The sequence below is a fragment of the Halomonas sp. NPDC076908 genome, assembly GCF_050269715.1.
Classification (GTDB): Bacteria; Pseudomonadota; Gammaproteobacteria; order Pseudomonadales; family Halomonadaceae; genus Vreelandella.
On sequence record NZ_JBNNIW010000016.1, the window covers coordinates 1 to 83651 of the forward strand.

General features: G+C 54.4%; 71 protein-coding genes and 1 pseudogene. 20 read left to right on the plus strand and 52 right to left on the minus strand.

Annotated features, from left to right (window positions below; genetic code table 11):
• Positions 1-437: 437 nt before the first annotated feature.
• Positions 438-1385, plus strand: coding sequence for a PLP-dependent aminotransferase family protein (locus ACQKE4_RS11030; RefSeq protein WP_427388464.1), 948 nt, complete (start codon positions 438-440; stop codon positions 1383-1385).
• 30 nt (positions 1386-1415) lie between these two features.
• Here the strand turns inward: ACQKE4_RS11030 and ACQKE4_RS11035 are convergent, their stop codons facing one another.
• Complete coding sequence (locus ACQKE4_RS11035) at positions 1416-2753, minus strand: aspartate aminotransferase family protein (RefSeq protein ID WP_427388387.1); 1338 nt, start codon at positions 2751-2753, stop codon at positions 1416-1418.
• 219 nt (positions 2754-2972) lie between these two features.
• Between ACQKE4_RS11035 and ACQKE4_RS11040 the strand changes: the two genes are divergently transcribed.
• Positions 2973-3734 (plus strand): SDR family NAD(P)-dependent oxidoreductase, encoded by a 762-nt coding sequence (locus tag ACQKE4_RS11040; protein WP_427388388.1) that lies wholly within the window; start codon positions 2973-2975, stop codon positions 3732-3734.
• Positions 3735-3759: 25 nt separating this feature from the next.
• Here the strand turns inward: ACQKE4_RS11040 and ACQKE4_RS11045 are convergent, their stop codons facing one another.
• A complete protein-coding gene (locus tag ACQKE4_RS11045) occupies positions 3760-4650 on the minus strand; it encodes a LysR family transcriptional regulator ArgP (protein WP_427388389.1) in 891 nt (296 codons plus the stop codon).
• Between the two features lie 120 nt (positions 4651-4770).
• Here ACQKE4_RS11045 and ACQKE4_RS11050 point away from each other — a divergent pair, with 120 nt between their 5' ends.
• Entirely contained in the window at positions 4771-5373 is a 603-nt protein-coding gene (locus ACQKE4_RS11050; protein ID WP_427388390.1) for a LysE/ArgO family amino acid transporter, read from the plus strand.
• Positions 5374-5420: 47 nt separating this feature from the next.
• Here ACQKE4_RS11050 and ACQKE4_RS11055 read toward each other — a convergent pair whose 3' ends face one another.
• The 10 genes from ACQKE4_RS11055 to ltnD all read right to left on the minus strand — a co-directional run bounded on the left by ACQKE4_RS11055 (position 5421) and on the right by ltnD (position 15618).
• A complete protein-coding gene (locus tag ACQKE4_RS11055) occupies positions 5421-6299 on the minus strand; it encodes an NAD(P)-dependent oxidoreductase (protein ID WP_427388392.1) in 879 nt (292 codons plus the stop codon).
• A gap of 28 nt (positions 6300-6327) precedes the next feature.
• Positions 6328-7785: an aldehyde dehydrogenase family protein gene (locus ACQKE4_RS11060; RefSeq protein WP_427388393.1), complete on the minus strand. Its 1458-nt coding sequence runs from the start codon at positions 7783-7785 to the stop codon at positions 6328-6330.
• A gap of 49 nt (positions 7786-7834) precedes the next feature.
• Positions 7835-9112 carry a TRAP transporter large permease gene (locus ACQKE4_RS11065; RefSeq protein ID WP_427388395.1) on the minus strand — a complete coding sequence of 426 codons (1278 nt, stop codon included), beginning with the start codon at positions 9110-9112 and terminating at the stop codon, positions 7835-7837.
• Complete coding sequence (locus ACQKE4_RS11070) at positions 9109-9687, minus strand: TRAP transporter small permease (RefSeq protein ID WP_427388396.1); 579 nt, start codon at positions 9685-9687, stop codon at positions 9109-9111. Before ACQKE4_RS11070 ends, ACQKE4_RS11065 begins: the two co-directional genes overlap by 4 nt.
• A gap of 72 nt (positions 9688-9759) precedes the next feature.
• A complete protein-coding gene (locus tag ACQKE4_RS11075; RefSeq protein ID WP_427388397.1) occupies positions 9760-10773 on the minus strand; it encodes a TRAP transporter substrate-binding protein in 1014 nt (337 codons plus the stop codon).
• A 106-nt stretch (positions 10774-10879) separates the two neighbouring features.
• Positions 10880-11842 (minus strand): D-erythronate dehydrogenase, encoded by a 963-nt coding sequence (gene denD, locus ACQKE4_RS11080; RefSeq protein ID WP_427388398.1) that lies wholly within the window; start codon positions 11840-11842, stop codon positions 10880-10882.
• 46 nt (positions 11843-11888) lie between these two features.
• A complete protein-coding gene (otnI, locus tag ACQKE4_RS11085) occupies positions 11889-12689 on the minus strand; it encodes a 2-oxo-tetronate isomerase (RefSeq protein ID WP_427388399.1) in 801 nt (266 codons plus the stop codon).
• 39 nt (positions 12690-12728) lie between these two features.
• On the minus strand, positions 12729-13388 hold the full coding sequence (otnC, locus tag ACQKE4_RS11090; RefSeq protein ID WP_427388400.1) for a 3-oxo-tetronate 4-phosphate decarboxylase: 660 nt from the start codon (positions 13386-13388) through the stop codon (positions 12729-12731).
• Positions 13385-14683 carry a 3-oxo-tetronate kinase gene (gene otnK / locus ACQKE4_RS11095; RefSeq protein WP_427388401.1) on the minus strand — a complete coding sequence of 433 codons (1299 nt, stop codon included), beginning with the start codon at positions 14681-14683 and terminating at the stop codon, positions 13385-13387. Before otnK ends, otnC begins: the two co-directional genes overlap by 4 nt.
• Positions 14683-15618, minus strand: a complete 936-nt coding sequence (gene ltnD, locus ACQKE4_RS11100; RefSeq protein WP_427388402.1) for an L-threonate dehydrogenase — start codon at positions 15616-15618, stop codon at positions 14683-14685. Before ltnD ends, otnK begins: the two co-directional genes overlap by 1 nt.
• A 152-nt stretch (positions 15619-15770) precedes the next feature.
• Between ltnD and ACQKE4_RS11105 the strand changes: the two genes are divergently transcribed.
• Positions 15771-16820 carry a LacI family DNA-binding transcriptional regulator gene (locus tag ACQKE4_RS11105; RefSeq protein WP_427388403.1) on the plus strand — a complete coding sequence of 350 codons (1050 nt, stop codon included), beginning with the start codon at positions 15771-15773 and terminating at the stop codon, positions 16818-16820.
• An 11-nt stretch (positions 16821-16831) separates the two neighbouring features.
• Here ACQKE4_RS11105 and ACQKE4_RS11110 read toward each other — a convergent pair whose 3' ends face one another.
• The 6 genes from ACQKE4_RS11110 to ACQKE4_RS11135 all read right to left on the minus strand — a co-directional run bounded on the left by ACQKE4_RS11110 (position 16832) and on the right by ACQKE4_RS11135 (position 22705).
• On the minus strand, positions 16832-18232 hold the full coding sequence (locus ACQKE4_RS11110; protein WP_427388404.1) for an amidase: 1401 nt from the start codon (positions 18230-18232) through the stop codon (positions 16832-16834).
• Between the two features lie 23 nt (positions 18233-18255).
• Positions 18256-18723 carry a RidA family protein gene (locus ACQKE4_RS11115; RefSeq protein ID WP_427388405.1) on the minus strand — a complete coding sequence of 156 codons (468 nt, stop codon included), beginning with the start codon at positions 18721-18723 and terminating at the stop codon, positions 18256-18258.
• A 40-nt stretch (positions 18724-18763) separates the two neighbouring features.
• Complete coding sequence (locus ACQKE4_RS11120) at positions 18764-20038, minus strand: TRAP transporter large permease (protein WP_427388406.1); 1275 nt, start codon at positions 20036-20038, stop codon at positions 18764-18766.
• 16 nt (positions 20039-20054) lie between these two features.
• A complete protein-coding gene (locus ACQKE4_RS11125; protein WP_427388407.1) occupies positions 20055-20576 on the minus strand; it encodes a TRAP transporter small permease in 522 nt (173 codons plus the stop codon).
• 58 nt (positions 20577-20634) lie between these two features.
• Positions 20635-21636: a TRAP transporter substrate-binding protein gene (locus ACQKE4_RS11130; protein ID WP_427388408.1), complete on the minus strand. Its 1002-nt coding sequence runs from the start codon at positions 21634-21636 to the stop codon at positions 20635-20637.
• Between the two features lie 73 nt (positions 21637-21709).
• Entirely contained in the window at positions 21710-22705 is a 996-nt protein-coding gene (locus tag ACQKE4_RS11135) for an asparaginase (protein ID WP_427388409.1), read from the minus strand.
• 218 nt (positions 22706-22923) lie between these two features.
• Here ACQKE4_RS11135 and ACQKE4_RS11140 point away from each other — a divergent pair, with 218 nt between their 5' ends.
• Complete coding sequence (locus tag ACQKE4_RS11140; protein ID WP_427388410.1) at positions 22924-23682, plus strand: FadR/GntR family transcriptional regulator; 759 nt, start codon at positions 22924-22926, stop codon at positions 23680-23682.
• 52 nt (positions 23683-23734) lie between these two features.
• Here the strand turns inward: ACQKE4_RS11140 and ACQKE4_RS11145 are convergent, their stop codons facing one another.
• Positions 23735-24628 (minus strand): LysR substrate-binding domain-containing protein, encoded by an 894-nt coding sequence (locus tag ACQKE4_RS11145; protein WP_427388411.1) that lies wholly within the window; start codon positions 24626-24628, stop codon positions 23735-23737.
• A 184-nt stretch (positions 24629-24812) separates the two neighbouring features.
• Between ACQKE4_RS11145 and ACQKE4_RS11150 the strand changes: the two genes are divergently transcribed.
• Positions 24813-25148 (plus strand): hypothetical protein, encoded by a 336-nt coding sequence (locus tag ACQKE4_RS11150; RefSeq protein ID WP_427388412.1) that lies wholly within the window; start codon positions 24813-24815, stop codon positions 25146-25148.
• A gap of 83 nt (positions 25149-25231) precedes the next feature.
• Here ACQKE4_RS11150 and ACQKE4_RS11155 read toward each other — a convergent pair whose 3' ends face one another.
• Entirely contained in the window at positions 25232-27367 is a 2136-nt protein-coding gene (locus ACQKE4_RS11155; RefSeq protein WP_427388413.1) for a PhoX family protein, read from the minus strand.
• Between the two features lie 183 nt (positions 27368-27550).
• Complete coding sequence (locus ACQKE4_RS11160) at positions 27551-28057, minus strand: Lrp/AsnC family transcriptional regulator (protein WP_427388415.1); 507 nt, start codon at positions 28055-28057, stop codon at positions 27551-27553.
• A gap of 250 nt (positions 28058-28307) precedes the next feature.
• Here ACQKE4_RS11160 and ACQKE4_RS11165 point away from each other — a divergent pair, with 250 nt between their 5' ends.
• The 3 genes from ACQKE4_RS11165 (at position 28308) to ACQKE4_RS11175 (ending at position 31798) form a co-directional block, all read left to right on the plus strand.
• Positions 28308-29324, plus strand: a complete 1017-nt coding sequence (locus ACQKE4_RS11165) for a 1-aminocyclopropane-1-carboxylate deaminase (protein WP_427388417.1) — start codon at positions 28308-28310, stop codon at positions 29322-29324.
• 226 nt (positions 29325-29550) lie between these two features.
• A complete protein-coding gene (gene mgtE / locus ACQKE4_RS11170; protein WP_427388418.1) occupies positions 29551-30906 on the plus strand; it encodes a magnesium transporter in 1356 nt (451 codons plus the stop codon).
• A gap of 148 nt (positions 30907-31054) precedes the next feature.
• Complete coding sequence (locus tag ACQKE4_RS11175; protein WP_427388419.1) at positions 31055-31798, plus strand: sulfite exporter TauE/SafE family protein; 744 nt, start codon at positions 31055-31057, stop codon at positions 31796-31798.
• 11 nt (positions 31799-31809) lie between these two features.
• Here ACQKE4_RS11175 and ACQKE4_RS11180 read toward each other — a convergent pair whose 3' ends face one another.
• The 9 genes from ACQKE4_RS11180 to ACQKE4_RS11220 form a co-directional block, all read right to left on the minus strand.
• On the minus strand, positions 31810-32703 hold the full coding sequence (locus tag ACQKE4_RS11180; protein ID WP_427388465.1) for an EamA family transporter: 894 nt from the start codon (positions 32701-32703) through the stop codon (positions 31810-31812).
• A gap of 132 nt (positions 32704-32835) precedes the next feature.
• Positions 32836-33537: an HAD family hydrolase gene (locus ACQKE4_RS11185; protein WP_427388420.1), complete on the minus strand. Its 702-nt coding sequence runs from the start codon at positions 33535-33537 to the stop codon at positions 32836-32838.
• A gap of 81 nt (positions 33538-33618) precedes the next feature.
• Entirely contained in the window at positions 33619-35058 is a 1440-nt protein-coding gene (gene hydA, locus ACQKE4_RS11190; RefSeq protein WP_427388421.1) for a dihydropyrimidinase, read from the minus strand.
• 1 nt (position 35059) lies between these two features.
• The gene (locus ACQKE4_RS11195) at positions 35060-35791 is read right to left on the minus strand and encodes a maleate cis-trans isomerase family protein (RefSeq protein ID WP_427388422.1); all 732 of its coding nucleotides are present in this window, start codon (positions 35789-35791) and stop codon (positions 35060-35062) included.
• Positions 35792-35825: 34 nt separating this feature from the next.
• The gene (locus ACQKE4_RS11200) at positions 35826-36578 is read right to left on the minus strand and encodes an aspartate/glutamate racemase family protein (protein ID WP_427388423.1); all 753 of its coding nucleotides are present in this window, start codon (positions 36576-36578) and stop codon (positions 35826-35828) included.
• Entirely contained in the window at positions 36578-37963 is a 1386-nt protein-coding gene (locus ACQKE4_RS11205) for an amidohydrolase family protein (RefSeq protein WP_427388424.1), read from the minus strand. Before ACQKE4_RS11205 ends, ACQKE4_RS11200 begins: the two co-directional genes overlap by 1 nt.
• A gap of 18 nt (positions 37964-37981) precedes the next feature.
• Positions 37982-39262, minus strand: coding sequence for a TRAP transporter large permease (locus tag ACQKE4_RS11210; RefSeq protein ID WP_427388425.1), 1281 nt, complete (start codon positions 39260-39262; stop codon positions 37982-37984).
• A complete protein-coding gene (locus ACQKE4_RS11215) occupies positions 39259-39816 on the minus strand; it encodes a TRAP transporter small permease (protein WP_427388426.1) in 558 nt (185 codons plus the stop codon). Before ACQKE4_RS11215 ends, ACQKE4_RS11210 begins: the two co-directional genes overlap by 4 nt.
• Before the next feature lie 8 nt (positions 39817-39824).
• Complete coding sequence (locus ACQKE4_RS11220; protein WP_427388427.1) at positions 39825-40826, minus strand: TRAP transporter substrate-binding protein; 1002 nt, start codon at positions 40824-40826, stop codon at positions 39825-39827.
• A gap of 358 nt (positions 40827-41184) precedes the next feature.
• Between ACQKE4_RS11220 and ACQKE4_RS11225 the strand changes: the two genes are divergently transcribed.
• Positions 41185-41868, plus strand: a complete 684-nt coding sequence (locus ACQKE4_RS11225; protein ID WP_427388428.1) for a GntR family transcriptional regulator — start codon at positions 41185-41187, stop codon at positions 41866-41868.
• Positions 41869-41880: 12 nt separating this feature from the next.
• On the opposite strand, the gene puuE is transcribed toward ACQKE4_RS11225, so the two are convergent.
• The 11 genes from puuE to ACQKE4_RS11280 all read right to left on the minus strand — a co-directional run bounded on the left by puuE (position 41881) and on the right by ACQKE4_RS11280 (position 55373).
• On the minus strand, positions 41881-42816 hold the full coding sequence (puuE, locus tag ACQKE4_RS11230; protein ID WP_427388429.1) for an allantoinase PuuE: 936 nt from the start codon (positions 42814-42816) through the stop codon (positions 41881-41883).
• Between the two features lie 11 nt (positions 42817-42827).
• Positions 42828-44276 carry an amidase gene (locus tag ACQKE4_RS11235; protein WP_427388430.1) on the minus strand — a complete coding sequence of 483 codons (1449 nt, stop codon included), beginning with the start codon at positions 44274-44276 and terminating at the stop codon, positions 42828-42830.
• Positions 44277-44286: 10 nt separating this feature from the next.
• Entirely contained in the window at positions 44287-45588 is a 1302-nt protein-coding gene (locus ACQKE4_RS11240; protein WP_427388432.1) for a TRAP transporter large permease, read from the minus strand.
• On the minus strand, positions 45585-46202 hold the full coding sequence (locus ACQKE4_RS11245; protein WP_427388433.1) for a TRAP transporter small permease subunit: 618 nt from the start codon (positions 46200-46202) through the stop codon (positions 45585-45587). Before ACQKE4_RS11245 ends, ACQKE4_RS11240 begins: the two co-directional genes overlap by 4 nt.
• Before the next feature lie 57 nt (positions 46203-46259).
• Positions 46260-47309 carry a TRAP transporter substrate-binding protein gene (locus ACQKE4_RS11250; protein WP_427388434.1) on the minus strand — a complete coding sequence of 350 codons (1050 nt, stop codon included), beginning with the start codon at positions 47307-47309 and terminating at the stop codon, positions 46260-46262.
• Positions 47310-47393: 84 nt separating this feature from the next.
• Positions 47394-48089: a cyclase family protein gene (locus tag ACQKE4_RS11255; RefSeq protein WP_427388435.1), complete on the minus strand. Its 696-nt coding sequence runs from the start codon at positions 48087-48089 to the stop codon at positions 47394-47396.
• A 425-nt stretch (positions 48090-48514) separates the two neighbouring features.
• The gene (locus ACQKE4_RS11260; protein WP_427388436.1) at positions 48515-51193 is read right to left on the minus strand and encodes an EAL domain-containing protein; all 2679 of its coding nucleotides are present in this window, start codon (positions 51191-51193) and stop codon (positions 48515-48517) included.
• Positions 51194-51321: 128 nt separating this feature from the next.
• Complete coding sequence (locus ACQKE4_RS11265; protein WP_427388437.1) at positions 51322-52626, minus strand: TRAP transporter large permease; 1305 nt, start codon at positions 52624-52626, stop codon at positions 51322-51324.
• A gap of 75 nt (positions 52627-52701) precedes the next feature.
• A complete protein-coding gene (locus ACQKE4_RS11270) occupies positions 52702-53265 on the minus strand; it encodes a TRAP transporter small permease (RefSeq protein ID WP_427388439.1) in 564 nt (187 codons plus the stop codon).
• A 95-nt stretch (positions 53266-53360) separates the two neighbouring features.
• Positions 53361-54344: a TRAP transporter substrate-binding protein gene (locus tag ACQKE4_RS11275; RefSeq protein ID WP_427388441.1), complete on the minus strand. Its 984-nt coding sequence runs from the start codon at positions 54342-54344 to the stop codon at positions 53361-53363.
• Positions 54345-54383: 39 nt separating this feature from the next.
• The gene (locus ACQKE4_RS11280; RefSeq protein WP_427388442.1) at positions 54384-55373 is read right to left on the minus strand and encodes a LysR family transcriptional regulator; all 990 of its coding nucleotides are present in this window, start codon (positions 55371-55373) and stop codon (positions 54384-54386) included.
• 343 nt (positions 55374-55716) lie between these two features.
• Here ACQKE4_RS11280 and ACQKE4_RS11285 point away from each other — a divergent pair, with 343 nt between their 5' ends.
• Genes ACQKE4_RS11285 through ACQKE4_RS11295 form a run of 3 tightly spaced genes read left to right on the plus strand, consistent with a single transcriptional unit; the run spans position 55717 to position 58141 of the window.
• Complete coding sequence (locus tag ACQKE4_RS11285; protein WP_427388443.1) at positions 55717-56469, plus strand: 5-oxoprolinase subunit PxpA; 753 nt, start codon at positions 55717-55719, stop codon at positions 56467-56469.
• Positions 56466-57194 carry a 5-oxoprolinase subunit PxpB gene (pxpB, locus tag ACQKE4_RS11290; protein WP_427388444.1) on the plus strand — a complete coding sequence of 243 codons (729 nt, stop codon included), beginning with the start codon at positions 56466-56468 and terminating at the stop codon, positions 57192-57194. Before ACQKE4_RS11285 ends, pxpB begins: the two co-directional genes overlap by 4 nt.
• Positions 57191-58141, plus strand: coding sequence for a biotin-dependent carboxyltransferase family protein (locus ACQKE4_RS11295; RefSeq protein ID WP_427388445.1), 951 nt, complete (start codon positions 57191-57193; stop codon positions 58139-58141). Before pxpB ends, ACQKE4_RS11295 begins: the two co-directional genes overlap by 4 nt.
• A gap of 49 nt (positions 58142-58190) precedes the next feature.
• On the opposite strand, the gene ACQKE4_RS11300 is transcribed toward ACQKE4_RS11295, so the two are convergent.
• From ACQKE4_RS11300 to ACQKE4_RS11320, 5 genes are all read right to left on the minus strand, one after another.
• Positions 58191-59222, minus strand: a complete 1032-nt coding sequence (locus tag ACQKE4_RS11300; RefSeq protein WP_427388446.1) for a leucyl aminopeptidase — start codon at positions 59220-59222, stop codon at positions 58191-58193.
• Positions 59223-59354: 132 nt separating this feature from the next.
• Positions 59355-60863 (minus strand): sodium:solute symporter family protein, encoded by a 1509-nt coding sequence (locus ACQKE4_RS11305; protein ID WP_427388447.1) that lies wholly within the window; start codon positions 60861-60863, stop codon positions 59355-59357.
• Positions 60856-61044, minus strand: a complete 189-nt coding sequence (locus ACQKE4_RS11310) for a hypothetical protein (RefSeq protein ID WP_096651739.1) — start codon at positions 61042-61044, stop codon at positions 60856-60858. The genes ACQKE4_RS11305 and ACQKE4_RS11310 overlap by 8 nt, the downstream gene beginning before the upstream one ends.
• A 21-nt stretch (positions 61045-61065) precedes the next feature.
• Entirely contained in the window at positions 61066-64107 is a 3042-nt protein-coding gene (locus ACQKE4_RS11315) for a c-type cytochrome (RefSeq protein WP_427388448.1), read from the minus strand.
• A complete protein-coding gene (locus tag ACQKE4_RS11320) occupies positions 64100-64588 on the minus strand; it encodes a (2Fe-2S)-binding protein (protein WP_427388449.1) in 489 nt (162 codons plus the stop codon). The genes ACQKE4_RS11315 and ACQKE4_RS11320 overlap by 8 nt, the downstream gene beginning before the upstream one ends.
• Before the next feature lie 408 nt (positions 64589-64996).
• Between ACQKE4_RS11320 and ACQKE4_RS11325 the strand changes: the two genes are divergently transcribed.
• Genes ACQKE4_RS11325 through ACQKE4_RS11340 form a run of 4 tightly spaced genes read left to right on the plus strand, consistent with a single transcriptional unit; the run spans position 64997 to position 68461 of the window.
• Positions 64997-66157, plus strand: coding sequence for an FAD-dependent monooxygenase (locus tag ACQKE4_RS11325; RefSeq protein ID WP_427388450.1), 1161 nt, complete (start codon positions 64997-64999; stop codon positions 66155-66157).
• The gene (locus ACQKE4_RS11330; protein WP_427388451.1) at positions 66154-66972 is read left to right on the plus strand and encodes an alpha/beta fold hydrolase; all 819 of its coding nucleotides are present in this window, start codon (positions 66154-66156) and stop codon (positions 66970-66972) included. The genes ACQKE4_RS11325 and ACQKE4_RS11330 overlap by 4 nt, the downstream gene beginning before the upstream one ends.
• A gap of 15 nt (positions 66973-66987) precedes the next feature.
• Complete coding sequence (locus ACQKE4_RS11335; RefSeq protein WP_427388452.1) at positions 66988-67755, plus strand: maleate cis-trans isomerase family protein; 768 nt, start codon at positions 66988-66990, stop codon at positions 67753-67755.
• 22 nt (positions 67756-67777) lie between these two features.
• The gene (locus ACQKE4_RS11340; RefSeq protein ID WP_427388454.1) at positions 67778-68461 is read left to right on the plus strand and encodes an N-carbamoylsarcosine amidohydrolase; all 684 of its coding nucleotides are present in this window, start codon (positions 67778-67780) and stop codon (positions 68459-68461) included.
• Positions 68462-68501: 40 nt separating this feature from the next.
• Here ACQKE4_RS11340 and ACQKE4_RS11345 read toward each other — a convergent pair whose 3' ends face one another.
• Positions 68502-68984 (minus strand): MarR family winged helix-turn-helix transcriptional regulator, encoded by a 483-nt coding sequence (locus tag ACQKE4_RS11345; protein ID WP_427388455.1) that lies wholly within the window; start codon positions 68982-68984, stop codon positions 68502-68504.
• 208 nt (positions 68985-69192) lie between these two features.
• Between ACQKE4_RS11345 and ACQKE4_RS11350 the strand changes: the two genes are divergently transcribed.
• From ACQKE4_RS11350 to ACQKE4_RS11360, 3 genes are all read left to right on the plus strand, one after another.
• A complete protein-coding gene (locus tag ACQKE4_RS11350; protein WP_427388457.1) occupies positions 69193-71454 on the plus strand; it encodes a molybdopterin cofactor-binding domain-containing protein in 2262 nt (753 codons plus the stop codon).
• Complete coding sequence (locus ACQKE4_RS11355; protein ID WP_427388458.1) at positions 71454-72422, plus strand: XdhC family protein; 969 nt, start codon at positions 71454-71456, stop codon at positions 72420-72422. Before ACQKE4_RS11350 ends, ACQKE4_RS11355 begins: the two co-directional genes overlap by 1 nt.
• 405 nt (positions 72423-72827) lie before the next feature.
• Positions 72828-74819 (plus strand): methyl-accepting chemotaxis protein, encoded by a 1992-nt coding sequence (locus tag ACQKE4_RS11360; protein WP_427388459.1) that lies wholly within the window; start codon positions 72828-72830, stop codon positions 74817-74819.
• A 119-nt stretch (positions 74820-74938) separates the two neighbouring features.
• Here the strand turns inward: ACQKE4_RS11360 and katG are convergent, their stop codons facing one another.
• The 5 genes and pseudogenes from katG to ACQKE4_RS11385 form a co-directional block, all read right to left on the minus strand.
• The gene (katG, locus tag ACQKE4_RS11365) at positions 74939-77092 is read right to left on the minus strand and encodes a catalase/peroxidase HPI (protein ID WP_427388460.1); all 2154 of its coding nucleotides are present in this window, start codon (positions 77090-77092) and stop codon (positions 74939-74941) included.
• A gap of 227 nt (positions 77093-77319) precedes the next feature.
• Positions 77320-78324 carry an aldo/keto reductase gene (locus ACQKE4_RS11370; protein WP_427388461.1) on the minus strand — a complete coding sequence of 335 codons (1005 nt, stop codon included), beginning with the start codon at positions 78322-78324 and terminating at the stop codon, positions 77320-77322.
• Between the two features lie 30 nt (positions 78325-78354).
• Positions 78355-80122 (minus strand): annotated as a pseudogene (locus tag ACQKE4_RS11375) (ABC transporter transmembrane domain-containing protein).
• 116 nt (positions 80123-80238) lie between these two features.
• On the minus strand, positions 80239-81681 hold the full coding sequence (locus tag ACQKE4_RS11380) for an NAD(P)(+) transhydrogenase (Re/Si-specific) subunit beta (RefSeq protein WP_427388462.1): 1443 nt from the start codon (positions 81679-81681) through the stop codon (positions 80239-80241).
• 16 nt (positions 81682-81697) lie between these two features.
• Entirely contained in the window at positions 81698-83269 is a 1572-nt protein-coding gene (locus tag ACQKE4_RS11385; RefSeq protein ID WP_427388463.1) for a Re/Si-specific NAD(P)(+) transhydrogenase subunit alpha, read from the minus strand.
• Positions 83270-83651 lie beyond the last annotated feature (382 nt).

The following is an 83651-nucleotide window of genomic DNA, read 5'->3' on the forward strand; positions in this document are numbered from 1 at the left end:
AACGACGGCACAGTGCTATAGGGATGATCAGCCCAGAGGCGTTTGAAGTCCGAATGATCGCTTAAACGAGTGTCCACTGTTGCTGGGTAAGATCAGGCTACTTAATTAGTCGTCCACGTAGCGGCTATTATTTACACCCTGACTACAACGATCCGCAATTAGCGCTTAATTCATCTTTAAATGCATTAACTGAAAGAAGTGACGACACATTAACTGCACCAAATTGGCACAAACGTATTGTTCAACGCCCCACTAACTATCAAGGCATTCTTAAACCGGGTAATTGGACCGAGTACGCGTATCCATTTATTTACGGGCAGTTAGACACTCGACTTTTTCCGCTCGCCCAGTGGCGTGACGTATCCCGACGTTTATTAAGTTCACAGCGCGATAAGCCATGGCTGCGAGATCGTATTGATCAGGATGACCCATTACTCATTGAGCAACTGCGCAAACGTATTTTGCCGCGTCGGGGTATTTTCGCTCGACCAGAGGAGATCCTCATCACCATGGGCACGCAAAATGCGCTCTACTTGATTGCGCAACTGCTGTGCCATCGAGGGACGCGCGTTGCTTTAGAGTCGCCCGGTTATCGCGAAGCAATGAATGTGTTTTCCCACCGCGGTGCCCACCTGCAATTCCAGGCGGTGGACGCTGAAGGTATGCGTCTGGAGAACACCCAGCAGTGTGACTATCTCTATGTGATGCCCAGTCATCAGGTGCCGACGGGCGTCACCATGAGCCGGGCCAGGCGTGAAGCCCTGCTGGCACAACTACCCCATCGCGACCAAATTGTGATTGAGGACGACTACGACGCCGAAATTCACGGCGATCAATTCGCGCTACCGGCACTTAAAGCCAGTGCGCAAAGTGCACGTATTATTTATATGGGCAGCTTATCCAAAGCGCTCTCACCTGGGCTGCGCATGGGCTACGTGGTGGCGGATCCTGAGTTGATTGATGAGCTACGCGCACTACGCCGCATGATGTACCGCCACCCGCCCGCCGCGTTGCAGCACCAGCTAGCGCAATTTATTTCCCAGGGCTATTACGAGCGCTATTTAAAGCTACATGTGGAAGAGATTGATCGTCGGCGGGATGCGATGCGGCTTGCGATTGATCAGGCATTACCTGGCTGTCGGAGCCATAGCAGTAGTCGCTCCAGCGCCTTCTGGATGGAAGCAGATGCTAGCATCGATACCCAGCGCCTTGCCTGGCACGCGGCTCAACGAGGCGTGCTCATCGAACCTGGCTTTCAGCACTTCTTCGATGCCGCCCCACCGCGACGCTTTTTCCGCTTAGGATTTGGCGCCATCGCGATGGAGCGAATCGACCCAGGCATACAGCGCCTGGGTCTTGCCTACGATAACGTTTTAAGCACTTAGGCTTGTTATCAGGTAGATGAAGCGTAGCTTTCAAAAATAGTTTTCAAACACGCGATCCAAGATTGCCAAGCCCTCTTCTACTTCGTCCGCTGTCACAATACACGGCGGCACAACGTGAATGCGATTTTCGACAGTGAAGACCAGCAGGCCGTTCTCCATCAGCTGCTGTTTTAGTTTTAGCACTTCAGGCCCGGGCAGGGGCGTTTTACGCACGGGATCACTGACCAGTTCTAGGGCGTGAAATACACCCAGGCCGCGCCAATCGCCAATGACTGCGTGGCGCTCAGCCAATTGCTTAAGGCCTTCCGCTAGCGGGCCGTTACCTATTTTGTCAGCATTCTTTACGATGCCCTCTTCTTCCATAGCGTCCAGCGTGGCGACAATCGCCGCCATCGCTAGCGGATGGCCAGAATAGGTTAGCCCGCCAACAAAAAAGTGGTCATCAAAGTAACGGGAGATAGGCTCTGAAATAATCACCCCACCGGCGGGCACGTATCCGGAGTTAACCCCTTTGGCAAAGACAATTAAGTCGGGTGCCATGTCGTAGTGTTCAAAGGCAAACCAGCGGCCCGTGCGGCCAAAACCAGCCATCACTTCATCGAGAATCAGCACGATGCCAAACTCATCGGCGAGCTGCCTGACACCCTGTAAATACGCTTTGGGAGGTAATAAGACGCCAGCGGTACCGGGAATAGTTTCCAGCAAGATAGCGGCGACCGCCTTGGCACTTTCGCACTCAATCACCCGGCGCAAATGGGTCAATGCCCGCTCACACTCTTCATCCTCATCTCGCGCCCAAAACTCGCTGCGATAAAGGTAGGGGTTAAAGAAGTGAACATGCCCGCTGGCATACTCATTAGGCACCCGCCGCCAATCGCCGGTAGCGGCAATCGCTGATCCGGTATTGCCGTGGTAGGAGCGGTAAGCAGAAAGGATTTTTGTTCGCCCAGTAAAAAGCCGCGCCATGCGGATGGCGTTTTCATTGGCATCGGCACCCGCATTGGTAAAAAACACCTTACTGAAACCAGCAGGCGCTTTGGCGATAATCCGTTTGGCCGCCTCGCCACGGGCTAAGTTGGCATGGGCGGGGGCAATGGTGCACAGACTAGCCGCCTGATCCTGAATCGCGCTCACCACTTTAGGATGCTGATGGCCGATATTGGTATTGACGAGCTGGCTACTAAAATCTAAATAGGTTCGCCCGGCATAGTCCCACACTCGACACCCTTGCGCGCCTGCGATCACCATAGGATCTAAACTGCCTTGCTGTGCCCAGGAGTGGAACACATACTGTCGATCCAGGCCGTGTACATAAGTATTATCCACATCACTTAGCGGTGGATGTGAGGCCGCAATATTGGTATTCATAGCAAGCACCTTATAAATCCGGTAAGAAATAGTGTGCTTGCCAGCCTAGTGAGTTCGCCCCCTTGGGCCATAGGGCCAGTATTGATACATCCCCAGGACAGCGTATGTCACATTTGCTAACGCCATCTGGCCCTAAACGCATCCGCTGAGGTTGCTTACAGTAGTGCAACCTTGGGCGCCATCGTCTTATAAAACGTTAATTAATACGGAGATATCGCAATGCCTAGTGTACTTATCACAGGAGCTACGTCAGGGTTCGGGAAAGCGGCGGCCCAGCGGTTTGCCAAAGCAGGCTGGTCGTTGATTCTCACCGGCCGCCGTCAGGAGCGTTTAGATGCACTGGAAAAAGAGCTAAGCCAACAAGTGCCCGTGCTGACCATAGCATTGGATGTACGCGACAGTGACGCGGTGACAACTGCTATTAGTGGCCTGCCAGAAGCCTTTCTACCGCTGACGTGCCTAATTAACAATGCTGGGTTGGCGCTCGCACCGGAACCGGCGCAAAAGGTGGCGCTGCAGGATTGGCATACGATGATCGATACCAACATTACCGGGTTGGTCAACGTCACTCACGCGGCCTTGCCACTACTGCTCAAAAACAGTGAAGGCGCGAGCATTCTCAATCTTGGTTCTGTTGCGGGGCAATGGCCCTACCCAGGCGGCCATGTGTATGGAGCATCGAAAGCGTTTGTTCAGCAGTTTAGCTACAACCTGCGCTGCGACCTGCTCGGCACGGGCGTCCGTGTGACCGATCTGGCCCCTGGCATGGCGGAAACCGAGTTCACCCTGGTCAGAACCAAAGGCAATCAGGCTGCTTCCGATGCGCTTTATCGCGGCACGTCACCCCTCCAGGCGGAAGATATTGCCGAGCAGCTTTTCTATCTGGCTACGCTGCCATCGCATATCAATATTAATCGCCTTGAAATCATGCCAGTGCGTCAGGCATGGTCAGCGTTTGCGATTGACCGCGATCCGGCTTAAGCCAGCGTTTCCTAAAGCGAATCGTTTATTGAAGCGGCACCAGCACCTTTAGCGCCTCAAGCCGAAGGTGCTCAGTCAGCCCTGAGAGGAGCGTTCCACCATTGCGCCAGTAGTGCCAATAGAGTGGAACCTCGATGAATCGTTCGGGGAATAAATCGACTAACTCACCGCGCTTTAGCGCCTCTTCAACCTGTAGTTCGGGGGCTAATCCCCAGCCCAGGCCACCTTGCATAAGCCGTACAAAGCCTTCAGAAGAGGGACACAGGTGGTAGAAGAAGTCATCTGTTGCACCAAGCGCGGCCAGATAGCGGTGCTGTAGCTGATCATCGGCGCCGAAGACAATGGCCGGAGCACGCAGCAGCGCATCAACATTAAACCCCTTTGCAAAATAGTGCGCCATAAAGGCAGGGCTTGCTAATGCTCGATAGCGCATTGCCCCTAACAGTAAGCTCCGCGTGCCAGCCACCGGCTGCTCTGCAGCACACACACAGCCAGCTACTTCACCAGCCCGCATCCGTTTTAGTCCAACTTCCTGGTCTTCAACGACTAGCTCGAGCAATACATGATGCCGGGTACAAAATTCTCCTACTGCCGCTCCCCACCATGTCGCCAAACTATCGGCATTGATTGCAATGCGTAAACGTTCCGGGGCTCCTTCATCCAAGCCAGGCACCTGAGCCTGCAAGTCACGCTCCAGCAGACGCACCTGCTGCACATGGTTGAGAAGCCGTTGGCCAATGTGCGTCGGCAGAGGCGGCGTGGCGCGAATCAGCACAGGCTGTCCAACCCGGGCTTCCAGCAGTTTGATCCGCTGTGACACTGCTGACTGAGATAACCCCAATAGTATGGCGGCACGTTCAAAACCGCCCTGCTCTACCACGGCGGCCAACGCAGCTAACAGCTTATAGTCGAGCAATTAGTTCTCCTAATGATGCATCAGCATTATTCGTTTTTCTTATACATTGGATTTGAGCAAACTGCCACTTCATCAAACGTTATTACGCAGCTCAACGGTATAGATTAAAAGGAATAAAACATGTGGCAGAGTTATAGCAACGGTTTGCTGTTGTCTATTGGCTTGATTATGGCGATCGGTGCTCAGAATGCGTTCGTGCTATCGCAAAGCCTGCGCCGCGAACACCATATAGCGGTGGCATTGCTGTGCATTGTTTGCGATAGCCTGCTAATAACCGCGGGCGTCTTCGGCTTAGCCAGCTTATTAGCGCAGAACCCACTACTGCTTGCTATCACGCGTTGGGGTGGGATCGCGTTTTTACTTTGGTATGGCACTCAAGCGCTACGGCGCGCCTATCGTCCACAGGCGCTTCAAGCCAACCAAGGGGAATCACGTACGCTTTTCGCGGTGCTGATGGCGGCCTTAGCCGTCACGCTGCTAAACCCACATGTATACCTGGATACTGTGCTGCTTATTGGGTCACTGGGTGCCCAGCAGCCCATACCTGGCGCTTACGCCTTGGGGGCGGCCAGTGCGTCCTTCATCTGGTTTAGCACACTGGCCTTGGGCGCTGCTTGGCTCGCGCCATGGCTTTCGCGCCCATTCACTTGGCGACTGATCGATATTGGCGTCGCCGTAATGATGTTTGCCGTCGCCGCGCAGCTATTAACGGGGGCGCTTTAGCGCATCTCAGCTTCACCCTACTGAGTGCGAGAAATGCGGGTCTTCGTTCACAATCTCCGACTCTCCAACACGCCAATCACTTCTGGCACGGCTAGGGTGGTGTCATCGATAGAGGAATAGAGCGCATGCACCGCGCCAGCAACCCCGCGCTCTACCCCGAGTTCATTGGTCATCGTGTGATAGTAACCAAGATCTTTGCTGGCATTGGCAACGCTAAACTTAAAGCCCGAAGGGTCGTTGTCAGCGATATAGGGGCGCAGTCGCTCAAGCACAACGCCACCGCCACCACCAGCGCCAAGCACTTCTAACAACGCCGTATCGCTGATGCCTGCTTTGCGAGAGGCAGCCGTAGCTTCGGCCAATACTGCCGAGAAACCTAAAGAGACGAAGTTATGCAGCAGCTTAAGGGTATGCCCCGCCCCTACATCTCCCGCATGGGCAATATTTTCAGCAAAGCCCTGTAGTAGCGGCAGCGTTTCATCAAACAGCGCTTGAGGGGCGCCAACAATCAAGTTAAGCCGCCCTTCCGCCGCTTCTTTGGGCGTGCGCGTCATCGCCGCATCCATAAAGCGCCCGCCAGCGTCAGTCACTTTGGCGGCGACTTTTTCCGTTGAACTAGGCAAAGCGGTAGAGCAATCTACCACCACACAACCGGGCTTTAATCCTTCCAACACACCGCTGGGTTCAAACAGCACCGCTTCTACCTGGGGCGAGCCAGTGACGCACAGAATCACCACGTCACTCTTCTGCGCCACATCCCGGCCTGAACTAAGTGCGGTGGCACCAGCGGCCACCAGGTCTTGCACTGGTTGGTTACCCGGGTGTTCAAGAAAACATACTTGATGGCCGGCACGCAGCAAGCTGCTGGCAATCCCATGGCCCATCAAACCGACACCGACGATGCCTACTTGTCGTACTGTTGTCATTGTTGTCTCCGTAAAGGTGAAGCGTCCGTTAATGTTTAATCGCGATGGTTTTAATCCGCGTGTAGCTACGCAGGCCTTCAAAGCCCTTCTCTCGACCATGGCCGGAGCGGCCAACGCCACCAAAAGGTAGCTCAACACCACCTGCAGCGCCGTAGTTGTTGATAAATACCTGGCCACTGCGAATGCCTTTGGCTAAGCGTAACTGACGCCCACCATCTTGGGTCCAGATGCCTGCGCACAGGCCAAAGTCGGTGGCATTAGCGAGTGCAAGGGCATCGGCTTCATCCTCAAACACCTGCACCACCAGTACCGGCCCAAACAGTTCTTCGCGCAGCACTTCATGCCCGTCAGGAATATCAGTCAACAGTTGAGGCAGCACAAAGTGGCCGCCAGGCGGTGCGCTCTGTGCACGCTCGCCTATCGCTGCGACGCGAATACCGTCGGCTTTGGCCGCCGACAAACGCTCTCCCAATTTGGCTTTTTGACGCGCATTGATCAGTGGCCCGCAATCGGCATCGGCTTCGCCTGCATCACAGCGCAACGCAGCAAAGCGCTCACAAAGATTGGCCACCACGCTATCAGCGATTTCACGCTGCACCAACAGGCGACTACCCGCCGAGCAGGTCTGTCCGGCGTTCTGAATAATGCCACGCACGACTGCGGGAAGCGCTGCATCAAGATCCGCATCGGCAAACACGAGTTGAGGCGATTTTCCACCTAGCTCCAACGTTACCGGCACATGGTGCTGGGCGGCAGCCTGAGCGACATGGGTGCCGGTCTCAGGTGAGCCGGTGAAGGAAAGATGATCAATCTGGGGGTGAGCGGCAAGCGCTGCGCCCGCTTCATAACCAAGTCCTGGCACAACATTGAGCGCACCAGCAGGGAGGCCATGGCTCACCGCCAGTTCTGCCAAGCGCAGCACGCTCAAACAGGCATCTTCGGCGGGTTTAAGTACCACGCAGTTACCTGCCGCCAGCGCGGCAGCCACGCAGCGCCCAAAAATTTGCGATGGATAGTTCCAGGGAATAATTTGCGCACACACGCCGTAAGGTTCGCGCAGCGTCATTACCGCAAAGTCATTTTCAAAGGGAATCGTTTCACCGTGGAGTTTATCCGCTGCTCCGCCGTAAAAGCGGAAGTAGCGAGCACAGGCGGAAATATCGCTCTTGGCCTGAGTCATGGGTTTGCCGGTATCAGCACACTCAAGCTGCGCTAGCTGCTCGTGGTGTGCTTCGATCACCTCCGCAAAGCGCAGCAGCCATTCGCTACGTTGCCGAGCAGCCCAACTGGCCCACTCGCCTAACTCACCGGAAAATGCTTGCCGTGCTGCCTGTACCGCTGCATCGACGTCTTCCGCTTGGCTGCGTGCAATACGCGCCAAGGGCTCACCAGTGGCAGGTGCCTCTACCTGTAGCGTTGCGGTTGTCGCTAGCCACTCTCCCGCAATAAGCGCCTGCTGTGGTGGCAGGGTCAACGCGTGTGACATTTCGCACTCCTTTGTTGTGTTTATTTTGATAACTTAAAAGTCCATTCATCTAACCATAGAAGATATTCACCAGCCCCATCGATATCCACGGCATATAAGTAATCGCCATTAGGCAGGCCAGCACTACCAGTACAAAGCGCACCAGCCATGGCAGCATTTGATCAATCGATATTTTAGCGACCGCACAGGCTGCAAATAGATTTACGCCCAGCGGTGGTGTGATCATGCCAAGCGCCAGGTTAACGACCATTACCAAGCCAAAGTGGACGGGGTGAATACCGAACTGAATAGCTATCGGCGTTAGGATCGGCGCCAGCACTAGAATGGCGGCAGACGTCTCGATAAACATGCCGACAATTAACAGCAGCGCATTGACCACTAGCAGGAACATCATCGGATCATCAATGGTGTTGGTCACCAACGCGGCAATGTGCGCAGGTAGCCCCGTGCGGCTGAGCAGAAAGCTGAACAGTGAGGCGGCGGCAATAATCAGCATCACCGCTGCGGTGGAAATTACGCTTTGGCGAAAGATTGGCCACATATCGGCCATTTTCAGCTCACGGTAGTAAAAGCCACCGACGATTAAGGCAAAGAACACCGCCACGGCCGATGCTTCGGTGGGGGTAAAAATACCGCCATAAATACCACCAATGACCACCACTGGCATCAGCATCGCCACCCAGGCACGCTTCACCGAAATCATAAAACCGGTGCTGTCTTTATAGTCATCCTTACCGTAGCCACGAATCTTGCAAAACAGGTAGAGGAAGATGATCAGCGCACAGCCAATCAATATGCCGGGGCCAATGCCCGCCAGAAACAGCTGCCCTATAGAGGTGTCGGTACTAACGCCATACAGAATCAACGGAATCGAAGGAGGAATCAGCACGCCCAACTCAGCAGATGACGCCTGAATGGAGGCTGCTAACGGCTTGGGGTAGCCATGCTTGACCATCGCGGGAATCAGGATGGCGCCGATGGCAAAGGTGGTTGCCACACTGGAACCGGACACTGCCGCAAACATCATGCAGGTGAGGACACAGGACATCGCCAACCCGCCCTGCACTCGCCCAACGATGGATTTGGCCAAGTCGACCAGTCGCTGCGATATCCCGCCTGCTGCCATCAGGTTACCGGCAAGAATAAAAAACGGGATTGCCATCAGCGGAAATTTATCGATGCCGATAAACATCTGCTGCGGCACTAACAGCAGCGGCAGGCGGGTAAAGAATTCGATGCCAATAATCGACGCCAAGATAATGGATATGGCAATCGGCACACCGAAGGTAAATAGAATGATCAGCGACAGGCCTATCACCATATTCATGGCCGCGGCCCTCCTTTTGTCAGTTGACTGTCGCCTAGGAGTTCTGTATCCAAAAGCTCTGCCTCAGGGCTTATCTCGCTGTTTTCTGGCCCCACCTTTTCACGCCCGCTGAGCTGCGCTAGTAGCCGCGCAATCACGGCGACAATCGCAAAACTGGCCCCAGTCGGGATGGCCGCATAGGCCCATGCCATCGAGATATTCATCCCCGACATGGTTTGATTGCTTACCCGCATGGTCATTTGAATGCCGTAATGGATCAGTACGCCAAGAACCAGCAGGCAGCACGCCACAATGGCGACTTCTAATAGCGTTATAAAACGCGCTGGCACCACTTTATAAACCACCTCCACCGCCATCATATAACCGCCCCGAAAGGTGGCGGCGGCAGCCATAAACACACACCAGATCATCGCCGCGCGGGAGGCGACTTCTGTCCAGGTAGAAGGAGCGTTAAACACAAAACGGGTAAGCACCTGATAAAAGCTGAGCGTGACCGATATCGCCAGCATGGCGACGGCAATCAGCATCGCAAGCCGAGTTAACTGATGCTCCAAACGAAGAAATACCGCTAGCATAATATGTCACCGTACCAAAGCGGTCTCCGGCGTTGCCGGAGACCAAGGTGGGGAAGCACTCGACAGTGTTACTTAACAACCGCTGGCTGTTTCTTGAATGCGTTCAAGCATTTCCGTGCCGTACTGCGAGGTGAATATCTCGTAGGCGGGCTCCACCGCTTCTTGGAAGGGTGCAATATCGATATCCGTTTTTACTGTCATGCCGTTCTCTTCCAGTAGCGCCACCCCTTCACGCTCCAAGCGTGATACCTCTTCACGGGTCGCCTCGGCAGACGCCGCTGCGGCTTCCATAAACCAGCCACGCTCCTCATCACTCAAGCCGTCCAGCAGAATGGGCGACCCCAGCACGATAGCCGGTGAGTAGACGTGCCCGGTGAGCGAGAGGTAATCCTGCACTTCCCAGAAGTTGGTGGCGACGATGACGGTAATCGGATTTTCCTGGCCATCGACGGTACCCTGCTGAAGCGCGGTGAACAGTTCAGGGAAGGCCATTGGAGTGGGTCTCGCGCCCATTTGGCGGAACGCCTCCTGGTGCACCGCGTTCTCCATAGTGCGCACCCGCAACCCCTCGGCATCTGCGGGGGTGGCAACCTCCCGCTGACTGTTAGTTAGATGACGAAAACCATTTTCAGACCACGCCAAACCCACTAAGTCATGCGCTCCCATTTTTTCCAACAGCTCATCGCCCAGCTCACTATCCAACACACAGCGAGCCTGATCGTAACTCTCAAATAGGAAAGGCAGGTCAAGCACATAGCTCTCAGGCACGAAGTTACCCAGTGGGCCAGTGGAGGTAATGACCACATCGACCGTACCAATCTGCAGGCCTTCAATCATCTCCCGCTCACCGCCCAGCGACCCAGAGGTGTGCTCGGTGACGGTGAACTCCCCATTAGATAGACGTTCGAGTGTTTCTTTAAACGCATCTGCGCCTACCGAGTAGTGCGATGTAGAAGATAAGGTATGGCCTAAACTGACTTCTGTTGCGGCGTGCGCCTGAAGTGCAACACCGACAGTCGCGATACCGCTGATCGCAGCTACTAACGCATGGCGTGTGAGTGTCGGAGTAACGTGTTGCTTGCTCATTTTAGTGCCCTCTTTATGTTGTTGTGAGGGTGGTCATTGGGGGCGACTTATCCAATTGGAGGGGGTCGCCCAGGCAATTTCCTACCGTTTCGGGTAGGAGAGGAAGTCACGACTGTTCAGAAACGAACGCATCAATGATCTGCTTGAAGTTGTCATCGCCTACAAAGCCAAGCTGCTTGGCTTTCGCGGTTTCGAACCGTGCGGGCCAACTCGCCACAATGGCTTCAATGCGTGGGTCGGTTTCATGGCGCACCAGCGAAAGCGCTTTCTCTCCCGCGGCTTCACGCAGTGCTTCCAGCATTGCTGCCACCGTGACGGTGATGCCTGGCAGCATAAAGGCTCGGAAAGGCGCTAGCGCATCACTTGGCACCTCAGCGCCATGAATTAGTGCGTCTACCACTTTGCCTGGTGACATCACAAACATCGCTAGCTCAACAGGTACAGGGCAAATCGCTTCTTCGCCATTCAGCGGTTCGCGCAGAATACTGGAGGCAAAGCTGGAGGCGGCGGCGTTGGGTCGGCCAGGGCGAATAACAATAGTTGGTAGGCGCAGCACTAGGCCATCGATAAGGCCACGGCGGCTGTAATCATTGATGAGCAGCTCACACATGGCTTTTTGGGCGCCGTAGGAGTTTTGCGGATGCAGTGCTGTCATATCATCCAGCACGCCAGGTAGCTCTCCGCCATAGGCTGCCACCGAGCTGGCCATGATGAAGCGTGTATGAGTTAGCGCCTGCGTCCGGCAGCCTTCAAGCAGTGCCCGCGTGGCATCAAAGTTAACCCGCATGCCGAGTTCCAAATCCGCTTCTGCCGCTGAGCTCACCACCGCTGCCAGGTGATAAATAACATCGGGGCGCTGCTCCAATACACTATCCAATGCGTTGGGCTCAGTAATATCCAACGCCATTGATGTCACGGTGACGTTTCCCGCTGCAGGCAGCGGCGCTTCTATCTGATCAATCAGCGTTAGCCGGGTAATCGGCTGCTGACGAAGCTCACCTCGACTCAGCAGTTGTTGCACTAATCGCTGGCCCAGAAAGCCCGCCGCGCCGGTAATGGCGATATGCATTGTTGTACTCCTATACGCTGTTGTTTTTGTTTATTTGCCCTAAGGTTTATCCCTCGATAGTCAGGCCCCAGGGTTCGCCCCATGCCAAACCTGCACGGGTCTCCGCCCTTGGGCGATACTCGCAACCGATCCAACCGGTATAATCAAGCGCGCTTAACCGTTCAAAAATAGCGGGGTAATGCACTTCACCCACATCTGGCTCGTGGCGCTCAGGTACACCCGCGACTTGGATATGGCCAATGGATTTAAACTGGCGTTCAAGATGGCGAATCAAATCGCCATCCATAATTTGGCAGTGGTAGAGATCAAACTGTAGCTTTAGATTTTCCGCGCCGACCTCTTCGAGCACTGCCATGGCCTGCGCTTGGCGGGAGAGAAAAAAGCCTGGCATATCGCGAGTATTGATCGGTTCGATCAGTATCTCTCGGCCAACCTTGGCCGCTTCACTCGCCGCAAAGCGCAGGTTGTGGATATAGGTCGCATGATGGTCAGCTTGAATCGCTGCATCAGCAACTTCGGGTAGCAGTCCCGCCATGGCATGCACACGGGGGCAGTTAAGTGCTTCGGCATAACGCAACGCCTCTACTACCGAATCACGAAACTCGCCCTCTCGGCCTGGCAAGCTCGCCAAGCCTCGCTCACCGGCGTCCCAATCCCCCGGCGGCAGATTAAACAGCACCTGTTCCAGCTGCGTTTCCTGTAACGCATGGCGTAATTCTTCCGGGGAAAACGCATAGGGAAATAGATACTCAACCCCTTTAAACCCCGCCTCTGCAGCGGCAGCAAAGCGGTCAATAAAGGCGTGTTCGTTAAACAGCATGCTGAGGTTGGCGGCTAATCGAATCATGGGGTGCTCTTGTTGTTAAATACGCTGTTAAATTTGTTATTAATCCCGTGGAAAGCGCGCTTCCAGCTCAGCGACTTGCTCCGGCGTTAACCCACGGGGATTTTCCCCGCGCAGCAATAGATAGAGCTTAGCGGTCTCTTCCAACTCTTCCGTAGCATACACCGCCGCTTCGAGGTTTTTCCCCGCCACCACCGGGCCATGATTGGCCAGCAGCACCGCGCTGTGCTTACCTGCTAAGCCTCGTACGGCTTCGCCCAGTTGGGGGTCGCCGGGGATGTGATACGGCACCAGCGGTAACTTGCCTACACGCATGACGTAGTAGGCGGTCAGTGGCGGAATACAGTCGCAGGGATCGACGCCAGGCAGGCATGAGACCGCCACCGAGTGGGTGGAGTGAAGATGCACGATGGCGCCGGACTGCGGGCGCTCGTCGTACATGGCCATGTGCAGGAACTGCTCTTTGGTGGGTTTGTCACCGCTGAGCAGTTGGCCGTTGTTATCCAGATGCGAGATCCGCGCCGGGTCTAGCCGCCCCAGGCAGGCGTTGGTGGGCGTCATCAGCCAGCCGCCATCGTCTAACCGCACGCTGATATTGCCGCTAGAGCCCATGGTCAGGCCACGATCAAACAGCGATTTGCCTAGCGTGCTGATCTCCTCGCGCAGGGTGTTCTGGGGATGGCGATGCAAATGAATACTCATGCCAGCACCTCAAACGCGCGAGTAAAGAAATCCACCCCACCGAAGTTGCCGGACTTTAGCGCCAGCGATAGCGGCGCCTCACGGCCCGCTAGCGGGGCTTGCGTCCAGGGCACACCTGGGTCGATCTGCTCGCCGATGCGCAGGGTGGAAATGCCGAGTGCTGAGACGACGGCACCGGACGTTTCACCGCCGGCGACCAACAGGCGGCCCACGCCTTCGTTGACCAGTGTGACCGCTAGTTGGCTTAATGCTTCTTCAACCAGATGCCCTGCACGGGCCACGCCCAGGTCGGCTTGCGCCGCTTTTACCTTCTCGGGGTCGGCGGAGGCATAGATCAGCACCGGGGCGTTGCTGGATAAGCGTTCCAGGGCAAAGGCCAGTGCCTTCTTCCACTGTTTGTCGCCTTCACTCAGGGCTAACGGATCCAGGGCAAAGCCACCGTCTGGGTGCTTGGCGAGAAAGTCCGCCACCTGGGCCAGTGTCGCCCGTGAGCAACTGCCGGAGAGCACCAGCGCAGCGCCTGACGCAGGCGATAAACGCCCCGGCTCAGTGATCGTCTCCAGCCAGCCCTGGGCACGGTACTGGGCGGGTAGCGCTTGCCCCAGGCCCGAGCCGCCGGTGACTAACGGCATCAAGACGGTGGCGTTGGCTAAGACGTCCAAATCCTGCTCATCCAGGGAGTCGCAGATCACATGGCGAACGCCTTGTTCGGCCAGCGCTGATAAATGCGCGCGGGTGGCCTCAGCGCCCTTTACCAGTACCTGACGGCTCGCCAGACCTACAGCGTGGGATGTTTGACGAGAGAGCACGCGAACCAAATCCGCGTCTTGCATGGGGTTTAGTGGGTGGTGCTGCATGCCGCTGTCGTTCAGTAAGCGATCACCGACAAAAAGATGGCCCTGGTAGACCGTGCGGCCATTGATCGGAAACGCGGGCACCATCACGGTTTGGCGATCCCCCAGGGCTTCGAGAAGCGCATCGGCCACCGGGCCGATATTACCCTGATCGGTGGAATCAAAGGTGGAGCAGTACTTAAAAAACAGCTGTCGGGCGCCCTGTTGGCGGAGCCAATGCAGTGCAGCAAGAGAGTCCGTCACGGCCTCATCCACTGGGCAGGAGCGGGACTTGAGCGCCACCACCACCGCATCAATCTCTCGCAGATCGACCTCTTCTGACGGCACGCCAATCACCTGCAGGCAGCGCATGCCGCCACGCACCAGGTTATTGGCGAGGTCGGTGGCCCCGGTAAAGTCGTCGGCGATGGCGCCAAGCACAATCCCCTTGTGTTGGCTCATTACTCCGCCCCCTCTGCATCGTTGGCCGCTTCTGGCAACGCAATACCCGAGAGGCGCTGATAAACCTTAATCACCGCCGCATCATCTTCGCGGCCAAAGCCTGCGCCGCTGGCGGCAGTAAATTGCTGTAAGGCGCTAGCGGCGATGGGCGTCGAAAGCGCTAACTCGCGACCGGTTTGATGCACGATATTGAGGTCTTTAACAAAGATATCTACTGCCGAAAGCGGCGTGTAGTCACCGCTTAAGATATGCGGCACGCGGTTCTCGAACATCCAGGAGTTACCCGCCGAGTGGGTAATCACCTCATAAATCACCTCGGGGTCGAGCCCCATACGAATGCCCAGCGCCATCGCTTCGGCGGCGGTGGCGATATGTACCCCTGCCAATAGCTGATTGACCAGCTTCATGCTGGAACCAACGCCGGGGGCATCACCGAGGTGATAGACCTTGGCGGCCATGGCATCTAGTACCTGCTGAGCTTTTTTAAACACCTCAGGCTGTCCTGATGCCATCACCGATAGATCACCGCTTTTGGCTTTCGCAGCACCGCCACTAATAGGGGCGTCCAGCATCAACATACCCGCAGCGGATAAACGATCGCCTAGCTGTTTGGCTTGGCTGGGCGCGACCGTGGCACATTGCAAAATTACGCTCTCTGCCGCCAAGTGCGCGACCACACCTTGCTTTCCAAAAAGCACCTCTTCGACTTGCTGACCATTAACTACAATCACCAGCACAACATCGCAGTGCGCGAGTTCTGCTGGCGTCGCGACACTCTTTCCGCCAGCAGCCACAAAGGCTTCTCTCGCACCGGCAGAAATATCGCAACCTGTCACGTCAAACCCGTTATTAAGCAGTACGGTGGCGGTGCCCATACCCATAGCGCCTAGTCCAATTACGCCTATTTGTTGGGATTGCTGTTGATCTTGAATCACCTGCCGCCACCTCACTGTGGTTGAGTTTATTGTTGTGTTAGTCACTATTGTCACAGTACGCATTCATCTTGTTTATCCAGAATGGTAGCGCTGTCATGATAGCGCTACCATTCGTTTTAGATTATTCTCTGCCTAACAACAAGCTGAACATTATGGCCCTGCGACCAATGTCTAAAGACCCCATTAATACCGCTAAACAGCGCCGCCGCTCTGATCAGGTAACGCTAAGCCAAGTCGCGCAGAGGGCGGGGGTGTCGCCGATTACGGCATCGCGAGCACTTAATTACCCTGATAAAGTCAGCGACAGCGCACGGCATAGTGTTTTACAGGCCGTCGAGAGTCTGGGTTACGTACCTAACTTGGTCGCAGGTAGCCTGGCATCCTCCCGTTCACGACTGATTGCCGTGATTGTGCCGTCGTTGATCAATAGCGTGTTTGTAGAAGTCATCAAAGGTCTGCAGGAAACGCTGGAAGCCGAGGGCTATCAGATACTGCTGGGTAATACCGACTATGATCTAGACCGCGAGTATCAGTTGGTGCGCACGTTTCTAGGCTGGTCGTGCTCGGCGCTGGTGACCGCCGGGCTGCGCCATAACGCGGCGTGCCATACGTTGCTGACCAACTGGGATCACCCCATCATGGAAGTGATGGAGCTGGGACAAGGCATGGATCTGAATGTTGGGTTGGACCATGTGGCTGCTGGCCGCTGCATGGCCAATCACCTGCTCGACCAAGGCTATCGCCATATTGTGTATGTGGGTGCGCGACTTGCCCATGATTACCGCGCAGGCATGCGATATGAAGGGCATAAAGAGGTGCTACAAGCCAAGGGAATCGAAGCGCCATTGGTGGAACTGGATACACTGGGTAGCCTGCAAGCTGGGGCGGACAGCCTCGCCCAGGTATTAGCGCAATACCCCAATACCCAAGCCATCCACTTTGCTAATGACGACTTAGCAGCAGGCGCCCTGCTTGCCGCTCAGCGCCAGGGGCTTAACGTGCCCGGCGATATCGCTATTGCCGGGTTTAACGGCCTGCCGCTTGGCCAGCACGTGACGCCTCAGCTCACCACTATTCTCTCCCCTAGAGAAGAGATGGGCCGCCTAGCCGCCAAAGAACTTATCCGGCGACTAAGCGGTAAAAACGTCTACCGCCGCCAACACGATGTGGGTTTTACGCTTCAAATCGGCGGCAGTACTTAAGCATCCCGCTTTTACACCGCTGGCGGTTGGCCAAGAATCTCCAAGCCAGTCCCCAACTCATTTTCAATCGCCTGACCAATGGCCAAAAGTTTCGCGTCCTGCCACGGCCCGGCAAGCACTTGCAGGCCAACTGGCATACCTGCAGCGTCTTTTCCCACCGGCAGCGTTAAGGCACACAGACCGAGGAAGTTAGCGATCACTGTATTGCGCAATGCATGCATATTGGCTTTGGGATAGGCGCCTTCGGGTTGAAGACTTCCAATAGTGGGCGGGGTAATCGCCACCGTGGGAGTGAGCACCGCATCTACATCCGCCATGCGAGCGGCGGCCGATTGATAGAGCGAATCCAGAATCGTGCGACGACGCACATACTCCCAAGCGGGCATATCATCGGCCGCTTTAACTCGGGCGGCAACGTTAGGGTCTAGGGATTCAATCATCTCGGGTAGTTCGGTTTTAAGAAACGCGGCCAGCTCTGCTGCGGCCACACCGCCCAGCTTGAACAACTCGTAAGCTTCATCGATGCCAGGCAGTTCCAAGGTAACTATTCGCGCCCCGGCGGCTTCGAGCTGTTTGATCGCCGCGCGAACCGTTTCTGCGATACCCGGGCTGCAGTCATCCCAAAAAAACGTTTCCGGGACGCCGAAGGTAAGCCCCGCAAGTGATGGTGTCGCCGGTACACGATTGTCTTTACCGCTAAGAGCAGGGTCCAGTGCATCAAATGCAAAGGCGATATCGTCCACCCGCCGCGCCAGCAGCCCAGGGGTATCCAGCGTGCTTGAAAGCGGTACGATCTGCTCGGTGGACCAGCGCCCGGCGGTGGTTTTCAATCCCACTACGCCGGTCATGGAAGCCGGGATGCGCACTGAACCGGCGGTGTCGGTGCCTAATGCCAAGCTTACCGTGCCACCCACTAACGAAACACCCGCGCCGGAGCTGGAACCGCCAGGCGTACGGTGCTGGTTGTTATCCCACGGGTTGCGCGGCGCTCCCCAGTGGGCATTAGTGCCCAGTCCACCAAAGGCAAACTCAACGGAGTGGGTTTTGCCCATCACGGAAGGCAACTGCTTTAACAGAGCACTTACCACAGGGCCAGGGCGCTCCCATCGTTTGGGCAGTTGCTGAGAAGACCCGGCGTAGGTGGGCAGCCCGGTCACAGCGTAGATATCCTTAATGGATACCGCCATGCCCATTAGCGCACCCGCATCGCCACCCTGCGCCAGCACCGCATCGGCTGCTTTTGCCATCGCCAGGGCCTGCTCACCGTTCCAGGTGAGATAGGCATGGTCGTGTTTGCCACGCTGTTGATACGCCGCTATCGAAGCCTCGGCAAGTTCGGTCGCGGTAAGGGTGCCTGCCCGCAGGCGTGCACGCTGCTCCCTTAGGGGTAGAAAAATAACTGAATCCTGCATGCTTTACATACCTCTGTGGGTGCTTAACGCACTTCAAAAATTGCTTCAACTTCCACCGCTGCATTGCCGGGTAGTGTCGCCACCCCAATGGCAGTTCTGGCATGGCGACCTGCATCGCCAAACAGCGCGACAAATAGCTCTGATGCCCCGTTGATCACCAGCGGCACATCGTGAAAGCCCGGGGCCACATTGACGAAGCCATTCATGCGCACGCAGCGCACCACCCGAGAGAAGTCGCCATCAACCGCATCGCTCAATTCCGCCAAGAGGTTTAAAGCGCACGCCTGAGCCGCCAGTTTTCCGGTTTCAAGATCGAACTCACCGCCCACCTTGCCAGGATAGAGAACATCACCGTCACGTTCACAAATCTGGCCCGCTAAAAACAACTGGTTGCCTAACCGGGACCAGGGCAGAAACAGGCCTCGCGGTGTTGGAATGGCCGGTAACGTCAGGCCCTGCTCTGCTACCGCTTGTTCAATCGTTTTAGTCATGGTTCGTTGTCCTTATTGATTAACGTATTCACGCTATTAATTAATAGATTAGCGAGGGTAGCCAGGTACTTAGCCACGGAACATAAGTGATGATAATCAGTGCTAGCAGCATCAGACCAATCAGCGGCAAGCAGGCCCTAAACACTTCCTGCAGCGACATTTTGGATATCGCCATCGCGACGAACAGGTTCAGCCCGACGGGCGGCGTAATCATGCCCACCGAGAAGTTAATCAACGTAATAATGCCGAAGTGAACCGGGTCAACCCCCACCTGAGCGGCAATAGGCTGTAGCAGTGGCGAGAGCACGATGATGGCCGAGGCGCTATCGAGGAAGAAGCCCGCAATAATCATCACGACGTTAAACAGCGCCATGACCTGAAAGGGATCGTCCGTCCACGACAACACCTGCCCCGCCAATTGACTCGGCGTACCGGTAATCGCCAGCAACCAAGAGAAGGCCGAGGCACCCGCAGTAATCAGCAGCAGCGTGGCGGAAATCAGCCCTGAGCTTCTCAGCGTCCCCACCAGTTCCGTTAAGTTAATGGTGCGATACACCACCATGCCAACAAATAGCCCATATATGCAGGCCACTGCTGCCGACTCCGTCGGGGTAAACACACCACTATAGATGCCTCCCAACAGAATCACCGGTAAACCAAGGCCCCAGGCCGCGGATTTAAAGGCTGCTAAGATTTCCTTCAGCGTTGGAAAGGGCGAGCGCTCATAGCCTTTTATGCTGCTATAGACAATGCAGTAGGCGATCAGAATCGAGGCAATAACGATGGCAGGCAATAAGCCTGCGGCAAATAGACGACCTACCGAGGTTCCCGTGACAGAGCCGTAGATAATCAGCGCAATACTCGGCGGCACGATGGGCCCTAATGTACCAGCGGTGGCAATCAAACCAATCGCAAAGCGTTTATCGTAGCCAGCCGCTACCAGCGCTGGGAACATAATCGAGCCAATCGCCACCACCGTAGCAGGGCTTGAACCGGAAATGGCACCGAAGAATAGGCACGACAGCACGGTGGCCGCTGCTAAACCGCCGGGCACCCAGCCGACTAACGCCTTGGCAAGATTGATCAGACGGTCTGAAAGCCCGCCAATGCGCATTAACTCCGCTGCCAGAATAAAAAACGGTATCGCCATCAGTGAGAAGTTATTCATGCCGGTAAACATGCGCATTGGCACAATCACCGGGTTGGTGGTACCAAAAAACTCAATGGCGAGAAACACCGCTAATGCGAGGGAGGCAAAAATTGGCAGCCCGAGTAGCAGAACAGCAAAAAAGATCGGTAATAACGCAGTAATCATGGTCGCTCTCCAGGAGTTAAACGAGCTTATCCGACTCAGCCACAAGCTCTTCGGAGAGACTTACCGCAGGCTTATTCCATACTTCACTGATCACCCATAAATAGCGCAAGATCAGCAGCACACCGGATATCGCGATAGGCAGATAGAACCATGCCATCGGCAGACGCAGCGCGGCAGTCAACTGCCCGCGACCAAGCGTATTAAAATAGAGAACAAAGCCGTAGTAGGTCATAAAGCCCGCGAATACGATGCCTATTAGCGCTGCGATTAAATGTAGCCAGCGATTAATAGCGGGCGTGGCAATCGCATTCAGCACATCTACCGAAATATGGGTGCCATGACGCACGCCCATACTGGCCCCCACAAAGCTCATACAAATAATGGAATAAATAACGACTTCTTCAGCCCAAAACAGCGAACCGCTAAAGCCGTAGCGATAGACGACTTGGATGGTGGTGAGGACGGTCGCAATCGACATAAAAACGACCATCGCCACACTTTCCAAGCGATCAAGACATTTATTGAGCGCTTCGAACATGAGATATCTACACCCTTAATGGGTCAGAAGAGAACGGCTTCGTTGATGAAACCTAGCCTTAATACTCAATACCTACCGCGTCATAAACCTTATGCAGCAGTTCGGTAGTGACGATATCTTCATACTCTTCATGTACCGGCATACTGGCTTCAATAAAGGCTTGGCGCTGCTCGGCGGTGAGTTCGTTGATGGCAATCTCGTCTTTAATCGCTTCCAGAATGGTTTCTTCGTCCTGCAGCGTTAATTCACGCGATGTGTCGCGACCGTTATCGAACGCTTCCAGCATGACCGCTTGAAGATCTTCTGGCAGCGAGTCCCAGGAATCCTGATTTATTACCGCCGCGTAGGCGTGATAAGCGTGATTGGTGAGCGAGAGATAATCCTGTACTTCGTGGAAGCGCATGGTATAGATATTGGCCAGCGGGTTCTCCTGACCAGATACCACGCCCTGCTGCAGGCCGTTATACACCTCGGTAAACGCCATTGCCGTCGCGTTAGCGCCCAGGTTTTGATAGGTGGAAATGATGATCGGTGCCTGCATGGTACGCATGCGGATATTGGCCATATCTTCAGGCGTTTCAATCGGGCGGTCATTATTAGAAATATGCCGGAAGCCCGCCCCCCAGAAGTTAACGCCATACATATTATGGCCATCCAAGGTATCAAGGATTTCGCGGCCTACTTCGCCGTCCAGAGTTTCCACCATGGTGTCGTAATCGGCAATCAAGAACGGCAAATCGAGAATCTGCATGCGCGGCTCAAAGTTGCCTAGCGTCGCGGTAGGCGGAATACCGATATCGACCAAGCCCATTTGCACCTGCTCAATAATTTCAACATCGCCACCCACTTGCGCTGCGGGCAGTACGTTGATTTGAATCCGACCGTCAGACTTCTCTTCTACCTCTTCTTTAAAACGCAGCGCCGCTTGGCCGTTGGGCGTGTCTTCAATTAACACGTGGGCGAAGCTAAACGTATAATCAGCTGCATGAAGTTGAGCAGCGCTAAACGAAGCAACGGCGATAGCAGCAGAGAGAGTGGCTTTTGTCAGAGTAAGTTTCATGTCCAGCACCTTATTTAGTTATGGTGAATTGCTTTTTTTATTTCCTGTTACCTGAGCAGAATGAGATGAATGCTCAGATCATAATGCGCTCCATCGCATCCCCCAGCGCTTCGCGCGGGGTACTACTCAGCAACAGGGCAAGGGCCAGCCTTGCCTTACGTGCACTGATATCGTTAAGCGTTAACACTCCAGCCGACGCTAAATCGGCGAGGCTGCCGCTAAATTCATAACTGCTATTAATCGGCCCTTGAGCACAACTACTCACCACCGCTATGGGCACGCCCGCGCTAATCAGCTCTTTTATCGGGGCCATCCAACTAGGTGGCACATGGCCACGCCCCAGCCCGTCAATGACGATGGCTTTTGCCCCGCTTTCAACGCAGGCTTTTAGTAACGCGGGAGAGGCATCCAAGTAGGCGGGCAGCAGGTCAACTCGGGGTAACGGAAAGTCCCAGCCCGTCATTGAGGGAGTCACCGATGCAGCCGCGTAATAAAGCTTTACCCGCTGCCCATCGATATAGCCCACCGGCCCTGCGCCTGGGGCTTCAAAGCCGTTTAGCTGAAAACTGTTCACCTTGCGGGCGTATCGCGCTGCAAAGATCGACTCGTTAAATACCACCACACAGCCAAGCTTACGCAGTTGAGAGCTGGTAGCCGCCACGATGGCATCACAGATATTTTTAAAGGCGTCAGTGCCTAAATGATGAGGCGCCCGCTGGGAACCGGTGATTACGCATGGCTTATTAGCAGGCAGCGTGAGTGACAGAAAGTAAGCAGTCTCTTCTAAGGTGTCGGTGCCGTGAGTGATCACCAAGCCATCGACATCTTCCCGGTCTAACGCCTCTCGCCCGTGACGATAGAATTCAGCAATATCCGTCAGGGTGACGGCGTTACTGGGTTTTTGCAGAATAGATATCACCTCTAAAGTGACATCAACGCCCTGGGGTAATGCCACCTGATCAAGTAGTTGCTCACCGCTCAATGCACCTGATTCGCTACGACCTGAATCACTAGGCTTGCTGGCAATAGTGCCACCGGTGGTCAGTACCACAATGCGCTTTTTCGTCATGCAAATTTTCGCCTCAAAGTGTCTGGCTGATTCAAACACCAGACATCAGATGTCTGATATCATGCTAGACCTAATACAGAGCCTTAAGCAAGGCGGCCGTATAAATCAAAATAAAATAAATATATTTCTTTTAAATATATGCGATTAAGTATCTTAAGCCGCTAGGCTTAGGGCATTGATAGAATGCAATAAACACCGATGAGCCACGAGAGGCCCACATGAGTTTGAAACGCCAGCCCGAGACCAACCCGACGAATACAACGTCTTTTGGGGATTCGATGGAGCGTAGTTCCGTTGCGTTGCAACTGCTTGAGCGCATTAAAAGCGCCTTGATAAGGGGCGATCTAAAACCAGGGGATTACCTTCCCTCTGAAACCGAGCTCACTCACAGTTTGGGAATTGGCAAATCGAGCGTGCGCGAAGCCATCAAAATGCTACAAGCCATTGGTATTGTGGAAGTAAAGCGGGGCCAAGGCACCATGATTCGCCGGGAGCCCGGCGCGCCATTGGTGGATCCTATGGCGTTTGGGATGATCTTGGCGCGGGGCATGACGCGGGATGTGCTGGAGTTCCGACTGATGTTTGAACCGGCTTATACCCTGCAAGCCATGGGCAGTGCCACAGCAGAGGATCATCGACGCATTCAGCAGAGTATCGACGCCATGGAAGAAGCGATCAGTTCAGGCGCGCAAACCTCTCAACACGATATCGCCTTCCATCGCGCCATTTTGCACAGCACCCATAACCCCATGACTATTCGTGTTGGCGAAACGTTGCTGCAACTGATTGAAGCGGCACTTGAAACCTCCATGCGCTCACTGCCTGAAACCGCCTTAAAAGACCATAAAGCTATCTATGCTGCCTTCAAAGCAGGCGATAGTACCGGTATACATGCGGCCATTACCGTAAGTAGTGAAAGCTGGGAAACCAACCTTACCTATGACGGTGAGAGCGACATAAGCGCAGCGCCACGTTAGTGCTCTCATAAACAGCTTTTGTTAAGCCACTCTTTTCTATTGGGTGATAAGCTCACCCCTCCCGAAACGCTTCTACTACACGCTCAGCCAGCACTTCGCTGGCATTGCCACTGCCCGCTTGCTTGACGAGAGATACTTGATAATCGCCTAGTGGCGGCAGCAAATCGTTGTTTAATCGTTTGAGTGGCGGGCGAATCAAACTTTTCGGAAAAGCCGTGACGGCGAGGTCTGCCAACATAGCCGCTTCCTGACCGGCACAATGGTCGCAGGAGTAAGCAATTCGGTAATTCACCCCGGCGCTATCCAGCGCGTTTAGTGCGATTCTACGCCACGCGCATCCCTGCTGCGCCAAGGTCACCGGCAGCGGCGTTCGCTGTACGGCAACCCCATCCTCACGACCGGCCCATACCAACGGTTCGCTATGTACGACCTCACCACGCGTGGCTTGCCCTGGCTCACCGGTCATCACTAGCGCTAAATCGAGCTCTCCTTCATCCAGCCTCGCGAGCAAATCAATGCTACGGCCAACGACAACATCCACCTGCACCGCTGGGTGCGAGCGGGCAAACTGGGTAAGCACCGTGGGTAAAATGCGCCCTACCACGTCATCTGTTATTCCCAGCCCTACACGCCCCTCTAAGGCGGGGGCTAAAAACTGCGTGACCGCTTCAGCATTAAGTTTAAGCAGCCGCCTACCATAGCCTAAAAGCATTTCGCCTTCAGTGGTCAACCTAACGTAGCGCGCTTCGCGTACAAACAGCGCTTGGCCTAATGTCTCTTCCAAACGCTTGATCTGCATGCTCAGTGCGGAAGGAGTGCGAAACAGCTGCTGGGCGGCGCGGGTAAAACTGCCGCTCTCGGCAATCGTTACAAAGGTGCGCAACACCTCACTATCCAATAGCGGCAAGGCGGCCCGGCTGGCAGTTAGGGTAGATAATTGATTCATCGCGACCACCTTTCAGAATAACTTAACACTCAGTGTAGTTCTTTTCGTTTGATTGATCCAAGTTGAAGCGTCAAGCTGATAACCAGAGGTCGCGACCCTCCACTTATTAACCACAAAACACACCTGCCGATAGAGTGCTCAGGCGCCGTTTAGCCAACCGCAGGCGTGGAAATGGAGGTGCGCGATGAAGTGCGAAAACCCTACCCAACATGCCCATAATGCCTGGGAAAAAGCCAGCCAACTGGCGCCGCCACCCAAGCCACCGCAGTTGCAGTTTTACATGCCTGCCATGCCGTCAATGCGGCTGATTCGAGCGGTCGATATGCGCTTGTGGCGCTACCGGCGGCGGCGGCTATTTCGACGCCATATCTTGCCGCTACTGGCTTACGACGACCAGGTGTTGCAAGATATTGGCCATCGACGTGAAGATATTCTCTGGGCTAGCCAGCTGCCATTGAACGTTGATGCCATTCAGGCAATAGAAGCTCGGCAGAAAAAGCGGCAGGTTCAGCAAGCCTAGAATCAAAAAAGCTTCGAACCTGAGAGAGGTTCGAAGCTTTTAATAGTGCGCTTCTTATAACTTCAGCGCTTAGCGCCTGATTTTCAAACCCCGATCGGACCGCCGTCGCGCTTTTGAATAACTACGGTCGATGCACGTGCGCGTACTTGACCACTGACAGCAACGGTGGCGTCTTGAGTCAGCGCGCCACCATCGGCTGGCCAGTTACCTGGGTGCTGAATATTAATAAACAGCGCGGTTTTATCCGGCGTGGCAAAAATGCCAGTCACTTCAGAGCCGTTAGGCCCAACGGCAAAGCGCTTAAGCTGCTGCTGGTTACTATTGTTAATGACGGGCCCAGTACCTTGAATATCGTCCAGCCCATTGGGTACTACCGCGAGCAGCTGGTCATTGGTGTGCTGCGTGATGCCATCATAACCATTGTCGGTTTGAATCCACAGAATGCCCTGGCCGTCACCGCGCTCGTCATACCAAAGCCCATCAGGGCTAGCAAACTGGTTCATTTCGGTCAGGCCCGACAGGTTATCCGTGTCATCGGCAGCCGCACCGAAGACAAACACCTCCCAGCTAAAAGCATTCGGCAGGCGGCTTTCGCGCCAGCGGATAACATGCCCTGCCTGGTTATTGGCGCGCGGATTGGAAGCATTGGTAGGGGCGGTGTCATAGCCAACGCCTAGCTGCTCAATGCCGTCACCGGCATTCGTAAAGGTAGGTGATGCGTCGTCTTCGGTACGTTTAGTGTTATTGGTGAGCGTCAAATAAACATCACCCGAGGCAGGGTCTACCGCGGCCCACTCTGGTCGATCCATCGGTGTAGCACCCATAAAATCCGCCGCATCGCAGGTATTAATAATGATGCCCGCCACATCGTTCTCTGCCAAGCCGAGCGCTGCGGCCAATGTCCGGCCGTCTTGTGTTTGAGCATTTGGCGTCAACGGTAGCCATTCACCGCTGCCATCGGCATGGAAGCGAGCGACATAGAGGGTGCCGTTATCCAAATATTTGTTGCCAATAGTAAGACGGTCATAGTTTTCGCCGGGGCGATTGGCATCGGCGGGATCCCAGGCAACGTCAGAAACGTATTTATAGACATACTCATTACGGGCATCGTGGCCTGAGTAATAGACCACTGGCTGTCCTGCCTCCAGCTTGCCTAACCAGCAACCTTCATGGCGGAAGCGCCCAAGTGCGGTACGCTTAATCGCTCGTGCGCCGCTGTAGGGGTCAACTTCCACCTGATAGCCAAACGTACGCGCTTCGTTGCGGTAATCATCCTCGGCGCGCTCGCCACGGGGAGTAATATCAAAACGGGCAAACTCATCGTTCTGCTCAGAGGCATCGCCCGCTGACGTATCCCAACCATAGCGGCTTTTGTCGGTAGGAATGCCTATCCGTGCATCATCCTGAAAACGCTCGCCACGATTCACAAAAATATCGGGCCAGTTCTCTTCGCAGGCAATGTAAGTACCCCAGGGCGTTATTCCATGCCCACAGTTGTTATTAGTGCCGCGGGTTTGCTGGCCAGTGGGTGAAAAACGCGTTTTGGCGTAGTCGCTGCCCGCCACAGGCCCAGCAAGATCCATTACAGTTGCGCTGGTCAAACGACGGTTGTAGGCAGAGCCCGGCACATGCGCCCAGTGACCATTAGCATCTTTTGCGACTTCAACAATGGTAACCCCATGGGCGTTAATTTCAGTGCGGGACTCATCGGCTGGCCGCTGACCACCGTCTGCATTGGTGGGGCCGCCTTGAGGAGCCCAAAGCGCATCTTGTTCGATATATTCATTATTGAGTGCCAGCACAAAGCGCTGAGAGGCGTTGTCTTCATCTAGCGGGAAGGCATCCAACCCATCGTGGTTCATACCCACGCTCATCGCTTGTCGCTCTGGAGTCATGGGCTGATCCGACTGCCATGTGTCACCGGCACTCAGTGGGGTTCCCCACGGCACCAGCACTTGGGCGATGTAGCCCTCAGGTACGACGACCGCATCGGTCAGCGACCCTTTGACTGCTTCAAACGCCAGGTTTAACGGCGTTTTTGGCGCGCCGCTTGAAGCAAGCGCCTGGGCGGCACCGCCGAAGCCGAGCATAGAGGTCGCGGCCAATCCCAAACCACCGCGCATTACATCACGTCGAGATACATGTTTCGCCAATACCTCAGCGAAAGGCTGATTGCTACTGTGGTTAAACAGACGATGATCTTCGATTTCTTTGCTCATTGTGGTCTCCCCCTGCTCGTTTGTAAGCCAACGATTAAGCTTTAGGAGACACTAAATAAGCTAAGTGACAGCATGGTGACGACCAGCCTACATTTAGATGAAGAGTACTAGAAGCAAGAGCGACAATCCCCGTGGGCTAACCCCGGAGCAAGTCGCCGAGCTGGAAGCGCGCTTTCCCAGAGACTAAATCGGCACCTTATGGGTCGATACCACCTGACGCAGCCCCATAAACGATCTTATTTGGCGCACGCCGGGCAGGTAGAGCAACTGCTCGGCGTGTAGCTTGTTGAAGCTTTGGCTGTCCCGGGTACGCACCAGCATAAAGTAGTCAAACTCCCCTGTGACCACATGACACTCCATACAGCCGGAAACTTTTTGTGCCGCCTCTTCAAAGGCGGCGAAGGATTCCGGCGTCGAGCGATCCAGCACCACACCAATCAACACCACCATGCCCGCCTGTAGCTGCTCCGGGTCTAAATGAGCTACCACCCGGCTGATCACGCCATCCCGCTTGAGCTTTTCTACCCGGCGTAAACAGGCGGCAGGGCTGAGGTTAACTCGCTCGGCCAAGGCCACATTGGAAAGCGTGGCATCCTCCTGAAGCAGTTTAAGAATACGCCGGTCGGTACGGTCCAGCTCCGCCGCAGGATCATCAGGCTCAGCACGTGAACGCGAAGTTTTTGAACGCACTATTATTTACCTTATTGATCTTTTCACACTATCTAAAAACACAAACCACATATTTATACAATTTTTATTGCTTATAAACAGCCAACTTTGCAACACAAAAATTATAGCTACCCCGTACTATAAATAGCAGAGAGTACGCCAACGGTTCACACAGATCTTTCATAAAAAACTTTTACACAGAACTTTCATAAAAACCCTCGCCCAGCGACCTTTCGACATCGCACTCAATACCTGAAAGCAGGAGCTTGTTATGAACCTTGAACGCTTCCCACGTTACCCGCTGACCTTTGGCCCCTCTCCGATTACTCCGTTAAAGCGGCTAAGTGAGCACTTGGGCGGTGAAGTTGAGTTGTATGCCAAGCGTGAAGACTGCAATAGCGGTTTGGCCTTTGGCGGCAATAAAACCCGCAAGCTAGAATATCTGATCCCCGAAGCGCTAGAACAGGGCTGCGATACGCTGGTATCGATTGGCGGCATTCAATCCAACCAGACCCGCCAAGTCGCCGCCGTTGCTGCCCACCTAGGTATGCAGTGCGTGTTGGTGCAGGAGAACTGGGTGAACTACTCCGACGCAGTGTATGACCGGGTGGGCAATATCGAGATGTCGCGCATTATGGGTGCCGATGTGCGCCTGGACGATGCAGGATTTGATATCGGCATTCGGCCCAGCTGGGAGCAGGCCATGGAGGATGTGCGTCAGCGCGGCGGCAAGCCCTTCCCGATCCCCGCTGGCTGCTCCGAGCACCCTTACGGTGGCTTAGGCTTTGTGGGCTTTGCTGAAGAGGTGCGTCAGCAAGAGAAAGAGCTGGGCTTTACATTCGACTATATCGTGGTGTGCTCGGTCACCGGCAGTACTCAGGCGGGTATGGTGGTGGGGTTTGCCGCCGATGGCCGCGCTCAGCGAGTGATCGGTATCGACGCCTCTGCCAAACCCGAACAAACCCGCGAACAGATTCTGCGTATTGCCCGCAACACCGCAGAACTGGTAGAGCTGGAAGGCGGCATTACCGATGACGATGTGATACTAGACACTCGCTACGGCGGCCCGGAATATGGCCTACCCAATGAAGGCACACTGGAGGCTATTCGCCTATGTGCCCGCCTGGAAGGCGTACTCACCGACCCGGTTTACGAAGGCAAATCCATGCACGGCATGATTGATATGGTGCGCAACGGCGAATTCCCCGCTGGCTCCAAAGTGCTGTATGCCCACTTGGGTGGCGTACCTGCGCTCAATGCCTACAGCTTCCTGTTTCGTAATGGCTAAACCCGCGGCTTAGCTTATCAATACCGCCTGAGCGATCATATCGGTCAGGCGTCAACATTCCCTCCCGCGCTTGTAATGCTAAAACCTTCCTACTTTCCCATTAATACAATACTTTCACAGCCCCTCTACATGGCTTTCAACCCAGCCTGTCGATAAAATCTTCAATGAGCCATCAAAAGCTTTCATGTGATTGGATTGAAAATTAATTTTCCAGAGGATGGACTCCATGCGCGATGATGAAAAATATGCCAATACCGAGGAGCAACTGCTGTATCTTCAAAAGCTGTTAGATGAAGAGGATACCACTGCTCTAAAAGCGCTATTCAATGAGCTCGATATTTTAGCAATTGCGCGCACACTTGAGTCTTTTCCTGCTAAAACCCGTGACATGCTTTGGACGTACATTCCTGAGGACATAATCGGTGAAGTACTGGCAGAGGTCGATGAAGATATACGTGCTGACTACATCGAGGATCTGTCTGCAAGCGATGTAGAACAAATCGTTAAAGGGCTGGATGCCCAAGAAATTGCTGAAGTATTAGATGTAACTGACGAAGTCATAAAGACCAGCGTTTACGCAAGCTTAGATGAAGACATCCGCGCTCACGTTGAAATTCTTCATGCCTATGAAGATGATGTGGTTGGGCGCTATATGGACCCAGAGACGGTTAATGTAAAGCAAGGCGTTTCATTAGAGGCGGTGCAACGCTATATCCGCATTCACCACCTGCTCGACGACGAATCGCAGCAGATCATGATTACCGACAAGGAAAAACGTTTACTTGGCACTTTGACCTTAATTGACTTAATAAAACAACCACAAGACGCGGTGGTTGACGATTATATGGATGATTTTTTCACTCTAAATGATCAAATGAAAGTCAGTGATGCCGCTGCATTCTTGCGCTCTAAAGAACTCCACTTTGTGCCCGTATGCGATAGTGATGGCTTATTGGTTGGGCAGTTAAACGCTGCCGACGTACTAGAAATCACCCAGGACGATGCTGACCTAACGCTGAAGCATATGTCGGGCGTTAGCGACGAAGAGGAAGTATTTACACCCATTTTGCGCAGCGCAAAAAGTCGTGGCATTTGGCTGGGTATTAACCTATTAACCGCTTTTTTAGCCGCCTTCGTGATTGGGCAGTTTGAGGCGGTATTAGACCAGATTGTGGCCCTGGCGATTTTAATGCCCGTGGTAGCAAGCATGGGGGGAATTGCCGGAAGCCAGACCCTTACCGTCGTCATACGTGGCCTAGCGTTAGGCCAGCTCGCGGGTAACAACAAACAGTGGCTCTACAATAAAGAGCTATGGGTGGGCATGAGCAACGGTTTGGTGTGGGCGTTAGTGGTCGGCTTAATTGCCTTCATGTGGTTTGGCGACCCGCTGATTACGCTGGTTATCACACTGGCGATCTTTATTAATATGAGCCTAGCCAACTTATCAGGTGTGCTGATTCCGCTGTTGTTGAAAAGGCTACAGATTGATCCGGCGTTGTCGGGGGCGGTCATTTTAACCACCGTGACGGATGTAGTCGGTTTTTTATCCTTCTTGGGGCTGGCGACAGTGATTATCCTATGACCCATATTGTAGCGGCAGGTAGCGAAGTGTCTGCTAAGTTGAGCAGTGCACGCTTCGCCCGCTAACGTTTATCTAATGCTATGCTTTGCAGCCCCGCGCCTACGGGGCTGTTTGATGTATGGCTTTTATTAACAACAATGAGATTTCAATGCTCCCCGACTACTCCGTGATCGCTTGGCTGTTAATCATCTTTTCTGTATACCTGACCGGCGTTTCAAAAGGTGGTTTTGCAGGTGGTTTCGGCACGCTTTCGGTGCCGCTAATGGCGCTGGCGATTAGCCCCACCCAGGCAGCAGGCCTGCTGTTACCGCTGTTGCTAGTGATGGATGTATTTGCGGTAAAGGCCTGGTGGGGCAAACAGTCGAATGCAGAAGTGTGGCGCTTTGTGCCTGGGCTGTTTATAGGCGTGACGGTGGGCACGCTGCTATTTGGAAGTCTTAGTGAGTCAGGCGTCCGCCTGGCATTAGGAATTCTCTCAGTAGTGTTTGCCGCCTATATGCTGCTAAAGCCTGTCGCTAAGAAACCTATTTCCAGCCGTTGGGCACTGCCCGCCGCCAGCGTTTGCGGGTTTACCAGCTTTATTGCCCATGCGGGTGCGCCGCCAATGAATATGTATTTAATGCCGCGCAAGCTTACTAAAGAAACATTTATTGCTACCTGCACAATCACTTACGCTGTAGTCAACACCATCAAATTAGGCCCTTATGTATGGCTTGGCGAGGTCAACATGACCAGCGCCTGGGCATCGCTACTGCTGGTACCAATCGCCTGGATCGGGGTACGTAATGGGCTATGGCTGCAAAGCCGCGTTAATGAAGCGTTGTTCTACCGCTTGGTGATCATCGCCATGTTCCTGGTAGGGATTAATCTCGTCTGGCAGGGGTTGAGCTAGTTATTCATAAGCTACAACGCCACCAGCACCAACCCCGCTAACATCACCACCGTGCCAACAGCCTTTGCTCGTGAGGCAGGCTCTTTAAGCCATAGCACGCCCATCAATACACCCACGGGGATAGAGAGCTGGCGCAGTGCCACGATGTAACTGACCTCTTCGGTGAGCGCCATGGCCATTAACACCAAACCGTAAGTGCAGGTCATCATTAGGCCTGTGACGATCAGCATGGTGACTCCCCGCTGGCGAAGCGCTGGCAGGCGGCGGCGCTCCGCCGGTAGCAGCGCAAGTAAGGGTATCGCCCAGGTTAGCGTCATCAGCGCTTGCAGCACCATAAAAACCGCCCCTGCGGTGAGACTACTATGTCCTACCCCCTGCATGAGTCCTAGCGCCTGCTTATCAATCAGCGAGTAGCCAACGGTACCCACCGCTGCCAGTAACGCAAACCCCATGGCAGGCGTTAAGTATGTGGATAGCCTACGCGCCTCTGGATGGCTAAGCGGCAGGCAGAGTGCACCCACCACCACTAGCACCATGCCAATGCCATCCCACCTGTTCAGCATGCGATTACCCAACAGCGCAATGGAGACCAACGGTACCAGCACTACCGGCAACGCCCGAGCGATGGGATAAAGCACACTGACTTCTCCCCGCGCATAGGCCCAGGCCAAGCCGCCCATATAGAGCATTTGGCACAGCCCAGAAAGCGCCAGCCAGCCCCAGAAGGCAGGTGACAGCGCACTCAGTGATGGCCCCAGCCATAGCAGGGGAATAAGCACTGCCCCACCTGCGCCGTAGGCCAGGACAAACGTCCCTAGCGAAGGAGCATTGCGTTTCCCCAGTACGTTCCAGCCGGCATGCATACAGACCGACACCAGCACCAGAGCGAGTGCGGTGGAGCTCAACATTCAGCCTTAACGGTGTTATCGCCGAATATCAGGCAGCGAAACATTGGGAATTTTTCCAAAGAGCGGTCATTTGATATAAAGGTTTTCTACTGGCGGTATCAGACATGCACCAATTTTCCTGGCAGGCCGTTAGGCCGTCAAACGCTTGGGAGGCGCGGCTGTTCGCCAGTCTAAGCGTCGCCACCCTTCAACGCTAGCCACCTCTGCCAGTACCGGGTCGGGATTGACCGCCACCGGACAATCCACGTATTGCAATAACGGCAGGTCGTTGCGGGAATCTGAGTAAAACGTGGTGTGGCTGGGAGTGATCTGCCGTTCGCCTAGCCACTGCTGTAGGCGTAACACCTTCCCGCCACGATAAGAGAATATGCCCTCGCTTTGGCCGGTGTAGCGAGCCTCTTCATTAACGCCACGCTCTACCGTCAGTTCCACCGCCAATACGTGCTCTATCCCTAAAACAGTCGCCACCGGCTCGACAAGGTGACGCGATGAAGCCGATATTAGTACCAGGGTATCCCCTGCCTTGCGATGCTCTTCAAGGCAGGCCCAGGCTTGTTCAAAAATACGCGGCTGTAGATGCGTGGCGACAAACCGCTCGACCTCTTTTTGAACATCCGCCACCCGACGACCGCGCAGTGGCGCTAACGTCATGGCTAAATACTCTTCAAGCTTTAGCTTGCCTGCGTGGTAGGCCTGATGCATTTTCTCCGCACGTGCCATAAAGGCTTCGGCATCGCTGATCCAACCTTGCTCTATCATCCATAAATTCCAGCGGTCGCTGCAGTCTCCATCCAGGAGGGTGTCATCAAGATCAAACAGGGCCAGGCGCATGGGAGCACTCCTTTCATCGCGGGTTGGCGGCGCGTAGGTTATGCCACAGATCATGACAAGACGATGACGCTGGCGGCAGCGCTACGTAATACCTACCTCGCCGCGCGGCTTGGGCCGCGCGGGAGCAGGCAGGTCGCAGCGCAGAAAGGCACCGCGCCCAGGCGTCCCTAAATAGTCACCATCCCGCCAGACCACTTCGCCTCTCGATAGCGTCAGGGCGGGCCAAGCGGTGACGGGAATGCCTTCGTAGGGGGTGTAATCAACCCCGTGATGCAAGTCGACATTACGGATGGTGCGACTTAGGCCGGTATCCCAAATCACTAAATCAGCGTCGCCACCAATGGCAATCGATCCCTTGCGCGGATAAATCCCATACATGCGCGCAACATTGGTGGCCGTGAGTGCCACAAACTGCTGAATAGTAATCCTGCCGGTCTCTACCCCATGGCTAAACAGCAGTGCTAAGCGGGTTTCAAGCCCTGGAATGCCGTTGGGTATACGCGCAAAGCTGGCATCTTCCCCTGCCGCAAACTTGCCCTGCGGCCCGTCAAAGGTGAACGGTGCATGATCGGAGGAGAACACCTGGAAAACGCCATTTTCTAACCCATCCCAGACGAATTGCTGATTCGCCTTATCGCGAGGAGGCGGGCTACAAATACACTTGGCTCCCTGAGGGTCATCATCTAAGCCCAGGTCATCGGCGGTTAGGAATAAGTACTGGGGGCAGGTTTCAGCATAGACACGTAAACCATGTTGATGTGCCCAACGCAGTTGTTCCATCGCTTCACGCCCAGACACATGCACGATCAAGATGGGCACATCAACCAGCTCGGCATAGGCAATAGCGCGATGGGTGGCTTCACGCTCAACCAGCATCGGCCTGGCAGCCGCGTGGTAGCGGGGTGCCGTATGGCCATTGGCAAGCAGGCGCTCGGTTAGCCAGGCAATGCAGTCGGCGTTTTCGGCGTGTACCATCACCATGGCACCGTGTTCACGGGCAACCGCCAATACATCGATGATTTCACGATCGGCCAGTTTGAGATCGTCATAGGTCATATAGATCTTAAACGAGGTGTACCCTTCGCGGATTAGCTCAGGCAACTCTACGGCAAGCACTTCAGGCGTGGGGTCGGTGACGATTAGATGGAAAGCGTAGTCGATGCACGCTTTACCCTCCGCACGGTGGTGATAATCCTCCACCGCAGCCCGCAGGCTCTGACCCTTAATTTGGCAAGCAAAAGGGAATATTGTCGTTGTCCCGCCGCAAGCCGCAGAGCGAGTCCCCGTTAAAAAATCGTCAGCCATTTTAGAGCCGTCGGAGGTCGGCTGATCCAGATGGCAGTGACCATCAATACCGCCCGGCAGTACCCAGCGCCCTGCTGCATCAATTTCTTCTTTTCCCGCCGCTAGTCCATTGCCTAGAGCAACAATTACCCCATCGCGAATGCCAATATCGGCGTCGAAAACATCGGCGGCAGTGGCACAGCGCGCCCGACGAACTACCAAATCGAACTCAGCCATATTACAGCGTCCCTTCCATCAAGCGTCCCCAGCCTTTGACCGGCGTCTTTTCATGCCCCGTCATTCGCAGCATTTTCCACACCACCGTGGCAGTGGTATCCAGCACCGGCACGCCTAGCTCAGCTTCCCACTGGTCCACCAGTTGAGCAGAGTTGAGGTTGGTACAGGCGACGACTATCAAGGGAGCACCCTGCTCAGCCACCCGCCGAACCTGGGCGGTAAGGGTCTCTGCGCTCACCTCAGCAAAGGCAAAATTTTCACTGATACTAAGATGATCTTCCGCAACAATAGTGAAGCCTTCAGCGTGGTAATTCGCCAAGATGCGCTGCTGTACATCGTCGGTATAAGGCGTTACCAAACCAAATTCACGCACACCGTGCTCGGTCATGATCTCGTTGAGCGCCAGCATTGATGTGGTGGCTTGAATGCCCGTTTCAGCCTTAATGCGTTGGCACAGAGTGACATCGTGGTCAAAGCCTAGCCAACCGGCTGAAGTGCCGCTCCAGCCAATCACATCAACCCTGGCATCGGCGAGAAGCTTAGCGGCAGCCAACACATGGGTATCGTCAAACTGGCCCAACGCCCGCTGGCTTAGGGCTATTTCAGTGACACCAAAGCGAGAAAAATGCGCTGTGACACCAGGCACCTGAGCCACCATAGCGGAGGTCAATGGCTCGAGGGCAGTGTTTGAAGAGGGTGTCAAAACACCAAAACGGTTACGGGGCGTGGTCATGGTCATGCTCCAAAATGTATATTCCGTATTTGCCTTACGAGATGCGTTGCCGCCCGATTAATTGACCTAGGGCAGGCGATAATCCCGTCCAGCTTTTTTCAGGTGGTACGGCGTAGCTTCCCGCGGTGGCTTTATTAGGACTTAGCCGTGCCAGCAGTTCTGCCTGATGAACGGCACAACTCACCCCGTCCACAACGGGCACTGGTATCTGCGCTGCGACACTGCGGGCCAACCCTGCCAGCGGTGCGCCAGCAATAATCAACACATCGGCTCCGTCTTCGCGTACGGCGGCTTCGCATAGCGCCACTAGCTGTTCACCCTTGTCCTGCTGGACACTGCCAATATTGGGCAGTGGCTCGTCTAGGCAGCGAATACCGGCCAGACGCGAGGTCATCCCGTAGCGGTCAACGGTTTCGCTGTACCAGGCGCGGATACGCCGCGAAATAGCTACTATTCCGATGCGACCGCCCAACATGGCGGCACTCATCAGAGCACTTTCGGTCATACCTACTACTGGAATGGGCAGCATTTCACGGGCAGCTTCTAAGCCCGGGTCACCAAAGGCGGCAACAATAGCGGCGTCATGTCCGGCATAGTGTTCAGCAAGCTCGTTCAGGGTGGCATACGCTCCGACCGCTGCTTCAGCCCGGGTTTCGATATAAGCCACGCCAAAGGCGGCCGTGCGCAAGGTAAGCTGCGTAGTAGCACTGACGGAACGCTCGGCTTCTGTGGCAATCAGGTCGGTCACACTTTGGGAAATATTGGGATTAACGATGAGTAGTTTCATCAAAGACTCTCTTTTCTCTCTACCTGGGCTCGCGCACGCGTCCACAGTGCTTCAGCGGCGCGCTGGGCATCGGCTAGCAATGTGGGCGTATCGGCCAAGCACAGCTCACCGTCTTCAACCACCACCTGGCCGTTACACACCACCATTTCTACATCGCGGCCTTGGGCGGTATGCACCAAGTTGCCAAGGGCATTAATCAGCGGCACTAAGTGCGGGCGACGGAAGTCGAACACCACTAAATCAGCTCGCTTGCCGGGAGTGAGAGAACCCAGCTCAGCATCCAGCCCTAACGCTTTGGCGCCTCCCAAGGTGGCCATTTCCAGCACGTGATGCGGCTGCCAGGTGTCGTTAATTTCGCTCTCTTGCACCCGGCCCATAATCAATGCCCAGCGCATCACTTCCACCATATCGCCGTGCATGTTGTCGGTGCCTAGGGCAAGGTTTGCGCCTGCGGCGCGTAACCGCGTGGTGGGGGCAATTCGACCGCCGGTGGCATTACCCCGGGGGATATGGGCAATGTTGGTGCCGGTACGGCCTATGCGCTCGATATCGCTGTCTGTCACGTACATACAGTGCGCAGCGGTAAAGCGCGGGCCCAGCAGCCCAACATCTTCCAGCAACTCACTGGGCGTCATGCCGTCACGCTCTATCACCCGACGGTTCTCTTTAACGCTTTGGGAAAGGTGGCCATTAACGTGAATACCCAGCGCATCGCGGGCATTGGCGACTTTGGCTAATAAGGCACGGGAGCAGGTATCAGGCGCATGGGCTGCAAGCTCGACACCTAAGCGGCCATCCAACTTGCCCTGCCAGCGCTCGTGAAGCGCAATGGCTTCATTCAACGTTCGCTCGCCAATTGCATCGCGATGCTTCCAGACCCCCTCGTGGACACGGCTGAAATCCACATCGTGGATGCGCCCACAGGTAATCACCCGCATACCTAGCTCACCCATGGCAGGAAGCGTTAAGTCGGCATGCACATAGCTGTCGTTAATCAGCGTTGAACCAAACAGCAGCGCTTCGGCGGCCCCTAACCTTGCCAAGGCAACGGCTTCCTCTTCGCTCACTTCATGGCCGTGGGGCACCCCAGGCGTATACGCCGGAGCGAAGCCCATATCTTCAGCAACGCCGCGCACCATGCTCAGAATGGTGTGGGTATGCACATTGACGAAGCCTGGGGTAATCACTCGGCCGGTTAAGTTGATCGTGCGGCGTGCCGGTGGCATTGGCTGAGACGGATCATCGGGCCCTACTTCAACTAGGCGACCTTGGTGAATCACTAACCGAGCATTCGGAATCTCACCCAATTGAGGATCAACCGTCAGCACGCGAGCGCCATGAATAACCAAATCAGCGGGATGCTGGGCATCGAAGGGTTGCGTCATTATCTGCTCCGGTGACATTTAGTAGCCAAACGCGCGGGGCAGCGCGGTGACGAGCTGGGGGACAAAGATGCAGAGGGCAAGCACCGCGAACTGGAAGGCCACAAAGGGCAGCGACTCTTTCACAAGCTGCATCATGGGTACCTTGGTGATGCCGCTCATGACGAAATAGAGCACACCTACCGGCGGCGTCATCATGCCGACCACCAGGTTGTACATAAACAGAAAGCCGAAGTAGAGCGGGTCGATACCATAGGTCAGCGCAACAGGCGCAAACAGCGGCACCAGCATGATGTAGGCCGCGTTAGATTCTATCAGCATGCCCACCACGACCAGCAGCGCCATGGTGAGCAAGATGAAGGTCATCGGGTCGCTGGTCAGCTCCTGAATAAAATCAGACAGCATCATCGGCACCATCTCGATGGTGAAGATGAATGTCAGCACGGAAGCAAACGCAATCAACGCGCCGACCATGGCCGACGTGACTGCAGCACGGTAGAGACAGTCAGGCAGGTCAGAAATTTTCAGCCGCCGTGTGACGACAAAACCGATCAGCGCGGAGTAGACCACGGCGATAGCCGCGCCCTCGGTAGCGGTAAAAATGCCGCCGACAATCCCGCCTACGACAATCACCGGCATCATAATGATGACCATCGCGCGTCGCCCTTGGTGCAACACATTGGCCAGATTGAAACGCTCGCCAGTCAGCGGATAACCCCGCTTCCACGATATCCAGCTGGCAATCACCATAAAGCCAACGGCTAGCAAAATGCCGGGCAGAATACCGGCGATAAAGAGCCCGCCCACGGAGACCGAAGAGCCCGCCATCAGCGCATACACGATCATGGCATTACTGGGGGGAATCACCGGCCCCAAATTAGCTGCAGAGGCAATAACTGCCCCTGAGTAAGCATCGGGATAGTACTTGCGTAGCGAGGGAACCAAGGTGCTGCCCATAGCGCTGGCACTTGCAACCGCGGCACCACTGACAGAGGCAAAAATAGTCCCAGAGGTGATCGTCACATGGGCCAAACCACCATGCATGCGCCCTACCAAGCTGTTTGCGAAGGCAATCAGGCGATCCATAATGCCCGCGCGCACCATCAGCTCACCAGCGAGCATAAATAGCGGAATGGCCATTAAGGGAAAGCTATTGACTGCATGCATCATGCGCTGCGGCATAACCACCAGTTCGAAGTCGAGCATCCACAGGCCTGCTAATGAGCCAAAACCAAGCGCAAAGGCCAATGGCATGCCGAAAAAAGCAAGAGCCAGAAATAAACCAATTGCCATCCATGTCATGACACCCCCTCCCATGTGCGCGATCCACCCCATGCGAGCAAGGCCAAGTGCAAAAAGGCGTGGGCGCCGCAAATCAGTACAGCGATGTAGTAGATGGCAGAGGTCATAGGTAGTGTCGGCATTAGCTCTGGCCAACGATCGACTGTCGCGACCCACGCACCAACCATCACCATCAGCATTAGCAACGTGGAAACACCGGCCATCAGGCGAAAGAGAACCTCCTTCAACCACGCGGGCATCATCATCACAAACAGGTCAATACCCACATGCACCCCGTGTTTCACGCCATGGGGAATGGCCAGGAAGATCGCCCATACAAAGCACAAGCGTGAAAGCTCATCCGCAGCATCAATGGAAGAGCCAAGCACATAGCGCCAGAACACCTGAAGCGACACGATGGTCACCATTAGCGCCATGACCGCGACAATGCCCCAGTAAGTAATGGTATCCAGACGCTCAACGACCCATTTCGCACGTTGGAAAGCAGTGCTTAAATGCGGGGGAGCAGGCCCCCGCTTGGTGTCATCTTGAGGTGATACAGAAGTGGGTGTCATGGTGGGTCTCACAGCGCTGCTTGAGCTTCCTGGGTGGCTAACTCAATGAACGCGGGATCAATGCGCTCTTTGAGGCTTTCAGTCACGACCGACGTGGCTTCACGCAACTCAGCCCGTAGCTCAGGAGAAATGGGGGTAAATTCCATGCCATCCGCAATTAACTGTTCGCGCCACTGCTCTTCCTCATCCGCAGCAGCTTGACGCTGCCACGCCATTGCCTCCGTCATGGCGGCATCTATTATGGCGCGGTGCTCTTCTGAGAGGCGCTCGTAGCTGCGCTGATTGGCAACGGCATTGATAAAGTCATAGAAGTGGCCGCTGTCAGATAAGTACTCTTGCACTTCGTTAAAGCGACGGCTGGCGATGATGTTGTAAGGGTTCTCCTGACCGTCAAGCACACCCTGCTGCAGTGCTGAATAGAGCTCTGATACATCCATTGATACAGGATTTGCACCCAGTGCACGGAAGGTCTGCAGGTGAACCTCATTCGGCTGCAGGCGAATGCGCATGCCCGCAAAATCTTCAACCGAGGTAATCGGACGTAAGCTATTCGTCACATGCCGGAAGCCAAGCTCTCCATAACCAAGATTAACGAACCCTAGCTTTTCCATCTTTTCGTCCAGTTGCTCGCCGACGGGACCGTCCATAACAGCGAACGCCTGTTCACGGTTATCAAACAAGAAGGGTAGGCTCACGGCTTCATACTCAGGTATGGAGCGCGTGAAGTAAGCGATCGACGTGAACACCGCGAAGATAGTGCCAGAGCGTACTTGGTCAACGTTTTCAGTAGCGCCCCCTAGTTGCATAGCGGGAAACAAATCAATTTGCAGCTCGCCATCAGACTCGCGCTCCACCTGCTCTTTAAACACTTCCATCGCCCGTGAAACAGAGTGATCGGCAGGAAAGTTACCTGCTACGCGCAGCCTTTCAGCCGCCTGAAGTGATGAAGAGAATAGGGTCGCGGCCGTCAGCAATGAGGCCAGCTTTACAACGTTAGCTTTAGAGATCATGGGGAGGCTCCAGCAGTTTCATAAAGTAGTCATCGCATGCTCACGCGGACGATCACCTACAAAGAAACAGCAATCCTCATGCCATAGCCCAAAAAAGTATAAAAAAATGACTTCAAAAACTGCACAAGCCAATGATTTAAAATAGAATTAAAAAAGTATGGAAAAAATCAAAGAGATATTGTTTTATAAATTGCATACAATTAATAAAACATATTTGCGCTCGAAAATGATGCCGAGAACCTTAATTTCGCACCTAAATAGTGCGTTCTGGCAAATTTATAACGTTTTGAACGTAGCACTACAGACGACCTTGCCCTTACGGCATACTGAACGCAGTTTTCGATAGGATAAGATGACCATGGATGCCGCTCCGACGACCAAACCCGCCATTGAGCAAATAGCCGAGCGGATTACTGATGCCATAATGGAACATCGGCTTCCGCCTGGGGTAAAGCTAGGGGAGGATCGTCTCGCCCAAACGTTTAATGTCAGCCGCACGAAGGTCAGACAAGCGCTAACCTCGCTCTCCAAAGAGGGGCTGGTAACCCTGCACCCCAATCGCGGGGCGTATGTGACGCGCCCTACCCGCCAGGAAGCGCTGGACCTCATGGAAACCAGACGTTTGATTGAGCCAGAAATTATCCGTCAGGTAATTGCACGCGCAACGCCCAAAGACCTAGAAAAACTCAAGGCTCATCTAGAGGAAGAGGATCGCGCCAGGGAAGAGGGCAATCGCCGCCTTATTATCAGTCTCACTGGCAAGTTTCATATGCTGTTGGCAGAGCTCGGCGGCAATATTTTTATTCAGAAGTTGATGTCCGAACTATGCCCACTCACCTGTTTGATCATTGCCCTTTACGATGCCCCGCAAATGCCCGCCTGCCCCGAGGATGAGCATGCCCGCATTGTCGAAGCCATCATCAATAAAGATGTTGAAGGAGCCATTCATCTCATGCTCCATCACCTGAATCACATCCAGGATGCCCTTCACCTAGTAGATCCTGAGGCGCGAGACATTCATTGGGAAGCACTGTTTGGCTAACCCACTACGGTACTATCGCGGCCGGGAGGGAGAGTGGTGCTGATGCCAGTGCCTAGCAATGTCACTACGCCGTGCGACCCAAACGCGCTCATGGCTGGCCACATGGTCAAGAAAACGCTCCAACGCCTGTGCCCTACCCGGCCGACCTGCCAAGCGGCAGTGTAGGCCTAGAGACATCATGCGCGGCTGGTACTGGCCCTCCCGATAGAGCGCATCAAAGGTATCCACCATATAGTCGAGCCACTGTCGCGACGTATTGAACCCTGGGGCCTCGGCGTAGCGCATGTCGTTGGTATCAAATGCGTAAGGCAAGACGAGATGCTCACCCTCGGGGTGTTTCACCCAGTAAGGCAAGTCATCGTTATAGGCATCCGAATCATAAAGGAAACCGCCTTCGGCAATGATCAGCCGTCGCGTCATTTCGCTTATACGCCCGGTGTACCATCCCAACGGGCGCTGCCCACTCAGCCGGGTCAGCGTGGCCACAGTGCGGCGGATATCCTCAGCCTCCTGCTCTGGAGAAACTCCTTTATAATCAATCCAGCGCCAGCCATGTGCGGCGATTTCATGACCATCGCGTACCATCCGCTGCGCTACTTCTGGCAGCCGCTCAAGTGCCTGAGCGACAGCGAAGATAGTAAGTGGCAATTGTCGTCGTTGAAAGATGTCCAACAGCCGCCAGATCCCCACACGACTGCCATACTCGTAATGGGATTCCATGTTGAGGTTGCGCCGATTAGGCCAGGGTTGGCAACGCATATCGCTGTTCAGGCTTTCCGAACCGCTGTCGCCATCAAGCAGATGTGCCTCGGCGCCCTCTTCTACATTCAAAACAATGGATAGCGCTAGTCGTGTATTACCCGGCCAGTTAGGCTGAGGAGGACACTCTCCATAGCCCCGCAAATCCAGCAGGCGCTCCGCCATATCAAGGTTAATCGCCGATGGCATGAGATGCCCCTTCAGTTGGTCGTGTGAACACAATCTGGCCACTGCTGGCGAAAGCCTGCCGCTTCCAGCTGCATAGCCACCTGCAGAAGCAGATGCTCGTTACCCGGTTTAGCTACCAGTTGTATGCCCACAGGTAGTTGCCCAGGCTGGCGAGGTACAGGTAGGCACAGCGTAGGAAAACCTACTAACGAGACCAGAAACGTACATGCTAAATAATCGATGATCGACTCACAGGCGTGACCATCAATCTCCCATACATCATCTTGTGCATTATCAAACGGCATCACGCTGGTAGCCGGCAGAACAAGCACGTCAAACTGCGCAAAAAACGCCTGAAAGCGGCGATACAAGGTGGTACGAGTATTCTCGGCATGTAGATACTCTGACGCGCTAACTCCCTCACCTTGGCGTACATTCCAGGCAAACGAGGCAGAAAGATGCTGCTCCTGTGCATTAACCAGCTCACCAAACGTTGCCCATGACTCAGCCGCTCGGAGCGTCTTGAAAGCGGCCACGCCCCCGTCAACATTAGGATGCCGCCACTCCACGCGCCCCAGCAGCGCCTCAATGTGCGCTACGGCCTGTTCAAAAACCCTACGGATCTGATGGGATACGTGATAGGCCCCGCCAAAGGTTACGGATGCCGCTACCCGCACAGCGCCTGACGTGCTGAAGTCCCCGTTGTTAGCCACTGCTTGTGTGTACGCGGTCGTGCTAGGCCGGAATGAGCTGGGATCGTCAGTATGGGCGCCCTGCATCACACTCATCATCAGTGCTGTGTCCCGCACGTTGCGCGCCAGTGCCCCCTGAGTGGAAAGCATGCTCCATCCACGCGGGCGGTATGGCTCGGCGATAGTACCTGGCGTTGGCCGCAGCCCAACACAACCACAGAAAGCAGCGGGCGTTCGAACCGAACCACCAAAGTCAGTGCCTTGCGCCAACGGCACCATTCCGGTAGCTACTGCGACAGCCGAACCACCGCTTGACCCGCCGGAGCTTAGCTTCAGATCCCACGGGTTGGCAGTGGGGCCACAAAGGCTGTTAGTACACACCGCGCCGAAGGCAAACTCTGGTGTATTGGTTTTACCCAGCACAATAGCGCCGGCCGCCTTTAGTCGTGCCACCGAAAGCTCATCCCGCTCGGGACGATTGTGTGCAAACAGTCGTGCCCCTTTGGTTGTGGGTAGCCCTACGGTATCCGTGACATCTTTCACAGCCACCGGCAAACCATGTAGCGCGCCTAACGGCTGGCCAGAGCGCCGCTTCCGATCACAATCCTCTGCCGCAGCACGAGCACCGTCTGCATCCACGCTAATAAATGCCTGCAACGAGCCATTAAGAGCAGCAATGCGAGACAGCGACGCCTCCACAAGCGCCAAGGATGTGAGGCGACCCTCGGTTAATTGGATAAGCAGTTCAGTGGCTGGCTGGTGCAGCGTAACGTTCATTGCGTCTTGCACGTTCGGCCCCTTATAGCAATAAATAGGGCAACCAAGTCACAATACTCGGAAACGCTATGATGAGAGCTACGGCCAGTAGTAAGACCACGACGAACGGCGTAATACCCCAGTAGACATCGATAATTGAGCCAGACCGGCGCACCCCCTGCACAACGAACAAGTTCATGCCTATTGGCGGAGTAATCAATGCCAGCTCCATCATCAGAACCAAGAAGATGCCAAACCAAACCGGATCGATCCCCATGAACACGACAATGGGGAAAACAATGGGTATGGTACCCACCATCATGGAGAGCGTTTCAATAAAGCAGCCCAGAATGAGATAAAAAACCACAAGCACCAGCAAAAAGCCCAACACACTCAGCTCCATGGAGGCCACGAAACTCGTTAGCGCCTGGGGAACCCCCAGCACGCCCACCACAAACTTCAGGAAAAAGGCCGCTACGATAATCAATAGGATCATTGCCGTGGTGCGTACCGTGGAGAGAAACGCTTCATGGAGCATCGTTATGCTCAAAGCACGATTCCAAACCGCTAGCCCGAGGGCCATTAACACCCCTAACGCAGCCGCTTCAGTCGGCGTAGCCCAGCCCAGATAGATGCTCCCCATCACTACACCAAATACCAGCAGCGGCGGAATGAGATGTTTAAGGCTGGTCAATTTAATCTTTAACGAGCTTTTCGCCTGAATGGTTCCGGCAAGGCTGGGAAACAGCGTGCAGATAATGGCAATCGCCAGCATGAACAGCGTAACGAGTAGTAGGCCTGGCACTAATCCAGCGGCAAACAGGCGACCTACTGAAGTCCCCGTCAATGCACCATAGATAATCAGATTCACACTGGGGGGAATCAAAATCCCTAACGTTGCGCCAGCCGCAATCGACCCCAATACCAGACGCTCATTGAACCTACGCTCCCTGAACTCTGGAAGCGCGACGGTGGCGATGGTCGCCGCTGTCGCGACCGATGACCCAGAAACTGCTGCAAACAGGCCGCTCGCACCGATATTGGTATGCAGTAGCCCGCCGGGCAAACGGCCTAGTAGCACCGATAACCCGGTATACATCCGCTGGGTGACGCCGCAGCGTAGCAGCAGTTCGCCAAGCAGGATAAAGAGCGGTATGGCCGTTAATAGAAAGTCGTTCATGACCGCCCATAGCTGGGTACCAAAGGTGCTCAACATGGCTGGGGAGATATACACCATGGTGCCAAGTGCACTGGCCAAAAATATAGCCACTGCCACATGAACACCAAGCATCATCAGCCCTAGCATAATGGCAAAGCCAATCAGGGCACCGCTAATGTCGATCATAAAGGCTCCCTTTTACTTTCCGGCCTGTTTTCCAACTGGCTCTCAGCCTCTGCCAGGCTTTTGTCCACTTCCTCTTGTAATGAAGGGGGGCCGTAGCATTCGTTAAGCATCTGATAGTTGGTTCTGAGCAGTAACCAGCAACTATGTATCAGCATGCTGGTGGCAACGAATGCAAACAGTGCCACACCGAACAACCACAACCCTTGAGGAATCCATAAAGGGGTTTGCAGTGGTGTACTGGCACGGCTTCCATAGGCAATGCTCGTTTGCCATGTACCCCATACCTGCAACAACATAAATACGGTAAATCCCGCCAATAACAGTATCGCCACGCCGTTCAGACAAGCCTGTATAGCAACGGGAAAACGGCTGAGCCCAAGCTCTATACGTGTATGCATCCGGTGCATCAGCGCGGCGGAAAAACCTACAGCAGACGTGATCGCCAAAATATAACCACCGAGCTCATCTACCCCCTGAACCGAGTGGCCCAATAAGCGACGAGCTACGATCTCGTAACCAATTAATAAACAGAGCCCAAGGCATGCATAGCCGCACATAATGGCGGCTATGTTGACCAGCCGCTCAAGACCTGGAAAGAACCTGATTGATCGCATCAGCGATGTCTCCTTATAGACACCGGGCGGGCACAAAACACCCGCCCGGCGGACTTATCACTCGATGGATAAACCGCGGGCTTCACCGATGGTGCTATTCCAGAGAGAAGCGCATTCTGCATAATTGGCATTACAGGTTTTAGACCAGGTAGGCAGGATAACGTCGGACACCGCCTCATTGAGTAGCGCTACATCCTCTTCACTTGGCTCAACAAGGGTCATATCGAAACGGTTGTAACCTTCGCAACTATCATCACCGGTCGAGCAGTTCACCGCATCCTGGGTGAGCGTTCTGGCCATATCCCAGTACTGGCTTTCCAGATCCGCATAAGCCTCTTCGATGGCCTCCTGTGCTTCGGCTGACATGGCATTCCATGTATCCTGATTCATCATGTGCGCCTGCACCGACCAGCTCACACCTAACATCAACAAGGAATCGGTAACTTCTGGCCAGTTACCGGTATTACCGGATGTTGGAGAAGTCACTCCACACTCCGCGACGCCACGCTGTAAAGCGGGATAGACTTCCGCGAACTGCAGCGTGATTGGTGTCGCCCCCAAATACTCCAATAAAGCAGACATGCTCGGAGTAAAGGAACGGACACGTTTACCGCGCAAGTCAGCCAGACTTGCGACATCACCAGAGCAGAAAAACACCTGGGGACCAAATGGCCATAGACCCATTACACGGGCATTAAAACGCTCCGCCACACGGTCACTGAACACACCACGATAGGCGTCGATAGTGATTTGGAGTGTATCGATATCCGGCGAGACGCCTATCAGGTCAAGGCCTTCCAGAAAAGGATCGTCACGCGAGGCAGAACCAATCGTTGTTTCAACAACATCGAAACTACCGCTACTGACCATGCGCATGGTGTCTTGCATATTGACGCCCACGACGTCCAGCGGATTGAAGTTGACCTGGATATCTAGGCCTGTCCGCTCGCCAAGGGTGGCGTAAAAATCACGTTCCAGCGCCGTATGGTGCTGATGGGTAGAAACGATACCAGTTGCATTCAAACTAAGCTGCTCAGCATAAAGAGCGCTTGATGACAGCGTTGCGATAGACACACCAATAGCCAGAGTCAGATGACGTTTTCTCATGACGATCCCCTTCAAGTTTTAAAGTAAGACTGCATGCGCTGGCGGGAAGGGACTCCCCTGTCCACCGCGGTGGAGACAAGGAAGTTATTCAAGGAATGCCAAAGCTCTGACAGGTGACGCCGAGCCTCCTTTGATGCGCAAAGGAATACCCTGAAAGGTAAATTCACCTTTGCCAATGAGCGCCTCTAAATTCCAAAGCCACTCGTAGTGCACCATGCCCAAGTCGCGACAAACCCGGTGGTTCTCGAAGATATTTTCATCCACACGATCGGTGGAGGGCCCCTCTACGCCATGCACCATGGAGCCCCGCTCGTATAGCCAGTGGGTCGCCTCTGCAGTGACCTGAGCATTGTTTGTACAGATGGTATCGTTAGGCCAGTGTCGTGTATTTAAGCCAGTACATATCAACACGATGTGTCCATCCACCTTTACCCCTGCTTCCTGCTCGGCTGCTTCCAGTGCCTCTCGGGTAATATCGCCTCGATCCCCTACGTGGCGTAGATCAAGGCATACCGCTTTGCCCATAAACATTTCCACGGGCATTTCATCAATGGTGGCACCTTCGGAATTATTGTGTGACAGCGCATCAACATGGGTGCCAGTGTGATCCAACATTCCCAGATAAAAGGTCGTGAAAGTTAATAGGTCTTCCGGCGTCCCCTGCTGGAATTTTTTGGATGCTTCATGGGTGGTGTGCGGAATAACAACAGGGCGCGCTAAGCGGCCCAAGGCGGGTAAGCCATCCTGAAGTGGCAGAGTAAGGTCGATAATGGTGGGCATTGTAATACCTTGGCTATTTTTTAAAGAATTGCTTAGCCAAGTCTCAGCACTTTTCATGCCAAGCTATCAACGGACAGCCTAATAAAAATAAAAATATTATTTTTCAATAAGTTAAAACCCCAAATAAAAAAAGAACATTATTGAAAATTAAATTGCATACAATATTGTTTAAAAAATAATGCACAATTATTGTGCTTGATGAGTCAATGGCGCATCTTCTTCGTGCATCAACGCATGCAATAATCAGATGTTCGCAAATTCTCAACATGAACTTTGTAGGAAGCAGTGCAGAGAGAGGTATCTCCATTAAATGGTGGGCGCCATCAAACTGATGCTGCATCATTTGGAGCACAGTGAATGCGAATTACAGCTAGATACCGAACCTGAGCACGATATTCACTGGGAGACACCTTACGGCTAGCTTTTTAAGCTGACGATAACCACACCGCCGCAAATTCATCCGCTGGTAACGGGCGGCCAAACCAGTAGCCTTGTGCTTGGTTGCAACCCATATCAGCTAATAAACGGGCTTGCTCGCGGGTTTCAACACCCTCTGCCACAGTCTTCATCTCTAACGCTTTCGCCATGGCAATAATGGTTTGCACAATGGTGCGGTCATGGTGGTTATCGAGCATTTCGCGGACAAAGGAGATATCAATCTTCAGCGCATCGGCAGCGAACCGACGAAGGTAGGAAAGAGAGGAGTAGCCGGTTCCAAAATCGTCGATAGAGAGTGAGTAACCCGCTTCCCGCATGGTGTGGGTTATCTCAATCGCTTGATCAGGGTCGCGCATAAAATCACTTTCGGTGAGCTCTAGTGCAATAGCGCTGGTAGGAACGCCCGCCGTTAGCTGGGCAATGTGAGCCGTTAATTGCGGGTCAGCAAACTGTTGGGCGGAAATATTGATCGATAGTCTGCCCGGTAGCGCCGTTTGGCGATGGGTTCGCCATGCGACTAATTGCCGGGCCGACTCCTCCAGTACCCAGTCTCCCAAGGGGCGTATCAAGCCGCGTTCTTCTGCCAGCGGTATAAACTCACCAGGGCTAACCCAGCCCCATTCGGCATCATGCCACCGGCATAGTGCTTCAGCGCCGGTAATCCGCCCACTGATAAGATCCACCTGGGGCTGATAATAGAGCTCCAGTCGATGCTCAGTAATCGCCGCACTAAGTCGCTCGCTCATCAGTTGGCGTCGTTGTAGTGCATGACGCATGGTTTGGGTATAGGGGCAGGTGTTGTTTTCTCGCCGCTTAGCGTGATGAAGCGCAATACTGGCAGCGTTGAACAGCTCGCCAGCCTCATTGACATCTTTCGGGTAGCAGCCAAAACCGATGCTGATATCAAGATGAAAGAGACGCCGATCCAACTGTATAGGACGGTTAACCGCTGAACGTAATTGTTGGACGATCATGCTTAAGGCACTTTTCTCGGTACCCACCACCAACATGGCAAACTCATCGCCCGATAAGCGCGCCAGCAAACCACCCTCAGGCGTCGCCTGCTGTAAGCGATCCGCTACGGTTACTAGCAGCTGATCTCCCACGTGATGGCCATATAGATCATTAACTTCTTTAAATCGCCGAATATCCAATAACAGTAAACAGAGTGGATGCGCCGCTTGCTGCGCTTCATTCCACATACGCCCCAACAACTCCATAAAACGAATGCGATTAGGCAGCCCCGTGGTGCTATCCGTGTAAGCCAATTGGTGCATATGGCGATGGTCTCGTCGCCGCTCAAGCTCAGCAGATGCGCCGGTGGACAAGATTTGTAATACCGAGGTGGCAAACGCATTGGTGGTCAGCGGCTGGCGGTAGTATACAATCATGACGCCGATCGCCTCTCCATTGGCATTATCCAAGCGTCGACCAATCCATGCCCGAGCCTGCATTGATGTGCCTTGCACGGGTAATGGCGGACCATCATGAACGACAGCTTCACGTTCCAGCACTACCTGCTCGCACGTCGATCCTTTCAGCGCAAAAGATTGAGGGTCAAGCTGGCGTCCTTCTACCACCATACTGACAGTCGTTGCTTGGCCCATCACATGTTCAACACCCTGTGGAGAGGTGTGCAGCAGCGCAATCAGGCCTGCATCGGCTTCCAGTACTTCCACTAACGTGGCGATCAGTTGCTGAAAATAATCATCGCCAACGCGCGTAGTAACAGTGGAGGCAACCTGCACCACGGCATTTTGGACGCGTTGAGACTCTTGCTGATCAGTGACGTCAGAAATAAACCCTTCCAGACAGAGCACCTCGCCAGCCTCATCCAAAATCGCCTGACCCTGCTCCCACATCCATCGGTAGCTCGCATCACGGTGACGCAGGCGATAAACCGCGCGATAAGGACGCCTGCTGACAATAGCCAGTTGAACTTCTTTAAGAAGTTGCTGCTGATCATCAGGGTGAATAAGGTCAGCAAAGCTCGTTAGCCGATTATTCTGTAACTCATCCGACCGATACCCTGTCAGAGCCTCAGCACCCTGGCTAACCAGTTGCATTGTCCAATTAGCATCATTCAAACAACGATACGCCATGCCAGGCAGATGATTTAACAACGTATTTAAACGACGCTCGCTCTCCCGCGCTACCTCTTCGCTCTCTTTTAAAGCTTCTTCCGCTTGGTGACGGCCTAGCTCTGCTCCTGCCTGTGCGGCGGCAATGCGCAATATCTCACTCGATAAATCATCAATCTGCATCGGTGCATTTTTAAGCACCGCTAACAGCCCAATAGGCGAGCCATCTACCGCATAAAGGGGTAGCCCCATATAGCTATCGGCCCCTAATGTTTGCAGTAGACTATCTTCAGGAAAGCGTAACTGGACATCGCAATCATAGAGGCAAAATTCACGCCCCATGACGGTTTCACAGGGGGTTCCCGATAAGGAATAAGTGAAGTTGTCTTGAAGCGCACCATTCGACCAAACGGCCAATGTATTGGCCGTGCCTTGCTCAGCGACAGCGGCCACTAATACATGCTCAACACTCAATATTGCGGCTAAGCGCTCAACCAAGGCTGCATAAAAATGTGGCGTTCCACTTTGCCCCATTCCTTCTGCCAACTGGCGAAAAATATCTGTCGCTTCCAACCTCGTTCGCATTAGTCCACTCACTTATCCCCGCTTTTTCTTCAGCTTAGCTTGAAGATTGCTTTCAAAGAAGCACCACCGCAGCATCTAAGTACTAATAAATAGTAGTTAGATGCTTATCAGGGATAAATAGCAACTATTTAACGCGTCATTGCTTCAGGTAAGTAGAGAACAATACCTGGGAAAAGGTGCATTAAGGCGATTGCCAATAGCATCAGCAGGAAGAAAGGTAGCGTGGCTTTGGTAATGGTCAGTATATCTTTACCCGTTAAGCCTTGAATCACGAATAGGTTGAAACCAACGGGCGGTGTAATCTGCGACATTTCGACAACGACCACTAGGTAAATACCAAACCAGATCAAGTCAAAACCAGCCGCACTCACCAACGGCATCACAATGGCTGTTACTAATAAAATCAGTGATATACCATCAAGAAAACAGCCCATCACTAACAGCAAAAGTGTTAGTGCAATCAGTAGCATAGTGGGCGAAAGCCCCATTTCGCCAATCGCTCTTGCCAGTTGCATCGGCACTTGAGTAAAGCCCATTGCAGAGGTCAGAAACGATGCACCAGCAATAATGAATGCGATCATGCAGGCCGTACGCACCGCCGCAAACAAAGAGCTAGTGAAGATTTCACGATTAAAATGCCCATTAAAGCGCGCAATAATAATCGACAATACGACACCTACCGCTGCCGCTTCCGTAGGGGAAGCCAGTCCACCATAAATAGAGAAGATGATACCGCCAATTAAGAGCAAAATTGGCATCAGCGCCCAGGTATTACGCAGCTTCTCAGCAAAGCTCATGTCGGACTCATCGGCCCCTGTCAGCCCTTCACGGTTGCCTTTAAGCAGTGCCCAAAGAATGAGATAACTCATAAACATCGCTAGTATCATCAGGCCAGGGCCGATACCGGCCATAAACAGCCTGGAGATCGACTGCTCAGTGACCACGCCGTAAACGATCAACACAATAGAGGGTGGAATCAAAAGCCCCAACGTGGAGGCGCTGGCCAGGGTGCCAATCGCCATATTGCTGTCATAGCCACGCCGTTCAAGCTCCGGCAGCGTCATTTTGCCTACCGTGGCACAGGTCGCCGCAGAAGAGCCGCACACTGCGGCAAACATGCCGCTACCAATAATATTGGTATGCAGTAGTCGACCCGGCAGGCGGTTCAACCAGGGCGACAGGCCACGAAACATGTTGTCGGCCAGCCCCGAGCGAAACAGAATCTCGCCCATCCAGATGAACATGGGCAGCGCCGTCAAATCCCAGCCATAGCTGGCGCTCCAGAAATCTGACGCCAAGATAGATCCTGGCGAGAACGAGCTAAAGAATTCGAGCGCTATCCAGGCTGTGCCAATCAGCGCGAAGGCAATCCACACCCCACTGCCAAGCAGCAGGGCTAAGGTAAAAACGGTAGCCAGACTTAGTAGTAGCACGGAGGTCTCTCCAGAATAAAAGGCTTATGCTGAGTGTCCACGAGTCGCGTTAATGTGAGCTGGGTTTTCATAAACTCAGTGCATCTCACTGTCATCAGTCGCGGTAGCCTCACGAAAACTGGAGGGGTCACGAGCCGCTATGCGCAGCGCCATAAACAAGGCTTCTGCAAGCGCCAAACACAGCAGTCCTACGCTCGTTGCCAGAACCGTCTGGGGAATCCACAGTGGAATAGATAAAAAGCCGGACGAAACATCGTTGTACTGCAGGCTCTCTCTTGCTAGCTCAATCAAGCCGTAACTCAGCAATAAGCTAATCGCTAGCGCTATAATCAGGCCAAATACTTCGAACCACACGCGAATGGCCGACGGCAATCGCGAGATAAGCAGTGTTACACGGATATGGGCATGATGAACAAAGGTATACGCCAAGCCCAAAAAAGTTGCCCCCACTAGCAGATAGGCTGCCAGTTCAGAGACGCCGGTAATACTTAGCCCTAACCGACCAAAGCCGGCCAGCTTTAGCAGTGCGTCTATCAAACGAAAGGTGACCTGTAACGCTATCAACCCACAGATCGTTACCATACAGGCCGCTGCTCCCCAGGCCCCTAGGCGATAGAGTTTGTCGAATTTAAACGTCATGTTCGTAGCCTCACAAAGCACGTAGGAAAAGGCATGCGGGGAAAAGCAGGGACGGGGCCTATGCCACCGCCCCTGCAAGAGATATCAAGACAGACTTAGCTGCCGCGCTGCTCGCGGTAAGTTTCTAGCGCCTGCTTGGCTTCCTCGTCGGCACGAGACTGCCAATCTTCAAACAACACATCGCCAGCGGCTTGTAACGCAGCGGCAATCGCCTCATTGGGGTCAGAAACGGCGATCCCGTTCTCTTCTAGCTTGGCCAAACTTGCATCGTTATCTTCACGACTCATTTCCCAGCCACGCTTTTCAGCCTCAGCGGCGGCTTCCATCAGCGCTTCCTGAGTCGCTTCATCTAAGCGATCAAAGCTACGCTGGCTGATGAACACGATATTTTTCGGTAGCCACAGGTTGGCGTTGGTGTAATCACTTACATAATCCCACGCTGCCATGGAGTTACCGGTGGAGCTTGAGGTAATCATGGCGTCCACACGGCCGGTGCTAAACGCGGTGGGGATATCGGACTCTTCCGTTTCAGTCGGGCTGCCGCCCAGGTTATTCACGAAGCGCTGGGTGTTGATGTTAGGTGCACGAACGCGCAAACCTTCAAACTGTTCAGGATCGGTTAGCGGCTCGGCGGTGTAAATTCCCTGGGCGGGCCAAGCTACGGCGTATAAAGGAATCAATCCTTCATAGGCAAACAGCTCGGTGATCATTGGCTTAGTGGCTTCCCAAAGTGCATAGGCATCATCATAGCCACCCGCTACACCCGGCAAAGTATCGACTTCAAAGATAGGATCATCGTTGGAGAGCACGGAGAGGAACACTTCACCCGCATCAATGGTGCCACGGCGAACCGACGGTTTAATCTCACCGTGCGCCACCAATGAACCGCCGCTATGTACGGTAATGGTCAGCTCACCGCCGGTAGCTTCCGCCACATCTTCGGCAAACTGCTTGGTGTTTTGGGTATGAAAACTGGCATCGCCGTAGGGCGTGGCCATGGTCCATTCCGCGGCGTGAGCCGACACGGTTAAGCCGCAGGCGGTCGCCAGTAGCAGAGAAGTCGTTATGGTCTTGCGCATCGTGAGAACCCTCTTATTTCTATTAATAGTGTGGTGTTTTTAATGGTGTGTTGCTGTTGCTTCGGTGGTGCCAGAGGAGACGCTTGGGGAAATCCAGCGCCCGGAGAAAAGTGTTGTTGTCATATCATCACGACGCGCCTGGGCATAGCTGCAGGCGCATTGTTGTGCCAACCGGGAGACACCGCGACAAAAACGCGGATGATTAGCGCTACGCCATATCACATCGTAGTGCATGGCCGGTAATGGCACCGGTAGCGCGAGGCGATAAAGCTCCCCCCGCTGCCACTCATCCAGGACGGTGGAGACAGGCAGCGCGCCGATCCCCAACCCTTCGGTAGTCATGCGTACAATTGTCATCAAAGTGCTAACACAATGAATACGCGGGCTGGCTACCCCCTGCTCTGCCAAGTAGTGCACTAGCTCTGAATACGGTCGCGCCTGTTTACCGAAGGAAATAAACGGCAGTTGTGTGCTCCATGCGTCGGCACTTTCGCTCAGCGTCTTGGCGTGCCGAGGGGAGACAAACATGCCCATCTCATAAGGGCTCAACGACTCATACTCAATCTGTTTTTGCGGCAAATAACCGTTCATTGCCAAGATGATATCCAGTTCATTAGCCAATAATTTCTCGTTCAGAACCGGTGAGTAATCAACCGTCAATTCGATGGTCAGCCCTGGATAGCGCTCGGTTAACCGTCGCATAAAGTCGGGAAACCAACTGTGGGCAATGGTTTCAATTGTGCCGAGCCGTAACGGTGCAGAAAAGGCCTCTTCGCTATCGAATAACTTCATTGCCTCATCACGCTGGTGCAGCATACGTTCAGCATGCATAAAGAACTCGCGGCCACGCATCGTGGGTTGAATGGGCCTTGCGGAGCGCTCTAGCAGCAATTCACCCACCGTTGTTTCCAAGCGTGAGATTCGCTCAGAAATGGAGGGCTGAGTGAGATGCAAGCGAGTAGCCGCTTTGCGGAAGGAGCCTAACCTTACCGCCCAGACGAAGGCCTCAAGTTCTTTAAAATCCATCATACTGACTCGCCTAAGCTAGGCTTTATGAATATGAATGACTCGTTCGCCGCTGCTAAAACCGTTCGAGAGTGCAGCATAAGACAAACGTCAGGCCTCTATCATGCAACTTTGAGACCATCTCCAGCAGTGGCAATCAACCAACGTTATTATCACGCCATGCTTATAGAGTGATAAGCGTATAGCAACCAACCGTCAACCATTTTTCCACCTAATAACAATATGATAGGAAGGCCCGATAATGAGTATCGTCAAAAACGATTGGCACTTAGCCAGCTGGGTTCATATATTGGTGTTGGTTTAACATTCAGCATGCGCCTGATAAGAGCATAAAAGAGGAGTCGTTATGGCCATCCCACTGCTTAATTGCGATATGGGCGAAAGTTTCGGCAACTGGACCATTGGGTTGGACGCCGACGCCATGCCCTATGTCGACTGCGCGAATATCGCCTGCGGCTTTCACGCCTCCGACCCGCATGTGATGCGCCGCACTGTCAAGTTGGCCGTACAGCATGACGTGCGTATTGGCGCGCACCCCGGCTTCCCAGATTTAATGGGGTTTGGTCGCCGCTCAATGGCCTGCTCGCCGGAAGAAGCGGAAGACATGGTGCTCTATCAGGTAGGCGCATTAGCGGGTATTTGCCAAGCGGAAGGTGCTCAACTGAGCTACATCAAACCGCATGGCGCGCTTTATAACGACATGGCGGCCAACCCGGCGCTGCTCGAAGGCGTGATGCGCGCGGTGCGTGCTTATGACCCCAGTCTTCCGTTAATGATTATGTCGACTGCCGACCCCGAGCCACACCGCGAGCTGGCTGCCAAGATGGGTATTACTCTGTGGTTCGAAACGTTTGCTGACCGCGCTTATGATGCGAACGGCCACTTGGCCTCACGGCGGTTGCCTAACGCAGTGCACCACGACCAAAACACCATCGTCAATCAGGCCATTAAGCTGGCCAAAGGCGAGCCACTTACCGCTCTTGATGGAACACCGCTTCACTTAGCCTGCGATACGCTGTGCGTTCATGGTGATAACCCCGAGTCAGTAGCCGCTGTACGCGCTATTCGCGAGGCCTTTCAGGCGCTGGAGCAGGCGTGAAAGCCACTATCGAAAGAGTCAATAACGTAAGTGTTGAAACCGCCGCCATGGATGCCTTGATGGTGCGTCTCTTCGATACCATCGATGAAACCAATATGGCGTGGGTCATTGCCGCCGACCAAACGCTGCGTAAGGCTTTCGGCGCAGCATTAATTGATTTGGTGCCCTCTTACACCACACTGCTAGTTCATTACGACTGCCAGCAGGTAACCCATAGCGAAGCCCTTCAACTTATTAACAGGGCGCTTTCAGGCCTTACCCCTGTGGATACTCAAGCGGGTGAGCTACACGACATCCCTGTGTGGTATGACGAAAGCGTGGGGCCTGAGCTGCCCTTGGTCGCCAAGCGTGCGGGCATAAGCGTGGACGAGCTAATCAAGCAGCACTGTAACCACGATTACTGCGTGTTTGCGCTGGGGTTCGCGCCCGGCTATGGATTTATGGGTTTAGTAGATGAAGCATTGGCCACGCCGCGCCTAAAAACACCACGCCGGAAAGTGGCGGCTGGCAGCGTTGGCATTGCGGATCGGCAAACCGCTATTTATCCACTGCTTTCGCCAGGTGGCTGGAACATTCTGGGACGTACCAATGTGCCGTTATTCGAGTATGCCAAGCGTGGCGATCCGCTTTTCCGCCCAGGCGACAAGGTGCGCTTTAGAGCGATCTCCCGCGCAGAGTTTGAAGCGGACGGTGGCGATACTACGCCGATGGAGGAGCGCCCATGAGCCATTCCTTGATGGATAACGCGCGCAAAGGGATGCTCGTTAAACAGGTTGGCCCACTGGCGCTCATCCAGGATGCCGGGCGATTTGGCGTCGGCCATTTAGGGGTTACCCAAGGTGGCGCCGCGGACTGGATCTCTTTCCGCTGGGCCAACTGGTTACTGGGTAATGCGCCAAACAGTGCCGCATTGGAAATCGTTATGGGTGGCGGCCTAAGCTTTGAAACTGAAAGCGAGGTGCGCTTGGCACTGGCAGGCGCTGATTTAGACGCTCAATTGGATGGCAAGCCACTCGCCCCCAATTCAAGCTTCAAGCTCCTGCCCGGCCAGCGCCTGGTCTTCCGCCAGCCGCGCCTGGGCCTGCGTGCGTACCTCGCCTTTCCCGGCGGGCTAAATGCGCCGGAAGTACTGGGCAGTCGCGCCTGCACCGCTCGCGAGCAAATTGGCGGTTTACATGAAGATGGCAAGCCACTGAAAGTGGGTGACCGTCTAACCTGGAAAGGCACCGCTCCAGCAGTGCGGCGCATTCCTGAAGGGCAAGGTCCACGCATGCCAGTGTCGGGCTGCCACTTACCCATCGTGCTGGGTTCGCAAATCGCCTCGTTTAGCGGGCGCTCCCTTTTTCAGGCGTTTAACCAACCATGGAAAGTAGATAACCGCGCTGACCGCATGGGCGTTCGGCTCACTGGCCCCAGCCTGCATGGCTCGCTGACAGGGATTATTTCGGAAGGAATTCCACTAGGTGCGGTACAGATACCACCGGACGGCCAACCTATAGTGCTGATGAATGACCGCCAGACGATTGGCGGCTACCCGCGCTTAGGCGCCCTCACCCCGATTGCCTGCGCCACGCTTTCCCAGTGCCTTCCCGGCACCGAGGTATGGCTAACGCCGGTCAGCGTTAGTCAGGCGCAAGATGATTATCGAGACCAGCTAAAAGTGTGGAGTTAACGCTGAAAAGCCCCCAATGGGGGCTTATGTCAGTAATGGTTCGTAGCGATCAGTGTCTAGCCATCTGCAGCTCTTTAACGACGATATCACCATCAATCACGACGGGTTCATCATCGAGAAACAGTGAACAGTTGCGCATCGGAATATCCAGATGGCAGGCGGTATCGTTAGACCCGCCCAGCTCGCTATTCGGGCCGGTTGAGAACATCACGTTGCCGTAGAAACTGCGGGGTTCCATACCCATGCCACCGGGAAACTCACCCGGCACCATGCGGTGCCATTTGGCATTAGGATTCATGCCCCATCCGACATGACTCATGCCCATCCCGCGCGGGTCGTTAAAGCTATCCATATAGGATTTCACTAATTCGGCATCCAGGCCGCCACGTATATCGGTAATCCAGCCCTTCTCAATGGTGTACGTAATGGGCTCTCTGACATACATATTTTGGGGAAGCAGGATATCACCGGGCGCCACTACAATGGTGCCATCAACGCCATCGTCATCACCGCCGGTAAATACAAAGCCCGACGGCCAGTGATCCCAGCGGCCGGGCTCATCGGTACAGGCATATTCAGCAACGGTGGGGTAAGTATTCAGTTGATAGGTGACATCGGTACCGTGAGGTGAGGTGATTCGCATTACTTTGGCTTTTTCCAGCAGCGCAGCGGCTAATTCGACCTTCTCTCTTAACTCCTTGGTGGGCATCATTCTGGCTAGCAGTTCCGGGGGTTCAACCGCCGTTAATATGCGTGTGCCCGCTGCTTGAATCGCCATTTGCTCCGGTGAGAAAAGCAGGAAAATACAGTCGATCAACATGTCGCAGTTTTTAAGCGCTTCCACCGCATCGGGCATGCTGGCCAGCCCCGTTGTTCCCACGTTCCAGCCACCAGTGGGTAGCGGCGCGGGCAAGCGCATGTGATACATATTGGCGCCTAAACGCTGCCCTGCCGCCATAAAGGCGTCGGCATAATCAAGGCGTTCACTGCCCTGGGTCAACACCACCAGTTTCTCACCTTCATGTACGCCAGACATTTTTAACTGCTGAAGGCAAATTTCCGTAAAGCTTGCATGATCCATAAAGACTCCTAACTTCCCAGGCGAAAACTCAAGCTATCTCGTGACCGGGAAGTGTTAGCGGAGAGCGCTCGTGCTCGCTTTTAGGCACACCAAGCGCTCTATATTGTTAGGTATAAACAGGACTTTAAAAGGCTAGGCGGCCGCTCCTTTGGTCGGCTGTACGGTGGTGGGGTGACGCTTTTTACTCAGCTCTTCAGAGATGGCCGTAAAGAAAGCATCTGTGGAGGCTTGATGAGGCTTGGTGGCTAAACTAACGCCGACAAACAGCACACTAGCGACCACAATGCCCCATACGCCGGAGGGTAAGCCCAACAAGGAGTTACCGGTGGCATACATCAGCAGCACAAAGGCACTGGTGCCCACCACGCTTACCAGCGCACCGGCAGACGTACCGCGTTTCCAGTAAAAGGCACCAATAATGGCAGGTACCATCGCCACTAAGCCTGATGAGGCAGCCACCGACAGCACTGCAATAAGATCAAGCTGAAGCTCGGCAAACCCTAACGCCATTAGTGCAATCACCGGTACGACAAATTTACCCACCAGCAGTTGGCGCTTTTCACTAACATTAGGTTTGACGTTGGCATAGACATCACGGGAAACCATGGAGGCCAGCGTCAGCATGATCGAATCAATGGTGGAGACAGCGGCGGCCATAATGCCGATCATCACGATCACCCCGAGTACTGGTGGCACAAACTCCGATGCCAACAGGGTGGGCGTGGCTAAATCCGCACGCGCCAGGCTTGGGAAAGCGGCCAAGGCGGAGAAGCCCCATAGCACAGAAACCATGGTGTAAATAAAACCAAACACCAGGAAGCCAATCAGCATATGACGCATTGAGCGCAGCGAAGAGGGCATAAACAAACGCTGACTGACCTGAGGATTAGAAAGACTAAAGAAGAACCAGGGAATCGTTAGTCCTAGGAAAGTAACGAAGCTGAATAGCCCTGAGCCCGGCACGGTTAACGACTGCGGATGTTCCGTCGCCAGGGTATTGAATAGCGCGCTGAAACCACCCAAACCTTGAATAACCAGAAAGGCTACCAGTGTTGAGGCGACAATCATCATGATCGCCTGGAGGGAGTCGGTCCACATTACTGAACGAATGCCCGCAATATAGGAGAAGAAGATAGCAATCACGGTTGCCAGCACCACACCGGTGGTAAAGGTAATCGCTCCATCAGTAATGCCTTGCAACAGATAACCGACACCTGCGAGCTGCACGGCTGAATAAGGAATAAGGAAGATACAGCTGGCAATGGAAACGGCCATGGCAACATGCTTGCTATTGTAGCGGTGACCGAGCATCTCGCTTGGCGTTACAAAGCCAAATTTTTTGCCAACGGCCCAAAACTTAGGTCCGAAAATAGCTACGAGGGAAACACCGGCAAAATAGATAATTTCAAAGCCCAACGCGCCAACGCCGCCGGCATAGGTCAGCCCTGCCAAGCCCACCATCATGAACGCACTATAGGTGGTGGCACTGTAGCTAAGCGCTGAGACAAAGCCATTCATTTGTCGGTTGCCCAGGAAGTATCCAGACATACTTTCTGAAGGGCCTTGGCGGGACAGAATCGCAATGCCTATCGCGATCACTAAGTAGATGGCAATGGACCACCAGATGAGTGACTCAGTCATTGCTGTGCTCCTCAAAATCTTTAGTGATAAACACGTTCAGTGCAATGACGACTAGCCCTGCAACGGCCCAAAACAGGAAGCTGCCATACCAGAGCGCCACGCCGCTCAGTAGGGTGTAAGGCACTAAATAGCTAAGCAAGACGACCGCCCATACTAGCCATATCCATTTACTGCGTTTCATAGTCCACCTCGGTTTATTACGTCAGGGAGTAGAGTGTGTGTTGTTGTGGTGAGGCTGGCGTAAATCAGTGATACGTTTTTCTAGTTGTTGCCAAGGCGCTTTGTCGGGTGCAAAACGCGCTCGGAGATACGTCGCTAAATCAGCGACCTGGGTATTGCTAAAACTGTCGGCAAAGCCCGGCATACTGCCGATGCCAGACACATGATCCGCGTGGACACCGCCAAGAATTGACTGAATAACATTATCGGGGTGATCGCTATGCACGTTGGTATTCAGCGCAAGGCTGGTGCTTGCGCGTGAAAAACTCGGCACGCCGGTCTCTACATGGCAGGCCGCACAGGCACCCTCAAATAAGCGTTCCCCCGCCTCCATCCCTGGTGAGCTCACCGCTGCACGGGTCACGCGCTGTTCAGCCCCTGCCATGGTTGCCTCGCTATTGCCTGTGGGAGCCTGCATTTGAGCAGCCACATAGTGGGCAATCGCCCGCACATCGTATTCAGGTAGCTCAGCCAAGCCCGCCACGACTGGTGCCATAGGGCCAGAGGCAACACCGTGTAGCACCGACTCGCCATGGCGAAGATAGTCGAAAAGCGATGCTTCACTCCACGGAATGGGCGCACGCGACAGGGTGTTGAGCGGTGGCGCTTCCCAGCCATCCACAAAAGCGCCAGCTAAGTAAGCGTCACCGCTTTTCTCAGCACCCATCGCATTGCGTGGGCTATGGCAGGCGCTGCAGTGGCCTAAGCCTTCGGCGAGGTAAGCCCCGCGATTATACAATTCACTTTGCATAGGGTCTGGCTGGAAGGGGGTAGGGTCGTGATAAAGCGCGTTCCAGCCCGCCATTAAGGCGCGCACGTTAAAGGGGAAAGAGAGTGCATTAGTAGGCTTTTCAGCGGCAATGGCTGGCTGGGCCATTAAGTAGGCATAGAGCGCCTGCAAATCGGTATCGCTTGTTTTGGCGAATGCTGTGTAGGGAAAAGCAGGATAAAGGTGGCTACCATCACGGCTGATGCCATGGCGCATCGCCCGCTCAAACGCCGCGTAGGACCACTGACCAATCCCCGTAGCTTCATCCGGGGTAATGTTAGTGCTGTAAAGAGTACCAAAGGGCGTTTCAAAAGCCCGCCCCCCTACATTGGTACTTCCCCCCTCAGAGGTATGGCATGCGGCGCAGTCTCCCGCGGCGGCGACTAAGCGCCCGCGCTCAATGGTCTCAGCGGAATAAAGATTGGCGGCGGGTCGAGCGATCGGCGCAAGGGTACTTTTCCAAGGCCACGCCATTACCGCGGTGCCTGCGACCGTGGTCAGCGCCGCGGCAGCTAACCAGCGGCGGCCAGTGGCTCGCTTCGCTAAGCGCTGCTGTGTTGCTCCCTCGGTCGTCGCTTCCTTTAACGCCTCTCGCACGCGCTTGGCTGTAAAAGGGGGCTGACGAAAACGGATGCCGGTCGCATCAAAGAGTGCATTGGCGATAACCGCAACGCCGGGGGAAAGCTCTGCACCGGTTAATAGGTCACTCGCTGCAGGACGCAGCGACGCTGTTTTTGTTTGGGTAACGGCTGGGCTGTCGCGGTTAACTAGCGCACTCGGCGCAATTTCGACGCTTTGTTCTGGCGCATCACTGCCATCGCCCCACTCATCAAATCCAGGTGCTTGCCCCAAAAGGGGGCGGGCTTCACCCAATATTCGCTCTTGGAGCGTTTGTTGAAGGCCCGCCGTATCCACCTCAGGGCCATCATCTTGACCAACAATTAATCGCGTTAGCTGGACATCACCCGTAACACGGTTGACCGCAACATCGGCAATCCAAGCAGAGCGCACCCCTGCTTCCATCCGCTGATGACGATCAGGCAACTGAGCGAAAGCAAAACCGCGCCCCTGCAACAAGTCTAGTGGCACTGAGTCGGTGGGTTTCTTGAGTGGCACTTGCCACCCAGCGCGCTTGGCTACCGACTCAATCAGCTCGATAGACCGCGCATCTTTGAGATGACGAAGACGCAGCGATACGGGGTCTTGTCCGCTATCGCGAGCCACTTCATCTAAAAAGGATTCCCGCGCAAAGGCCTGCTGAATGCCTATTAGTGTGGCGCTGCTAGGCGTCTGGCTAGGCTGCTGGAGTCGCGCCGAAAGATGTTGATCTCGAAAGACATAGGGTGACAAGACAGAGGCAGACAACGCAGTTGGATCGCTATCGTCTGCTGGCACTTGCGGTATAGATTCTGGTGCTGCTGCCCTGCCGCTTAACCAGAGCCCAACCGCAGCTACTTCACCGCTGCTGTTAGCCTGCTGATAGTGATAGCGGGCTATCTCGCCACTATCAGTAAGCTCAGCAGTTAACGACATTCGCTGGGCTTGGCCTAGCGCCTCTACATCTTGTGTATAGCGCGCATCTAGCCAGACCGCTACCGGGCAACCCAGCGCTTGGGACATAAGCGCGGCATCCACGGCGGCATCATCGCCGCAGTGGCGCCCAAGGCCGGTTGTTTGACTCGACATCGGCTGCTGATCAAGGCTGTAAAGCTCAATCTGACTCGCATCCAGGGCGGTTAAGCTAGCCAAATCCTGCTGAAGTACCAAGGGGGTGGTTGTTTGCCCCCATATCTTCAAATGGTGATCGTTAACATCGGCAACTACCCAGCCGGGGTGATTGCCCCAGCGCATACGACTGGGCCAGACATACACGTGTTGCGCTGAGACTTCAGCTTGAAGCTCTTGATAGCGCAGCGAACGGCGCGCACTACCCGCTTTTTCACTATTCTCTAGCGCTTTATTAGGCTCGCTGAGAACCGTTTGCCACTCAATCTGCAGCTGTTTAGCGGCGTCTCTCGCTACCGCTAAACTCTCTGCCACCACGCCCACGAAATTGCCTTCCACCACCACATCAACCTGACCCGGCAATAACGCCACGCTGGCGCTATCGACACTTAATAAGTGAGCGCTCTCAAAGCGTTCACCGTTCCAGTGGTAGTAAGGTGGGCGGACGACAACACCATAGCGCACATGGGTAAGCTGCGAAGGTAGCCCCTCTCCATTATCTTCCTGGGTTGGCAGCGTACGCTTACTCATTCAAAGCCTCCTGCTGCTCGGCGGCATTGATCACCACAGCAAGCTGGGCGGCTTGGAGAATTTCAACATGGGTACCACACCGGCAGAGGTTATGTTCAAGGGCGGCACGTATCTGTTGAGGCGAGGGCTCCGCGTTATGATTGAGCAGCGCGCGAATCGTTATAATCATACCGTTCAAGCAGTAACCACACTGAGCCGCTTGCGCGTCGATAAATGCTTGTTGCACGGGATCAAGCTGACCATTCTGGGAAAGGCCATCAAGCGTCGTAATGTCATGGCCAGCGGCAGCCGATACGGGCAGCACGCAAGCACGCGCCGCCATGCCATCAATCAGTACACTGCACGCGCCGCATTCGCCCAAACCACAGCCATATTTAGGGCCATTGAGCGCTAGATCATTACGCAAGACATTAAGCAGCGGCGTATTCAATGGCACCGCCACTTCCCTCACCTGTCCATTAACTGTCAGCTTTAGCGTCATAGGGGATCATCATCGTTATTGTTAAAGCGGCCTTCTTACTTAGATATTACTAATAAAGCCTAGCTATTAAACCCTGCCTGATGCACCAGATGAGTGCGAAGCAAAATAGTCACGACCATTAAAGGTGCGTACGCCATAAAAAATGCTCTATTAAACGTATAGCACTCAATGGGCACTTTCTTCAAGTTTTTAAAAACACTAAAAATATAATAAAAAATACATTAAAATCAATTAATTATTACAACAATCAGTATTTAACCCTATAAAAATATTTTCAGCAATTAATTCTTGACCAATAAATAAATGGTGTATACGTTGTTTTATAGCGTTCATAGACTCCCTTGAAATCGCTTCGACACACAGCATTTTCAACAGGGACATGTGACTAAACAGCGAGGAAACAACGATATGAACAATAAACCCACCATTGCCGTTATCGGCGCAGGTCTTGGCGGCGCGGCTGCAGGCGCGCTGCTGCAGCAAGCGGGCTACCCCACCAAGGTGTATGAACAAGCCCCTGCATTTTCTCGCTTAGGGGCTGGTATTCATCTTGGCCCTAACGTCATGAAGGTCATGCGCCGTATTGGCATCGAAGATCAGCTCAATGCCATGGGGTCGCACCCTGATCATTGGTTCAGCCGTAATGGCATGACAGGCGAATACCAATCACGTATCCCCCTGGGTGAGTTTGCGCGCGAAAACTATGGCGCGTCTTACATCACCGTTCACCGTGGTGATCTTCACGAATTAATGGTCAGTACACTGGACCAAAACAACCTCTTTTTTGATAAGCGCTTAGTGGATGTGGATGAGACAGGCGAAAAAGTGGTCATGACCTTTGCCGATGGCTCCACCGAAGAGGCCGATTTGGTGATCGGCGCTGATGGCGTTAACTCGCGCTTACGCGAGAAGCTGCTTGGCCCTGAAGCGCCCATTTACAGCGGATGGGTCGCTCATCGGGCGATTATCTCGGCGGAAAAACTCAAAGCATACGACCTGGATTTCGAAGCCTGCGTAAAGTGGTGGTCGGAAGATCGTCACATGATGGTGTACTTCGTCACCGGTGACGAAAAAGAGTACTACTACGTGACGGGCGTGCCTGAGCCTGATTGGAATCACGGCACCTCTTTTGTCGATAGCTCACGTGAAGAGATGCGCGAGGCTTTCAAGGGCTACCACCCCACCGTGCAGGCGTTGATCGACTGCACTGAAAGCGTCACCAAATGGCCGCTGTTGGAGCGTAATCCTCTACCACTGTGGCATGAAAACCGGCTGGTACTGCTCGGTGACGCCTGCCACCCCATGAAACCGCATATGGCCCAGGGCGCCGCGATGGCCATTGAAGATGCTGCCATGCTGGTGCGCTGCCTTGAACAGGTGGGTGCCGACGATTATCAAAACGCGTTTGAGCTTTACCGCACCAACCGCTTTGAACGTGCTTCCCGGGTACAGCAGGTTTCCCATGACAATACCTGGCTTCGTGAAGACGAAGACCCCGCCTGGGTGTTTGGCTATGACGTTTTCGAGGTACCGCTGAAGCAGCCAATTAACGAAGGGAGCCCGGTATGAGTAGCACCTATCTCTATGGCGCCAACCTCCACGCCAACGGTATTCGTCAGCACTACTTGCGCTTCGGGGACAGCGCCGACGCCTCGCGCCAGCCGCTGGTGCTGATACCCGGCATTACCAGCCCCGCCATTACGTGGAGTTTTGTTGCGGAGCGCCTGGGACAGCACTTTGATACTTATGTGCTCGACGTTCGTGGGCGTGGTTTGTCCTCGACTGGCCCAGACATCGCTTACGATACCGATACCTGTGCCGATGACGTCATCGCTTTCATTGACGCACTGGAACTGAAAAATGTCATCCTGGCGGGCCACTCTATGGGGGCACGCTTTGCACTTCGAGCCGTAAATCGTGGCGCCAAGGGCATCGACAAGTTGGTACTGATCGACCCGCCCGTTTCAGGACCAGGCCGCCGGGAGTATCCCAGCAAGTTACCGTGGTATGTCGACTCTATCCGCGACTGCACCCGGGGCGCCGATATCGAGACCATGCGCCACTACTGCCCTACCTGGAGCAACGAGCAGCTACGTTTGCGTGCCGAGTGGCTGCACACCTGCTTTGAGCCCGCCATCGTTCAGGCGTTTGAAGAGTTTCACAGCGTTGATATCCACCAGGATTTCCCTGGCATCAAGGTGCCCACGCTGCTGATGTGTGCGGGTAAGGGCGGGGTTATCCAAGATGAGGATCGCGCCGAAATACGCTCCCTGCTACCGACAATTCGCATTACCACCGCGGAACAAGCGGGCCATATGATTCCCTGGGATGACTTCGACGGCTTTTTTGCCGCCTTTGAAGACTTCCTGGGTACACAACTCTAACAAAGGCCAATGATCATGACCTCCAGCGCTACCACTAAAACATACCGTATCGGCCAGATTGTCCCCAGCTCCAACATCACCATGGAGACTGAGATCCCAGCGATGCTGGCGGCGCGGCAGTTGATTCGACCAGAACGCTTTACCTTCCACTCCAGCCGTATGCGTATGAAAACCGTCAGTAAGGATGAGCTGGCCGCCATGGATGCAGAGTCAGACCGCTGCGCCCTGGAGCTGTCTGATGCGGCAGTGGATGTTATGGGCTACGCATGCCTGGTCGCCATCATGGCCATGGGCCCCGGCTACCATCGTGAATCCCAGCAGCGGCTACGCAGCCGCACCCAAGAGAATGGCTGCGATACGCCAGTGGTCACCAGTGCAGGTGCGCTGGTGGATGCCCTGGGTGTGATGAAAGCCAAGCGTGTGGTGGTAGTGGCGCCCTATATGAAGCCGCTGACCGAGATGGTGGTGGACTATATCCGCCAGGAAGGTATTGAGGTGCTCGACTACCGGGCGCTTGAGATCCCCAACAACCTAGACGTTGCCCGCCACGACCCCGCCAATCTACCCGAGATTGTCGCTAGTCTCGACTTAACCAATATCGATGCGATTGTGCTGTCAGCCTGTGTGCAAATGCCATCACTGCCTGCCGTTGCCAAGGTAGAAGCGTTAACCGGCAAACCAGTGGTCACTGCTGCTATCGCGACCACCTACGCCATGCTTAAGGCACTCGACCTGGAGCCCATTGTTCCGGGTGCAGGCGCGCTCTTGTCAGGGGCTTACTAGGAGATCACCAGGAGATAGCGCCATGACAAACCCCATCCAAGAAGCAACCAGCGGCAGCGGTGCTAGTGACCGCTCATTAGATGACAGCTTAGATAGCAACTACAAAGGCGTCTGGGATGGCCGCATTGGTTTTGGTAAAAAACCCGTGTTGCTGGTCGTTGATTTTATGCAGGGCTACACCACCCCCGGCTCGCCGCTCTTTGCCCAGGGCGTGGTGGATGCTGTAGCCAATATGCCGCCGTTATTAAACACCGCACGGCGGACGGGCACGCCCGTGATCCACACCAACATCCTGTATCACGCCCCGGATCAAATCGATGGCGGCATATGGGTCAAAAAGGCACCGGTCATGCGGGCCATGGTGGCAGGTAATCCCTACGCGGAGCTCTGCCCCGAGGTGATGCCAAATGACGACGAGCTAGTGATGACCAAGCAGTATGCCAGCGCTTTTTTCGGCACATCGCTTGCTTCAACCCTCGTCGCGATGGGTATCGATACATTGATCATTACCGGCTGCTCCACCAGTGGCTGCATCCGCGCCACTGCCGTGGATGGGCTGCAATATGGCTTTCGCGTGATGGTTATTCGCGACTGTGTGGGCGACCGCCACCCTGCGCCCCATGAAGCCAACCTGTTTGATATCGATAGCAAGTATGGGGATGTGGTTGGGCTGGATGAAACGCTAGGTTACTTAATGCAGCGTTAGACGTATCCCAAAACGCGGGAACGCGAGCCTCTCTTTTGACTTACCCATCCGCGTTCATTTTTTCCAGCAGATGCATCAAGGCAATCCGTTCCGCTGGATTGAGGTTCTTCATGGTTTGATCACTGATCTGCTTGGCGCTGGGCACCATGTCTTCTACCAGTGCCTCGCCAGGTTCGGTGATCACGACCATGACTTTACGCTGATCGTTAGGGTCAGTGGTTAAGGTAATCCATTCACGTGCTTTGAGGCGCTTAATCACCCCACGGATCGTAGCTGGGTCTATCGCGGTGGCATTAACGATATCGGTCAGCGAACTAGGCCCACGCTCCATCACCGTGCACAGCGTCACAAACTGAATGGCGGTTAACTGTTTGTCGCTGCTATAGCGCTGAAAAATAGCCGTGTGGCGCTGGTAGGCTTTACGTAGTAGATGGCCCACTTGTTCGGAAAAATCATATCCCTGCTCAGAGGGCGTATGATGCTCGCCAGAAGACGAATGATGGAGCGCACTATCCGTTGTCATTACCTATCCTTAAATGTTGGCGACGTGTAAATCGAGTATGGCACTGGTTAACACGATGATGCATCAACGTATAAATTACTGCTTGCGCTGGGTCAATCCAGCATGCTTTTATGGTGTGTACGCTATAATTTTACCTTAGTTCTCGCTCAGACATTAGCTCAAATTGACATAAAAAAACGAAACTCAGAGATAGCTTGGGAGGCACGTCATGGCTGTTAAATCAGACTCTACAAGGCAGTCGCTGCTTCACGGGTCGGATCTGCTGGTAGTCTATCGCGACCCTGTCACGCCCCCCAAGCCAGCACCGGGACAACCAGGTACACACTCTGACTTCACCCCACGTGAGCCCGAAATATTCATTGCTATATTGAGTGATGGTCATATCCTCGCTTTCAACGGCCACGTGGATCTGGGCACTGGCATACGTACGGCGCTGGCACAAATTGTCGCTGAAGAGTTGAGCGTTGCTTTCGACAGCGTCACGATGGTGCTGGGTAACCCCTTTGAAGTACCCAATCAAGGACCTACGATCGCCAGCGCGAGCATTCAAATCACCGCCGAGCCACTGCGTCGAGCAGCAGCACAGGCGCGTGAACACCTGCTTACGCTGGCGGCTGGTCGCCTGAGCGTGGGACGCGAGACACTTCGCTGCCAAGGCGGATATATACACACAAGCGATACGTCGGTTAGCTATGGCGAGCTGCTCGTTGGTGCTCGGCATGCCTTAAAATTAGCTGACAGCCCCCCTCTCAAGCCCATCAGTGACTACACCGTAGTAGGCCAATCTACCTCCCGTGTGGATATTCCTGACAAAGTCACCGGCAAACTAACCTTTGTGCACGACTTACGCTTACCGAGCATGGTGCACGGCCGAGTGATCCGCCCCCCTTATGTGGGTCATGATCGCGGTGATTTTATAGGCACCAGTTTAGTGGCCGTTGACGAAAGCTCCGTGGCTAACTGCCCAGGGCTGATTAAAGTCGTTGTTATCGGTGACTTCGTCGGCGTCGTTGCTGAGCGGGAAGAGCAAGCCGCAGAGGCCGCCAAACAGCTCAAGGTTGAGTGGCGCCCTGTCGTTGGCCTGCCTCAGCTGGATAATATCGAGAAAGCGCTGCTGGAGCTGCCCAGCAAGCAGCGCATTCTGCTGGAAGAGGGCGACCTAGACAGCGCCCTTGCAAAAGCGAGTCATCAGCTTAATCGCAGCTATGTTTGGCCTTTTCAACTGCATGGTTCCATAGGCCCCTCTTGTTCGGTCGCCGATGCCCAAGAAGGTGCTCTTCACGTTTGGTCCGGAACACAAAATCCCCATAGTTTACGTGCAGAGCTTGCGCGGCTGACCGGGCTTGATGAAAGCGTCATCACCATCACCCGGATGGAAACCTCAGGCTGCTATGGGCGTAACTGCGCTGATGACGTTGGTGCCGATGCAGTGCTGCTTTCCCAAGCGGTGGGTCGCCCCGTGCGCGTGCAATTAACCCGCGAGCAGGAGCACACTTGGGAGCCAAAAGGGGCAGCCCAGTACATGGCTATTCAAGGTGGCTTGAATGCTGACGGCAGCCCAACAGGCTATCGCTTTAGCTCGCGCTACCCATCGAACAGCGCCCCCACCTTGGCACTCTTGCTGACCGGGGCCACCCCACCTGTCGATATCCCCTTCGAAATGGGTGATCGAACATCAGTACCGCCCTATCACTATCCGCATCGGCAGATTATTTGTGAAGACGTACCCACCCTGGTGCGTGCCTCCTGGCTACGCGGTGTTTCAGCGCTGCCCAACACGTTCGCTCACGAAAGCTATATTGATGAACTTGCCTATTTAGCGGGTGAAGATCCTGTCGCCTATCGCTTGCGCTACTTGACTGACGCCCGCGCCAGTGAGCTTGTCGAAGCACTCGTCGAACGTACGAACTGGCAGCCCAGCATCGCCAATGCTAACCCACGCAGCGATGGCGATTGGTGCTATGGCCGCGGCTTCGCTTATGCCCAATACGTGCATAGTAAATTTCCAGGCTTTGGTGCGGCACTCGCCGCCTGGGTGATTGAGCTTAAAGTCAACGTGAAGAGTGGTCGTATCGTCGTTGAACAGCTATACGTCGGCCAGGATGCCGGACTCATGGTAAACCCTGCCGGTGTACGCCATCAGGTACATGGCAACGTGATTCAGATGCTCAGTCGCACGTTAAAGGAACGAGTAACCTTTGAAGAGGGCTTACCCACCAGCAAAGAGTGGGGCGGGTACCCCATCCTCCGTTTTTCGGAACTTCCTGCAATCGACGTTTTGCTGCTTGACCGCCCAGAGCTGCCGCCCTTAGGCGTTGGCGAGTCCGCCTCACTGCCTGGCGCGCCCGCGATTGCCAACGCCCTCTTCGATGCCACAGGAGTAAGATTCACTCATCCACCCTTTACCCCAGACGCCGTTCGCAAGACACTGGAAAGCTCCCTCAGCTACTCCATGGACGATGTTAGCTAATGCACCATCTAGATCTTCAGGTTATTGAACGCGCACTAAAATGGGCTAATCAGGGGCTGACGGTGTGGCTCTGTACGGTATTAAAAACCTTTGGCTCGTCACCCAGAGAACCGGGTGCCATGCTGGTCACCTGTCAATCAGGCGAATACCTTGGCTCACTGTCAGGAGGATGTGTCGAAGAAGACTTCATCGCACGGCTGCAAAAGGGTGAGTTTGATGAGCCAGTGAAACGGGTGCGCTATGGTGGCGAGGATGGCTTAGCGAATATTCGTTTACCCTGTGGCGGCAGCCTTGAAGTGCTGGTCGAGCGGTTAGCGCCAAACACCGAAAACCTCACACACTTTGAAGTGATGCATGCCACGCTGCTGGGGCGCCAGCCCCTCACCCGCTGTATCAAATTGGATGGCAGCGGCAAACGCTTTAACCCCTCGAATATCGCCGATCCCGCCGTTACTTTCGATACCGCTAGCGTCAATATCCGCATCGGGCCAGCGCTACGGTTGATAATCGCCGGGATATCCTCGATTTCTTCGCCCTGTGCGCTATTTGCTCACTCACTGGGCTTTGAAGTGATTGTTTGCGACCCCAGAGACGAGGCTCGCAAGAACTTCAACGTACCCGGCGTAGAAATACAAGCGGTGTTGCCCTCGGTATTTATCGCCTCAGGGGGATGCCATGCCAATACGGCCGTTGTTGCCTTAACCCATGACCCTCGCATTGATGATTTAGCCATGATTGAAGCCGTCCGCACCGATGCCTTTTACATTGGCGTGATGGGCTCCCTTCAGACTTCGCAACAACGTGCCGAACGGTTGCTACGCTCCGGAGGGCTGACGGAAACCCAGGTAGCAAGAATCGCCATGCCGATTGGGCTTAATCTAGGCAGTAAAACACCAGCGGAGATTGCGCTCGCCGTGATGGCCGACATTATCCGTCTCTATCGAGGTAAAGCACGTAATGAGCTATAGCGACATTACACTCGTTGCAGCAACAGTTGTTAAGAAAAGTAGCTCTATTGTTTTCAAATCATGACGTTTAAGGCCCATGTACTGGGCCTTTCGATAATTATTAAAAAATTATCCATTTAAATAAAGGCACTAAAAACAGCAGCTTAAATATTTCATATATTAAGAAATTAATAATCAGCCAAATAAGCTAAAAATGAAACGTTACATATAAAAACAAAAACAGCATTAATGGTAACTTTTCTTTTAAAGAAACGTTAAAAACAACATTTTCGACTTAAGTTTAAACATTAGAAGCCGTTAATGACTAACGGTAGCAAGAGAACTTCTGGGAACCATAAAATAGCCAGCGTATGGCGCTGCTCGGTAGGCAGTGTCCTATGACTGGCCAACATGTCGAGGCAACAAATGAAAAAAATTTCTCGTCTCTCACTGACGCAGAAACTGCTAGCCGCTGTCGCCATACCACTATTGGTAGTAGCCGTTATCTTAGGTTTTATTGTCAATCAACAGCTGAATAATGCCATTCCTCCGCTGATTGATAATGCCGGTATGCGACAAGTAGAAGCACGATCAGATGAAATCAGCCGCTGGATTACTGGCTATCGTAATTGGATTGCAGTGCTTGCCAAAGATGAGCGTCTGGTCGAAGACGTACCGCTTGCTACTCATCGCGATTGGCTTGAAAAGCGTTACCCTCCGGGCGGAACCATCGAGTCACTGTTCTTTTCTGACGCATCAGGTGCCACGTTAACCCACGCAGGCGTCAATCTGGAAATTGCCGAGCGGCCCTATTTCAGAAGCTTGGTGACCGACGGTACTCAAGATAGTCTGCTCAGTGATCCTGTTATCTCTATGGTCAGCGGCCTGCCTACCGCCATTGTCGCCGATACTGTTTTTGATGATCGCGGCAACCGTGCAGGATTGCTAGGCATGACCGTTTCCATGGCTGCCGTTTCCGACATTACCTCCGATATCAATGTGGGCGAAGGCAGCTATGGCTGGTTAATCGACAGCCAAGGCCAGGTGATTGCTCACCCGGTTGAAGAGTATCGTATGTCGCTTAATTACACCGATGCTGACCAACAAGGCTACGAAGGAATGAATGCCTTGAGCCGAGAGATGCTCAATGGAACCGCAGGCTCTGGTGAAGTCACCATGCCCAGCGGAGAGCACACTATACTGATGTGGAGTCCCGTAGAAGGAACTTCCTGGGTTGTTGGTGTTACAGTGCCTGTTGCAGCCTTTACAGCCGTAACTAACAGTCTCCTGACATCCCTTCTGGTCGCTGGCTCTCTATTACTCATCATTCTTTTGGTTATCGTGGCATTTGCAGCACGCCGTGCGTTAGCGCCGATCAAGCAAACAGCCAACGCCATGGCAGATATCGCCCAAGGTAAAGGGGATTTAACCCGGCGTTTAGAGGCCAAAACCCAAGATGAAATTGGTGACCTTGCCCATGGTTTTAATGCCTTTGTAGAACGCATGCAGCTAACCCTTCAGGAAGTTCGCCAAAACGCTCGCACAGTATTATCCGACGCCAGTGACATGGCTGATAGCACCCAGGAATTATCCTCGCGAACCGAACAAGCGGCGGCAAATCTTCAGGAAACCTCTGCCTCAATGGAGCAGATCCACTCCACAGTGGCACATACGTCCCAAGCCTCCGAACAGGCTAATGGCCTCGCGCTTGAAGCTGCCAATGCCTCAGAGCGGGGCACCGAGTCCATGAATCAGATGGAAACCAAAATGGCCGCGATCAGTGATTCGGCCAATAAGATAAGTGACATTATTGGTTTGATTGATTCGATTGCTTTTCAAACCAACATTTTGGCGCTCAATGCATCCGTTGAAGCTGCCCGTGCCGGCGAGCAAGGCCGTGGCTTCGCCGTGGTGGCTAGTGAAGTGCGTACGCTGGCAAGCCGTTCAGCCTCTGCAGCGCATGATATTCGCGCCTTGATCGATATGTCGGTCAGCCACTCCCGGGAAGGTGGCGACATCGTCAAGGTAGCGGCGGAGCGCATGAAAGAGATTCGCCAAAGCGTCACCCAAGTATCCGATGTGATTGCTGAAATTGCCGCCGGTGCCCGCGAACAAACCACCGGTATTCAGCAGGTTAATACGGCGGTAGCCGAGATGGATATGATGACTCAGCAAAATGCTGCCATGGTCAGCCAAAGCGCCAACCTTGCTTCTGCGATGCGCGACAATGCCCGCAGCCTGGATCAGTTAATGAGTGAGTTTGTGCTTAATGAAGGTGGTACCACTGCGGCAGCATTGCCACACAGCACGCCGACCAAAGGGCGCTCTGCACCAGGGGGAGTCGTACCTCAAACGCCTCGCAGCCACACTAAGAGTACCCAGCAAAAGCATGAAGTTGCGGAGTGGGAGGAGTTTTAACACACCCTTCTCCTTCTGGCATACCGTATAGCCCAAGGCCGCTAAGTAGCTTTTGACCACAAAAAACCCCCACATCCAAAGATGCGGGGGTTATTTGTTTGTACTACTGTTGGCGGTGCTTAAGCGATATCAAAACGATCCGCGTTCATCACTTTTGTCCAGGCGGCGACGAAGTCTTTGACAAACTTTTCGTCGTTATCATCCTGGGCGTAGACTTCTGCATAGGAGCGCAGAATTGAGTGAGAGCCAAATACCAGATCAGTACGGGTGGCGGTCCACTTAACGGCACCCGTTTCACGGTCACGGATCTCGTAAAGGTTATTGCCGGTGGGCTTCCAGGTATTCGCCATATCGGTCAGATTGACGAAGAAGTCATTGGTCAACTGGCCTTCACGATCAGTGAATACACCATGCTTGGTGCCACCGTAGTTGGTGCCCAGTACCCGCATACCGCCCAATAACACGGTCATTTCTGGGGCCGTCAGGCCCATAAGCTGAGCACGATCCAGCAGCAGCTCTTCCGGCTTGACCACATACTCTTTCTTCAGCCAGTTGCGGAAGCCATCGGCCAGCGGCTCCAACGGTTCGAAAGACTCAGCATCGGTCATTTCGTCGGTTGAATCACCACGGCCTTTTGAGAAAGGCACACGCACATCATAGCCCGCGGCTTTTGCTGCTTTCTCAATCGCTACGCTACCTGCCAGCACAATCACATCGGCCAGGCTGGCACCGGTATCGGCAGAAATCTTCTCGTATACCGCTAATACGCTGGAAAGGCGAGCAGGCTCATTGCCTTCCCAATCCTTCTGGGGCGCCAAGCGGATGCGGGCACCGTTGGCACCGCCACGCATATCAGAGCCGCGGTAAGTGCGCGCACTATCCCATGCAGTGCTGACCATATCACTAATGGTCAAACCGCTAGCGGCGATTTTCTGCTTAACCACTTCTTCGCAGTAATCGGTGTTGCCGGCTGGTACCGGGTCCTGCCAGATCAAATCTTCAGCGGGAACTTCAGGACCGATGTAGCGTGCTTTCGGGCCTAGGTCACGGTGAGTGAGCTTGAACCACGCCTTGGCGAAGGTGTGCTTGAAGTACTCAGGATCCGCGATGAACTTCTCGCAAATGGCGCGGTAGGTTGGATCCACCTTCATCGCCATGTCCGCATCGGTCATGATCGGGTTGTGACGGATAGAAGGGTCGCTGGCGTCTACCGGCTTGTCTTCTTCCTTAATATTGATGGGTTCCCACTGGTGAGCACCGGCCGGGCTTTTGCGCAGTTCCCACTCATGTCCAAACAGCAGGTCAAAGTAGCCCATATCGAACTTCGTGGGGTGAGTGGTCCACGCGCCTTCAATGCCCGAGGTAACCGCATTGCTCGCCTTGCCACCCATGCTTGGGTTGCCCCAGCCAAAGCCCTGATTCTCAACGTCAGAGGCTTCAGGTTCAGCAGCCAGTGCTGCTGCGTCACCGTTACCGTGGCACTTACCAACCGTGTGACCACCCGCGGTAAGGGCAGCGGTCTCTTCGTCGTTCATCGCCATACGGGCGAAGGTTTCGCGTATCTGTTGACCGGTTTTCAGAGGGTCTGGTACGCCGTTAACACCTTCAGGGTTAACATAGATCAAGCCCATCTGAACAGCGGCCAAAGGATTTTCCATGGTTTCTGGCTTTTCAACGTCAGCGTAACGCTCGTCAGAAGGCGCCAACCACTCTTTCTCGTCACCCCAGTAGATGTCTTTTTCGGGGTGCCAGATATCTTCACGGCCAAAGGAGAAGCCGTAGGCAGGTAGGCCCATGGATTCATAGGCAACGGTACCGGCCAAAATCATCAGATCGGCCCAACTGATTTTGTTACCGTATTTTTTCTTGATCGGCCACAGCAGACGACGCGCTTTATCAAGGCTCACGTTATCGGGCCAGGAGTTGAGCGGTGCAAAACGTTGGCTGCCGGTACCGCCGCCACCACGGCCATCAGCCAGACGATAGGTGCCTGCTGAGTGCCATGCCATACGAATCATCAGACCACCGTAGTGTCCCCAATCGGCGGGCCACCAGGATTGGCTATCAGTCATTAGTGCATGGACGTCTTGCTTGAGAGCATCAAAATCAAGCTTTCTGACTTCTTCACGGTAGTCGAAATCAGCATCCATTGGATTCGTTTTGCTATCGTGCTGGTGCAACATATCCAGGTTTAGTGCTTCTGGCCACCAGTCTTTATTAGAGGTGCCAGTGGATGTGTTGCCACCGTGCATTACAGGACATTTACCACTCATAGTTCTCTCCCCTTATTGCCTTGTCTTGGTTGCTATTGTCTTGGTTATTTATTACCAAGCCAATGAACGGCTGGCGCCCTCACGATAATGTCGTCGCTCTGCTATTTGCGCAGAAGAAAGAACGCTCCACTTACTTGGTACTGTTTTAAAGCACATCCGTCATAGGCACAATTTACTTTTTATGACTGCGTTAATAGCTTTTAACCATCGCGCACCCTTTATCCACCTCATTTAGCAAACTCTTCGGTGTCGATATCGGCCTGCTGAGCATCGCTATAGCGCCCCCCAGCTACTTGGTCGGGTGTCATCATGGCATCCAACTGAGACAGCGTATTGGCATCAAGGTTAAGCGTTTCTGCCGCTAAATTTTCGCGCATGTGCTTAACAGAGCGCGTACCAGGGATAGGAATAATGTCTTCGCCTTGGGCTTTCAGCCACGCCAGCGCAAGCTGCCCCGGCGTAACACTTAAGGCTTTCGCCAGTGCGTTTAACTGTTCAAATAGTTTCAGATTATGGGGGTAATTTTCAGCACTAAAGCGTGGCATGTTCCGGCGCATATCACTCTCTTCAAGACGCTCAGGGTCTTGAAGGGTGCCGGTTAAGAAACCCCGCCCCAGGGGGCTGAAGGCGACAAGAGCCACGCTCATTTCTCGGCACGCCTCAAGCAGGGCAATTTCTGGATTACGCGTCCAGAGTGAGTATTCCGATTGCACCACTGCAATCGGGTATTCAGCCACCGCCCGGCGTAGCGTGGCTGCAGAAATTTCAGAGAGACCCACACCACCAATCTTGCCCTCTTCCACCAAGCGCCCCAGCGCCCCCACGCTCTCTTCAATAGGTACTTTGCGATCCAAGCGATGCAGATAGTAAAGATCTAAATGGTCAGTACGCAGTCGATCAAGGCTCGCCTCACACTGTTTGCGCAGGGTTTCCGGGCGGCCATCAATGACCCGCGTGCCTAATTCAGGGTCAATGGCCATACCGCATTTACTGGCAAGAAAAAGCTGGTGCCGCTTGCCTTCAAGTGCTTTGCCAACCACACGTTCATTGGCCGTAGCGCCATACAGAGTAGCGGTATCAAAGTGGCGATAGCCCATATCAAAAGCTTCATCCAGGGCACGCAGAGCTTCTTGTTCAGGCACGGGAGAACCGTAGCCATGGGAAAGGTTCATGCAGCCGAGGCCAATGACCGGGGATTTAACTGAAGTGAGGCGCTGAAAAAAACTCGTCATAGACATTCTCATCTTTTTTTAGATACCGTTTTATAACGTTTCACCGCCAAACTGCAACGCGGCTAAATGACGATAAAGCGCGCTGGTAGCGATCAACTCTGCGTGCGTGCCCGCCGCGACTAGCTTCCCGCCATCAAGTACTAGCAGGCGATCTGCAGCTATAACGGTGGCCAACCGGTGGGCAATGACAATGCTGGTACGCCCGACCATCAGCCTATCCAGCGCCTGCTGCACCAGCCGCTCGCTCTCGGCATCTAAGGCGCTGGTCGCTTCATCTAATAACAGCACGGCGGGGTTTTTCAACAGCGCCCGAGCGATCGCAAGCCGTTGGCGCTGACCGCCGGAAAGCTGCACGCCGCCGGGACCAAGGGGGGGTATCAAAGCCTTGGGGAAGCGCTTCGATAAAGTTCAGCGCGTTGGCATCCTGAGCAGCGATGCGCAGCCTCTCGCTACTCGCCTCGGGATCTCCATAGCGCAGGTTTTCAGCCACCGAACCGCTAAACAGCACCGGTTCTTGCGCCACCAGCCCCATGGTGCCGCGCAAGGCGGCAAGTTCCAGGCTACGGATATCAACCCCATCTAGGGTAATGCGCCCCTGGCTGGGGTCATAAAAGCGCAGCAGCAGTGCCAGCAACGTGCTTTTACCCGCCCCGGAAGGCCCCACCACGGCTACCCGTTCGCCGGGTTGTATATGCAGATCAAAGCCTTCAAGAGCTGGGATTTCCCTACCAGGATAGGTGAAGCTCACGTTCTCAAGGATAATTTCGCCCCGCGCAGGCGTGGCTACAGGGTGCGGGCTCAAAGGCGACTGGATGGCGGGCTGGGTGTCGAGCAACTCCAGCAGTCGCTCCGCCGCTCCCGCCGCCCGCTGAACATCCCCCGCGACTTCGGCCAGGGTCGCAATGGCCCCCGCCGCTAATACCGCGTAGAAAATAAACGCCGAGAGTTCGCCCGCACTCATGGTGCCCGCCAATACCGCCTGACCGCCCTGCCAGAGCATGATGCCCACCGCCGCAAACACCACCAGCATCGCCACGCCGGTCAGCCAGGCGCGCTGCTGGGTGCGCTCGACCGCGCTGTCAAAGGCCTGCTCGACCCGCTGCCCATAGTGGGTTTTATCCACCGCCTCGTGGGTAAAGGCCTGCAGCGTTTGAATACCGCTGAGCGCCTCTTCGGCATAGCGGCCAAGTTCGGCCACGCGGTCCTGACTGGTGCGGGAAAGCCGCCTTACTCGTCGGCCATACCAGATGATGGGTAGCAGCGTGGCCGGGATGCCCACCAGCACCATCGCCGAAAGCCACGGCTGGGTGATCAGCATCAGTACCACCGCTCCGATGAGCATGACCAAGTTGCGCAACGCCAGGGATACTGATGAGCCAAACAAGCTTTGTAAAACGCTGGTATCTGCGGTTAACCGCGAAGCGATCTCTCCCGCGGCACGCCCTTCGCTGGCGCTTTCAAAAAAGCTCGGTTCAAGGGTAAGTAAATGATCAAACACGCGCTGTCGCAGGTCGGCGGCCAAACGTTCGCCAATCCAGGTCACTTGGTAGTAGCGCAACGCAGAAGCCATCGCCAGCACCGTCACTACCGCTAGCATCAAACCCAGCATTTGCGCCAACGCCTGCTCATCTGCCGCTAAAAAACCGCGATCAATCACCAGCCTAAGTCCATTACCCAGTAATAGTACGCTGCCCGAGGCCATTAAAAGCGCAAAGCCCGCTAATACTAAACGTAGTCGATAAGGGCGCAGCAGCCCCAGCAAGCGCAGTAGCACACGAGGGTTAGCGCGTTGATTCATGGTCATAAGTGCTCAATAACATGAGGAGGTTATCGACCATAGCAGGAGTGGGTTTGCAAAGCATGAAAAAGCCCGCGGTCTCTCGCGGGCTATCTGTTTAGTGAGGAGTGTGAAGGCTACTCCACTAGTGGCAACAGCGTGGTTAGGCTATCCCGCGCATCGCCGTAGAACATCCGCGTGTTGTCTTTGAAGAACAGCGGGTTTTCGATACCAGAGTAGCCAGTGCCCTGGCCGCGCTTGCAAACAAACACCTGCTTGGCTTCCCACACCTTCAACACCGGCATACCCGCGATGGGGCTATTGGGATCCTCTTCAGCAGCGGGGTTCACGATATCGTTGGAGCCAATCACGATCACCACGTCGGTAGTCGGGAAATCGTCGTTGATTTCATCCATCTCCAGCACGATGTCATAAGGCACCTTGGCCTCCGCCAGCAGCACGTTCATATGCCCCGGCAAGCGACCCGCCACCGGGTGAATAGCAAAACGCACGGTTTTACCCGCAGCGCGCAGCTTGCGCACCAGATCGCTCACTGCACCTTGTGCCTGGGCCACCGCCATGCCGTAACCCGGCACTATGATGACGCTGTCGGCATCGTTTAAAGCGCTCGCCACCCCACCAGCATCAATGGCGACCTGCTCGCCTTCGATTTCCGCCGCTGGCCCAGTGCTTCCGCCAAAGCCGCCCAAAATCACATTGACGAAGTTACGGTTCATCGCCTTACACATGATGTAAGAGAGAATCGCACCCGATGAACCCACCAGCGCGCCGGTGACAATCAGCAGATCGTTGGAGAGGGTAAAGCCGATAGCGGCGGCGGCCCAGCCGGAGTAGCTGTTGAGCATCGACACCACCACCGGCATATCCGCACCGCCAATGCCCATAATCAAGTGGTAACCGATAAAGAACGCTAACGCCGCTAGTACGATTAGTGTCCAGAACCCTGCACCATTGAGGTACATAATCGCTAATAGCAGCGACACAGCCGCCGCTCCAGCGTTCAGCATATGCCCACCGGGCAGTTGGCGAGGTTTACCATCGACTTTGCCCGCCAGCTTACCAAACGCTATTACCGAACCGGTGAAGGTCACCGCACCAATAAAGATGGCAAAGACCACTTCGATTTGCAGAAAGGTAAGTTCATCCGGTGCCTTGGTGGCGACCAGTGCGGCAAACGCAGAGAACTCCTGTATAACGCCATCAGCGGCCTGGGCTGCCATCACCCGGCGGCGCTCTAAGTCTGCACTCCAGGCCACAAACACCGCTGCTAAGCCGACAAAGCTATGCAGGGCTGCCACGAGCTGCGGCATTTCGGTCATTTCGACCTTGCCCGCCACATAGACCCCGATGCCTGCACCGATCACCATCATCGGGATTAGCCACCAGTAACCACCAATGCCCGGTCCTAAGGAGGTGAAGAACACGGCCACCGCCATACCGACAATACCGTACCAAACGGCCCGTTTGGCTTTCTCTTGGTTGCTTAACCCGCCTAGCGACAGAATAAACAGCACACTTGCCGCGATTGCTGCGGCAGATACGAATCCTTGACCTAACATATCGTCTCTCCGCCGCTTAAGATTTTTGGAACATGGCCAGCATCCGGCGTGTCACCAGGAAGCCACCCACGATATTGATTGATGCGATAAGTACCGAGATCGCCGCCAGCACGCCGACCACTGCGCTGCCAGAACCGATCTGTAAAATCGCCCCCAAAATAATGATGCCGGAAATCGCGTTAGTAACCGCCATCAGCGGTGTATGCAGCGAGTGGCTGACGTTCCAAATCACCTGGAAGCCGATAAAACAGGCCAGCACGAAGACAATAAAGTGCTGCATAAACGACACAGGTGCCACCTGACCCAACAGCAGCATTAATGCGCCGCCTATCGCTAGCAGGCCAACCTGGCGCTTGGTTTGCGCTTTAAAGGTGGCTAGCTCAGTGGCTTTTTTCTCCTCTGGGGAGGGTGCTTTTTCTTTCTTCTTCGGCTTAGCGGCTGCAATCGCTTTTACTTTGGGCGGTGGCGGCGGGAAAGTAATTTCACCTTGGTGGGCCACAGTGGCGCCACGAATGACGTCGTCTTCCATATTATGGTTGATCACACCCTCTTTCTGAGGCGTCAGATCAGTCAACATATGACGAATATTGGTGGCATAGAGCAGCGACGCTTGGGTGGCCATGCGCGAGGGGAAATCGGTATAGCCGATCACTACCACGCCATTATCGGACACTACCCGCTCATCGGGCTTGGTCAGATCGCAGTTACCGCCCTTTTCGGCGGCCAAATCAATAATCACCGAGCCGGGCTTCATGAGCGCGACCATATCTTCCAGCCACAGTTTGGGCGCAGGGCGGCCAGGGATCAAAGCGGTGGTAATCACGATATCCACATCGGGCGCCTGCGCACGGAAGCACTCAAGCTGCTTCTCACGAAACTCAGGGCTTGAAGGCGAGGCATAGCCACCGCTTTCAGAACCATCCTGACTATCTTCAAAATCGAGAAACAGGAACTCCGCCCCCATCGACTCGATCTGCTCAGAGACTTCAGGGCGAACGTCAAAAGCACGCACTACGGCGCCTAGGCTGGTGGCAGTACCGATCGCCGCCAGGCCCGCCACGCCGGCACCAATCACCAGCACCTTGGCGGGGGGCACTTTACCTGCAGCGGTGACCTGACCAGTAAAGAAACGACCAAAGTTGTTACCCGCTTCAATCACCGCGCGGTAGCCGGCGATATTGGCCATGGAGGAGAGCGCGTCCATCTTCTGGGCTCGGGAAATACGCGGCACCATATCCATCGCGATAACGGTCGCGCCCTGGGCTTTGCACTTCTCCAGCAGCGCTTCGTTTTGGGCGGGCCAGAAGAACGCGATCAGTGTTTGGCCTTCACGTAGCCGCGCCGCCTCTTCCTCCGAAGGCTCGCGGACTTTAATCACCACCTCAGCGTCGCGCCACAGCGCATCGGCGCTATCCACCACGGTAACGCCTGCATCACGATAAGTGTCGTCATTAAAGCCCGCCGCAAGACCAGCGCCTGTTTCAATCAGGCACTCATGGCCCAGTTTCTGAATCTGCTTTGCGCTCTCAGGGGTTAGCGCGACGCGCGCTTCCCCCCGAGCACTCTCTTTTGGAGCGCCTATCTTCATTCTTGTTCTCTCCTTATTAATCCACCAACAGTGCCACGGCTAAGCTATTGGGCACTGCGCATTTTACGACGTTAGTCATAACACCTTTTAGCAGTCTAGGATCTAACGGGGTAGCTGCCAGATACTATTCAACCTTTGATTCAACTGGGTTGTTTAACTACAACCTGAATCCGTGAAGCCGGCGCCGACACTTTCCCTATCACCGCCAGCGAGCACTTTTTGATCCTTCGCCCCGTGCAAGTTGGCTTTCGCAAGCCCGTTATTGCCAAAACCCACCGTGCTGATCAGTGCTGACGGCCCGTTTTGTCATGCCTTTCCACCCGCCAGGCACGACATATCTGGCGATCGCGTGTCGCTTGGAACTGCTTGTGGATAGAGTGTC

Bases quoted from the DNA above. Each gene is read 5' to 3' on its own strand.
- ACQKE4_RS11300 (WP_427388446.1), bottom strand. From the start codon at position 59,222: ATGGATCATGCAAGCTTTACGGAAATTTGCCTTCAGCAGTTAAAAATG.
- ACQKE4_RS11035 (WP_427388387.1), bottom strand. From the start codon at position 2,753: ATGAATACCAATATTGCGGCCTCACATCCACCGCTAAGTGATGTGGAT.
- otnC (WP_427388400.1), bottom strand. From the start codon at position 13,388: ATGAGTATTCATTTGCATCGCCATCCCCAGAACACCCTGCGCGAGGAG.
- ACQKE4_RS11270 (WP_427388439.1), bottom strand. From the start codon at position 53,265: ATGACGTTTAAATTCGACAAACTCTATCGCCTAGGGGCCTGGGGAGCA.
- ACQKE4_RS11260 (WP_427388436.1), bottom strand. From the start codon at position 51,193: ATGCGAACGAGGTTGGAAGCGACAGATATTTTTCGCCAGTTGGCAGAA.
- ACQKE4_RS11335 (WP_427388452.1), top strand. From the start codon at position 66,988: ATGACCTCCAGCGCTACCACTAAAACATACCGTATCGGCCAGATTGTC.
- ACQKE4_RS11185 (WP_427388420.1), bottom strand. From the start codon at position 33,537: ATGCGCCTGGCCCTGTTTGATCTTGATGACACCCTCCTGGATGGAGAC.
- otnK (WP_427388401.1), bottom strand. From the start codon at position 14,683: ATGAGCCAACACAAGGGGATTGTGCTTGGCGCCATCGCCGACGACTTT.
- ACQKE4_RS11280 (WP_427388442.1), bottom strand. From the start codon at position 55,373: ATGATGGATTTTAAAGAACTTGAGGCCTTCGTCTGGGCGGTAAGGTTA.
- ACQKE4_RS11105 (WP_427388403.1), top strand. From the start codon at position 15,771: ATGGCCCTGCGACCAATGTCTAAAGACCCCATTAATACCGCTAAACAG.
- otnI (WP_427388399.1), bottom strand. From the start codon at position 12,689: ATGATTCGATTAGCCGCCAACCTCAGCATGCTGTTTAACGAACACGCC.
- ACQKE4_RS11215 (WP_427388426.1), bottom strand. From the start codon at position 39,816: ATGACACCCACTTCTGTATCACCTCAAGATGACACCAAGCGGGGGCCT.
- ACQKE4_RS11345 (WP_427388455.1), bottom strand. From the start codon at position 68,984: ATGACAACGGATAGTGCGCTCCATCATTCGTCTTCTGGCGAGCATCAT.
- ACQKE4_RS11050 (WP_427388390.1), top strand. From the start codon at position 4,771: ATGTGGCAGAGTTATAGCAACGGTTTGCTGTTGTCTATTGGCTTGATT.
- hydA (WP_427388421.1), bottom strand. From the start codon at position 35,058: ATGGCTGAGTTCGATTTGGTAGTTCGTCGGGCGCGCTGTGCCACTGCC.
- ACQKE4_RS11070 (WP_427388396.1), bottom strand. From the start codon at position 9,687: ATGCTAGCGGTATTTCTTCGTTTGGAGCATCAGTTAACTCGGCTTGCG.
- ACQKE4_RS11135 (WP_427388409.1), bottom strand. From the start codon at position 22,705: ATGACGAAAAAGCGCATTGTGGTACTGACCACCGGTGGCACTATTGCC.
- ACQKE4_RS11210 (WP_427388425.1), bottom strand. From the start codon at position 39,262: ATGACATGGATGGCAATTGGTTTATTTCTGGCTCTTGCTTTTTTCGGC.
- ACQKE4_RS11315 (WP_427388448.1), bottom strand. From the start codon at position 64,107: ATGAGTAAGCGTACGCTGCCAACCCAGGAAGATAATGGAGAGGGGCTA.
- denD (WP_427388398.1), bottom strand. From the start codon at position 11,842: ATGCATATCGCCATTACCGGCGCGGCGGGCTTTCTGGGCCAGCGATTA.
- ACQKE4_RS11350 (WP_427388457.1), top strand. From the start codon at position 69,193: ATGGCTGTTAAATCAGACTCTACAAGGCAGTCGCTGCTTCACGGGTCG.
- ACQKE4_RS11140 (WP_427388410.1), top strand. From the start codon at position 22,924: ATGAGTTTGAAACGCCAGCCCGAGACCAACCCGACGAATACAACGTCT.
- ACQKE4_RS11155 (WP_427388413.1), bottom strand. From the start codon at position 27,367: ATGAGCAAAGAAATCGAAGATCATCGTCTGTTTAACCACAGTAGCAAT.
- ACQKE4_RS11075 (WP_427388397.1), bottom strand. From the start codon at position 10,773: ATGAGCAAGCAACACGTTACTCCGACACTCACACGCCATGCGTTAGTA.
- ACQKE4_RS11245 (WP_427388433.1), bottom strand. From the start codon at position 46,202: ATGCGATCAATCAGGTTCTTTCCAGGTCTTGAGCGGCTGGTCAACATA.
- ACQKE4_RS11275 (WP_427388441.1), bottom strand. From the start codon at position 54,344: ATGCGCAAGACCATAACGACTTCTCTGCTACTGGCGACCGCCTGCGGC.
- ACQKE4_RS11200 (WP_427388423.1), bottom strand. From the start codon at position 36,578: ATGAAACTACTCATCGTTAATCCCAATATTTCCCAAAGTGTGACCGAC.
- ACQKE4_RS11220 (WP_427388427.1), bottom strand. From the start codon at position 40,826: ATGATCTCTAAAGCTAACGTTGTAAAGCTGGCCTCATTGCTGACGGCC.
- katG (WP_427388460.1), bottom strand. From the start codon at position 77,092: ATGAGTGGTAAATGTCCTGTAATGCACGGTGGCAACACATCCACTGGC.
- ACQKE4_RS11250 (WP_427388434.1), bottom strand. From the start codon at position 47,309: ATGAGAAAACGTCATCTGACTCTGGCTATTGGTGTGTCTATCGCAACG.
- ACQKE4_RS11370 (WP_427388461.1), bottom strand. From the start codon at position 78,324: ATGACGAGTTTTTTTCAGCGCCTCACTTCAGTTAAATCCCCGGTCATT.
- ACQKE4_RS11320 (WP_427388449.1), bottom strand. From the start codon at position 64,588: ATGACGCTAAAGCTGACAGTTAATGGACAGGTGAGGGAAGTGGCGGTG.
- ACQKE4_RS11330 (WP_427388451.1), top strand. From the start codon at position 66,154: ATGAGTAGCACCTATCTCTATGGCGCCAACCTCCACGCCAACGGTATT.
- ACQKE4_RS11205 (WP_427388424.1), bottom strand. From the start codon at position 37,963: ATGACGCAACCCTTCGATGCCCAGCATCCCGCTGATTTGGTTATTCAT.
- ACQKE4_RS11285 (WP_427388443.1), top strand. From the start codon at position 55,717: ATGGCCATCCCACTGCTTAATTGCGATATGGGCGAAAGTTTCGGCAAC.
- ACQKE4_RS11175 (WP_427388419.1), top strand. From the start codon at position 31,055: ATGCTCCCCGACTACTCCGTGATCGCTTGGCTGTTAATCATCTTTTCT.
- ACQKE4_RS11385 (WP_427388463.1), bottom strand. From the start codon at position 83,269: ATGAAGATAGGCGCTCCAAAAGAGAGTGCTCGGGGGGAAGCGCGCGTC.
- ACQKE4_RS11225 (WP_427388428.1), top strand. From the start codon at position 41,185: ATGGATGCCGCTCCGACGACCAAACCCGCCATTGAGCAAATAGCCGAG.
- ACQKE4_RS11340 (WP_427388454.1), top strand. From the start codon at position 67,778: ATGACAAACCCCATCCAAGAAGCAACCAGCGGCAGCGGTGCTAGTGAC.
- ACQKE4_RS11310 (WP_096651739.1), bottom strand. From the start codon at position 61,044: ATGAAACGCAGTAAATGGATATGGCTAGTATGGGCGGTCGTCTTGCTT.
- ACQKE4_RS11195 (WP_427388422.1), bottom strand. From the start codon at position 35,791: ATGACCACGCCCCGTAACCGTTTTGGTGTTTTGACACCCTCTTCAAAC.
- ACQKE4_RS11125 (WP_427388407.1), bottom strand. From the start codon at position 20,576: ATGTTCGAAGCGCTCAATAAATGTCTTGATCGCTTGGAAAGTGTGGCG.
- ACQKE4_RS11115 (WP_427388405.1), bottom strand. From the start codon at position 18,723: ATGACTAAAACGATTGAACAAGCGGTAGCAGAGCAGGGCCTGACGTTA.
- ACQKE4_RS11295 (WP_427388445.1), top strand. From the start codon at position 57,191: ATGAGCCATTCCTTGATGGATAACGCGCGCAAAGGGATGCTCGTTAAA.
- ACQKE4_RS11055 (WP_427388392.1), bottom strand. From the start codon at position 6,299: ATGACAACAGTACGACAAGTAGGCATCGTCGGTGTCGGTTTGATGGGC.
- ACQKE4_RS11325 (WP_427388450.1), top strand. From the start codon at position 64,997: ATGAACAATAAACCCACCATTGCCGTTATCGGCGCAGGTCTTGGCGGC.
- ACQKE4_RS11165 (WP_427388417.1), top strand. From the start codon at position 28,308: ATGAACCTTGAACGCTTCCCACGTTACCCGCTGACCTTTGGCCCCTCT.
- ACQKE4_RS11060 (WP_427388393.1), bottom strand. From the start codon at position 7,785: ATGTCACACGCGTTGACCCTGCCACCACAGCAGGCGCTTATTGCGGGA.
- ACQKE4_RS11065 (WP_427388395.1), bottom strand. From the start codon at position 9,112: ATGAATATGGTGATAGGCCTGTCGCTGATCATTCTATTTACCTTCGGT.
- mgtE (WP_427388418.1), top strand. From the start codon at position 29,551: ATGCGCGATGATGAAAAATATGCCAATACCGAGGAGCAACTGCTGTAT.
- ACQKE4_RS11145 (WP_427388411.1), bottom strand. From the start codon at position 24,628: ATGAATCAATTATCTACCCTAACTGCCAGCCGGGCCGCCTTGCCGCTA.
- ACQKE4_RS11040 (WP_427388388.1), top strand. From the start codon at position 2,973: ATGCCTAGTGTACTTATCACAGGAGCTACGTCAGGGTTCGGGAAAGCG.
- ACQKE4_RS11150 (WP_427388412.1), top strand. From the start codon at position 24,813: ATGAAGTGCGAAAACCCTACCCAACATGCCCATAATGCCTGGGAAAAA.
- puuE (WP_427388429.1), bottom strand. From the start codon at position 42,816: ATGCCATCGGCGATTAACCTTGATATGGCGGAGCGCCTGCTGGATTTG.
- ACQKE4_RS11110 (WP_427388404.1), bottom strand. From the start codon at position 18,232: ATGCAGGATTCAGTTATTTTTCTACCCCTAAGGGAGCAGCGTGCACGC.
- ACQKE4_RS11380 (WP_427388462.1), bottom strand. From the start codon at position 81,681: ATGTTAGGTCAAGGATTCGTATCTGCCGCAGCAATCGCGGCAAGTGTG.
- ACQKE4_RS11355 (WP_427388458.1), top strand. From the start codon at position 71,454: ATGCACCATCTAGATCTTCAGGTTATTGAACGCGCACTAAAATGGGCT.
- ACQKE4_RS11240 (WP_427388432.1), bottom strand. From the start codon at position 45,588: ATGATCGACATTAGCGGTGCCCTGATTGGCTTTGCCATTATGCTAGGG.
- ACQKE4_RS11120 (WP_427388406.1), bottom strand. From the start codon at position 20,038: ATGATTACTGCGTTATTACCGATCTTTTTTGCTGTTCTGCTACTCGGG.
- ACQKE4_RS11305 (WP_427388447.1), bottom strand. From the start codon at position 60,863: ATGACTGAGTCACTCATCTGGTGGTCCATTGCCATCTACTTAGTGATC.
- ACQKE4_RS11130 (WP_427388408.1), bottom strand. From the start codon at position 21,636: ATGAAACTTACTCTGACAAAAGCCACTCTCTCTGCTGCTATCGCCGTT.
- ACQKE4_RS11360 (WP_427388459.1), top strand. From the start codon at position 72,828: ATGAAAAAAATTTCTCGTCTCTCACTGACGCAGAAACTGCTAGCCGCT.
- ACQKE4_RS11255 (WP_427388435.1), bottom strand. From the start codon at position 48,089: ATGCCCACCATTATCGACCTTACTCTGCCACTTCAGGATGGCTTACCC.